At 70.9% G+C, this 82,081-nt stretch carries 74 protein-coding genes, 1 tRNA gene and 3 pseudogenes (1 of these 78 cut by a window edge); 38 read left to right on the forward strand and 40 right to left on the reverse strand.

All coding sequences use genetic code 11. The features are described from left to right. Both ompR and H4F90_RS10690 read left to right on the forward strand, forming a co-directional pair. Positions 1-107, forward strand: the end of a protein-coding gene (gene ompR, locus H4F90_RS10685) for an osmolarity response regulator transcription factor OmpR (protein ID WP_182664348.1). The gene continues 628 nt to the left of window position 1, outside the view; 107 of the gene's 735 nt are visible here — the last part of the coding sequence; its start codon lies beyond the left edge, outside the window; its stop codon occupies positions 105-107. A gap of 61 nt (positions 108-168) precedes the next feature. Then, positions 169-1,590: an ATP-binding protein gene (locus tag H4F90_RS10690; RefSeq protein ID WP_182664350.1), complete on the forward strand. Its 1,422-nt coding sequence runs from the start codon at positions 169-171 to the stop codon at positions 1,588-1,590. Positions 1,591-1,607: 17 nt separating this feature from the next. Here H4F90_RS10690 and H4F90_RS10695 read toward each other — a convergent pair whose 3' ends face one another. The 3 genes from H4F90_RS10695 to H4F90_RS10705 are packed head-to-tail and all read right to left on the reverse strand — an operon-like array spanning position 1,608 to position 3,717. After that, the gene (locus H4F90_RS10695; protein ID WP_182664352.1) at positions 1,608-2,024 is read right to left on the reverse strand and encodes a group II truncated hemoglobin; all 417 of its coding nucleotides are present in this window, start codon (positions 2,022-2,024) and stop codon (positions 1,608-1,610) included. Positions 2,025-2,062: 38 nt separating this feature from the next. Then, positions 2,063-2,908 (reverse strand): MinD/ParA family protein, encoded by an 846-nt coding sequence (locus H4F90_RS10700; protein ID WP_235972146.1) that lies wholly within the window; start codon positions 2,906-2,908, stop codon positions 2,063-2,065. Between the two features lie 47 nt (positions 2,909-2,955). Then, positions 2,956-3,717 (reverse strand): GGDEF domain-containing protein, encoded by a 762-nt coding sequence (locus tag H4F90_RS10705; protein ID WP_235972147.1) that lies wholly within the window; start codon positions 3,715-3,717, stop codon positions 2,956-2,958. Between the two features lie 226 nt (positions 3,718-3,943). Between H4F90_RS10705 and H4F90_RS10710 the strand changes: the two genes are divergently transcribed. From H4F90_RS10710 to H4F90_RS10720, 3 genes are read left to right on the forward strand one after another with little or no spacing between them, the layout of a single operon-like run. Next, complete coding sequence (locus tag H4F90_RS10710) at positions 3,944-4,801, forward strand: CheR family methyltransferase (protein ID WP_182664356.1); 858 nt, start codon at positions 3,944-3,946, stop codon at positions 4,799-4,801. A 35-nt stretch (positions 4,802-4,836) separates the two neighbouring features. After that, the gene (cheD, locus tag H4F90_RS10715) at positions 4,837-5,508 is read left to right on the forward strand and encodes a chemoreceptor glutamine deamidase CheD (RefSeq protein ID WP_182664358.1); all 672 of its coding nucleotides are present in this window, start codon (positions 4,837-4,839) and stop codon (positions 5,506-5,508) included. 23 nt (positions 5,509-5,531) lie between these two features. Continuing rightward, the gene (locus H4F90_RS10720; protein ID WP_182664360.1) at positions 5,532-6,620 is read left to right on the forward strand and encodes a protein-glutamate methylesterase/protein-glutamine glutaminase; all 1,089 of its coding nucleotides are present in this window, start codon (positions 5,532-5,534) and stop codon (positions 6,618-6,620) included. 20 nt (positions 6,621-6,640) lie between these two features. Here H4F90_RS10720 and H4F90_RS10725 read toward each other — a convergent pair whose 3' ends face one another. From H4F90_RS10725 to H4F90_RS10735, 3 genes are all read right to left on the reverse strand, one after another. Then, the gene (locus H4F90_RS10725) at positions 6,641-7,372 is read right to left on the reverse strand and encodes a cytochrome c biogenesis CcdA family protein (protein WP_220486134.1); all 732 of its coding nucleotides are present in this window, start codon (positions 7,370-7,372) and stop codon (positions 6,641-6,643) included. Beyond that, entirely contained in the window at positions 7,372-7,764 is a 393-nt protein-coding gene (locus H4F90_RS10730; RefSeq protein ID WP_182664364.1) for a thioredoxin family protein, read from the reverse strand. The genes H4F90_RS10725 and H4F90_RS10730 overlap by 1 nt, the downstream gene beginning before the upstream one ends. A 114-nt stretch (positions 7,765-7,878) precedes the next feature. Next, a complete protein-coding gene (locus tag H4F90_RS10735) occupies positions 7,879-8,691 on the reverse strand; it encodes an SDR family NAD(P)-dependent oxidoreductase (protein WP_182664366.1) in 813 nt (270 codons plus the stop codon). Positions 8,692-8,796: 105 nt separating this feature from the next. On the opposite strand from H4F90_RS10735, the gene H4F90_RS10740 reads away from it, so the two are divergent. The 7 genes and pseudogenes from H4F90_RS10740 (at position 8,797) to H4F90_RS10770 (ending at position 19,476) form a co-directional block, all read left to right on the forward strand. Next, positions 8,797-9,765: a GlxA family transcriptional regulator gene (locus H4F90_RS10740; protein ID WP_182664529.1), complete on the forward strand. Its 969-nt coding sequence runs from the start codon at positions 8,797-8,799 to the stop codon at positions 9,763-9,765. 7 nt (positions 9,766-9,772) lie between these two features. Next, on the forward strand, positions 9,773-10,627 hold the full coding sequence (locus tag H4F90_RS10745; RefSeq protein WP_220486135.1) for an OST-HTH/LOTUS domain-containing protein: 855 nt from the start codon (positions 9,773-9,775) through the stop codon (positions 10,625-10,627). Positions 10,628-10,688: 61 nt separating this feature from the next. Continuing rightward, positions 10,689-11,807 (forward strand): annotated as a pseudogene (locus H4F90_RS10750) (IS3 family transposase); the annotation flags it as partial. A gap of 373 nt (positions 11,808-12,180) precedes the next feature. Further along, entirely contained in the window at positions 12,181-14,187 is a 2,007-nt protein-coding gene (locus H4F90_RS10755; RefSeq protein WP_182664370.1) for an acyltransferase family protein, read from the forward strand. Between the two features lie 35 nt (positions 14,188-14,222). Beyond that, positions 14,223-16,196 (forward strand): acyltransferase family protein, encoded by a 1,974-nt coding sequence (locus H4F90_RS10760; RefSeq protein WP_182664372.1) that lies wholly within the window; start codon positions 14,223-14,225, stop codon positions 16,194-16,196. Positions 16,197-16,648: 452 nt separating this feature from the next. Next, the gene (locus tag H4F90_RS10765) at positions 16,649-18,310 is read left to right on the forward strand and encodes an L-lactate permease (protein WP_182664374.1); all 1,662 of its coding nucleotides are present in this window, start codon (positions 16,649-16,651) and stop codon (positions 18,308-18,310) included. A gap of 14 nt (positions 18,311-18,324) precedes the next feature. Further along, positions 18,325-19,476 (forward strand): alpha-hydroxy acid oxidase, encoded by a 1,152-nt coding sequence (locus tag H4F90_RS10770; RefSeq protein WP_182664376.1) that lies wholly within the window; start codon positions 18,325-18,327, stop codon positions 19,474-19,476. Between the two features lie 9 nt (positions 19,477-19,485). On the opposite strand, the gene H4F90_RS10775 is transcribed toward H4F90_RS10770, so the two are convergent. Continuing rightward, positions 19,486-20,484 (reverse strand): LysR substrate-binding domain-containing protein, encoded by a 999-nt coding sequence (locus H4F90_RS10775; protein ID WP_220486136.1) that lies wholly within the window; start codon positions 20,482-20,484, stop codon positions 19,486-19,488. Between the two features lie 392 nt (positions 20,485-20,876). Between H4F90_RS10775 and H4F90_RS10780 the strand changes: the two genes are divergently transcribed. After that, complete coding sequence (locus tag H4F90_RS10780; RefSeq protein ID WP_182664379.1) at positions 20,877-21,161, forward strand: CopG family transcriptional regulator; 285 nt, start codon at positions 20,877-20,879, stop codon at positions 21,159-21,161. Between the two features lie 53 nt (positions 21,162-21,214). Here the strand turns inward: H4F90_RS10780 and H4F90_RS15760 are convergent. Both H4F90_RS15760 and H4F90_RS10790 read right to left on the reverse strand, forming a co-directional pair. After that, a pseudogene (locus tag H4F90_RS15760) lies at positions 21,215-21,460 on the reverse strand (dienelactone hydrolase family protein); the annotation flags it as partial. 27 nt (positions 21,461-21,487) lie between these two features. Beyond that, positions 21,488-21,790 carry a putative quinol monooxygenase gene (locus H4F90_RS10790; RefSeq protein ID WP_182664380.1) on the reverse strand — a complete coding sequence of 101 codons (303 nt, stop codon included), beginning with the start codon at positions 21,788-21,790 and terminating at the stop codon, positions 21,488-21,490. 109 nt (positions 21,791-21,899) lie between these two features. Here H4F90_RS10790 and H4F90_RS10795 point away from each other — a divergent pair, with 109 nt between their 5' ends. Then, complete coding sequence (locus H4F90_RS10795; protein ID WP_182664382.1) at positions 21,900-22,862, forward strand: GlxA family transcriptional regulator; 963 nt, start codon at positions 21,900-21,902, stop codon at positions 22,860-22,862. A 303-nt stretch (positions 22,863-23,165) separates the two neighbouring features. Here the strand turns inward: H4F90_RS10795 and guaA are convergent, their stop codons facing one another. The 5 genes from guaA to H4F90_RS10820 all read right to left on the reverse strand — a co-directional run bounded on the left by guaA (position 23,166) and on the right by H4F90_RS10820 (position 28,466). Next, positions 23,166-24,773, reverse strand: a complete 1,608-nt coding sequence (guaA, locus tag H4F90_RS10800; RefSeq protein WP_182664384.1) for a glutamine-hydrolyzing GMP synthase — start codon at positions 24,771-24,773, stop codon at positions 23,166-23,168. Positions 24,774-24,809: 36 nt separating this feature from the next. After that, positions 24,810-26,057, reverse strand: a complete 1,248-nt coding sequence (locus H4F90_RS10805; RefSeq protein ID WP_328700906.1) for an MFS transporter — start codon at positions 26,055-26,057, stop codon at positions 24,810-24,812. Between the two features lie 94 nt (positions 26,058-26,151). Next, a complete protein-coding gene (guaB, locus tag H4F90_RS10810) occupies positions 26,152-27,624 on the reverse strand; it encodes an IMP dehydrogenase (RefSeq protein WP_182664386.1) in 1,473 nt (490 codons plus the stop codon). Positions 27,625-27,694: 70 nt separating this feature from the next. Next, positions 27,695-28,003, reverse strand: coding sequence for an RnfH family protein (locus H4F90_RS10815; protein ID WP_182664388.1), 309 nt, complete (start codon positions 28,001-28,003; stop codon positions 27,695-27,697). Further along, complete coding sequence (locus H4F90_RS10820) at positions 27,990-28,466, reverse strand: type II toxin-antitoxin system RatA family toxin (protein WP_182664390.1); 477 nt, start codon at positions 28,464-28,466, stop codon at positions 27,990-27,992. The genes H4F90_RS10815 and H4F90_RS10820 overlap by 14 nt, the downstream gene beginning before the upstream one ends. Before the next feature lie 42 nt (positions 28,467-28,508). Here H4F90_RS10820 and smpB point away from each other — a divergent pair, with 42 nt between their 5' ends. Further along, entirely contained in the window at positions 28,509-28,997 is a 489-nt protein-coding gene (gene smpB, locus H4F90_RS10825; protein ID WP_235972148.1) for an SsrA-binding protein SmpB, read from the forward strand. A gap of 66 nt (positions 28,998-29,063) precedes the next feature. On the opposite strand, the gene H4F90_RS10830 is transcribed toward smpB, so the two are convergent. Genes H4F90_RS10830 through rimO form a run of 3 tightly spaced genes read right to left on the reverse strand, consistent with a single transcriptional unit; the run spans position 29,064 to position 32,917 of the window. Then, positions 29,064-30,224 carry an acyltransferase family protein gene (locus H4F90_RS10830; protein ID WP_182664394.1) on the reverse strand — a complete coding sequence of 387 codons (1,161 nt, stop codon included), beginning with the start codon at positions 30,222-30,224 and terminating at the stop codon, positions 29,064-29,066. Beyond that, a complete protein-coding gene (locus H4F90_RS10835) occupies positions 30,221-31,474 on the reverse strand; it encodes a PLP-dependent transferase (RefSeq protein ID WP_182664396.1) in 1,254 nt (417 codons plus the stop codon). The genes H4F90_RS10830 and H4F90_RS10835 overlap by 4 nt, the downstream gene beginning before the upstream one ends. Before the next feature lie 36 nt (positions 31,475-31,510). Further along, a complete protein-coding gene (gene rimO, locus H4F90_RS10840) occupies positions 31,511-32,917 on the reverse strand; it encodes a 30S ribosomal protein S12 methylthiotransferase RimO (protein WP_182664398.1) in 1,407 nt (468 codons plus the stop codon). Between the two features lie 212 nt (positions 32,918-33,129). Here rimO and H4F90_RS10845 point away from each other — a divergent pair, with 212 nt between their 5' ends. Continuing rightward, positions 33,130-33,651, forward strand: coding sequence for an SRPBCC family protein (locus H4F90_RS10845; protein ID WP_182664400.1), 522 nt, complete (start codon positions 33,130-33,132; stop codon positions 33,649-33,651). Positions 33,652-33,661: 10 nt separating this feature from the next. Here H4F90_RS10845 and phaR read toward each other — a convergent pair whose 3' ends face one another. The 4 genes from phaR to H4F90_RS10865 all read right to left on the reverse strand — a co-directional run bounded on the left by phaR (position 33,662) and on the right by H4F90_RS10865 (position 37,758). Further along, the gene (phaR, locus tag H4F90_RS10850; RefSeq protein WP_182664402.1) at positions 33,662-34,300 is read right to left on the reverse strand and encodes a polyhydroxyalkanoate synthesis repressor PhaR; all 639 of its coding nucleotides are present in this window, start codon (positions 34,298-34,300) and stop codon (positions 33,662-33,664) included. A 67-nt stretch (positions 34,301-34,367) separates the two neighbouring features. Continuing rightward, on the reverse strand, positions 34,368-35,600 hold the full coding sequence (locus H4F90_RS10855) for an ABC transporter permease (protein ID WP_182664404.1): 1,233 nt from the start codon (positions 35,598-35,600) through the stop codon (positions 34,368-34,370). Next, positions 35,597-36,322, reverse strand: a complete 726-nt coding sequence (locus H4F90_RS10860; RefSeq protein WP_182664406.1) for an ABC transporter ATP-binding protein — start codon at positions 36,320-36,322, stop codon at positions 35,597-35,599. Before H4F90_RS10860 ends, H4F90_RS10855 begins: the two co-directional genes overlap by 4 nt. A gap of 8 nt (positions 36,323-36,330) precedes the next feature. After that, on the reverse strand, positions 36,331-37,758 hold the full coding sequence (locus H4F90_RS10865; protein ID WP_182664407.1) for an efflux RND transporter periplasmic adaptor subunit: 1,428 nt from the start codon (positions 37,756-37,758) through the stop codon (positions 36,331-36,333). 199 nt (positions 37,759-37,957) lie between these two features. On the opposite strand from H4F90_RS10865, the gene H4F90_RS10870 reads away from it, so the two are divergent. The 7 genes from H4F90_RS10870 to H4F90_RS10900 all read left to right on the forward strand — a co-directional run bounded on the left by H4F90_RS10870 (position 37,958) and on the right by H4F90_RS10900 (position 47,012). Continuing rightward, on the forward strand, positions 37,958-38,668 hold the full coding sequence (locus tag H4F90_RS10870; RefSeq protein ID WP_235972149.1) for a TetR/AcrR family transcriptional regulator: 711 nt from the start codon (positions 37,958-37,960) through the stop codon (positions 38,666-38,668). Positions 38,669-38,703: 35 nt separating this feature from the next. Then, positions 38,704-39,882 carry an efflux RND transporter periplasmic adaptor subunit gene (locus tag H4F90_RS10875; protein WP_182664409.1) on the forward strand — a complete coding sequence of 393 codons (1,179 nt, stop codon included), beginning with the start codon at positions 38,704-38,706 and terminating at the stop codon, positions 39,880-39,882. A gap of 2 nt (positions 39,883-39,884) precedes the next feature. Beyond that, entirely contained in the window at positions 39,885-43,061 is a 3,177-nt protein-coding gene (locus H4F90_RS10880) for an efflux RND transporter permease subunit (protein ID WP_182664411.1), read from the forward strand. Positions 43,062-43,138: 77 nt separating this feature from the next. Then, positions 43,139-43,789: a protein-L-isoaspartate O-methyltransferase family protein gene (locus H4F90_RS10885; RefSeq protein ID WP_182664413.1), complete on the forward strand. Its 651-nt coding sequence runs from the start codon at positions 43,139-43,141 to the stop codon at positions 43,787-43,789. Between the two features lie 60 nt (positions 43,790-43,849). After that, positions 43,850-45,208, forward strand: a complete 1,359-nt coding sequence (locus H4F90_RS10890) for a TolC family outer membrane protein (protein ID WP_182664415.1) — start codon at positions 43,850-43,852, stop codon at positions 45,206-45,208. Between the two features lie 158 nt (positions 45,209-45,366). Further along, on the forward strand, positions 45,367-45,714 hold the full coding sequence (locus H4F90_RS10895) for a c-type cytochrome (protein WP_182664417.1): 348 nt from the start codon (positions 45,367-45,369) through the stop codon (positions 45,712-45,714). A 17-nt stretch (positions 45,715-45,731) separates the two neighbouring features. Further along, the gene (locus H4F90_RS10900; RefSeq protein WP_182664418.1) at positions 45,732-47,012 is read left to right on the forward strand and encodes an NAD(P)/FAD-dependent oxidoreductase; all 1,281 of its coding nucleotides are present in this window, start codon (positions 45,732-45,734) and stop codon (positions 47,010-47,012) included. Between the two features lie 38 nt (positions 47,013-47,050). Here the strand turns inward: H4F90_RS10900 and H4F90_RS10905 are convergent, their stop codons facing one another. Then, positions 47,051-47,347 (reverse strand): hypothetical protein, encoded by a 297-nt coding sequence (locus H4F90_RS10905; protein ID WP_182664420.1) that lies wholly within the window; start codon positions 47,345-47,347, stop codon positions 47,051-47,053. A 100-nt stretch (positions 47,348-47,447) separates the two neighbouring features. Here H4F90_RS10905 and H4F90_RS10910 point away from each other — a divergent pair, with 100 nt between their 5' ends. From H4F90_RS10910 to H4F90_RS10930, 5 genes are all read left to right on the forward strand, one after another. Beyond that, positions 47,448-48,131 carry a DUF502 domain-containing protein gene (locus H4F90_RS10910; RefSeq protein WP_182664422.1) on the forward strand — a complete coding sequence of 228 codons (684 nt, stop codon included), beginning with the start codon at positions 47,448-47,450 and terminating at the stop codon, positions 48,129-48,131. Positions 48,132-48,357: 226 nt separating this feature from the next. Continuing rightward, a complete protein-coding gene (locus H4F90_RS10915; RefSeq protein ID WP_182664424.1) occupies positions 48,358-48,567 on the forward strand; it encodes a cold-shock protein in 210 nt (69 codons plus the stop codon). A 130-nt stretch (positions 48,568-48,697) separates the two neighbouring features. Continuing rightward, entirely contained in the window at positions 48,698-49,297 is a 600-nt protein-coding gene (locus H4F90_RS10920) for a chromate transporter (protein WP_182664426.1), read from the forward strand. Beyond that, positions 49,294-49,827 (forward strand): chromate transporter, encoded by a 534-nt coding sequence (locus H4F90_RS10925; RefSeq protein ID WP_182664428.1) that lies wholly within the window; start codon positions 49,294-49,296, stop codon positions 49,825-49,827. Before H4F90_RS10920 ends, H4F90_RS10925 begins: the two co-directional genes overlap by 4 nt. Before the next feature lie 25 nt (positions 49,828-49,852). After that, complete coding sequence (locus H4F90_RS10930) at positions 49,853-50,176, forward strand: GNAT family N-acetyltransferase (RefSeq protein ID WP_182664429.1); 324 nt, start codon at positions 49,853-49,855, stop codon at positions 50,174-50,176. Here the strand turns inward: H4F90_RS10930 and H4F90_RS10935 are convergent. Beyond that, positions 50,145-51,449 (reverse strand): hemolysin family protein, encoded by a 1,305-nt coding sequence (locus H4F90_RS10935; protein ID WP_182664431.1) that lies wholly within the window; start codon positions 51,447-51,449, stop codon positions 50,145-50,147. The two genes, H4F90_RS10930 and H4F90_RS10935, sit on opposite strands and share 32 nt — an antisense overlap. 40 nt (positions 51,450-51,489) lie before the next feature. After that, the gene (locus H4F90_RS10940; protein ID WP_182664433.1) at positions 51,490-52,299 is read right to left on the reverse strand and encodes a DUF3047 domain-containing protein; all 810 of its coding nucleotides are present in this window, start codon (positions 52,297-52,299) and stop codon (positions 51,490-51,492) included. 176 nt (positions 52,300-52,475) lie between these two features. Between H4F90_RS10940 and H4F90_RS10945 the strand changes: the two genes are divergently transcribed. From H4F90_RS10945 to bktB, 5 genes are all read left to right on the forward strand, one after another. Further along, a complete protein-coding gene (locus H4F90_RS10945) occupies positions 52,476-52,826 on the forward strand; it encodes an FKBP-type peptidyl-prolyl cis-trans isomerase (protein WP_182664436.1) in 351 nt (116 codons plus the stop codon). 10 nt (positions 52,827-52,836) lie between these two features. After that, positions 52,837-53,745, forward strand: a complete 909-nt coding sequence (gene rarD, locus H4F90_RS10950; protein ID WP_235972150.1) for an EamA family transporter RarD — start codon at positions 52,837-52,839, stop codon at positions 53,743-53,745. A gap of 61 nt (positions 53,746-53,806) precedes the next feature. Next, positions 53,807-55,180: a TAXI family TRAP transporter solute-binding subunit gene (locus tag H4F90_RS10955; protein ID WP_182664438.1), complete on the forward strand. Its 1,374-nt coding sequence runs from the start codon at positions 53,807-53,809 to the stop codon at positions 55,178-55,180. A gap of 88 nt (positions 55,181-55,268) precedes the next feature. Next, positions 55,269-57,119, forward strand: a complete 1,851-nt coding sequence (locus H4F90_RS10960; RefSeq protein WP_182664440.1) for an aminopeptidase P family protein — start codon at positions 55,269-55,271, stop codon at positions 57,117-57,119. A 163-nt stretch (positions 57,120-57,282) separates the two neighbouring features. After that, positions 57,283-58,467, forward strand: coding sequence for a beta-ketothiolase BktB (gene bktB, locus H4F90_RS10965; RefSeq protein ID WP_182664442.1), 1,185 nt, complete (start codon positions 57,283-57,285; stop codon positions 58,465-58,467). 28 nt (positions 58,468-58,495) lie between these two features. On the opposite strand, the gene H4F90_RS10970 is transcribed toward bktB, so the two are convergent. After that, positions 58,496-59,608 carry a hypothetical protein gene (locus H4F90_RS10970; protein WP_182664444.1) on the reverse strand — a complete coding sequence of 371 codons (1,113 nt, stop codon included), beginning with the start codon at positions 59,606-59,608 and terminating at the stop codon, positions 58,496-58,498. 133 nt (positions 59,609-59,741) lie between these two features. On the opposite strand from H4F90_RS10970, the gene H4F90_RS10975 reads away from it, so the two are divergent. Together H4F90_RS10975 and H4F90_RS10980 are read left to right on the forward strand one after the other, a co-directional pair. Continuing rightward, entirely contained in the window at positions 59,742-60,758 is a 1,017-nt protein-coding gene (locus H4F90_RS10975) for a helix-turn-helix transcriptional regulator (protein WP_182664446.1), read from the forward strand. Between the two features lie 120 nt (positions 60,759-60,878). Continuing rightward, positions 60,879-61,742, forward strand: a complete 864-nt coding sequence (locus tag H4F90_RS10980) for an undecaprenyl-diphosphate phosphatase (RefSeq protein ID WP_182664448.1) — start codon at positions 60,879-60,881, stop codon at positions 61,740-61,742. A 13-nt stretch (positions 61,743-61,755) separates the two neighbouring features. Here the strand turns inward: H4F90_RS10980 and trmB are convergent, their stop codons facing one another. The 9 genes and pseudogenes from trmB to H4F90_RS11025 all read right to left on the reverse strand — a co-directional run. Continuing rightward, positions 61,756-62,496, reverse strand: a complete 741-nt coding sequence (gene trmB, locus H4F90_RS10985; RefSeq protein ID WP_182664450.1) for a tRNA (guanosine(46)-N7)-methyltransferase TrmB — start codon at positions 62,494-62,496, stop codon at positions 61,756-61,758. Between the two features lie 159 nt (positions 62,497-62,655). After that, positions 62,656-63,333, reverse strand: a complete 678-nt coding sequence (locus H4F90_RS10990; RefSeq protein WP_182664452.1) for an AAA family ATPase — start codon at positions 63,331-63,333, stop codon at positions 62,656-62,658. A 22-nt stretch (positions 63,334-63,355) separates the two neighbouring features. Next, positions 63,356-64,000: a nicotinamide riboside transporter PnuC gene (pnuC, locus tag H4F90_RS10995; protein ID WP_182664454.1), complete on the reverse strand. Its 645-nt coding sequence runs from the start codon at positions 63,998-64,000 to the stop codon at positions 63,356-63,358. A gap of 75 nt (positions 64,001-64,075) precedes the next feature. Continuing rightward, positions 64,076-64,351 carry an FtsB family cell division protein gene (locus H4F90_RS11000; protein ID WP_182664456.1) on the reverse strand — a complete coding sequence of 92 codons (276 nt, stop codon included), beginning with the start codon at positions 64,349-64,351 and terminating at the stop codon, positions 64,076-64,078. A gap of 51 nt (positions 64,352-64,402) precedes the next feature. Beyond that, the gene (eno, locus tag H4F90_RS11005) at positions 64,403-65,686 is read right to left on the reverse strand and encodes a phosphopyruvate hydratase (RefSeq protein ID WP_182664459.1); all 1,284 of its coding nucleotides are present in this window, start codon (positions 65,684-65,686) and stop codon (positions 64,403-64,405) included. A gap of 58 nt (positions 65,687-65,744) precedes the next feature. Further along, complete coding sequence (locus H4F90_RS11010) at positions 65,745-67,394, reverse strand: CTP synthase (protein WP_182664461.1); 1,650 nt, start codon at positions 67,392-67,394, stop codon at positions 65,745-65,747. A 143-nt stretch (positions 67,395-67,537) separates the two neighbouring features. Then, on the reverse strand, positions 67,538-68,362 hold the full coding sequence (locus tag H4F90_RS11015; RefSeq protein ID WP_182664463.1) for a proteasome-type protease: 825 nt from the start codon (positions 68,360-68,362) through the stop codon (positions 67,538-67,540). After that, entirely contained in the window at positions 68,359-71,073 is a 2,715-nt protein-coding gene (mutS, locus tag H4F90_RS11020; RefSeq protein WP_182664466.1) for a DNA mismatch repair protein MutS, read from the reverse strand. The genes H4F90_RS11015 and mutS overlap by 4 nt, the downstream gene beginning before the upstream one ends. Before the next feature lie 389 nt (positions 71,074-71,462). After that, positions 71,463-72,512 (reverse strand): annotated as a pseudogene (locus tag H4F90_RS11025) (inositol monophosphatase family protein); the annotation flags it as partial. A 242-nt stretch (positions 72,513-72,754) separates the two neighbouring features. Between H4F90_RS11025 and H4F90_RS11030 the strand changes: the two are divergent. Both H4F90_RS11030 and greB read left to right on the forward strand, forming a co-directional pair. Further along, positions 72,755-73,522, forward strand: coding sequence for an RNA methyltransferase (locus tag H4F90_RS11030; protein ID WP_182664468.1), 768 nt, complete (start codon positions 72,755-72,757; stop codon positions 73,520-73,522). Next, complete coding sequence (greB, locus tag H4F90_RS11035) at positions 73,519-74,088, forward strand: transcription elongation factor GreB (protein ID WP_182664470.1); 570 nt, start codon at positions 73,519-73,521, stop codon at positions 74,086-74,088. Before H4F90_RS11030 ends, greB begins: the two co-directional genes overlap by 4 nt. A 147-nt stretch (positions 74,089-74,235) precedes the next feature. Here greB and H4F90_RS11040 read toward each other — a convergent pair. The 5 genes from H4F90_RS11040 to hemC all read right to left on the reverse strand — a co-directional run bounded on the left by H4F90_RS11040 (position 74,236) and on the right by hemC (position 78,654). After that, positions 74,236-74,312 (reverse strand) — tRNA-Arg (locus H4F90_RS11040). A 13-nt stretch (positions 74,313-74,325) separates the two neighbouring features. Then, the gene (locus H4F90_RS11045) at positions 74,326-75,600 is read right to left on the reverse strand and encodes a heme biosynthesis HemY N-terminal domain-containing protein (RefSeq protein ID WP_182664472.1); all 1,275 of its coding nucleotides are present in this window, start codon (positions 75,598-75,600) and stop codon (positions 74,326-74,328) included. A 13-nt stretch (positions 75,601-75,613) separates the two neighbouring features. After that, positions 75,614-76,600, reverse strand: a complete 987-nt coding sequence (locus tag H4F90_RS11050) for a uroporphyrinogen-III C-methyltransferase (RefSeq protein ID WP_182664474.1) — start codon at positions 76,598-76,600, stop codon at positions 75,614-75,616. 147 nt (positions 76,601-76,747) lie between these two features. Beyond that, positions 76,748-77,668: a uroporphyrinogen-III synthase gene (locus H4F90_RS11055; protein WP_182664476.1), complete on the reverse strand. Its 921-nt coding sequence runs from the start codon at positions 77,666-77,668 to the stop codon at positions 76,748-76,750. Then, entirely contained in the window at positions 77,668-78,654 is a 987-nt protein-coding gene (hemC, locus tag H4F90_RS11060; protein ID WP_182664478.1) for a hydroxymethylbilane synthase, read from the reverse strand. Before hemC ends, H4F90_RS11055 begins: the two co-directional genes overlap by 1 nt. A gap of 97 nt (positions 78,655-78,751) precedes the next feature. Between hemC and ppc the strand changes: the two genes are divergently transcribed. Then, positions 78,752-81,562, forward strand: a complete 2,811-nt coding sequence (ppc, locus tag H4F90_RS11065) for a phosphoenolpyruvate carboxylase (RefSeq protein ID WP_235972151.1) — start codon at positions 78,752-78,754, stop codon at positions 81,560-81,562. Positions 81,563-81,933: 371 nt separating this feature from the next. Here ppc and H4F90_RS11070 read toward each other — a convergent pair. Continuing rightward, positions 81,934-82,081, reverse strand: a 148-nt coding sequence (locus H4F90_RS11070) for a 4Fe-4S dicluster domain-containing protein (protein ID WP_182664482.1), incomplete at its 5' end; no start/stop codon positions are given.

Consider the following 82,081-nt stretch of genomic DNA (forward strand, 5'->3'; position numbering starts at 1 on the left):
AGGTCTCGCGCCTGCGCAAGCTGATCGAGCCCGATCCGGCGCAGCCGCGCTACATCCAGACGGTCTGGGGTGTCGGCTACGTCTTCGTGCCGGACGGCTCGTCCTGAGCCTTCGCTGCCGATGCGCGCCGCGCCCGAGCCCGTTCGCACCGAAGCGCCCCCGGACGCGATGCCCGCAAGCGGGGAAGGCGCGCTCACGGCGGCGTCCCTGCCGCGTCCTGCCGCGCTGCGCCTGGGGCCGGTTCGCCGGCTGGCGCTTCGCCTCGGCCTGCCGCGCAGCTTCAGCCTCTTCGTCCGCACCCTGATGCTGCTCGGTCTGCTGCTGGTGGCCGAGCTGGCCTTCTGGCTGCCCGCGCTGCGCGCGCTGGACACCGAGCCGCGCCGCGCCCTGGCCGCCCAGCACATCGCCAGCGTCGTGCAGCTCACCGAGGCCGCGCTGCGCGACACCGATCCGATCGACCGCGTCGCCCGGCTGCATGCGCTCGGCGTCGGTGGCCTGCGCGTGCGGCCCCGCGAGGCGGACGATCGCGTGACCGCCTACGGCATCGACCGCGACAGCCATGCCCTGGTGCGTGCGCTGCAGGCCCGGCTGGGCCCCGAGACCCTGGTCGCCCGTGCCGTCGACGATCAGCCCGGCCTCTGGGTCGGCTTCATGATCGGTGCGGATCCCTGGTGGCTGCGCAGCGAGATGCCGCCGCCGCCGCATCTGCCGCGCAGCGCCTGGGACTGGCTGCCGGGCGTGCTGGCCCTGCTCGGGACCGTGCTCGCCTCGGCCCTGATCGCCATGCTCATCAACCGGCCGCTGCGCCGCCTGTCCTTCGCGGCCAGCCGCTTCCGCGGCGGCGAGTACGAGGAATCGCGGCTCGACGAAGACACCCCGACCCGTGAAGTCCGCGAAGTCAACCGCGGCTTCAACCGCATGGCCCGCGAACTGGCCCGGGTCGAAGAGGAGCGCACCGTGATGCTGGCCGGCATCAGCCACGACCTGCGCACCCCGCTGGCCCGGCTGCGGCTGGAGGCCGAGATGAGCGTGGCCGACGACGAGGCCCGCCGCCACATCGCCGAGGACATCGACCAGCTCGACGCCACCATCGACAAGTTCATGGACTACGCGCGCCCGGGCGGCCCGCGCCTGCAGCCCGTGCATCTGGCCGGGGTGATCGACCGCGAGATCGCCGCGCTGCGCGACAGCCCGCTGATCCGCGTCGTCTCGCGGGTGGCCATCGACACCCGGGTGCTCGCCGACGAACTGGAACTCGGCCGGGTCTTCGCCAACCTGTTCGAGAACGCGCGCCGCTACGGGCGCAGCGCCGACAGCGGGATGGCCGAGGTCGATGTGGCCTATGCGCGCAGCGGGCCCTGGGTGGAGATCACCGTCAGCGACCGCGGCCCCGGCGTGCCTTCGGCCATGCTGGAGCGGCTGACCACGCCCTTCTTCCGCGGCGACGTGGCGCGCACCGCCGCCACCGGCGCCGGTCTCGGCCTGACCATCGTCGACAAGACCGTGCAGCGCATGGGGGGCCGCTTCCAACTGAACAACGGCGAGGCCGGCGGCCTGGTGGCCACCCTGAGGCTCAAGCGCGCGGCCTGAGCGCGGCCCCCCGCGGCTCAGGCGCCGCCGACGTTGCGCATCCAGTCGGCCGTCTGCGCGAAGGCCTGGGCCAGGCGCGGCTGCATCGCCTCGGCCACCCCGCAGTCCCGCATGGCCTGGGCCATGCAAGCCAGCCACTGGTCGCGTTCCCGGATGCCGATGCGGTACGGCAGGTGCCGCGCGCGCAGACGCGGGTGACCGTAGCGCTCGATGTAGTGGTTCGGTCCGCCCAGCCAGCCGCAGAGGAACCAGAACAGCTTGTCGCGCGCGCTCTCCAGCGTCGGCGGGTGCACGGCGCGCAGGGCGGCGTAGTCCGGCTCCAGATCCATCAGGTCGTAAAAGCGGTCCACCAGCTGGCGCACCGGCGCTTCGCCGCCCAGCAGGTCGAAGGCGGTCTGCGCGTGCGGCGGGCGGTCGTCATGGTTGGGCAGCATGGGCCCAAGTGTCGCCCAGGCCGGCCCGACCGCCCGCCTCAGTCCGGCGCCAGGCGCCGCGCGAGCGGCCCGAAGGCCTGCGCGGCCGGGCTGCCGGGCAGGCGCTCGATCAACAGCTCGCGGCGCTGCACGGCCTCGCGCACGGCCGGATCGGCCGGAATGTCACCGATCAGCTGCAGCTGCACCGGGTGCCCGGTCATCGGCAGCACGTAGCGGTCGACCACGGCCTGCAGCTGCGCCGCAATGGCCCGGCCGTCGCCGCTGCGCGCCACCTGGTTGATGACCAGGCCCAGACGCTCGCGATGCTGCTGGTGCGCCAGCACCTTCAGGGTGGCGTAGGCATCGGTCAGCGCGGTCGGCTCGGGCGTTGCCACCACCAGCACCTCGTCGGCCAGGGAGATGGTGTAAAGCACCACGTCCGAGATGCCCGCCCCGGTGTCGAGCAGCACCACGTCGAAGAGCGGCCGCACCTGCTCGATCACGCCGAAGAGCTGCTCGCGCAGGTCGGGCGTCAGCCGCGAGTACTCGACCAGGCCCGAGCCGGCCAGCAGCACGGTGAAGCCGCCGGGGGCCGGCAGCAGCGCCTCCTCCAGCACGCTGCCGCCAGTGAACACGTCGTGCAGCGTGCGCTGCGGCGCGAGGTTCAGCACCACGTCGAGGTTGGCCAGGCCCAGGTCGGCGTCGAGCACCAGCACCCGCAGGCCGCGGCGGCTCAGCGCGGCGGCCAGGTTCGCGCTGACGAAGGTTTTGCCGACCCCGCCCTTGCCGCTGGTCACGGCCACCACGCGGGCGGGCCGGCCGGCGCCCAGCTCGGCGAAGCGCGCGGCCTTGCCCTCGGGCGGCGCATCGTCGGGTCGGGGGAAATCGGTCGGCACGGCAGGCATGGTGGGAATCGGGGGAGGAGGCGTCAGGGGGGAGGGCGAGCTCGGCGTCATTCGGCGGCGGCCCCGGGCCGGGCCGTCGGCGGCGCCGACGGCGGCGTGCCGAAGAGCAGGGCCCGCTCGTCCGGGCTGACGCGGGCCAGCGCCGGCTGCAGGCTGCTCGGTTCGAAGCAGCTGCGGTTGCGGCCTTCGGCCTTGGCGCGGTAGAGCTGGGCGTCGGCGCGTGCCAGCCAGTAGCGCGCGGCCGAACGCACCCAGGCCGGCGCGTAGGCCCCGCCGACGCTGACGGTGATCCGCAAGCTGTCGCCGCCGGGCAGCGGCAGGCTGCGGCTGGCGAGCCGGGCACGCACCCGCTCGGCCACCGCCTCGCCGAAGGCGGGCGGGCAGTTCGGCAGGATCAGCGCGAATTCCTCGCCACCGATGCGCGCGACCGTGTCCATCGGCCGCACCGCCTGCTGCAGGGTCTGGGCGACGGTCTGCAGCACGCGGTCGCCGACCGGGTGGCCGTGCAGGTCGTTCACGCGCTTGAAGTGGTCCAGGTCCAGCAGCAGCAGCAGGGCCGATTCCCCGCTGCGGGCCACGCGGTCCAGCTCGCGGTCCAGCGCCAGCTCGAAGCTGCGGCGGTTGAGCGCACCGGTCAGCGCGTCGCGGCTCGACAGCTCGCACAGGCCGTCGATCAGGGCCTGCAGCCAGGCGATCTCGCCGCTCGGGCCGGCTTCGGGCAGCGCGATGCCAGCCCGTTGCAGCAGGGCCAGGGCATGGGCCAGGTGCAGGGCGCGCGGCGTGTCGGCGGGCGGGGGGAGGTCGGCCAAGGCAGAACCCGGAGGACGGAGGGCAGGGCGGACAGGGCGCGGCCCGTCCCGGGCCCCGCCGGTGCGGGGCGCCGTGGCCAGTCTAGGCCGGGCGGCCCGGCGCCATCGGGCAATCTGGCCGGGCGCCACCCCGCAGTTCCCGGCCTGTCGCAGCCATCAAGCCGGACAGACTTGTTGCCGATAAGCGGGGGGTGCCGTCTCCCGCGGCCTGCCCTGGACCCGCCCGATGAGCCTTGCCCTGAGCGTTCGCGAACTGCCCCATCCCGCCGAGCGGGAGTTCGTCTTCGGCCCGGCCGACTTCGAGCGCGTGCGCCGCCTCATCTACGCCCGCGCCGGCATCAGCCTGGCCGAGAGCAAGCAGGCCATGGTCTACAGCCGCCTCTCGCGCCGCCTGCGCGAGACCGGCCACGAAAGCTTCGCCGACTACCTGCAGTGGCTGGAGCAGGCCAGCGGCCCGGCCGCCGAGGACGAGTGGCAGGCCTTCGTCAATGCGCTGACGACCAATCTGACCGCCTTCTTCCGCGAGGAACACCACTTTCCCGTGCTCGCCGAGCGCCTGCGCGCGCTGCGCGGCACGCCGCGCCTCTGGTGCGCGGCGGCCTCCACCGGCGAGGAGCCCTACTCGCTGGCCATGACCCTGGTCGAGACCCTGGGCCCCGGCACCGGCGGCCGCATCCTGGCCACCGACATCGACACCCGCGTGCTGGCCACCGGCCAGCGCGGGGTCTACGAGCACGAGGCCCGCGGCCTCAGCCCCGAACGGCGCGCGCGCCACTTCCTGCGCGGCACCGGCGCCAACGCCGGGCGCATCCGCATCAAGCCCGAGCTGGCGCGGCTGATCGACTTCCGCCCCTTCAACCTGATGAGCAGCGCCTGGTCGCTGGGCGAGCCCTTCGACGTCGTCTTCTGCCGCAACGTGATGATCTATTTCGACGCGGCCACCCAGCGCCGCGTGCTCGAAGGCATCCACCGCGTGCTCAAGCCGGGCGGCCTGCTCTTCGTCGGCCACTCCGAGAACTTCGGCGATTCGCGCGACCTGTTCCGCCTCCGCGGCAAGACCATCTACGACCGGGTGGACGGCTGAAGCCGCTCCGCCCTTGCGATGAACGGATCCCCCCGATGAGCCTGGCTGCCGCCACCGCCCCCCCGCCGACCGGCCGTTCCGAGGAGCGCCTGCAGCGCCTCAAGGCCCTGCCGCGCAAGCCCGGCCAGGCCGGCTTCTTCTTCTACGACGCGCACTTCCGCACCGAGGCCGTGAAGGTGCTGCCCGGCGAGTACTTCGTCCATGACGAGGACCTTCTCATCGTCACCACCCTGGGCTCCTGCATCGCCGCCTGCCTGTGGGACCGCGAGCGCCGCATCGGTGGCATGAACCACTTCATGCTGCCCGAGCAGAACGGCGTGGGCGCCGGCCTGGACGGCGGCCGCTACGGCAGCTTCGCCATGGAGCTGCTGATCAACGAGATGCTCAAGCGCGGCGCCTCGCGCCTCTCGCTCGAGGCCAAGGTCTTCGGCGGCGGCGCCGTGCTGGGCGGCATGACGACGATGAACGTCGGCGAGCGCAACACCCGCTTCGTGCTCGATTACCTCAAGACCGAGCGCATCCCGGTGATCAGCCAGGACGTGCTCGACATCTACCCGCGCAAGGTGGCCTTCTTCCCGGCCAGCGGCCGCGCCATGGTCAAGCGCCTGGCCGCCACCGCCGCGCCCGATCTGCTGGCCCAGGAACGCGCCGCCGCCAAGGCCCCGGTGCCGGCCGCCAGTGCCGCCGGCTCCATCGACCTGTTCTGAGCCCAGGGACGAGGAGACTCCGCATGAACCCCATCCGTGTCGTCGTCGTCGACGACTCCGCCCTGGTGCGCAGCCTGCTCACCGAGATCATCAACCGCCAGCCCGACATGCGCTGCGTCGGCGCCGCCGCCGACCCGCTGGCCGCGCGCGAGATGATCCGCAGCCTGGCCCCCGACGTGATCACCCTCGACGTCGAGATGCCCAAGATGGACGGCCTGGACTTCCTGGCCCGCCTGATGCGGCTGCGGCCCATGCCGGTGGTGATGGTCTCCACCCTCACGGCCCGCGGCGCCGAGACCACGCTGCGCGCGCTGGAGCTGGGGGCGGTCGACTTCGTCGCCAAACCCAAGATCGGTGTGGCCGACGGCCTGCGCCAGCTGGGCGCCGACATCAGCGAAAAGATCCGCGCCGCCGCCCGCGCCCAGATCCGCAAGGCCCCGCTGCCGCTGCCCGCCGTGGCCGCACCGGCCCCCGCGGCCCCGGCCGCCGCGGCACGGCCCATGGGCCGGCTGTCGACCGAGAAGATCGTCTTCCTCGGCGCCTCCACCGGCGGCACCGAAGCCACCCGCGAGGTGCTGACCCGCCTGCCGGCCGACTTCCCCGCCGTCATGATCACCCAGCACATGCCGCCGGGCTTCACCACCAGCTACGCCCGGCGCCTGGACAGCCTGTGCCGCATCCGCGTGGCCGAGGCCGAGGACGGCCAGCGCGTGCTGCCCGGCCATGCCTACATCGCTCCGGGCGGCCTGCACCTCAGCGTGGAACGCAGCGGTGCCAACTACATCGCCCGCGTGCAGGACGGCGAGCCCGTCAACCGCCACAAGCCCAGCGTCGAGGTGCTGTTCCACAGCGCGGCCCGCGTCGTCGGCCCCAATGCCCTGGGCGTGATGCTGACCGGCATGGGCGCCGACGGGGCCCGCGCCATGCGCGCCATGCGCGAGGCCGGCAGCTGGAACGTCTGCCAGGACGAAGCGAGCTGCGTCGTCTTCGGCATGCCGCGCGAGGCCATCGCCGCCGGCGCGGCCCATGCCGTGCTGCCGCTGGGCCAGATCGCCGAGGCGCTGACCGAGCAGCTGCGCAGCACGGCTGGCCTGTCGCTGAACCGGGTCTGAGCCCGGCCGCGCGCAGCGGCTCAGAGGCCGACGGTCAGATTCACCCAGGCCTCGGGCAGGACGCCCAGCACCCAGGCCTCCAGCACCTTGTCGGCCCCCGTCAGGATGGCCACGCCCATACCGCCCAGCAGCAGCGCGAAGCCCTTCTTCACCGCGTCCACCCGCGCCAGCACCGCGCCGCGCATGCGGTTGAAGCCGCTGCGCGAGGCATAGGCCGCCAGCACCAGCGGGATCGCCGCGCCCAGGCCGAACACGCCCAGCACCAGCCCGCCGCGCAGCAGCCCGCCCTCGCTGGCCACCAGCGTCAGGGCCGAGGCGAGCAAGGGGCCCGAGCAGGGGCTCCAGACCAGGCCCAGCACCCCGCCCAGCAGCAGCGCACTGCCCAGCGAGTTCCCGCCCAGCCGCGAGGACGCCGCCTGCGCCGTGCTGGCCAGCGGCATCATCCATTCGGTGAAGCGTGCGCTCAGGGCCGGCACCCACATCACCACCGCAAAGGTGATCAGCAGCAGCGCGCCGGCCACCCGCACCGTGTCGCCGTCGATGCCCAGCGCCGGCCCGGCCACGCCGACCAGCATGCCGATCAGCGCGAAGGACAGGGTCATGCCCAGGCCCATGGCCAGCGGCGCATGGCGGTTGGCCTGCATCGCGCCGCCCAGCACCAGGGGAAGCAGCGGGAACACGCAGGGCGAGAGCGTCGTCAGGCTGCCGGCGCCCAGGCTCAGCCCGAGCTGGGTAAGGGACAGTGCCGCCATCACCGGCTCCCGGCGGTGGCCGTGGCCAGCGCGGCGCGCAGGCCGGCGGCCTCCGTCACGCCGCCGACGCGCTGCGTCTCCGTCGCGCCGCGGAACACCACCAGCGTCGACTGCACCCGCACGTTCAGCCGCTTGCGCAGCGCCTTCTCGGTGTCGTAGTCGGCCACCAGCACCGTCACGTCCAGGCCAGGCTCGGCCTGCAGCTGCTTCAGGCTGCGTTCCTGCGCGACGCAGGTCGGGCACCAGGGCGCATGGAAGTGCACGGCCACCGGCTTCTGCGCCGCCTGCAGGCTGCCCAGCCGCGCTTCGCTGTAGGGCTGGATCTCCAGCGCCAGGGCATGGCCGCCCCACAGGGCGAGGGCGAGGAACACGGGCAGGTGACGGCGGAACATGGGCAACTCCGGGGGATGGGCATCGCAGACGATGCGGATGCCCGGGAGTCGCAGCAGGGCCGGCCGGCCTTACAGCCCGGGCGAGGCCGGCCCGGCAAGATCGTTCACGCCTTCTCAGTCGGCCGTCTGGTAGCGCGGTGCCGGCGTGTTGGCCGAGAGCTGGGGCAGCAGGGCGGCACGCGCCGTCTCGTAGGCCTGCAGTGCCGCTTCGCTGTGCAGCGAAGGCACGGTGATCAGTTCACCGCGGTCGAAGCCCCGCAGGGCGGCATCCACCATCGGCTCGGCGCCCATCACCATCTCCGGCGGCAGATGCTCCACCGGCAGGCCGCCCTTGGCCCAGAAGGGCGTGGCCGTGGCGCCAGGCAGCACCGCCTGCACGCGCACGCCGCGGGCCGACAGCTCGTGATGCAGCGAGCGGCTGAATGCCGTCACGAAGGCCTTGCTGCCGCCGTAGACACCGTTCAGCAGCTCGGGCGCCAGGCTGACGATCGAGGAGATGTTGATCACCGCACCACCCCCCCGCGCGACCAGGCCCGGCACCACGGCATGGCTCAGCCGCATCAGCGCGGTGATGTTCAGCTCGATCATCTGGGCCATGCGCTCCACATCGCTTTCAAGCAGCGGCAGGTGCGTGCCCGCGCCGGCGTTGTTCACCAGCAGGCTGATCTGCGCGTCCTCGCGCAGCCGCTGCGCCACCTTCTCTTGCCCCTCGCGCTGGGTGAGGTCGGCCACCAGCACGTCCACCTGGCGGCCGGTGTCGCGCTGCAGTTGCACGGCCTGCTCGGCCAGGCGCTGGGCATCGCGGGCGACCAGGATCAGCGCGTGGCCGCGGCGGGCCAGGCGGTCGGCATAGACCGCGCCGATGCCGGAGGAAGCGCCGGTGATCAGCGCGGTGCCAAGCGAGGGGGAGGGGTGCGAGGGGGCCATCGGAAGCTCCTGAGGGAAGAGGGGAACAGGGCTTCATGATCGGATTCGCAGCGCATGTCGTAAATGACGCATACAGTCATGAATCAAGACATCACCTGCCAACCCATGCACCGCCTCGGCTACATCGTCTCGGACGGCTTCCAGCTCATGGCCCTGGCCACCCAGGCCGTGTTCGAAATGGCCAATCACCTTGCCGGCCGGCCCTGCTACGACCTGGCCTGCTACAGCGCGGCGGGCGGCCTGGTCATGTCCTCCAGCGGCATCCCGCTGAGCACCCGGGCCCTGGGCGCCGCAACCCAGGCCGACACCTGGCTGGTGGCCGGCGTGCTCGATCCCCTCGCCCACGAACCCGACGAGGCCGTGCTGAAGCTGCTGCGACGCGCCCTGCGCCATGCGCGCCGCGTGGCCGGCCTCTGCACCGGCAGCTTCGTGCTGGCCCGCGCCGGCCTGCTGGACGGTCGGCGCGCCACCACCCACTGGGCCCACGCCGCGGCCCTGCAGGCCCGCCACCCCCGCGTCCGCGTCGAGCCCGACCGCATCCATGTCGTCGACGGCCCGATCTGGACGTCCGCCGGCATGTCCGCCGCGCTCGACCTGGCCCTGGCCCTGGTCGACCGCGACCTCGGCCCCGAGGTGGCCACCGGCGTGGCGCACCGCCTGGTCATGCCGCAGCGCCGCCTGGGCGGCCAGTCCCAGCATGCCGAACTGCTAAGGGTCGCCCCCAAGTCCGACCGCATCCAGCAGGCGCTGGAACATGCCCGCACCCACTTGAAGCAGCCGCTGTCCGTCGAGACCCTGGCCGAAGTGGCCCGCCTCAGCCCACGCCAGTTCAGCCGCGTGTTCACCGCCGAAACCGGCAGCTCGCCGGCCCGTGCCGTCGAAGGCCTGCGGCTGGAGGCCGCGCGACTGATGATCGAGCAGAGCCGCCACCCGCTGGACGTGGTCGCCCGCGAAACCGGCTTCCGCGACCGTCGCCACCTGCGCGAAGCCTATCTGCGCAAGTTCGGCGTGCCGCCGCAGCTCTCGCGCCGGAGCGCGCGCGGCGCAGGCCCCGCCGGGACGGATGGACGCTGAGACTGCGATGACCGAGCACATGCGGCCAGCGGCTCAGCTTGACGTCCAGTGCGCGCTGGGGCGCTGCATGTTGTCCCTGCAGCAAGACGAGCACCTGCTCAAGGCCCTTCTGGCGCAGCACGAACGAACCGGGTCGATCGACACGCTCGACGCGGAGCAGGCCGCGAGGCGCGACAGGCTCGCAAACCTCACCCTCGGCAGCCTGGCGAAGGTCCTGTTCGAGACCGTGGTGGTGCCCGAGGGTTTCGAATGCGAACGGCTGCCCACGCATCCGACGCCCCCCGATCAGCCCCTCTTCGCGATCAGCTTTCGTCTGGCCTTCGCACCCGACCGGCTGGCGGATCTGCGCGCCCAGGTGGAAGAGCTGGTGCTGATGCGCAACGAGCTGGTGCACCACTTCATCCAACGCTTCGACCTGTGGACAGACGAAGGCTGTGCCACCGCCCTGCGCCACCTCCAGGACAGCCACGCGCTCATCCGCCAGCACCACGAGCAGCTGCGCGAGTGGATCCACAGCCTGGATGCCAGCAGGGCGCAGGCGGCTGCCTTCCTCGCATCCAAGGCCTTTGAAGATCTGTTCGTCAACGGCATCGCGCCGGATGGCCACATCGCATGGCCGGCCAGCGGCATCGTCTGCGTGCTGCGCGAAGCGGCTCGAGCCCTGTCCCAGGACGGGTGGACTCCGCTGGCCGCCGCCCGTGAGTGGCTGCGGGCCAGGCATCCCGAGCAGACCCCGGAAAAGTACGGTCGCCGGAGCTGGCCGCAGGTCTTGCACGACTCCAGGATGTTCGAGCTGGTCTACCGCCCGCAGGAGGGTGGAGCGAAGGCCGCATGGTTCCGCGAGCGTCCCGTGCGAGGGTGATGGGCTGCTGCCGGTTTCATGGACACCTTGCTTCGGTGGAAGATGGAACCGGAGGTGACGTATGAGGACGAGACGACTGTTCAGTCGCGAGTTCAAGCTTGAAGCGGTGAAGCTGGTCCAGGAGCGGGGCGTGGCGGTGGCGCAGGCTGCCCGCGACCTGGAGGTGCATGAGAACGTGCTGCGCAAGTGGATACGCGAAGCGTCGGCGGACCCGGCGCAGGCGTTTCCCGGGCAAGGGGTGATGAAGCCCGAGCTGGCCGAGATTGACCGGCTGCGCAAGGAAGTTGCCAAGCTCAAGATGGAGCGCGACATCCTGAAAAATGCCGCGGCCCACAACGCCTGAGGACTCCCTGTGAAGTTCGAGTTCGTGGCAAGGCACCGGGGGGCCTGGCCGGTCAACGTGATGTGCGGGGTGCTCGGTGTCTCGGGGAGCGGCTTCTATGCGTGCCTGACCTGTCCGCGCAGTCAGCACAGCCTGGAGGATGATGTGCTGGGCACGCATGTCCGGCACAGCTTCCTGAGCAGTGACCGCACATACGGCGCACGGCGTGTCCGGCACGACGTGCTGGAACTGGGGATGCACTGCGGGCTGCATCGCATTGAGCGCCTGATGCGGACGCAGGCCCTGCCAGCACGGCCCCGACGGTGAGGATGACCCAAGGACGATGGCACGCGCAGCGAGATTGCCGACAACGTGCTGGACCGTCAGTTCCAGGCCGACGGACCGAAGAGGAAGTGGGTGGCCGACTTCACCTACATCTGGACGGCCGAGGGCTGGCTCTAAGCGTCGGTCGTGATGGACCTGTACTCACGCAGGGTCGTGGGCTGGTCGATGCAGTCGAGCATGACATCGCAGCTGGAGGCCAATGCGCTGATGATGGCCGTCTGGCGCAGAGGCAGACCGCAGGATCTGCTGCACCACTCGGACCCGGGCAGTCAGTACACGAGCGAGCACTTCCAGCGCCTGCAGGCCGAACAAGGCACCAAGTGCGGCATGAGCCGGGGCGCAGAGGTATGGGACAACTCGGCCATGGAAAGCTTCTTGAGCAGCTTCAAGACCGAGCGCACAGCGCGCAAGGTGCACCGTTCGCGAGAACATGTCAGAGCAGAAGTGTTCGACTGCATCGAACGCTTCTACAACCCGACGCGCCGACACTCGACACTGGGATATCTCGGCCCCGGTGCAGTTCGAGGAAGCGTGAGAAGCCTAGGTCGGTGTCCACGGAATCGGCAGCAGCCCAGTCACCGGACGATCTATGGTACGGACCGTGCTTCGGTGGCTCTGCAAAACGATACGACGCCACAAGCATGGTTGATTGCTCAACAGATCATCCGAATCATCGATGCAACATCACTCTTATGGCAGATTGCGCCAGCGAAGTGGGTAGACTCAAGCGTATTTGTGCTTGCCACAGCAGTTGGGTGATGTCCAACGCGACACGCCAAGTCACCCTAAAGATCAAGTCTGCGACTTCAATTAACTAGGCAACATGACCATCTGACAGTCCGCGGTCTACTGTTGCATGCACTTTGCGCTAAAAATCATTGCGAATATGGACTACCGAAGAGAAATTGATGGCCTGCGCGCACTGGCAGTCGTGCCCGTAATTCTGTTTCATGCGGGTTTTGAAGTCTTTGGCGGTGGATTCATAGGCGTTGATGTATTCTTTGTAATCAGCGGCTACCTGATCACTTCTATCCTTTTAAAGGACTTGGAGCGCGGTAGCTTTTCCATCTTAGATTTTTACGAGCGGCGTGCTCGCCGGATTCTCCCGGCTCTATTCTGGATGCTTTTGGTGTGCCTGCCCATGGCTTGGCTTTGGCTTTTGCCGGGAGACGCGAAAGAATTCTCCCAGAGCTTGCTCGCCACTTCACTTTTTGCCTCAAACGTGTTCTTCTGGCAGCAAAGCGGGTATTTTCACGCTGCCGCAGAACTAAAGCCCCTTCTGCACACCTGGAGCTTGGCCGTAGAAGAGCAGTATTACGTCATCTTACCTCTCTTTATGCTGAGCTGCTGGCGGTACGGGAAGCGCTGGATAATTGGTGTGCTGGGCAGCATTGCGGCCATAAGCATGATACTTGCAGAGGTGGGGTCAAGGACTCATCCAGACGCGGCGTTTTATTTGGTTCCAACCCGCGGCTGGGAACTTTTGATGGGGGCACTTGCTGCGTTCTATCTATCTCAGCGCGAGCGGCATCCTGTGAGTCCCGCGATGAGGGAGGGAGCTGGTTGGCTGGGTATAGCAATGATCGCGGCAGCCATTCTGATTTATAACAAGACGACTCGCTTCCCTAGCATATACACTCTGCTGCCAACCGTAGGAGCCTTGCTGATCATTCTCTTTGCAACCCAACAAACACGATCCGGTCGTTTCCTCGGCAACAAGGCATTCGTCGGCATAGGCCTGTGCAGCTACAGCGCCTACCTTTGGCATCAACCCCTTTTCGTCTTCGCTCGCCACGCAGAGGCTGTGGAGCCAGGCAAATTGGCCTTCGGTGGACTGGCTTTACTTTCAATGCTTCTCGGCTGGGCGAGTTGGCGCTTCATTGAGACACCGTTCAGAAATCGGGAGCGACTTACTCGTCGAAACCTGGGAATATTTTCCTTCGTGGGCCTAGTGATTTTCGCTTGTGTTGGCGGGTTAGGTAGCATGCTGGCCAAAACCTATGAAGAATATTGGCCAACTCGGTTCCCTAAAACTCAACAAACATTCTATCGAAATATCATAACTACATCTCAGGGCTCTCAAAATTTCTTGGCGGCAGAAAGCGGCAAACAGAACTTGACCGCCTGTCGATTTAATGTCAGCGAGCTGGATTCAAAAGTCGGGCGAACCCTTCTTGAATGCCGTGCGACCCACGGCCCCGGCTTTCTGGTGCTTGGTGATAGTCACGCAATCGACCTCTTTGGGGTTATAAGCTCGCGCTTCAACAATCCCTTTATAATTGGTCTGACCAGCGGAGGCTGTCGGCCGCACACCCCGCACAGGAACTGCCAATATGCAGCAGTAAAAGCTTTTGTGCAGTCCCATCCTGAAACCTTCAAGCACATTATTTACGAGCAAGCCGGCTTTTATCTGATGCGTGACGCTCGCGGCAATGAAGGCGCACGGACGATGTTCACAAAGATACCTCATGATCAGGCTGTGCCCATCAGTGGCTATGATAAGGAAAAAATTCAGGCCACACTCGATTATCTTGTTGAATTGGCGGGCGTCACACCAGTGACTTGGTTGCTGCCCAGGCTAGAGCCACATATTTCACGACGCTTCCTCATTCAGCAGGGTTGTCACTATCGCTATGGCCTGCGACCCAACCTGGCAGATCTGTTCGACGGACTGGAGCAGGAGATAAACTCAGTTGCCGCTGCGCATCCAGCGCCCCCCAACTTTCGCTTACTTTCACAAAATCGTTTGATGAAATTTGTTTTGCCGGATGATCTGGCAAACTGTGATGCCATCTACTGGTCAGACGGAGACCATCTGTCAAGCGCCGGTGAAATCCGCTTTGGCCAGCGTTTGCCGCCGGACTTTTTGAATCCACCCAACTCAACGCACTGAACCAGACCGGTTGCGCCGAGCAAACAGCCTGAACCATGCATTACAGAAGAGAAATTGACGGGCTGCGGGCGCTGGCCGTCGTCCCAGTCATCCTTTTTCACGCCGGCTTTGATGGGCTGAAGGGGGGGTTTGTCGGAGTGGATGTTTTCTTCGTGATCAGCGGTTATTTGATCACGACCATCATCACTAGAGATCTGGACGCTGGGCGTTTCTCAATTATCGATTTCTATGAGCGACGAGCACGACGCATTCTTCCGGCGCTTTTTTTGGTGCTGCTTGTAACAGCGGCAGCAGCTTGGCTGTTGATGCTTCCCAGCGACCTTGCCGGTTTTGCGAAGAGCTTGGTCTCTGTTGTAATATTCTCCTCAAATATTCTATTCTGGCAGGAGAGTGGCTATTTTGATACATCAGCAGAGCTCAAGCCGCTATTGCACACATGGAGCTTGGCGGTCGAAGAACAGTTTTACGTCCTCTTCCCGCTGTTCTTGATGCTGGGGGGGCGCCTTGGTAAGCGACTCACCTTTGGGTTGCTTGTTTTTTTCCTGATTGCGAGTTTCGCTTTTGCGCAGTGGGCCACCAACGCGAAGCCAGTGGCGGCTTTTTATCTGTTGCCGAGTCGAGGCTGGGAACTGCTGATCGGGGCTGCTGCAGCTATTTATATTAATTGGTCGAGGCGACCGACCCATCCGCAGTGGATCGATGGGGCGCTAAGTTGGCTGGGCATGATGTTGCTGGTTTTTGCCAATTTTAATTATAGCAAGATCACGCCATTTCCAGGTTTGTATGCCGCAGTTCCCACCGTGGGCGCGGCGTTGGTCATTGTATTTGCATCCCCGCGGAACATGGTTGGGCGCTTGTTGGGGCAATCCATCTTTGTTGGGATAGGATTGGTTAGCTATAGCGCCTATCTCTGGCATCAGCCACTATTTGCATTGGCGCGATACCGAACCGCCACAGAACACGGTTCGTCATTGCTGTTATGGCTCTCGTTGGCCTCATTTGCACTAGCGTATCTGACTTGGCGTTATGTGGAGGCGCCCTTCCGAGACAGACATCGCGTCAGCCGACCGAAAATTTTTCTCGGTAGCTTAGTTGGTGGCCTGTTCTTCTTGGTGATAGGAGTTGCTGCAATTGCAACCAGAGGCTTTTTGGATCATTACTCCAGTTATCGTCTCAGCGACAAGCAGGCCAGCCTGCTTAAGTATTCAAACTATGAGAGCACTGAGGATTTCGTGCGCAGCACCCGTTACGGGAGTTGTTTCTTTGGTACACAACTAGACTCATTCGACTACTTCGATCGAGTTAACTGCCTGAGGCTCTCGAGTCAGCAGCCGAACTATCTTCTTATAGGTGACTCACACGCAGCTCACTGGGCAGGTGCAATACGTAATATCTTCCCGAACGTGAACCTGCTGCAGGCGACGGCCTCAGGCTGTCGGCCGCTTTTCCGCTACGACGGAGCCAAGCGTTGCACGGATATGGTTCGCTATATCTACGAAGAGTTCGTTCCACGACATCGGATTGACGGCATCATCCTGTCGGGAAGATGGGGCGCGGATGAAGTCATGGCTCTCCGCGAGACCGTGGACCGGCTACGTCCGTTGGTAGGCGAAGTCATCGTGTTCGGCCCTACTGCTGAGTACCGAAAATCACTTCCGCACATTCTGATCAACGATCCGGCGCTGGGTGAGTTGTGGTCCTCTTATGCCAGCAACTTCAGAGTCAAGGACCGGGGCCAGGTCGTGCGACAAATCGAGGCAGCACTGGTAGGCTCGGGGGCAACATACATCGACATCCAGGCCGAAGTCTGTGACGCAAACCGTTGTCGGGTCCTTGCAGATGAAATGCAACCCATGGTTTGGGACTACGGTCACTTCACAGCGCCCGGAGCAGAGTTCATCATTCGTAAGCTTAAGAATGAGGGACAACTTCGGCTGGGAGTAGACAGGATAGATTCGCAGGTCAGCCCTGTTGAGCTAGCACCCTCTGCCGTCCAATCTTTGCGTTGAGGTTGACTGTTATCGTTGGTCTATTCCGTCAAGCATGGTCGCATCTTATTAATCAGAATCCACAGCCATGCCCCGAATCTGCCGCTCGCGCGTCGGCGCGGTTCGTGCCGCGCGGCTGAGCGGACTGCATAGCAACTCGGTGAGGTCAATGTGCGAGTTGAAGTGACTTGCCCCCCTCCTGCCGTACCAGCCTGAAGCAGCAGGAGTCCGCCAACCCGGGGAATGGACGACATGAAGAAGCGCAGCGGTGCAGGTCATCGGGCGCCCCCCAAGCAAGCCGGTCGGCATCCGTCGGCCACCCGGTGGCACGGTGCAGGCGTGTGGGTCGGACGCCAGGGTTTTCCGGTGATGAAGCGAATTCGCGTGCCCTGCTGAAAAGCATTCGTTTGCCCGCCCGGGATCGGGTCTCCACCATCGCGCCCCAACTCAACAGGGTAGGCAGGAGACGGATCATGGTCTGGCAACAGGTGTACGACCCGATGGGCAGCATGGTGGTCTCCACCCTGCTGGCCGCGATTCCGGTGGTGGTGATGCTGGTGGCGCTGGGCTTCCTGCACATCAAGGCCCACATCGCGGCGGGGATGGGGCTGGTGGCCGCCGTGGGCGTGGCCGTGTTCGCCTACGGCATGCCGCTGGGCATGGCGGGCAATGCCGCCTTGCTCGGGGGGCTGACCGGCCTGTTGCCGATCGGCTGGATCGTGCTGAACATCATCTTCCTGCATCAGCTGACCGAGCAGAACGGCAGCTTCAAGGTGCTGCAGGACTCCATCGCCGGCATCACGCAAGACCGGCGGCTGCAGCTTCTGCTGATCGCCTTCGCCTTCGGTGCCTTCTTCGAGGGCGCGGCGGGCTTCGGCACGCCAGTGGCGGTGACGGCGGCGATCCTGATCGGCCTGGGCTTCTCGCCGCTGGCCGCCTCGGGCCTGAGCCTGATCGCCAACACCGCGCCGGTGGCTTACGGCGCGCTCGGCACGCCGGTGATCACGCTGGCCAAGGTGCACGGCTACGACGTGATGGAGGTGTCGGCCATGATCGGCCGCCAGTTGCCCTTCTTCAGCCTGCTGGTGCCCTTCTGGCTGATCTGGGCCTTCGCCGGCCGCAAGGCCATGTGGGAGATCTGGCCGGCCATCCTGGTCACCGGCGCCAGCTTCGCGCTGTCGCAGTTCCTGGTGTCCAACTACATCGGTCCGGAGCTGGTGGACGTGATCGCGGCGGTCGTCTCGATGAGCTGCCTGGTGGCCTTCCTGCGCGTATGGCGCCCCAAGACGATCTGGACCTCGGTCTCACTGAAGGGTCATGAACAGGACGGCGGAGCCGGCCAGGTGCCGACGGTGCCCAAGCGCCACCCCACGGCCGATGTGGTCCGCGCCTGGTTGCCCTGGGCCATCCTGACGGTGTTCGTCTTCGTCTGGGGCCTGCCCGAGGTGAAGAAGTTCTGGAACGGCATCTGGGCGCCGGCCTTCCCCATCGAGGGCCTGCACAACCTGATCGAGAAGATGCCCCCGGTGGTCCCCGCGCCCCACAAGGAGACCGCGGTCTACACCTTCGGCCTTCTGTCGACCACGGGCACCGGCATCTTCCTGGCCGCGCTGGTGGGCGGGCTGGCGATGAAGTACAGCCCGGTCCAGCTCCTGGCCACCTTCTTCCGAACGATCTGGCTGGTGCGCTACTCGTTGCTGACCATCGTGCTGATGCTGGCGCTGGGCACGCTGACCCGCTACTCGGGCACCGACACCACGCTGGGACTGGCCTTTGCCAACACGGGATGGCTCTATCCCTTCTTCGGCACGCTGATGGGCTGGATGGGCGTGGCGCTGACGGGCTCCGACACCGCGAGCAATGTGCTCTTCGGCGGCATGCAGAAGGTGGCGGCCGAGCAGCTCGGCCTCAGCCCCAACCTGATGGGCGCGGCCAACAGCTCGGGCGGCGTGATGGGCAAGATGATCGATGCACAGAGCATCGTGGTGGCCAGCACCGCCACGCGCTGGTTCAACCATGAGGGCGACATCCTGCGCTACGTCTTCTTCCACTCCATCGCGCTGGCCTGCCTGGTGGGTGTGCTGGTCACCTTGCAGGCCTACGTCTGGCCCTTCACGCTGATGGTGATTCACTGAGCCGGGAGCAGCGCATGCGTCTGAACGATTGCCACAACCTGCGCGATTTCCGCGAGCTGGCGCGCCGCCGGCTGCCGGGCCCCATCTTCAACTACATCGACGGCGGCGCCGACGACGAGAGCACCACCCGTCGCAACACCGCGGCCTTCGAAGCCTGCGACCTCGTGCCCAGCGTGCTGCGCGGGGTGAAGGAGGTGGACCTGTCGGTCACGGTGATGGGGCAGAAGCTGGCGCTGCCCTTCTACTGCTCGCCCACTGCGCTGCAGCGCCTCTTCCACCACCGCGGCGAGCACGCGGTCGCCGCGGCGGCAGCCGGCTGCGGCACGATGTTCGGCGTGTCCTCGCTGGGCACGGTGAGCCTGGAGGAGCTGCGCCGCAAGCACGCCACGCCGCAGGTCTACCAGTTCTATTTCCACAAGGACCGCGGCCTCAACCGGGCCATGCTCGAGCGGGCCAAGGCCGCCGGGGTCAATGTGATGATGCTGACGGTGGACAGCATCACCGGCGGCAACCGCGAACGGGACAAGCGCACCGGCTTCTCCATTCCCTTCCGGCTCACCTTGACGGGCATGGTGCAGTTCGCGCTCAAGCCGATGTGGGGCATCAACTACCTCGCCCACGAGCGCTTCCGCCTGCCGCAGCTTGACGGGCACGTCGACATGGGCGGCGGCAGCATGTCCATCGGCCGCTACTTCACCGAGATGCTCGACCCCTCGATGAACTGGGACGATGTGGCCGAGATGGTGAAGCTGTGGAACGGGCCGTTCTGCCTGAAGGGTGTGATGTCGCCTGCCGATGCGCGGCGCGCGGCCGACATCGGCTGCAACGGCGTGATCGTCTCCAACCACGGGGGGCGCCAGCTGGACGGCTCGCGCTCGGCCTTCGATGGCCTGGCCGAGGTCGTCGACGCCGCCGGCGATCGTCTCGACGTGATGATGGATGGCGGCGTCATGCGCGGCACCCATGTGCTCAAGGCCCTGTCCCTGGGTGCCAAGGCGGTCGGCATCGGCCGCGCCTACCTCTACCCGCTGGCGGCCGCCGGGCAGCCGGGTGTGGAGCGCGCCCTCCATCTGCTGCGCGACGAGCTGGAGCGCAGCATGAAGCTCATGGGGTGCACCTCGGTGGCCCAGCTGTCGCGGGCGAATCTGCGGCTGCGCCCGGCCTGAGCGTCCGGCTCATGCGAAGGCCGCCCTCAGCCACGCCAGGAAAGCTGCGACCTCCGGACGTTGCGCGTGCTCATGCTGCACCAGGGCGTAGTAGGTGCTGGCTGCCGGCACCCCGATGCCGAACAGCGGCTGCAACTGTCCGCTCTCGGTCCATCGCTCGGCGACCCGCCTTGTGCACAGGGCGACACCCAGGCCGCTGGCCGCCGCCTCCAGCAGGATCCCCAGGTCGGTGAAGCTCGGGCCGCGTGCGGGTTCGGGCCAGCTCAGGCCGGCCGCCACAAACCAGGGCCGCCACGGCAGGAGCGGGCTGCGCAAGAGATCGGCCCGCTTCAGGTCCTGCGCTTGCACCAGGGCCCGCTTGCTGACATAGGTCGGCGTGGTCAGGGCCACCGTCTCGTCCTCGAAGAGCTTGATGCTCATTCGCTCGTCGAAGCGGCCCGAACCGAAGCGGATGTCGATGTCGCGGCGCTCGGGTTTGTCCTGCATCGGCGCCTCCACCGCGACCTCGATCTCGATGTCGGGCCGATGGCGGTAGAAATCCGGCAGCCGGGGGATCAGCAGGTTGCGTGCAAAGGTCGGCGGAGCGCCTACACGCAGGCGCAGCTCAGGCGGCTCCTCGTCGCGAGCCAGTGGCGCCAGCTTGTCGAAGGCTTCGTGCACCTTGCCGAGATAGCGCTGGCCTGCCGCACTCAAGCGAACCCCGGTGGGCGATCGGTCGAACAGCAGCTCGCCCAGCTGCGATTCAAGCTGCCGGATGCGATGGCTCACTGCGCTGGGCGTGACGCACAACTCGGCGGCGGCCTGCGCGAAGCCGCCCAGCCGCGCCGCGCTCTCGAACGCCAGCAGCGCGTGAATTGGCGGCAGTCGCCTGGGGTGCGCCATCTCACTCCTTCGTGGCTTCAGAGGATCGCCCTCGCCCGCAGAAGCGCCGGATGCTAACTGCCCCGGGATCCGCGCTGACAGCGAGCCGCTCGCCACAGGTCCTCCCGCGCAGCGGCCCGGAAACATCTCAATCCAGCACCGGGACGGCGCTGAATCGCGCAGCACGTTCCGAGCTCACTCCCACTCTATTGTCAACAGGCGGGTAGCGCTCATAGGTGTGAACGAACCTTTGTCGGCCGCAAACAGGGCCGATACCGACATTTCTACCGTCGCTGAACGGAGCTCAGGTGCACCGATCTTATGACCTTCGGCGATGAAGCCCGCGAAGTTGCCGCCTTGAGGGCAGAAGCAGCGCATCGCGGGCAGGGCTGACGGTATCCGAAACAGGGTTGCCCGCTTCGATGACGGTATCGGCAAAAGGTGGGTGACGGTATCGCAGCGGCCCGTGTCACCTCGGCGCTTCGTTCAAGGCCCGCAGCACGTTTGTACTACGTTGCCACATTGTCGCGGAGCACTGCATGCGCACGACCACCCTCCTCTTGGAAGAGCAGCTTCAGGCCCGCATTGCGGCTGCGGCTGAACGCGAAGGCAAGACCGCTCACGCATTCATGGCCGAAGCCATCGCGCGCGCCGTCGAGCGATCGGAGTCCGACGACGAGTTCCAGCGCAATTCCGAAGAACGCCTGGCCGAGTTGCAAGAGACCGGCAAGTCGGTTTGCTTCGACGAGGCGCGGGCGTACTTCGAGGCCACAGCGCAGGGCCAGCGCCCTGCCCGCCCCTCGGCACGCCAGCTGTCCGGCTGACGCGCGAAGGCGTGCCTTGTCGGGCGGTTACAGGGCGCGTTGCCGTTGTGGCGGGCGTAGACCCAGGCCGTGCGGCCGCCCCAGCAGTAGCCCACTAGGCCGGTGCGCTTGGCGTCGGCGTGGCCGCTGGCGCGTGCAAAGGCAAGGGTGGCGTCGAGGTCGGCGCAGACCTGGGCGTCGGGCACCTTGGACACCACCTGCGACAGGATGGCCGGGATGTCGGTCATCCTCGACACATCGCCCTGGCGGGCGAACATCTCGGGCGCGATGGCGAAGTAGCCCATCTTGGCGTAGCGGCGGTGCGTGCGGTGCTGGGTGCCGACTTATCAGCCCGGCAACTTCGCCGCCAGCAGATCGATTTTCTCGATGATTGGCGGCGTGCTCAGCAGCGCAGCGGCGTTGGCCATCAATGCGGTGGCGATGGCGCCGTGCAGGTGGGCCTCGCGCCCGGCCTCGTCGGCAAAGGCGTCAAACACGCCGAAGGTCGAGGGGCCGAACTTCAAGGCAAACCAGGCGGTGGTGCCCGACTCCGCGTTGGCGAGCGGCAGCGCGCCGGCCAGGAATTCGGCAACCGCGGCCTCCTGGCCGGGTTTGGCTTCGAGACGGACGAACAGGGCGAACTTGGTCATGGCGTGATCCTTGGTCTTTACGGGTGGGTGTTTCACGGAGCCCGTAGCCTAAGCGGTGTCGGCGATTTCCACGAGGGGCAGGAAAGACAATATTGATATCATTTCTGCCATGCGAATTCACCTGCTTGTCTTGGATGGCGTGTTCGACCTGGGCTTGGCGGCCCTGACCGACACACTCAGCACGGCCAACGCACTGGCGGGCTCGCTCGAACAGCCGCCAGCGCCTATCGAGGTCACGCTGGTCGGCGTGCGGCGCCGCGTGCGCACGGCGCAAGGTCTGACAGTGCCCGTGGTGCCAGTGCACGGTGTGCAGAACCCCGACGTCGTGCTCATGCCCGCGCTTGGCGCCAAGATGCCGGACACGCTCGCGGCGCGGCTGGCATGTGCGGACGTGGCCGACGCGGTCGTCGCGTTGCAGCAGTGGTCCGGCGCCGGAGCGGCGGTCGGTGCCGCCTGCACCGGCACCTTCTTGCTGGCGGAGAGCGCGCTGCTCGACGGTCAACGCGCCACGACCTCATGGTGGCTGGCGCCGATGTTTCGGCAGCGCTATCCGCGCGTGCTGCTCGATGATTCCCGCATGCTCGTGAACTCGGCCGGCTTCACTACGGCCGGTGCCGCCTTGGCGCACCTTGATCTGGCGTTGAGCATCGTGCGCAGCTGCAGCCCGACGCTGGCGGCGCTGGCTGCGCGATACCTGCTGGTCGAGGCACGCGGCTCGCAAGCTGAGTTCGTGATCCCCGATCACCTCGCCCATGCCGACCCGGTGGTCCAGCGCTTCGAGGGCTGGGCCCGACGGCAGCTCGCGCACGGGTTCTCGCTGGCCGAGGCGGCCGTCGCAACAGGGACCAGCGAGCGCACATTGGCGCGACGCCTGCAGGGCGTGTTGGGTAGGTCACCACTGTCGTATTTCCAGGATCTGCGCGTCGAGCGTGCTGTTCATCTGCTGCGCACCAGCACCGACAGCGTCGACCAGATCGCCGCGCAGATCGGCTACTCCGACGGCGTGACCCTGCGCGCCTTGTTGCGACGCAAGCTGGGCCGCGGCGTGCGGGAGTTACGCGCCGGCGGCTGATCGGATTTGCACTGGGCCGCCCGCCGGAGCATTGAACCGCCCAGGAGCAGTCGTCTCCCAATGCCTGCTCCTGGCCGATTGCGGGCGCCCAGTAATGAACTTCTCTACCCGGACAGGCAGTGCCCTCCGGCTTCACAGCGCGCCCTCGGCGACCTTTCGTACCGTCAGTTCGAATTCCCGATGGGCCTTGCGAGCGTCCCAGAGGGTCCCGTAGCTGCTCGCGCCGGGGTGTCAACAATGCGACCCCGAATTATCAACGAACGATTGCAAGTCGTTGATTTTTAAATATTTTTTGACGACCCGTCATTCCCACTCAATCGTCGCCGGCGGCTTGCTGCTCACGTCGTAGGTCACGCGGTTGATGCCGCGGACCTCGTTGATGATGCGGCTGCTGACGCGCTTCAGCAGGCTGTAGGGCAGCTCGGCCCAGTCGGCGGTCATGAAGTCGCTGGTCTGCACGGCACGCAGCGCCACGACGTAGTCGTAGGTGCGGCCGTCGCCCATCACGCCCACGCTCTTGACGGGCAGGAAGACGGTGAAGGCCTGGCTGGTCAGGGCGTACCAGCTCTTGCCGGTGGCCGGGTCGATCGTGGCGCGCAGCTCCTCGATGAAGATGGCGTCGGCGCGGCGCAGCAGCTCGGCGTAGTTCTTCTTCACTTCGCCGAGGATGCGCACGCCCAGGCCGGGGCCGGGGAAGGGATGGCGGTCGACCATCTCGGGCGGCAGGCCCAGGGCCACGCCCAGGGCGCGCACCTCGTCCTTGAACAGTTCGCGCAGCGGCTCCAGCAGCTTGAGGCCGAGCTGCTCGGGCAGGCCGCCGACGTTGTGGTGGCTCTTGATGGTGGTGGCCTTCTTGGTCTTGGTGCCGCCGCTTTCCACCACGTCGGGGTAGATGGTGCCCTGGGCCAGGAACGTCGCGCCTTTGTGGCCCGCACCACCCGCCTTGAGCTTGGCCGCCTCGGCCTTGAAGACGTCGACGAAGAGGCCGCCGATGATCTTGCGCTTGCGTTCGGGGTCGGTGACGCCGGCCAGCGCGCCGAGGAACATCTCGCTCGCATCGACGCGGATCACCTTGGCGTGCAGCTTGCCGGCGAACATCTCCATCACGGCATCGCCTTCGTGCAGGCGCAGCAGACCGTGGTCGACGAAGACGCAGGTGAGCTGGTCGCCGATGGCGCGGTGGATCAGCGCGGCGGCCACGCTGGAATCGACGCCGCCCGACAGGCCGAGGATGACCTCCTCGTCGCCGACCTGTTCGCGGATGCGGGCCACGGCCTCGGCGATGTAGTCGCCCATGATCCAGTCGCCCTGGCAGCCGCAGATCTCGCGCACGAAGCGGCGGAAGATGGCCTCGCCCTGCTTGGTGTGGGTGACTTCGGGGTGGAACTGCACGGCGTAGAGGCCGCGCGCCTCGTCGGCCATGCCGGCGATCGGGCAACTGGGCGTGCTGGCCATCAGCTTGAAGCCGGGCGGCAGCTCGGTGACCTTGTCGCCGTGGCTCATCCAGACTTCCAGCATGCCGTGGCCTTCGGGCGTGGCGAAGTCCTGGAGGCCGTCGAAGAGCTTGGTGTGGCCGCGGGCACGGACCTGGGCGTAGCCGAACTCGCGGCTGTCGCTCCACTCGACCTTGCCGCCGAGCTGCACGGCCATGGTCTGCATGCCGTAGCAGATGCCGAGCACCGGCACGCCGGCGTCCCACACGGCCTGCGGCGCGCGCAGCTGGTGGTCCTCGTAGGTGCTGGCGTGGCTGCCCGACAGGATGATGCCCTTGGCGCCGAAGGCCTGGATGAAGTCGTCGCCGACGTCGTTGGGGTGGATTTCGCAATACACCGCCGCCTCGCGCACGCGCCGGGCGATCAGCTGCGTGACCTGCGAGCCGAAGTCGAGGATGAGGATCTTGTCGTGCTGCATGGCGTCGGGCCGGCGGGGGTGGATCGGGGAAGGGGTTCAGGCGGCGGCCGAAGCCACGGCCTGGCGCTGGGCGCGGAAGTGCCGCCAGGCGAGGAAGGCGCCCAGGGCCTGCGCAAGCGCGCAGAAGAAGAAGGGCAGGCCGATGCGCCAGTCGCCGGGCGGCAGGTGCGAGACCAGGCCCAGCAGGCTGGCGCCGATCATCGGCGCGATGACGGCCATCAGGCTTTGCAGGGACGCGACGGCACCCAGGGTCTGGCCCTGGCTGCGCGCATCGGCGGCGTTGGAGACGATGCTCTGCAGGGCCGTGGTGGCGGTGAAGCCCAGCACGTTGAAGCCGATGACGGCGTACATCATCCAGCCCTCCGTGGCCGCGCCCCACAGGGCATAGGCGCAGGCCGAGGAGACCAGGCCCAGCACGGCCAGGCGTGGCGCGGCCCAGCGCTTGAGCAGCGGCCGCATCAGGCCGCCCTGCACCAGGGTGGCCATCAGGCCCACGGCGAACAGCGACCAGCCGTTCTCCCGGGGCCCCCAGCCGAACTTGAACTGCGTGTACAGCACCCAGGTGCTGTGCATGGTGAACTGCACCAGGCTCGCCAGGCCCAGGGTGGCGACCAGCGGGCCCACGCCTTCCAGCGCGCCCAGGCGCCGCAGCGCGGCCACCGGGTTGGCACGCGACCAGGCGAAAGGCTGGCGGCGTTCGGCCGGCAGCGATTCGGGCAGCACGAAGAGGCCGTAGAGGCTGTTGGCCACGGCCAGGCCGCCGGCCACCCAGAAGGGCAGGTGCAGGTCGATGTCACCCAGCAGGCCGCCCATCACGGGGCCGAGGATGAAGCCCAGGCCGAACATGGCGCCGAGCAGGCCGAAGCGCTTGGCCTTCTCCTCGGGCGAGGAGATGTCGGCCACATAGGCCTGGGCGACGGCGGCATTGGCCTGCATCGCACCGCTGACCAGACGCACGACGAGCAGCACCGCCAGCGAGGGCGCCAGCGCGCTGCCGAAGAAGCTGATGGCCAGGCCGGCGAAGCCCAGCAGCATCACCGGCCGGCGGCCGTGGCGGTCGGACAGGGCGCCCAGCACCGGCGCGCCGAAGAAATTGGCCAGGCCGAAGGCCAGGCTGATCGCGCCGAACCAGAAGGCCTGGTCGGCCTGGCTGCCGGTGTAGAGCCCCACCAGCGGCGGCAGCACCGGCACGATCAGGCCGATCGACACCATGTCGATCAGCACCGCGATCAGGATGAAGGGCATGGCCGCACGGCGTGGCGCGGCGGGGGCAGGGGCGCTCAAGGGGCTGGGCTCGGGACGGGGGGCGGACGAGGCCGCCTTCAAACGACGCCGCCCGGCCGGGGCCGGGCGGGTTGCGAGGGCGGGGGTCGCCGGCTCACTCCATGCGGTAGTTCGGCGCTTCCTTGGTGATCTGCACGTCGTGGACATGGCTCTCGCGCATGCCCGCCGAGGTGATCTCGACGAAGGCGGCTTCCTCGCGCATGGCTTCGATGCTGGCGCAGCCGCAGTAGCCCAGCGAGGCGCGCAGGCCGCCCGCCATCTGGTGGACGATGCCGAGCATCGAGCCCTTGTAGGGCACGCGGCCTTCGATGCCCTCGGGCACCAGCTTGTCCGCGTTCGGGTTGCTGTTGCCGTCGGTTTCCTGGAAGTAGCGGTCGGCCGAACCGGCCTTCATGGCACCGATGGAGCCCATGCCGCGGTAGCTCTTGTAGCTGCGGCCCTGGAACAGCACGATCTCGCCCGGCGCCTCTTCGGTGCCGGCGAACATGCCGCCCATCATCACGGTGTGCGCACCGGCGGCGATGGCCTTGGCGATGTCACCCGAGTAGCGGATGCCACCGTCGGCGATCAGCGGCACGCCCGAGCCCTTGAGCGCGCTGGCCACGTTGTCGATGGCGGTGATCTGCGGCACGCCGACGCCGGCGACGATGCGGGTGGTGCAGATCGAGCCCGGGCCGATGCCGACCTTCACGCCGTCCGCCCCCGCTTCCACCAGGGCCAGCGCGGCGGCGCCGGTGGCGATGTTGCCGCCGATGACGTCCACCTGCGGGAAGTTCTGCTTCACCCAGCGCACGCGGTCGATCACGCCCTTGCTGTGACCGTGGGCGGTGTCCACCACGATGGCATCGACGCCGGCCTTGACCAGCAGCTCGACGCGCTCCTCGGTGCCCTCGCCCACGCCGACGGCGGCGCCCACGCGCAGCTTGCCCTGCGCATCGCGCGCGGCGTTCGGGAAGCTGGTCTGCTTGGTGATGTCCTTCACCGTGAAGAGGCCGCGCAGCTCGGCGTCTTCGTTGAGCACCAGCACGCGCTCCAGCTTGTGCTGGTGCATCAGGGCCTTGGCCTCGGCCAGCGAAGCGCCTTCCTTGACGGTGATCAGGCGCTCGCGCGGGGTCATGATCTCGCGCACGGGCGCGTCGAGGCGGGTCTCGAAGCGCAGGTCGCGGCCGGTGACGATGCCGACCACCCGGCCGTTCTCGACGACGGGGAAGCCCGAGATGCCGTGCTGGCGCGACAGCTCGATCACGTCCCGCACGCGCACGCCGGGGGCGATGGTGATGGGGTCGCGCAGCAGGCCGGATTCATAGCGCTTGACGCGCAGCACCTCGGCCGCCTGTTGCTTGGGGCTGAGGTTCTTGTGGACGATGCCGATGCCGCCTTCCTGCGCGATCGCGATCGCGAGGCGGGCTTCGGTCACCGTGTCCATCGCCGCGGAAACCAGCGGCAGGTTCAGCGCGATGTTGCGGGTCAGCTTGGTCGCGAGCGAGGCGTCGCGCGGCAGGACCTGCGAGAAGGCGGGCACCAGCAACACATCGTCGAAGGTGAGCGCTTTGCCGAGTAGGCGCATGGGAAAACTCCGGACCCAAAAAAAGATTATAGAAAGTCCGGCCACGCCGCCCCCGGCGGGCCCTTCGGGCTCAGCCGCGGCGGCGGGGGCCCTGGGCGCGGTAGCGCTGGCGGCGGGCCTCCTTGGGATCGACGCGCAGCGGGCGGTAGAGCTCCAGCCGGTCGCCGGCCCGCAGGGCCTGGTCCAGTCCGCAGGCCTTGCCCCAGATGCCCATGGCCGCAGGGTCGCCCGGCAGATCGGCCGCCCGCGCCCGGGCGGCCTGCAGGGCCTGCCGCACCGTGCTGCCCGACGGCAGGTGCAGCGACAGGCGCTGCACCTCGCCGGCCCGGGGGCTCCAGACCAGCTCGACCGCCAGGGCCTCGGTCTCAGCGGGGACCATGCACCTGCTCGGCCCGCTGCACGAAGGCATCGACGAAGGTTGCGGCGATGCGGTCGAAGACCGGGCTGACGACCAGCTCCAGCGCCTTGCTGCTGAAGGCGTAGCGCAGCTCGAAGTCGATGCGGCAGGCGCTGGGCGGCGGCGCGATCGCATGGTCGTCGGCCGAGGCCGGCGTGCCCAGGGGCGTGAAATCCCAGCGGCCTTCGAGCACCGAGAAGGGCCCGTCGACCAGGGCCATGGTCAGGCTGCGGTCCGGCGCGTGGGTGTTGCGGGTGCTGAAGGCATGCCGCACGCCGTGGTAGTTCAGGTGCAGTCGGGCGGTGACGCCGTCCTCGTGGCGGGCCAGGGTCTCGGCGCGCTCGCACCAGGGCAGGAAGCGCGGATAGGCCTCGACGTCGGTGACCAGCGCATACATCTCGTGCGCCGAGTACCAAAGCAGGACGGACTTGCGGACATGCTTCATAGAATGGCCGATTCTAGGGAGCCCCTTGCCGGGCCCGTCACGATGGCCGCCGCAAGCAACAAGATCGCCGAGAACAAGAAAGCCCGCTTCAACTACCTGATCGAGGAGTCGCACGAGACCGGGGTGGTGCTGGAGGGCTGGGAGGTCAAGGCGATCCGCGCCGGCCAGGTGCAGCTGACCGATGGCTATGTGGTGATCAAGGACGGCGAGCTCTTCCTGATCGGCTGCCGCATCAATCCGCTGCGCACGGCCTCCACCCACGTGCATCCGCAGGCCGACCGCACCAAGAAGCTGCTGATGCACAAGGACGAGATCCGCCGCCTGATCGGCAAGGTCGAGCAGAAAGGCTTCACCCTCGTCCCGCTGGAGCTGTACTACAAGGCCGGCCGCGTGAAGTGCGCGGTGGCCCTGGCCAAGGGCAAGGCCCAGCACGACAAGCGCGAGACCGAGAAGACCCGCGACTGGGAGCGCGAGAAAGGCCGCCTGATGCGGCACAAGGTCTCGTCCAACGGCAGCGCGGCCAAGGGCTGAGGCCCCGGGTCAGCCCCGCTGGTCCCGCCGGCCCCGCGGCGGCCGAGGCCGTCTCCGGTCCGGATCTCAGGCCGGCCGCGGCACGGCCAGATGCCGCCCGATCCAGCGCAGGCCCGGCTGCTCGACGTGGCGGTGGAAGCGCGGTGCCAGGGCCAGGCTCAGGCCCCAGACCGCCAGAAGCCCCAGGGCATGCGTGCCGGCGGCCCGGTCGGGCACCCAGCGCTCGAAGGCCGCGCCGACCAGCATCAGCACCGGGTAGTGGACGAGGAAGAGCGCATAGCTGGCGCCCGACTGCTCGGCCAGCCAGCGGCCCAGCCGGCGGCCGCGCGCCAGGCCGGCCCCGGCGCGTCGCCGTGCGCGGTCCGCCAGCAGGCGCAGCGCCGGCGCCAGCACCAGCAGCAGGGCCACGGCGGCGGCCAGGGCCAGTCGGCTGCGGAAGTCCAGCCACAGCGCCAGGGCGACGCCGCCGGCCAGCAGGCTCAGGCCCATCTGCCGGCCGCGCGAGGCCCGCAGCTCCGGCCCCCACCAGGCTGCCAGCACGCCCAGGCCGTAGGCGCCGAGGAAGTAGGGCGCGGCCACGTCCCAGTCGCTGTCGCGGTTGAAGACCAGCAGCGAGGCCAGGGTGCCGGCGGCGATCAGCAGCGGCGCGGCGGCCGGTCGCCAGGCCCCGGCCGGGGCGCGCGCGGCCCAGGCCGCATCCAGCTTCGCCCCCAGGCCGACGGCCGCCAGCAGCAGGGCGTAGAGCTGGAGATCGATGGCCACGTACCAGACGCCGGCCGACTGCGCCTCCACGCCCAGCAGGTCCTGCAGCATCAGGAGGTGGATCAGCACCTCGTCCGGCGTCGCGGTCGGTGGCAGGTGGTCCAGATCGGCCAGGCGCCGCGCGACGGCCGCGCACGCCAGGGCCAGCATCAAGGTGACGGCCAGCGGCCAGCCCAGGCGCAGGTAGCGCAGCAGCAGGCGCCGCGCGAGCGTCGGCCCGCCCGGGGCCAGCCGTCCGCCTGGCGCCAGGCCCTGGGCCGCCAGCGCGCCCCCGACGACGAGGAAGACCTGCACCGCCAGCCGCGCGTTCTCGGCCAGCCAGGCGATCAGCGCCGGGGCCAGGCGGGCCGCGTGATCCGACATCGGCCCGTAGAAGGCCAGGTGGTGCAGCACGATGAGCTGGGCCGCCCCCACCTTCAGCGCATCGATCAGGGGGGCGCGGGCAGCGGTGGGCTTGGCCTTCACCGGGCTGCGCAGACCAGGGCCTGGTCGACGTCGGCGATCAGGTCGGCCACGTCTTCCAGGCCGATGCACAGCCGCACCAGCGGGCCGCGGAAGGGCGAGCCGGCCGGGCGGATCTGCGTCGGCTCATAGGGCACGGCCAGGCTGACCGGCCCGCCCCAGGAGTAGCCGATGCGGAAGTGGCGCAGGGCCTCGACGAAGCGTTCGGCGCGGCGCGGGCCCTCGGCCGCCTCGGGGGCGAACTCCAGCGTCAGCAGGCCGGCCGCGGCGCGGCACAGGGCCGCCCAGTGGGCATGGCCGGGGCTGTCCGGCCGGGCCGGGTGCAGCACGCGGCGGATCAGGCTGCCGGGCGTGGCGGCCTGCGCCGCGCAGTGCGCCGCCAGGGCGCGGGCGGCCGCGTCCTGGGCGGCGTAGCGCAGCGGCAGGCTGGGCAGGCCGCGGAGCACGGCCTCCACATCGTTGGCGCCCACGCCCAGGCCGAGACGGCCATGGGCCGCGGCCAGGCGGGCATGCAGGCCGGCGTCGCGGCAGGCGAGGGAGCCCATCAGCAGGTCGCCGCCGCCGGCCGGGTATTTGGTGAGCGCATGCACGCTCAGGTCCACGCCCAGGGGCTGGCCGTCCGGGCCCGTGCCCAGGGCGAAGGCGTCGAAGGCCAGACCGGCGCCCCAGGTGTTGTCCAGCGCGATCACGGCCTGCGGCGCCAGGCGCCGCGCCGTGGCCACCAGGCCGCGCAGGTCGGGGAATTCCAGCGTCACCGAGCCGGCCGCCTCCAGCCAGATCAGCCGCGTCGAAGGCCCCAGCAGGCGGCCGAAGGCCTCGGCATCGAGCGGGTCGTACGTGAGGGTGTTGATGCCCCAGCGCCTGAGCTCATGCTCGGCCAGGTTGCGGCTGGGTGCGTAGACGTTGTCTGGCAGCAGCAGGGTGTCGCCGGGGCCGAGCAGGGCCTGGTCGACCAGCGCGATCGCGGCCAGGCCGCTGGGCGCCAGCAGCACGTGGGACGCGCCCTCCAGCGTGGCCAGGCGGGCTTCCAGCGTGAAGCTGGTCGGCGTGCCATGCAGGCCGTAGGTGTAGCCGGACTTGTCGGCCCAGCGGGTCGAGCGCATGGCCGCCACGCTGTCGAAGAAGACGGTGGAGGCCTTGGCCACCGGCACGGCCGGCGCGTCGAAGCCGGCCGGCGCGCGGTAGGGGTGGTGGATCAGGCGGGTCGCCGGGCCGGGCGCGGGGCCTTCGGGCGGCAGGGTGTCGTCAGCCATGGGAGGGCAGGCTCAGGGGCCGAGGCCGGACCGGGCTCAGACGATCTCGCCGACCAGGTCGTGCCCGCGGGTGGACACGATGCGGGCCTTCACGAAATCGCCGACCTTGTAGGTCTTGCTGGCCTTGGCCGGCGGCAGCAGGTGGACCACGCCGTCGATCTCCGGCGCATCGGCATACGTGCGGCCCAGGCCGCCCTGCTTGCCCAGGGCCTTGGCCTGGTCGACCAGCACCTGCATGGTGGCCCCGACGCGGGCCTGCAGCTTGGCGGCGGAGACGGCTTCGGCCACGGCCATGAAGCGGGCGCGGCGCGCCTCGCGCAGGGCGTCCGGCAGCGCGCCGGGCAGGGCATTGGCCGCGGCGCCGGTCACGGGCGAGTAGGCGAAGCAGCCGGCGCGGTCGATCTGCGCCTCCTGCAGGAAGTCCAGCAGGTGCTGGAACTCGGCCTCGGTCTCGCCGGGGAAGCCGGCGATGAAGGTCGAGCGCACGATCAGCTCGGGGCAGGCCTCGCGCCACTTCTGCAGGCGCTCCAGGTTGCGCTCGCCGCTGGCCGGGCGCTTCATGCGCTTGAGCACGTCCGGATGGCTGTGCTGGAAGGGCACGTCCAGGTAGGGCAGCACGCGGCCGCCGGCCATCAGCGGCACCACCTCGTCGACATGCGGGTAGGGGTAGACGTAGTGCAGCCGCACCCAGGCACCAAACGGTTCGGCCAGCAGGCCCAACTGCTCGACCAGGTCGTGCAGCCGGGTCTTGACCGGCTTGCCGTCCCAGAAGCCGGTGCGGTACTTCAGGTCCACGCCATAGGCCGAGGTGTCCTGGCTGACGACCAGCAGCTCCTTCACCCCGCTCTCGAACAGGGCGCGGGCTTCGTTGAGCACGTCGCCGATCGGGCGGCTGACCAGGTCGCCGCGCATGCTGGGGATGATGCAGAAGGTGCAGCGGTGGTTGCAGCCCTCGCTGATCTTCAGGTAGGCGTAGTGCTTGGGCGTGAGCTTGATGCCTTGCGGCGGCACCAGGTCCACGAAGGGATCGTGCGGCTTGGGCAGGTGGGCGTGGACGGCGTCCAGCACCTCGTCGGTGGCGTGCGGGCCGGTGACGGCCAGCACCTTGGGATGCACCTGCTGCACTAGGTTGCCGCCATCGTCGGCGGCCTTGGCGCCGAGGCAGCCGGTGACCACCACCTTGCCGTTCTCGGCCAGGGCTTCGCCAATGGCGTCCAGGCTTTCCTGCACGGCCGCGTCGATGAAGCCACAGGTGTTGACGATGACCAGGTCCGCGCCCGCATAGCTCTTGCTGGTGCGGTAGCCCTCGGCCGAAAGCCGGGTCAGGATCAGCTCGGCATCGGTCAGGGCCTTGGGGCAGCCGAGGCTGACGAAGCCGATGGTCGGCGTCGGGCCGGCCACGAGGGCCGGGGTGGGGGCGAGGGGGGCGTCGGCATCAGGCATCAGGGGATTTTCGCCGAGGCGGGCGCTCCGTCCCGCCGCGCAGCCTGCGGCCTGCGGCCGACCGGGTCTCCGGGTTGATCCCGAGACCGTGCGGGAAAGTCTCCTGCGCCGGCCGGCCCGCAGCTTTCGCGGGACCGCTTAGATTGGCGCTGGCCCGGCCGCCGCGGCGCCCGGGCCCCGTCCCCCACCCCCGAATGCCCTGCGAGATGCCGATGAAACGCACCCGTGCCGTGATGCTGCTGTCGATGCTGGTCCTGCCCTGGTGGGTCCAGGCCGCGGTCGACGAAACCATCCGCTACAAGGACTCGATCGAGATCCAGGCCCCGATCGAGGCGGTCTGGCGCCGCGCCGGCAATTTCGGCGACCTTGGCTGGCATCCCGCCGTGGGCAAGACGGAGATCACCGCCGGCACGAACAACCAGGTCGGCGCCGCGCGCCGCATCACCCTGAAGGACGGCGGCACGATCGACGAGCTGCTGACCGAGTACGACGAGGCGGCCTTCAGCCTGCGCTACAAGATCACCGAGGGCGTCCTGCCGGTGCGCGACTACGCCGCCACGCTGAGCCTGAAGGCGGTCGACGGCAAGACCGTCGTCACCTGGCGCAGCACCTTCAAGCGCAAGGACCCGGGCAAGGCCCCGGCCGCCGGCCAGGATGACGACAGCGCGAAAGCTGCGATCGCCGGCGTGTTCAAGGCCGGTCTCGAAAACCTCAAGGCCCTGAGCGAGCGCTGAGCCGCCGCCTTCAGCGCCCGCTGCCGCCGGGCGCGCCGGGGAAGCGGCCGCCGAACAGGGTTTCGGTCTGCTTCTGCATCTGTTCCTGCATCTGCTGGAACAGGGTCTTGGACGAGTCCATATAGGGACCCATCAGCTGCTGCACCAGCGGGTTCTGCAGGTTCATAAAGGGCGCCCAGGCCTCGGCGCCGGGCGGCTGGCCCCCGCTGCGCAGCTGCTCGGCAAAGCGGTTCTGCAGCTCGACGAAGGACTGCATGGTCTGTTCGAGGTAACTGCCCATCAGGCCCTGCATGGTGTGGCCGTAGTAGCGGATCACCTGGGCCAGCATCTGCTCGCTGAACATGGGCAGGCCGCCCGATTCCTCTTCCAGGATGATCTGCAGCAGGATGCTGCGGGTCAGGTCCTCGCCGGTCTTGGCATCGCGAACGACGAAGCGCTCGTGGTCGAGCACCATCTGCTTCACGTCGGCCAGCGTGATGTAGCCGCTGACGCGGGTGTCGTAGAGCCGGCGATTCGGGTACTTCTTGAGCACCCGCAGATCGCCGGCGGCGGTCTCGGCGCCGGGGGCCTCGGCCTCGGGCGGCAGGCCGTCCTCGCCCGGCTCGTCGTCGGGGCGTGCGGTGCTGCGGGCTTTGCGCGTGGTCGCCATGCGGCTCTCCTCAGGGTGGCGGCCGATTATGGGATGGGCCGGGTCCGGCCCCCGGGACGCCGGCGGCTCATTCGTGGCGCAGGGCCTCGATCGGCAGCAGGGCCGCCGCGCGCCGCGCCGGGTAGTAGCCGAAGAACATGCCGACGGCCGCCGAGAAGCCGACTGCCAGCAGCACCGGCCCGGCGCCCAGCACGATCGGCCAGTCGGCCAGCCGGCCGATCAGCAGGCTCGCCCCGGCACCGATGAGGATGCCGGCCGCGCCGCCGGCCAGGCTCAGCACCACCGCCTCGATCAGGAACTGCGCCAGGATGTCCCGGCTGCGCGCGCCCACGGCCATGCGCAGGCCGATCTCGCGGGTGCGCTCGGTCACGCTGACCAGCATGATGTTCATGATGCCGATGCCGCCCACCAGCAGGCTCACGCCGGCCACCGCGGCCAGCATCAGCGTCATCACCCGGCCGGCGGCCTGTTCGGCCTCCAGCACTTCGCTGAGGTTGCGCAGCACGAAGCTGTCGGGTTCGCCGGGCTGCAGCTTGTAGCGCTGGCGAAGCAGGCTGGCGATCTCCTGTTGAACGGGCTCGAAGCCCCAGCCGTCCTGCACCTTCACGCTGATCACGTAGACGCGCTTCTGCGGTCCGGCCAGCCAGCGGTGGATGCGGTTGCGGAAGGTCGAGATCGGCAGCAGCAGGGTGTCGTCCTGGTCGTCGCCGCTGGCGTTCTGGCCCTTGCGGTCGAGCACGCCGATGACCCGCATCGGCACCTGGTTCACGCGCACGCTGCGGCCCAGCGGCGACTCCTCGCCGAACAGCTCGCGCGCCACGGTGCGGCCGAGGATGGCGACCTTGGCCGAGCCGTTCATCTCGCCGACGTCGAACATCCGGCCCTCGGCCAGCGGCCAGTCGCGGGCTTCCAGGAAGCCGAAGCCGATGCCGTTCGCCCGGGTTGCCCAGTTGCTGTTGCCGGCCACCACCTGCACGGTGCCGGACACCGAGGGGCTGGCTTCGGCCACGCCCTGCACCTCGCGGGCGATCGCGCGGGCGTCGTCCTCGGTCAGGCGCGGACTGGTCGAGGCGCCGCCGCGCACCCCGCCGGTGTTGAGCGTGCCGGGCACGATCAGCAGCAGGTTCGCGCCGACCGCGCGGATGTTCTCGGCGACCCGGGCCTGCGCCCCGCCGCCGATGGCCACCAGGGTGATGACCGCGGCCACGCCGATCACGATGCCGAGCATCGTCAGCGCACTGCGCAGCCAGTTGGCATGCAGCGCACGCCAGGCGGCGCGGAAGGCGGCCCACAGGCTCATGGCCGGGCCTCCGCGGCGGCCGCGCGCGGCGGCAGCGCGCGGTCCTCCACCAGCCGGCCGTCGCGCACGACGATCAGGCGCTTCGCCCAGGCGGCGATGTCGGGCTCGTGCGTGACCAGCACCAGCGTGATGCCCTCGGCGTGGAGCTGGCTCAGCAGGCGCATGACCTCCTCGGAGGTCGTGCTGTCCAGCGCGCCGGTTGGCTCGTCGGCCAGCAGCATGCGGGGCTGGTTGACCAGCGCCCGCGCGATCGCGACCCGCTGCTGCTGGCCGCCGGAGAGCTGGGCCGGCGTGTGGTCCGCCCGTGCGCCCAGGCCGACCAGCTCCAGGCAGGCCCGCGCCCGCGCGCGCCGCGCGGCCGGCGCGACGCCGGCATAGACCAGCGGCAGTTCGACGTTCTCCAGCGCCGAGGTGCGCGGCAACAGATTGAACTGCTGGAACACGAAGCCGATGCGGCGGTTGCGCAGGGCGGCCAGCGCCTCGCCGGACATCCCTTCGACCGCCTCGCCCTCGAGCCGGTAACTGCCCTCGCTGGGCTGGTCGAGGGCGCCGAGGATGTTCATCAGCGTGCTCTTGCCCGAACCCGAGCTGCCCATGATCGCGACGAACTCGCCGGCCTCGATGTCCAGATCGACGCCGCGCAGCGCATGCACGGTCTGCTCCGCGCTGCCACCCGGCGGGCGGTAGACCTTGGTGACGCCACGCAGCGCGATCAGGGCCATGGCGTCGCTCAGAAGCGCACCCGCGGCGCCGCAGCCGGCTGCGGCGTCTTGGCCTGCTGGCCGCCGAAGAGCTGGTTCAGCAGGCCGGGCGCGGCCTCGGGCGCGGGCGGCGAGGCCACCAGCACCAGGTCGCCGGCCTGCAGCGGGGCCGGGGCGCCGGGCTCGACCTTGTCGGCCGGCAGCACCTCGGTGCTGCTGCCATCGCTCAGGCCCAGCCGCACCCGCAGCTCCTGCGGCGTGCCGTCGGGCAGCAGGCGCCAGACCCGGCCGCGGTTCAGGCCGCCGCGGCCGGCCTCGCCACCCGGCCGGCCGGCCCCTTCGGCGCGCCGGGCGTTGCGGGCCGGGCCGGGGGCCGAGGCGCCGGCCCCCGAGGCCGCCGCCGGCAGCAGCGCATCGGGCACCTTCACGCGCAGCGCGGCGTTCGGGATCTTGAGCGCGTCCTCGCGCCGGTCGGTCGCGATCCGCACATTGGCTGTCATGCCCGGCAGCAGGCGGCCGTCCGGGTTCGCGAAGCGCACCACCGCCGTGTAGGTGATCACGTTCTGCACGTTGGTGGCCGACTTGCGCACTTGCTCGACCACGCCCTCGTGCGTGAGATCGGGGTAGGTGTCGACGGTGAAGGTTGCGGTCTGGCCGGGCTGCACCCGGCCGATGTCGGCCTCGTCGACCGAGACCTCGACCTGCATGTCGCGCAGGTTGCGGGCGATGATGAAGAGCTCCGGCGCCTGCAGGCTGGCGGCCACCGTCTGGCCCACGCTGACGCTGCGCTTGATGACCACGCCATCGACCGGCGAGCGGATCACGGTGCGGCCCAGGTCGACCTCGGCCGAGGCCAGCACCGATTCGCGCTGGCGGATCGCCGCCCGTGCGCTCTCGGCCTGGGCCCGGGCGACACCGGTCTGGGCCTCGGCGGCGCGCGCCGCCTCGGCCTGGGTGGCGGCCAGGTTGCTGGCGGTGTCGAACTCCGCCGCCGAGATGAAACCCTGGTCGCGCAGGCCGCGGCGGCGGGCCAGGTCGCGCTCGGCGTTCTGCGCGTCGAGCCGTGCCCGCGCGGCATTGGCCGCGGCCGCCGCGACGCCGGCTTCGGCCGTGCCGGCCTGGGCCCGGGCGGCCTCCAGGTCGGCGCGGGCCTGCTGCACGCGCAGCTCGAAGGTCTTGGGGTCGATGCGGGCGATCACCTCGCCCTCGCGCACCTCGGTGTTGAAGTCGGCCCGCACCTCGGCCAGCTGGCCCGAGACCTGGCTGCCGACGTTCACCGACAGCACCGGATTGACCGTGCCGGTGGCCGAGACCACCGCCTCCAGCGGGCCGCGTTCGACCGCCGCGGTGCGCCAGTCCGTCACCGGTCCGCTGGGGCCGGGCCAGGCCCACCATGCGGCGGCCCCCACGGCGGCCAGCAGCAGCAAGCCCCCCCCTTTCGCAGTCCAGCTCCTCATGCGCGGCCTTCTTTCATCGTCGGCTCATTCTAGGAAGGGCTCCGGACCCGCCTGCTGCGCTTGACCCTGCGCCGCCCTGGGCCGCAAGTCCGCCGGTTTGACCCGGGCGCCCCCGCAGGGCACCATACTGACCAAGAAGTCAGTAAACCGTCAGCCATCGGCCGCCTCCCGCGGCGGCTGCCTGCGGTCCCCCGTCCCCATGAGCCTGTCCGCCGCCCCGTCCGCCGTCCCGCGGCCTGCTGCGCAGCGGGCCGTCGAGGGCATGCCGGCCCGCCAGCGGCGCAAGGCTGCCCGTCCTCAGGAGCTGCTCGACGCGGCCCTGGGCCTGTTCGTCGAGAAGGGCTTCGCCGCCACCCGCACCGAAGAGGTGGCCGAACGGGCCGGCGTGTCCAAGGGCACGCTCTACCTCTACTACCCCAGCAAGGAAGATCTGCTGAAGGCGGTGATCGCGCAGAACATCTCGCGCGAGATCGCCGAAAGCATGGATCGCGTCGCCCAGCACCAGGGCGGCAGCGCCGAGCTGCTGCGCCAGATGCTGCGCGAGTGGTGGGCCAATGCCGGCGAAGCCAGCTGCGGCGGCATCTGCCGCCTGATGATGTCCGAGGCCGGCAACTTCCCCGCGCTGGCCAGCTACTACGAAGCCGAGGTGATCGAGCCGGCCCGCCGGCTCTGGCGGGCCGTGCTGGAGCGGGGCATCGCGCGGGGCGAGTTCCGCCCCATGCCGCTCGACAGCACGGTGGCCGCGCTGATGGCGCCGATGCTTTTCCTGGTCATGCAGCAGCACACCGCCACCAGCTGCCCGCAGCTGGCTTCGCCGGTCGATCCCGCCGAGGTCGTCGAACGCATTGCCGATCTGGTGCTGGACGGCCTGCGGGCCCCGGCGGCCGCGTCCCGGGTGCGCCGGGCGTGAGCGCCGCATCGTCTGGCCGCGCCGGCCTGCGGCGCATGGGATGGCGCGCGGGCGCGGCCGGTCTCGTTCCGGCGCTGGGCTTGCTGCTGGCCGCCTGCCGTCCCGCGCCCCCGGCCGAGGCCCCGCCCGCGGCCGCCTCGGCCCCGCCCGCGGCCGTGCTGCGTCTGCAACCCGGCGACTGGGTCGAGGCCCGGCCGCGCGAGCTGGTCCGCAGCCTCGACGTGGCCGGGCCGCTGCAGGCCGTCGACACCGCGCTGGTCAAGGCCCGGCTGGCCGGTGAGCTGCTGCGCCTGGAGGTGCGCGAGGGCGACGCCGTGCGTGCCGGCCAGGTGATCGGCCGCATCGACGACCGCGACAGCCGCCTGCGCCTGCGCCAGGCCGAGGAGCAGGCCGGCCAGGCCGCCGCGCAGCTGCAGATCGCCGAGACCACGCTGGAGAGCAATCGCGCGCTGGTCGGCCAGGGCTTCATCTCGCGCAATGCGCTCGACACCTCGGTGGCCAACGCGGCGGCGGCCCGTGCCGCGCTGCAGGCCGCCCGTGCCGCCGCCGACCTGGCCCGCCGCCAGCTGGAGGATGCGGTGCTGCGTGCGCCGATCGGCGGCCAGGTCTCGCAGCGCCTGGCCCAGCCGGGCGAGCGCCTGGCGCTGGACGCGCGGGTGGTCGAGATCGTCGACCTGCGCCGCATCGAGGCCGTGGTCGCCGTGCCGCCACAGGCCCTGCCCGAGCTGAAGCTGGGCGCGCCGGCCGTGCTGCAGGTCGAGGGCCTGCCGCAGCCGCTGCCGGCCCGGCTGGCCCGGTTGAATCCCTCGGCCGACCCGGCCACCCGCTCGGCCGTGGCCTATCTCGCGCTCGCGCCGCATCCGGCGCTGCGCCATGGCCTGTTCGTCAACGGCCGGATCGAGCTGGCCCGCGAGACGGCCTTCGCGCTGCCGCTGTCGGCGCTGCGCACCGACCGCAGCCCGCCGCGCGTGCTGTGGATCGAGGGCGACCGCGTGGTCGAGGCCCAGGTCAAGACTGGCCGCCGCGGCCACGAGGGGGCGGCCGGCGGCGAGCCGCTGGTCGAGATCGTCGAGGGCCTGCCGCCTGCGCCGGTCGGCGCGCCGCTGCGGGTGCTGGCGGGCAGCGTGGGCGGCGTGCGCGAGGCCACGCCGGTGCGTTTCGAGGCCGCCCCCGCCGCGGCCAGCGCCCCCCAGAACGCCGCCGGAGCCCGCTGAGCATGTGGTTCACCCGCGTCTCCATCGCCAACCCGGTCCTCGCGACCATGGTGATGCTGGCGCTGGTGGTGCTGGGCCTGTTCGGCCTGCAGCGCCTGAAGGTCGACCAGTTCCCGGACATCGAGTTTCCGGTGGTCGTCGTGCAGATCGCCTACCCCGGCGCCTCGCCCGAGATCGTCGAGTCCGAGGTGACCGAGAAGGTCGAGGAGGCGGTCAACACCATCGCCGGCATCAATCTGCTGACCTCGCGCTCCTACGAGGGCCAGTCGGTCGTCATCATCCAGTTCAACCTGGACATCGAGAGCCGCCGCGCGGCCGAGGACGTGCGCGAGAAGGTGGCCGCACTGCGGCCGCGGCTGCGCGACGAGGTGGAGGAACCGCAGGTCACCCGCTTCGACCCGGCGAGCCGGCCGATCTACACCGTCGCGCTCACCTCGCCCGATGGCCGCCACCCGCCCGTCGCGCTCAGCAGCTACGCCGAGCAGACGCTGAAGAAGCGGCTCGAGAACGTGCGCGGCGTCGGGGCGGTCAGCCTGGTCGGCGCGGTGCAGCGCGAGGTGAACGTCTACCTGCGGCCCGAGGCCCTGGCCGCCCACGGCATCGGCATCGACACCGTGCTGCGCGTGGTCCGCACCGAGAACCGCGACCTGCCGGCCGGCACGGTGCGCTCGGCCACGCAGGAGCGGGTGCTGCAGGTGCGCGGCCGCCTGGCGCGGCCCGAGGACCTGCGCGAGCTGGTGGTCGGCCAGCAGAACGGCAAGGCGGTGCGCCTGGGCCAGGTGGCCGAGATCGCCGACGGCCCGCAGGAGCTGGAGACCCTGGCCCTCTACAACGGCCGCCGCACCCTGGCGCTGGAGGTGCTGAAGTCGCAGGGCGAGAACACGGTCGACGTCGTCGACGGTCTGGACCGCACGGTGCGCGAGCTGCAGGCCGAACTGCCGCCCGGCATGGCGCTGGAGGTGGTGCGCGACGGCGCGCGGCCGATCCGCGTGGCCGTGAAGAACGTGCGCCAGACCCTGCTGGAAGGGGCGCTGCTGACGGTCGGCATCGTCTTCCTCTTCCTCAACAGCTGGCGCTCGACGGTCATCACCGGCCTGGCGCTGCCGATCGCGCTGATCGGCACTTTTGCCTTCATGGCGGTGATGGGCTTCTCGATCAACATGATCACGCTGATGGCCATGAGCCTGAGCGTGGGCCTGCTGATCGACGATGCCATCGTCGTGCGCGAGAACATCGTCCGCCATGTTCAGATGGGCAAGGCCGCCCGGCCGGCCGCGCTGGACGGCACGGCCGAGATCGGCCTGGCGGTGCTGGCCACCACGCTGTCGATCGTGGCCGTCTTCCTGCCGGTCGGGCTGATGGGCGGCATCATCGGCAAGTTCTTCCACGAGTTCGGCCTGACCATCGTCGTGGCGGTGCTGATCTCGATGTTCGTCAGCTTCACGCTCGACCCGATGCTCTCCAGCGTCTGGCATGACCCGTCCATCCACCGCCTGCACGGCGAGGCCGCGCCGGCCGGACGCGGTGCCCGCCTGTATGCACAGACCCTGGGCCGCCTGACCGGCTGGATCGACCACGGCCTCGAACGCAGCGCCCACGGCTATGCCCGGCTGCTCGGCTGGTCGCTGCGGCACCGCCGCCTGACCCTGCTGGCCGCGCTCGGCAGCCTGCTGCTGGCCCTGGGCCTGCTGCCGCGCCTGGGCACCGAGTTCGTGCCACGTGCCGACTTCGGCGAGACCCAGGTCAGCTTCCACACCCCGCCCGGCACCGCGCTGGCGCTGACCGAGCAGCGCGCCCTGGCGGTGGAAGCGGCGCTGCGCAGCTTTCCGGAAGTCCGCCAGACCCTGATCACGCTCAACAGCGGCCAGGCCCAGGGCAGCCACCAGGCCACGGTGCTGGTGCGCCTGGTCGACCGCCACCTGCGCCAGCGCGGTGCGGACCAGCTGGCCGTGCCGATCCGCCGCAAGCTGGCCGAGATCGCCGGCATCACCGTCACCCAGGTCGGCCTGCTCGACGCCGTCGGCGGCACCAAGCCGATTTCGCTGTCGATCCAGGCCGACGACCTGGCCACGCTGCGCGAGCTCAACGCCCGCCTGCTGCCGGAGATCGCCCGCATTCCCGGCCTGGTCGATCTCGACAGCAGTCTGAAGGCCGACCGTCCGACCCTGGACCTTGACGTGCACCGCGAGGCCGCCGCCGACCTGGGCCTGTCGGTCGGCCAGCTGACCGACATGCTGCGCGGTCTGGTGGCCGGTGAGACCGTCGGCGACTGGCGCGCGCCCGACGGCCAGAGCTACGACCTGAAGGTGCGGCTGGCCCCCGAGGCCCGGGATGCCGCACAGGACTTCGCGCGGCTGCAGATCCCGATCGGCCGTGCCGCCGACGGCAGCCCGCGCCTGCTGCGCCTGGACCAGGTGGCCACGCTGCGCGAGGGGGTCGGCGCCAGCCAGATCAACCGCCGCGACCTCAAGCGCGAGGTCGAGATCACGGCCAATGTCTCCGGCCGTGCGCTCGGCGAGGTCTCGGCCGACCTGCGCCGGCTGATGGAGTACCAGACCCTGCCGCCCGGCGCACGCTGGCGCTTCGGCGGTGCGACCAAGGACATGCAGGAGAGCTTCGGCTACGCGATCGGCGCGCTGGTGATGGCGGTGATCTTCATCTACATGATCCTCGCCTCGCAGTTCCGCAGCTTCCTGCAGCCGCTGGCGCTGATGAGCTCGCTGCCCCTGACCCTGATTGGCGTGGTCGGCGCGCTGATGCTGTTCGGCTCGACGATGAACATGTTCTCCATCATCGGCATCGTGATGCTGATGGGCCTGGTCACGAAGAACGCGATCCTGCTGGTCGACTTCGCGAACCGCGCGCGCCGCGGCGAGGTGGCGGCCGACGGCGAGGCCCCGCGGCCCATGGGCCGGGACGAGGCCCTGCTGCTGGCCGCCCGCGTGCGGCTGCGGCCCATCCTGATGACCACGCTGGCCATGATCTTCGGCATGGTGCCGCTGGCCTTCGCGCTCAGCGAGGGGTCGGAGCAGCGCGCGCCGATGGGCCAGGCGGTGATCGGCGGGGTCATCACCTCCTCGCTGCTGACCCTGGTGGTCGTGCCGGTGGTCTACGTCTACCTCGACCGCCTGGGGGTCTGGGTCGGCCGGCGCCTGGGTGCGCCGGCGCCCGGCGCCTGACCCCTGACCCCCTGCGTCAGCGCGGCCGAAGAGCCGGCTCCTAGAATCCGCCCTCATTTCGTCTGCCCCTGCCCGCCATGAACGTCGAACACGCCCGCTTCAACATGATCGAGCAGCAGATCCGGCCCTGGGATGTGCTGGACAGCTCGGTGCTCGGCCTGCTGGCCGTGGTCAAGCGCGAGGACTTCGTGCCGCGCGAGCACCGCAGCCTGGCCTTCATGGACCTCGAGGTGCCGCTGCCCGAAGGGCAGGCCATGCTGGCCCCCAAGGTCGAGGCGCGGCTGCTGCAGGCCCTGGGCCTGGGCAAGCACGAGCGGGTGCTGGAGATCGGCGCCGGCTCGGGCCACATGGCGGCCCTGCTGGCGCACAAGGCGCAGTCGGTGCTCAGCCTCGAGATCCGTCCTGCGCTGGCCGACCTGGCCCGGTCCAACCTGCAGCGCGCGGCTGTGCTGAATGCCGAAGTGCGCTGTGCCGACGGCGCGCAGGGCGTGCCGGGCGAGAGCTTCGACGCCATCGTGCTGTCGGGCTCGGTCGCGGTGCTGCCCGATGCCCTGCTGGCCTCGCTGCGCGTCGGTGGCCGGCTGGTGGCGGTCGTCGGCGACGCGCCGGTGATGCGGGCCCTGCTGGTCACCCGCCGCGGCCCGGAGGCCTACGACCGCGAGGAGATCTTCGACACCGTCGCCCCGCGCCTGGTGGGCTTCCCGGAACCCTCGGCCTTCCGCTTCTGAACCCAGCGCCTGCCGCAGCCCGCGGCCGGCGCCCCCTGCCGATCCCAAGGACCCGAGCCGATGCCGATCCCGAAGCCCACGATCCCCGGTGCGCGCCTGCGCCTGTCCTGCGGCCGGATCGGGATCGGCGGGCTGCTGCTGCTGGGCCTGGCCTCGGCCGCGCCGGCCCAGAGCCTGACGGAGCTGCACGGCCTCGCGCAGGCCTATGACGCCCGCGTGCAGGCCGCCCGCGCCAGCGCCGAGGCGGCCCGCCACCGCTTCGACCAGGCCAGCGCGCTGCGTCGGCCGACGGCCGCGCTGTCCGCCTCGATCAACCGCAGCGCGACCGATGCGCCGGGCCGGGACGCCACCATCTACAACACCCGTCCAAGCGCCCAGCTGAGCGCGACCCAGCCGCTGATCAATCCGGCCAGCACCGTGCAGATCGAGCAGGCCCAGCGCAATGTCGGCCTGGCGCAGACCCAGCTCGAAGAGGCCGAGCAGGACCTGATCCTGCGGCTCTCGGACGCCTACTTCGCCGTGCTGGCGGCCCAGGACACGCTGAACACGGCGCGTCAGAACGAGGCGGCCATTGCTGAGCAGCTGGCTTCGGCGCAGCGCAATTTCGAGGTCGGCACGGCGACCATCACCGACACCCGCGAGGCCCAGTCCCGCCGCGACCTGGCCATCGCCCAGCGTCTGGCGGCCGAGAACACGCTGCGCACCGCGCAGATCGCGCTGGACCAGCTGGTCGGCCGGGACGGTGTGAGCCCGCGGCCCTTGCAGCAGCCGACCCGGCTGCCGGCCCTGACGCCCGGCGAAGTGGAGCAGTGGGCGGCGCGCAGCGAGTCGGCGCCATCGGTGCGCCGTGCGCGCCTGGCGCTGGAGGTGGCCGAGCTCGACACCCGCCTGGCCCGCAGCGGCGAGCAGCCCACACTCGATCTGGTCGGCAGCTACGGCAAGTCGCGCAACACCGGCACCTCGGCCGGCACCTTCGGGGTCGGCACGACCACCACGGCCAGCGTGGGCCTGCAGTTCAACTGGCCGGTCTTCACCGGCGGCCGGGTCGGTGCGCGCGTGCGCGAGACCGTCTCGCTGACCGAGCGGGCTCGCCAGGACCTCGACAACACCCGCCGCACGCTGGCGCAGACCACGCGCCAGGCCTACTTCACCGTGCTGTCCGGCGAAGCGCAGGTGCGTGCGCTGGAAGCGGCCGAGGCCTCCAGCCGCCTGGCCCTGGAGGCCACGCAGGTGGGCTACCGGGTCGGGGTGCGCGTCAACCTCGACGTGCTGAACGCGCAGACCCAGCTCTACACCACGCAGACCAATCTGGCCCGCGCGCGCTACGACCTGCTGCTCGGCCAGCTGCGGCTGCGGCAGGCCGCCGGCACGCTGGCGGCGGCCGATCTCGGCGAGATCGCCAAAGTCCTCCAGCCCTGAGGCGCGCGGCCCGACGGGGGCCGCGGCAGCGGCTGGCTGCGCCAACCGGCTGACCCCTTGCTTGCAGCGCGGACCGGCATTAACCCTGCTGGGTCGGCCGGAGCCTGCATGCCAAGATATATCACTGATCACTGATTTATCCTGCAGGAGAAGCATCCATGTCCCCCTTCCGTTCTGCCTGCGCCGGGCGCAGGCTGCTGGCCGGCATCGCCCTGGCTGCCGCCGGCCTGGGTGCTGCGCAGGCCCAGTCGCCCGAGGCCGCGCGCCTGCACCTGCGCAGCCTGGCGGCCACCTGCGCCAACTGCCACGGCACCGACGGCCATGCCGTGCCAGGTGAATCGATGGTCCACCTCGCCGGTCTCGGCAAGGGCTACATCGTCGAGCAGCTGACGGCCTTCCGCGACGGCAAGCGCCCCGCCACCGTCATGCACCAGCTGAGCAAGGGCTACACCGACGCCCAGATCGATGCACTGGCCGGCTACTTCGCCGCCCAGCAACCCAAGTGAGCCGGAGCGTCCTGACCATGCAACGTCGTCGTCTTCTCCAGGGGGCCGCAGCCGGTGGCCTGCTCACCGCCCTGATCCCCGGCCTCAGCGGCTGCGCCAGCGTGCCGACCAGCGCACGCGTGGTCGTCATCGGGGGCGGCTATGGTGGCGCCACGGCCGCCAAGTACGTGCGCCTGCTGTCCAACCAGGGCCTGGACGTGGTGCTGATCGAGCCGAACGCAGCCTTCGTCAGCTGCCCGATCTCCAACCTCGTCGTGTCCGGCCTGAAGGGCCTGGACGACCTGACCACCGGCTACGGCGCCCTCGGCAAGAACCATGGTGTGACCGTCGTGCGTGATTACGCCGCCGGCATCGATGCCCAGGCCAAGACCGTGCGCCTGGCCTCGGGCGGCAGCATCCGCTACGACAAGCTGATCCTCTCGCCCGGCATCGACCTGCAGTTCGACAAGGTCGAGGGCCTGGCCGCCGCCCAGCAGGCCGGCACCATCCTGCAGGCCTGGAAGGCCGGTCCCGAGACCCTGGCCTTGCGCAAGCAGCTCGAAGCCATGCCCGACGGCGGCACCTACGCCATCACCGTGCCCGAGGCGCCCTACCGCTGCCCACCCGGCCCTTACGAGCGGGCCAGCATGGTCGCGGCCTATTTCAAGCGCGCCAAGCCCAGGAGCAAGGTGCTGATCCTCGACGCGAACCAGGACGTGACCTCCAAGGGCCCGCTGTTCAAGAAGGCCTGGAGCGAGCTCTATCCCGGCATGGTCGAGTTCCGCGGCCAGCACAAGGCCGTGGCCGTCGACGCCAGGACGAACACCGTCAAGTTCGACGTCCAGGACGACGTGAAGGCCGATGTGCTGAACGTGCTGCCGCCGATGCGCGCCGGCCGGATCGCGGTGGACACCGGCCTGGCCAACAGCAACGGCCGCTGGTGCAGCGTCAACTACCAGACCTTCGAATCGACCGCGGCCAAGGACATCCACGTGCTCGGCGACTCGATCCAGATCGCCCCGCTGATGCCCAAGAGCGGCCACATGGCCAACAGCCATGCCAAGGTTGCGGCGGCCGCCGTGGTGGCCGAGCTTGCGGGCCTCGAGGTGAATCCGGTGCCGATGCTGACCAACACCTGCTACAGCTTCGTCGGCGACAAGGAAGTCATCCACGTGGCCAGCGTGCACCGCTACGAAGCGGCCGAGAAGACCTTCAAGACGGTCGCCGGTTCGGGTGGCGTGTCGGCCGCGCGCAGCGAGCTGGAAGCCGCCTACGCGATGGGCTGGGCGCGCAACATCTGGTCGGACATGCTGACCTGACCGATCCCCCCGCCGGGCGCGGGCCGGGAGGCCCGCGCTCAGCGCGGCGGCAGGCGCGGCCCGTCCTTCGGGTCGCGCACCTCGCGAAGCTCCACATCGACGACCTCGCCGGTCTGCGCGGGCCGGCCGAAGCCGCGGCGGAAGGCCGCGCCCGCCCGCTGGCGATGCGCCGTCCACTGCACGTCCGGCCGGCGCCCGTGCAGCAGGCTCCAGGCGATCACGATCAGCGCGATGCACAGGCCCATCAGCAGCAGGCCCAGGCCGAAGGCCAGGCCCAGCAGCAGGGCGATCAGGCGCAGGAAGGTTCGGCCCAGGGCCGCAAGCAAGTCGAGCATGGCCCGATTGTCGCGATCTCGCGACCGGCTCGCCGGGGAGGACGGCTAGAGTCCCGGGAGCCCGTCCTCGCGCGGACCGTCTTCCCAGCGCCCCCCGACCGTGAACACCGCCCCCCGCACCCTGCTGCGCCTGCTCCTGACCGGCCTGATCGCCGCCCTGCCGCTGGCTGCGACCGTGGCCATCTTCGCGTGGGCCTGGCGCCTGCTGGTGGCCTGGGTCGGGCCGCAGAGCGCGATCGGCCAGGGCCTGATCCGCCTGGGCTTCGGCGCGGGCGAGTCGGAGAAGCTCGGCTACCTGATCGGCGTGAGCCTGGTGCTGCTGGGCCTGCTGGGCCTGGGCCTGCTCACCGAGGCGGGTCTGCAGCGCGGCCTGCAGCGGGCCGTCGACGCCCTGATGCAGCGCATCCCGCTGGTCCGCAACGTCTACGGCCTGGTCCAGCGCTTCGTCGGTCTGCTCGCGCAGCGCGAGGGATCGGGCATGGCTTCGATGAGTCCGGTCTGGTGCCACTTCGGCGGGGCCGAGCAGCCCGGCGTGGCGGTGCTGGGCCTGCTGTCCGCGCCCGAGGCCGTGCTGATTGCCGGCCGGCCGCATCTGGCCGTGCTGCTGCCGACCGCACCGGTGCCCGTCGGCGGGGGGCTGCTCTATGTGCCGGCGGGCTGGGTCCGCCCGGCCGAGATCGGCATCGATGCGCTCAGCAGCCTCTATGTGTCGATGGGCGTGACCTCGGCCGAACACCTGCCTCGGGCCGCCGCAGCGGATGCTTCGCCGGCTGCGCCGCGATGAGGCGAGCACTGCGCCTGCATCCCGCTACACTGCGGCGCTTGTGGTGATGCTTCAAGTTCGTGTTCCGTCGAGGTTGTGCTCCATCCGGTGCGGCTGAAATCCAGTCGACATCGTTCCGGTTCGATCCCCTGCGTGACGTTTCTTGCGTGTCCCTGCAGACGCCAGCTCCCGTGCTGGCGAATGCGCCCCGGCATGTCGCCCGGGCGTTTTCTCTGAAGGAATGTTCATGTCTGTTCAAACCGGTACCGTGAAGTGGTTCAACGACGCCAAGGGCTTTGGCTTCATCGCCCAGGACGGCGGCGGCCCCGATGTCTTCGCCCACTTCCGTGACATCCAGGGCAATGGCTTCAAGAGCCTGGCCGAAAACGAGCGCGTCGAGTTTGAAGTCAAGCAAGGCCAGAAGGGCCCGCAAGCCGCGAACATCCGCAAGCTGTGATGCCGTCGGGCGCCTGAGGGCGCCCACCGCTTCTGCACTGCGCACAACGGCCCTACGGGGCCGTTGTGCATTTCCGGCCCGCCATCTCCGGTCCCGCTGCGGCAGCGGACCGGCCTGCCGACGCATCGCCATGTCCGACGCCTCCCTGCCGCCCGAGGTCGCGCCGCCCGCCGCACCGCGTTCCTGCACCCAGCTCTTCCTCGTGTTCACCGGCCTGGCCCTGCAGGGCTTCGGCGGCGTGCTGGCGGTGGCCCAGCGCGAGCTCTGCGAGCGACGCCGCTGGCTCAGCGCCGCCGAGTTCCTGGAGATGCTGGCCTTCGCCCAGGTGCTGCCGGGGCCGAATGTCTGCAACCTCTCCCTGGCCGTCGGGCAGCGCTGGTTCGGCGTGCGGGGGGCCCTGGCGGCCCTGGCCGGCATGCTGGCCCTGCCCCTGCTGATCGTGCTGCTGGCCACCGCCTGGGTGATCGACCAGGCGGGTGCCGCCTGGCTGCAGGATGCGCTGCGCGGCATGGGCATCGTGGCCGCCGGGCTGATCGTCGGCGCCTGCCTGAAGCTGGCCCGGCCGCTGCGCGCGAGCCCGCTGGGCCGTGCCGGCGTGGCCGGTCTCGGTGCGGCGACGCTGCTGGCCATCGCGGGGCTCAAGCTGCCGCTGATGGCCGTGCTGGCCGGCCTGGGCCTGCCGGCCTGTCTGTGGGCGCACCGCCGGCTGCAGGCCGGGCGCAAGGCATGAGCCCGGGCCTCGACCTGGCCCTGCTGGCCGGCTTGTTCGGGCAGGCCCTGCTGCTTTCGCTGCTGGCCATCGGCGGGGCGATCACCGTCGCGCCCGACCTGCACCGCGTGATGGTCGACCAGCAGGCCTGGCTGGACGACGCGCAGTTCGGCCATGCCATCGCGATCGCCCAGGCAGCACCCGGGCCCAATCTGCTTTTCATCCCGGTGCTCGGCTACCAGGTGGCCGGCCTGCCCGGCGCGCTGGCCATGCTGGTGGGCATCCTGATCCCCTCGACCACCCTGGCCCTGGCTGCGCTGCGCCTGGGCCAGACCCACGCCCAGCATCCGGCCCTGCGGGCCTTCAAGGCGGGCATGGCGCCGATCACCCTGGGCCTGATGCTGGCCACCGGCATCGTGCTGGCGCCCTGGGACTCGCCGCCCGGCCTGCTGCTGGCCGGGGCCGTGGCCTTGCTGGTCTGGCGCACCCGGGTGCATCTGCTGCTGCTGATCGCGGCCGGCGCCCTGCTGGGGGTGCTGGGCTGGGTCTGAGTCGCGCCCTGCGCACAATGCCTGCATGACGCACGCCCTGCCCCCCATCGTCCACAACATGGCTGCCTCGCGCTTCGAGGTGCAGGTCGATGGCCTGCTGTCGATCTGCGACTACCGCCGGCGCGACGGCGTGCTGGTCCTGCCGCACACTGTGGTGCCGCCGGAACTGCAGGGCCGCGGCATCGCGGCGGCGCTGGTGGAGGCGGCGCTGGCCCATGCGCGGGCCGAAGGCCTGCGGGTCGATCCGGTCTGCAGCTACGTGGCCGTCCACCTGCGCCGCCATCCGCGGCATGCGGACCTGCTGCGCGCCACCCGCCTCAGCGCGCCGCCGCGTCCGGCAGGCGGGTGACCAGGACCTGGTCGATCTTGTAGTCGTCCACGTCCAGCACCTCGAAGCGGTGGCCGGCGGCTTCGATGCGGTCGGTGCGGCGCGGGATGCGGCGCAGCATGACCATCAGGAAGCCGGCCAGGGTGTCGTACTTGCCCTGCTGCGGCAGCGCGTCGAGTTCGAGGGCGCGCAGCACGTCGGGGATGGGCGTGAGGCCGTCGATCAGCCAGGAGCCGTCCTCGCGGCGGCAGATCTGCTCCTCGGCCAGCGGCGTGACGAGGCCGGCCATCACCGTGCTCATGACATCGTTCAGGGTGATGATGCCGACGACCAGGCTGTACTCGTTGAGGATGACGGCGAAGTCCTCGCGCGCGCTGCGGAACTGCTCCAGCACCTCCAGCAGCGTCAGCCGGTCGGGGATGACCAGCACCGGATGCAGGTGCGCCTTGTCGCCCAGGGCGATCGGCTGGTCGGCCAGCTCGCGCAGCAGCAGGTCCTTGGCATCGACGTAGCCGACCGGCTTGTCGATGCCGCCGTCGCAGACGAGGTAGGTGGAGTGCGGTTCGGCCGCGATGCGGGCGCGGATCAGCTCGGGCGGATCGTCCAGCCGGAAGTGGACGATGTGGTCGCGCGGCGTCATGACGCTCTCGACCGTGCGGGTGTCCAGCTCGAAGAGGTTGACGATGACCTGCTGCTCCTGGGCATCCACCGTGCCGGCCGCAGCCCCGGCCTCGGTCATGGCCAGGATGTCGGCATGGGTGACGATCTCGTCGCGCTGCGGCGGCAGGCCGAGCAGGCGGAAGATCGCGTCCGAGGCCCGGTCGAAGCCCCAGACCAGGGGCTTGAACAGCGCCGCCAGGGCCAGCATGGGACCCACCACATGCACCGCCACCCGCTCGGGCTGGCTCATCGCCAGGCGCTTGGGGAAGAGATCGGCGAAGAGGATGAAGAGCGCGGTGACCAGGCTGAAGGAGAGCAGGAAGCCGAAGGTCTGCGCGCGCTCCTCGCTGCCCGCCACGGGCCGCAGCAGCTCGGTCAGCGCGGGGCTCAGCGCGCCTTCGCCGACGATGCCGCCCAGGATGGCCACCGCATTCAGGCCGATCTGCACGACGGTGAAGTAGCTGCCCGGTGCGTCCTGCACGGCCAGCACCCGGGCGGCGCGCGGCTCGCCCTCGTCGGCCAGCTGGCGCAGGCGCAGGCGGCGCGAGGCGGCGACCGCGATCTCGCTGATCGAGAAGAAGGCGCAGGCCGCGATCAGCAGCGCGATCAGGGCCAGGCTGGTGCCAGTGTCCATGCGGTCAGTGTAGGGGCGGCCCGCAGGCCGCCCGCGGGGCTCAGGCGCTCAGGCTGAGGTCGCCGTACCAGGCCTCGACCACATGCCCGAGGTCGTCGCTGTCGGTGAAGCAGCCCAGCGACAGCACCGCCCCGACCGGCCGCTCCGCATGCTCGGGGAACACCATGCGGTGGTCGGCCACCAGGTCGCGCTCGTGCTCGACCCACTGGCCGAGCTGCGCCGGCCCGCTCTGGATCACCAGATGGCGCACGCCGCCGAGCCGCTTGTCGCGCCAGACGGTGCCCACCGGCAGGTGGTCGTCCCAGGTGTAGAGCAGGGACTGGAAGGGCAGGTCCAGCCCGGCGAAGAGCTTGGCCTGCTCGTGGATCAGGGTCTCGCGCAGCGTCAGCTCGTCCTCTGGCCCGTCGAAGCCGACGCCGACGCGGGCCACCGCATCGTCGCGGTCGTCGCGGTCGCCGCGTGCGCCGCCCCCGACCAGCGCGTCGGCGCGCCAGCGCCAGCGCAGCCGCGGCCGCTGCTGCGGATCGACCTGCAGCGCGCATTGCAGCGCGCTGGCCGAACGCTCGGCCCGGGCGTGCAGCACGCGCTGGCCGTCGCGCTCGGTCAGGCGGTACTGGGTCTGCGCGCGGTGGCGGTACAGCACATAGGGCGCCCAGCCCGGGGGCAGCTCGGCGCGGCGCGGTGCGGTGGAAAAGCGCGGCACGCTGTCGACGGCGGGCGGGAGGCCGGGGCTGGCGCAGCCCGGCAGCAGGGGGGCGAGGCTGGCCGCCAGCGGCCAGTGCAGCAGATGGCGTCGCTGCGGATCGAAAGGCGCGGACATGGGCGAGAGGGACAGGTCGGGACGGGGCATGCGGGGCAGGGCGGGGCGGCGCCAGGGCATTGCGCCGGGTGCACAGCCTGCCGCATCGGCGTGACGGCCGTCCGACAGGGGGCGGCGCCCGGCTATGCTCGCCGCCTTTCGGGCGGACGTTCTGGGCCCCGGCCTGCAGCAACCGCCCGCTTCCTTCCCCGATTTTGGAGCCCCGCATGAACACCACCCCGTCCGGCCTGCAATACGAAGACACCGTCGTCGGCAGCGGCGCCACCGCGAGCGCGGGCCAGCGCGTGACCGTGCACTACACCGGCTGGCTCTGGCAGGACGGCCAGGCGGGCGCCAAGTTCGATTCCAGCAAGGACCGCGGCCAGCCCTTCGTCTTCAACCTGGGCGCGGGCATGGTCATCCGCGGCTGGGACGAGGGCGTGGCCGGCATGCAGATCGGCGGCACCCGCCGCCTGCTGATCCCCGCCGCGCTGGGCTATGGCGCCCGTGGCGCGGGGGGCGTGATTCCGCCGAATGCGACCCTGTTGTTCGAAGTCGACCTGCTCGGCCTGAGCTGATCCGGCGCGCTTGAGCCCCGATACGCCCGCCGCCCAGGCCGCGGCCGAGCGCCGTCGCGGCATCGGCCTGGCCCTGGGCGCCTACGCGGTCTGGGGCCTGTTCCCGCTGTATTTCCGGGCGGTCGGCGCGCTGCCGGCCTTCGAACTGCTGGCGCACCGCGTGCTGTGGGCCGCGGCCTTCGTGCTGGGCCTGCTCGGCGTGCAGCGCCGCTTCGCCTGGATCGCCCCCGCCCTGGCCGACCGGCGCGTGGCCGGCCGCGCGCTGGCCAGCGCCCTGCTGATCGGGCTGAACTGGCTGATCTACCTGTGGGCGGTGGCCCGTGGCCAGGTGGTCGAGGCCAGCCTGGGCTACTTCATCAACCCGCTGGTCAATGTGTTGCTGGGCGCCTGGCTGCTGCACGAGCGCCTGCGGCCCGGCCAGTGGGTCGCCACTGCCTGTGCGGCGGCCGGCGTGCTGTGGCTGGCGCTGCACAGCGGCGGCCTGCCCTGGATCGCGCTGGGCCTGGCCTTCAGCTTCGCCGGCTACGGCCTGCTGCGCAAGACGTCCACCCTCGGCCCGGTCGAGGGCCTGGCCCTGGAGACCCTGCTGCTGCTGCCGCCGGCCCTGCTCGCGCTCGCCGGGCTGGCCGGGGCCGGGGCCACGCATTTCCTGCAGCTGCCGCTCGGCACCCAGGCCCTGGTGATGGCGGCCGGGCCGATCACCGTCATCCCGCTGCTGCTGTTCGCGGCCGGGGCGCGGCGCATCCCCTTCTCGCTGCTGGGCTTCCTGCAGTATCTGGTGCCGAGCACCCAGCTCGCGATCGGCGTGCTGCTGTTCGGCGAGGCCTTCGGGCTCGACCGGCAGCTTGGCTTCGCCGCCATCTGGCTGGGCCTGGTGCTCTACAGCCTCGACGAGCGCCGGGCGGCCCGCCTGCGCTGAGCCCGCCGCCGCGCCGGGCCGGCCGGCACAATCGCCGCGCCCCCCCGTCGCGCCGACCGCCATGCCCCAAGCCCTGCGCCAGACCCTGCTTTCCGCCCGTGACCTGCTGATCACCGCCGGCCCGCTGGCCCTGCTGGCCCTGGTGCTGCTGGTCGGCGCCTACTGGCTGGTGAACCCGACGCCGCCCAAGCGCGTGGTGCTGGCCACCGGCCCGGCCCAGGGCGCCTACGGCGAGTTCGGCAAGCGCTACAAGGAGCAGCTGGCCAAGTACGGCATCGAGGTGGTGCTGCGCGAGACGGCGGGCTCGGCCGAGAACCTGGCCCTGCTGCGCGACATGGACAGCCCGGTCGAGTTCGCCTTCGTGCAGGGCGGGGCCGACGGCCCGCGCCAGGCCGAGGAGGACGGCGAGCCCTCGCCCCTGCTCAGCCTCGGCAGCCTGTTCTACGAACCGGTCTGGATCTTCTACCGCGAGGCCAGCGCACGCCGCGACGGCGGGCGGCCGCGGCTGGGCAGCCTGGCCGGTCTGGCGGGCTGGCGCGTCAACATCGGTGCGCCCGGCAGCGGGGTGACCCAGCTGATGCTGAGCCTGCTGAACCTGAACGGCATCGCACCCGAAGCGCTCACGCTGTCGCGGCTCTCGGCCACGCCGGCGGTCGTCGAGCTGCTGGAGGGTCGGCTCGATGCGGTGGCCTTCACCTCGGCGCCCGAATCGCCGCTGGTGCAGATGCTGCTGCAGACGCCCGGCATCGCGCTCTTCGACTTTCGCCAGGCCGAGGCCTACACCCGCCGCCTGCCGCTGCTGACGCCCGTGCTGCTGCCGCGCGGCGTGATCGACCTGGCCCGCGACCAGCCGCCGCGCGACATCCACCTCGTCGCGCCCACCGCCATGCTGGTGGCCCACGAAAGCGCCCATCCGGCGCTGCAGCAGCTCTTCGTCCAGGCCGCGCGCGCCATCCACGGCGAGGCCGGCTGGTTCCAGCGCCGTGGCGATTTCCCGAATGCGCGCAGCACCGAATACCCGCTGGGCAAGGAGGCCGAGCGCTTCTACCAGTCCGGCCCCAGCCTGCTGCAGCGCTACCTGCCCTTCTGGCTGGCCAATCTGGTCGACCGCATGTGGGTGCTGCTGGCTTCGCTGATCGTCGTGCTCATTCCGCTCAGCCGGGTGGTGCCGCCGCTCTACGAGCTGCGCGTGCGCTCGCGCGTCTTCCGCTGGTACGGCAAGCTGCGCCAGATCGAGGATGCGCTGGAGCAGCCCGAAAGCCCCGGCCAGCCGCCCGACGAACTGCTCGGCGAGCTGGAGGCCCTGGAACGCCGCGTCGCACAGATCAGCGTGCCGCTCTCGCATGCCGACGAGCTCTACGCCCTGCGCAGCCACATCCACCTGGTCCGCAAGAAGCTGCTGGCCCTGGGCGCGCAGCGGCCGCTGCCGGCCTGAGTGCGGCCGCTGCGGCCTTCGCCCCGACGCCTGCGCGGCCCGGTCGCCCGTGCCATGCTGAAGCCCTCCGCCTGAACCGATCCCGCCGATGGACACCCGCACCCACCCCGCCCGCGAACGACTGATCCGCCTGCGCGAGGCCATGGCCGCCCAGGGTCTGGACGGCGTGCTGCTGCCCTCCAGCGACCCCCACCTGTCCGAATACCTGCCCGGCCACTGGCAGGGCCGCGAATGGTTCAGCGGCTTCACCGGCTCCATGGGCACCCTGGTGCTCACCGCCAGCCGCGCCGCGCTGTGTGCCGACAGCCGCTACTGGACCCAGGCCGAACAAGAGCTGGCCGGCAGCGGCATCGAGCTGGTCAAGGTGAGCGGCTCGATGGCCCAGGCGCCGGTGGACTGGCTCATCCGCCACACGCCGCGGGGCGGGCGGGTCGGGGTCGACGGCGCGGTGCTCGGCCTCGCAGCCGCCCAGGCCCTGCGCAGCGCGCTGACCGAGGCCGGCCTGGGCCTGGTGACCGAGCGCGATCCGCTCGACGGCGCCTGGCCCGAGCGCCCGCCGCTGCCGGCCGAGCCGGTGGTCGAGCACCTGCCGCCGCAGGCCGCCACCGCGCGGGCCGACAAGCTGGCCCGGCTGCGCGAGGCGATGGTTGCGCGCGGGGCCACCCACCACCTCGTCTCCACCCTCGACGACCTGGCCTGGCTGCTGAACCTGCGCGGCAGCGATGTTGACTACAACCCGGTTTTCCTGGGCCATGCCCTGGTCGACCTGCGCGGCCTCACGCTCTTCGTCGGCGAGGGCAAGGTCGACGCCGCCCTGGCCCACCGCCTGGCCGTCGACGGCGTGCAGCTCGCGCCCTACGGCGCGCTGCGCGAGGCCCTGGCCGCGCTGCCGCCCGAGGCCGTGCTGTGGCTGGATCCGAAGCGCGTGACCCTGGCCTTCCGCGAGGCCCTGCCGCCCGGCCTGAAGCGGGTCGAGGCCATCAACCCCAGCACCCTGGCCAAGAGCCGCAAGACCGCCGCCGAGGCCGAGCATGTGCGCGAGGCCATGGTCCGCGATGGCCTGGCCATGTGCGCCTTCTACGCCTGGTTCGAGCAGGCCCTGGGCCGCGAGGCGATCAGTGAGCTGACGGTCGCCGACCGCCTGTCGGCCGAGCGCGCGCGCCAGCCCGATTTCCGCGGCCTGAGCTTCCCGGTGATCGCCGGCTTCAATGCCAACGGCGCGATGCCGCACTACCGCGCGACCGAGCAGGCTCATGCCCTGATCTCCACCCCGCAGGGCGTGGTGGCCGACGGCCTGCTGCTGATCGACTCGGGCGGCCAGTACCTTGGCGGCACCACCGACATCACCCGCGTCTGGCCGATCGGCAGGCCCAGCGCGGCCATGAAGCGCGACTTCACCCTGGTGCTCAAGGGCACGATCGCGCTCTCGCGCGCGGTCTTCCCGCGCGGCACGCCCAGCCCCATGCTCGATGCCCTCGCGCGCGCCCCGCTGTGGGCCGAGCGCCTGGACTTCGGCCACGGCACCGGCCATGGCGTGGGCTACTTCCTGAACGTGCACGAGGGCCCGCAGAGCATCAGCAAAGCCACGCCGACGCCCGAGATGGCGATGGAGCCCGGCATGATCACCTCGGTCGAGCCCGGCCTCTACCGCCCCGGCCGCTGGGGCGTGCGCATCGAGAACCTGGTGCTGAACGTGCCCGCCGAAGGCCCGCGCCCGCCGGAGGACGAAGGCCTGGACCTGGGCGACTTCCTGGCCTTCGAGACCCTGAGCCTCTGCCCCATCGACACCCGCTGCATCGATCGCGGCCTGCTGCGCGCGGACGAGGCCGCCTGGCTCGATGCCTACCACGCCACCGTGCGCGAGCGCCTGCGCCCGCGACTGGACGGTGCCGCCCGCGACTGGCTGGATGCCCGCTGCCAGCCCCTCGGGGGCGCCTGAGGCAGCCGCCCGGCGAGCTCCGGGTTTCTCCCCGGGCTGGACCGGGGGCGCGCGTCAGCACGGGTTCAGCGCGGCCGCGCACGATGCGCCTCGCTCCGCCGTGGCGAGGACCGCGGCGGGCGGCTGCGTCCGTGCCCGGCGCAGCCCCTAACGAGGAGACCCCATGAGTGCAGCAGAGATCTTTGTCGTCGGCGCGGCGCGTGCCCCGATCGGCGGCTTCGGCGGTTCGCTGAAAGACCTTCCCCTGGCCAAGCTGGCCACCCACGCGGTCGCGGCGGCCTTGCAGCGTGCCGGCGTGGCCACTGAGACGGTGGGCCAGCTCATCATGGGCCATGTCGTGCCCGGCGAGCCGCGCGACGCCTACCTCAGCCGCGTCGCCGCGATCGAGGCCGGCCTGCCCAAGGAAGTCACCGCCTACAACGTGAACCGGCTCTGCGGCTCCGGCCTGCAGGCCATCGTCTGCGCGGTGCAGGGTCTGGCCCTGGGCGATGCCGAAGTGGCCGTCGGCGCCGGGGCCGAGTCCATGAGCCGGGGCGCCTACGTGCTGCCCTCGGCCCGCTGGGGCGCGCGCATGGGCGATGTGCAGGCGCTGGACTATGTCGTCGGCGCCCTGCACGACCCCTTCCAGACCATCCACATGGGCGTGACGGCCGAGAACGTCGCGGCCCAGTGCGGCATCAGCCGCGAGCAGCAGGACGCGCTCGCCCTCGAAAGCCAGCGCCGCGCCGCCCGTGCGATCGCCGAAGGCCGCTTCAAGAGCCAGATTGCGCCGGTCGAGATCGTCGGCCGCAAGGGCACCGTGGTCTTCGACACCGACGAGCACGTGCGTGCCGACACCACGCTGGAGGCCCTGGCCAAGATGCGTCCGGCCTTCAAGAAGGACGGCAGCGTGACGGCCGGCAATGCCTCGGGCATCAACGACGGCGCGGCCGCGCTGGTGCTGGCCACCGGCGCGGCGGTGAAGGCCCAGGGCCTGAAGCCGCTGGCCCGGGTCGTGTCCTACGGTCACGGCGGCGTCGAACCCGCGACCATGGGCCTGGGCCCGGTGCCGGCCACCCGCATGGCCCTGGCCCGTGCCGGCCTGAAGGTGCAGGACCTGGCGGTCATCGAGTCGAACGAGGCCTTCGCGGCCCAGGCCCTGGCCGTGGCCCAGCAGCTGGACTTCGATCCCGAGCGCCTGAACCCGAACGGCTCGGGCATCTCGCTCGGCCACCCGATCGGCGCGACCGGCGCCATCCTCGCGACCAAGCTGGTCTACGAGCTGCAGCGCACCGGCGGCCGCTACGGCCTGGCCACCATGTGCATCGGTGGCGGCCAGGGCATCGCGATGGTCTTCGAGCGGGTCTGAGCCGGCCCGGTGCGCCGCTGGCCGGGCCTCAGTGCAGTCGCCCGGCCGCATGCGGCGCGTGGCGGCTCGCGGCGGGTCCGGTCGGGCGGCCGGCCGCCCGAGGCACCGGCAGCCGCCGCAGCCGGCTGGGCTGCGGCATCACCGAGTGGGCCGGGGCCCAGCCCTCGGTGGCATGGGCCAGCGGCCGGGTTTGCAGCGACAGGCCGTCCAGCGAGGCCCCTCGGGCCAGCCGCTCCAGCAGCGCGCTGCAGCCCGCCTCACCCAGGGCCTCGCCGAAGGCCTGCCAGGCCTGTTGCACGCGTGTGTCGCGCCAGGCGTCCTCCACCGCATGGCGGCTGGCCTGCGGATCGGCCTGCGGTGCGGCTTCCAGCACCCGCGGCAACAGGGCGAAATGCAGGCGGCGCAGCCGCGCCCGCAGGGCCGGCGTGGGCAGTGCCGCTTCGATCTGCGCGATCCGTGCGCTGAAGCCGGGTCGCAGGTACTGCCAGGCGATCAGGGCCTGCAGGCCCTGGGCCGGGTTCAGCAGCCGCAGGCGTGGTGGCGGCAGCACGCCCAGCGGCCGGGCCAGGGCCTCGGCATGCGGCAGCGGCCGCACCATGTCCAGCAGGGCCGCCAGGCGCTGCCATTCGGCCCGCGTCAGACCTTCGGCTTCGGGCCGATCCTCGGCCTGCAGGCGCTGCAGCAGGACCTGCACGGCGGCGGCATCGCGCCGGCCCAGGGCCGCCCGCACCCGCGGCGCCAGCACGGCCAGGTGGCCGGCGGCCCAGGCGCAATCGGGCCGCAGCCGCACCAGGTCCTCGGCCAGGCGGGCCGGATCCAGCGGCTCGCGGCTGACGGGGCAGTGGCTGCGCGCCAGACGGGCCAGATGGCGCGGGTTCAGTTCCAGGACCTCGAAGCCGCAGCCGTCGAGCCAGGCCCGGCGGCGCAGCGCCAGCCAGGGGCCGAGGCCGGGAGGATTGGCGCGGCTCCCCGCCCGGCCGGCACGCTGCGCGGCCTGGTAGCCCTGCCAGAGCGGATTGCCGGCCTGCATCAGGGCGGCCGGCGGCAGCTGGCCGTGGCAGGCATGATCCCAGCCGAGGGCGAAGCCAGTGGCGGCATCGGCCGGGTGTTCGTCGAAAGCCAGCAGGACTTGGGCGGACATGGTGCGCTCCTCGGCCAGGCCCCATGCCCGGCATGGCTGCGCAGTCTGCCGGGGCGAAGGCTCAGGGCATGAGCCTGTCCCGGCAGGTTTTTGGCACACTCGGCCTGTTCCTGAACCGCCTGCCGGAGAGTCGATGGACCGCACCGAACGTTTCTACCGGATCGAAACCCTGATCCGCAGCCGCGGCTGCGTGCCCTTTGATGCACTGCAGGCGGCGCTGGAGGTTTCCCGCGCCACGCTGAACCGCGACCTGCTCTATCTGCGCGACCGCATGGGTGCGCCCATCGTCTACGACCGCGAGCGCGGCGGCTACCGCTTCGGCGACGAGCCCTCGGCCGAGGCCGCCGCCGGCCGGGCCGGCACGGCACCGCGCCATGCCCTGCCGGGGGTCTGGTTCAGCGAGCCCGAGATCCACGCCCTGCTGAACATGCACCAGCTGATCCGCGGCCTGGACGAGGGCGGCGTGCTGGCCCGCCACCTGCAGCCGCTGCTCGACCGCCTGGACGGCATGCTCGGCGCCGATGCCGGCGAGACCCGCGAGGCGCTCAAGCGCGTGAAGGTGCTGGCAGCCGCGCGCCGGCCGGTCGACAGCCAGCACTTCGAGCACATCGGCAGCGCGCTCATCCGCCGCCGCCGGCTGAAGCTGCAGCACCACAGCCGGGCGCGCGGCGAGCATGGCGAGCGCATCGTCTCGCCGCAGCGTCTGGTGCACCACCGCCATGCCTGGTACCTGGATGCCTGGTGCCACGCCAAGGAGGCGCTGCGCCGCTTCGCCGTCGATGCGATCGAGTCCGTCGAGCCGCTGGAGCAGCGCGCCAAGGACATCCCGCTCAAGACGCTGGAAGCCGAGCTCGACGGTGGCTACGGCGCCTTCGTCGGCGGCAAGCTGCAGACGGCCAAGCTGCGCTTTTCGGCCCGCGCCGCACGCTGGGTGGCGCACGAGCAGTGGCATCCCCAGCAGCAGGGCCGCCTGCTGCCCGATGGCCGCTACCTGCTGAGCCTGCCCTACACCGAGCCCACCGAGCTGCTGATGGACCTGATGCGCCACGGCGCCGAGGTCGAGGTGCTGGGTCCCGTCGCCCTGCGCCGGCAGTTGCACGAGGCCCTGGCCGCCGCGCTGGCCCGCGCCGCGGCATCCGATCCGGACTGAGCCGCCTGGCCTGCAGCTTGCTGACCCCCCGGGTCGGGACCGCCACGGGGGCCGGTCCGGGCGGCCGGGGGTCACGGGCCGCCGCTACCATCGCCCGCTTTGGGCCACCGGGGAGTCGAGTTGGAGCTGAGCGTTTTGTGGTTGCAGGCGGCCGCGATGGGCGTCGTCGAGGGGCTGACCGAGTTCCTGCCGATTTCCAGCACCGGGCACCTGATCCTGGCCGGATCGCTGATCGGCTTCACCGGCGAGATCGCCAAGGTCTTCGAGGTCGCCATCCAGACCGGCGCCATGCTGGCCGTGATCTGGGAGTACCGCAGCCGCCTGGGCGCCACGCTCTCGGGCCTGCCGGCCCGCGAGCCCTGGGCCTGGCGCTTCGCGCGCAATGTGGTGATCGCCTTCATCCCGGCCGTCGTGCTGGGCCTGGCCTTCGGTAAGGCCGTGAAGGCCCATCTCTTCCACCCCGTGCCGGTCGCGCTGGCCTTCATCGTCGGCGGCCTGATCATCCTGTGGGTGGAAGGCCGGCACCGCCGCCGCTTCGGTGCGATGGATTCGGCCGGCGAGCGCCGCGCACGCATCGAGTCGGTGGACGACATGAACGCGCTCGATGCGCTGAAGGTCGGCCTGATCCAGTGCCTGGCCCTGATCCCCGGCACCAGCCGCTCGGGTTCGACCATCATCGGCGGCATGGTGCTGGGCTTCTCGCGCAAGGCGGCGACCGAGTTCAGCTTCTACCTCGGCATCCCCACCCTGATCGGTGCGGGCGCCTATGCGCTGTGGAAGCAGCGCGAGCTGCTGAGCTGGGGCGATCTGCCGGTCTTCCTGATCGGCAGCGTCTTCGCCTTCCTCAGCGCGCTGATCTGCATCCGCTGGCTGATCCGCTATGTGTCGACCCACGACTTCACGGTCTTCGCCTGGTATCGCATCGTCTTCGGCCTGCTGGTGCTGCTGACGGCCTCGACCGGCTGGGTCGACTGGTCGGCCTGAGCCCGGCGCGGCCTCAGCGCCGCATGAACAGCAGGTCCCACACCCCGTGGCCCAGGCGCAGGCCGCGCTGCTCGAACTTGGTCAGCGGCCGGTAGTCGGGCCGCTCCGCATAGCCGGTGGCCGGCGCGGTGTTCTGCAGCGCGGGCTCGGCCGACAGCACCTCCAGCATCTGCTCGGCATAGGGCTGCCAGTCGGTCGCGCAGTGCAGCAGGCCGCCCGGGGCCAGGCGCGTCACCAGGTCGGCGATGAAGGGGGGCTGCACCAGGCGGCGCTTGTTGTGCCGCTTCTTGTGCCAGGGATCGGGGAAGAAGATGTGCACGCCGGCCAGGCTGGCCGGCGGGATCATCGTGGCGAGCACCTCCACCGCATCGTGCTGGACGATGCGCAGATTGCGCAGGCCGCCGGCTTCGATGGCCTGCAGCAGCGCGCCGACGCCGGGTTCGTGCACCTCGCAGCCGATGAAATCGGTGTCGGGCCGCGCCGCGGCGATGGCGGCCGTGGCCGCACCCATGCCGAAGCCGATCTCCAGCACGCGCGGTGCGGCGCGGCCGAAGACGGCCTCCCAGTCGGGCGGCGTGGCCTGGAAGGGCAGGCGGTAGCGCGGCGCCAGCTCGGCCAGCGCACGGATCTGGCCGCTGCCCATGCGGCCGGCGCGCAGCACGAAGCTGCGGATCGGCCGGCCGGCGGGCGAGGGGGCGGACACGGGCTCGGCCGGCGGGCCGGCAGGATCGGGCGGAAGGACGGGGTCGGACATCGTTCAGGCTGCGGCCGCCGGGCGGTCGCGGGGGAGGGCGCCGGCAGGGCGCGGGAAGACAGCAGGAAGACGGCAGGAAGGGTTCGGACGCGCCGCAGGGTGGCGGGCAGGGCCGGGCTGGCGTGGCGGACCCGGCCGGGTCAGGCCAGGCCGGGCGACTCAGCCGCTCGGCGGCGCGTCACGGCGCGCATGGTCCAGCCTTTCGCAGGCCGGGTCCAGGCATTCCAGGCAGCGCGCGCGCCAGCGGCTGAAGGGCGCGCCCTCGTCGGCGCTGCGCCAGGCCGGTGCGGCGGCGGGGGTCAGGCCGGGCAGGCCGTCGAGCGCGGCCCGGGCGGCGGCGGTGCGGGCTTCGTCGAGGCCGTAGATCACGCGGTGGTCCAGGCCCAGGGCCTGCAGCTGCGCGCGCAGCAGGCGATCGACCGGCGCACGCACCTGCGGGCCATCGCGCTGCAGGCCGTCGGCCTGCCAGGGCAGGTCCAGGCCGGTCAGCAGGGTGCGGGCCACGGTCGCGCGGTGGCTGGCGCCGGCGGCGGGGTAGAGGCTGCGGTCGCCGAAGACGATCTCGCTGTACACGGCGGTCTGCAGGCCGGTGGTGTCGGCCAGCACCAGGGCATGGCGGGCGGCGGCGGCCTCGATGCGGCGCTGCTGCTCGGCCGCGATGCCGGCCTGTTCGTCCCGGCGCGGCGTGCGGCCGGCGGCGGCGCAGAAGTCGCGCAGCCATTCGCTGACGACGACCGCATCGTGGCCCTCGCCGCGTAGCGTCAGCGCCAGCGCATGCGCCAGGGTGGACTTGCCGCTGCTCTCCGCGCCGAGCAGCGCGATCACCAGGCCGGGCATGGCGGGGGCTCCGTCCGCGGCCTCAGGCCCGCGCGCCGGCCTGGCGTGCCCAGGCCCGCAGGCCCAGCAGGGCCATGCCCAGGAAGAGGCCGTAGAGCCCCGCGCTCAGCAGCAGGCCCTGCTGCAGGAAGAGGCCGATGGCCACGGCATTCACCGCGACCCAGCCCCACCAGTGCTCGACCCGCTTGCGCACCAGCAGGACCTGCGCGACCACGCTGCCTGCGGTGACGAAGGCGTCCAGCCAGGCGGCGCCGCTGTCGGTGCCGTGGTGCAGGCCCAGGGCCAGCAGCGGCCACAGCAGGGCCAGGGCCAGCAGGGCGGCCAGACGCTGGCGCAGCGTCAGCCAGCGCACGCGCAGGGCCTGGCCGTCGGTTTCGCGGCCGTGCAGCCACTGCCACCAGCCCAGGCCGGCTACCACGATGAAGAGCAGCTGCAGCGCGGCGCTGCCGTAGAGCCGGTCGTTCCAGAAGACCAGGCCGTAGAGCGCCGAGCTGAGGATGGCCAGCGGCCAGGCCGCCGCATGCACGCGGATGTTGCAGACCACCATGGCCAGGCCGAGCAGGGCCCCGATCAGCTCGGCGCGACTGCTCAGGCCGTGCAGCGTCTCGGCGCGCAGCCAGTCGATCGGCGCGGCCAGCAGGGCCGGAAGGGGGGCCAGCTCGCTCATCGCGGGGGCGGCGCCGGAGGGGCGCGAGAAGAGGGGGAATCTGTGGGTCGCGCCCCGGGCGCCGCCGCGACGGGCTCAGCGACGCGGGCCGAACTGCACGACGATCTCGTCGGCCTGGACCATGCCAAGCTCGACGCGGGCCCGCTCCTCGAGCAGTTCCAGCCCTTCGCGCAGGTCGCGGACTTCCGCGAGCAGGCGTGCGTTCTGTTCGCGGGCCTGCTCATTGCGGGCCTGCTTGCCGGCCAGCTCGCCCTGGAGCCGGGCGAGCTGGGCCAGGCCGCTGTCGCCCAGCCAGAGCTGCGCCTGCACCAGCAGGAGCAGCCCGGCCAGCAGGCCGTTGAGCCAGCGCATCGCAGGCCTTTCGGTCGACAGCGCCTGAAGCGGGGTCGGGACGGGCCCGGCTTACTTCAGGTTGTAGAAGGCCGCGCGGCCCGGGTAGACGGCGACGTCGCCCAGGTCCTCTTCGATGCGCAGCAGCTGGTTGTACTTGGCGATGCGGTCGCTGCGGCTCATCGAGCCGGTCTTGATCTGGCCGGCATTGGTGCCGACCGCGATGTCGGCAATGGTGCTGTCCTCGGTCTCGCCCGAGCGGTGCGAGATCACGGCGGTGTAGCCCGCGCGCTTGGCCATCTCGATGGCGGCGAAGGTTTCCGACAGGGTGCCGATCTGGTTGATCTTGATCAGGATCGAGTTGGCGATGCCCTTGTCGATGCCTTCCTTCAGGATCTTGGTGTTGGTCACGAAGAGGTCGTCACCCACCAGCTGCACCTTCTTGCCGAGCACGCCGGTCAGGTGGGCCCAGCCGTCCCAGTCGCCTTCGTGCATGCCGTCCTCGATCGAGACGATCGGGTACTTGTCGCACCAGCTGGCCAGCATGTCGGTCCAGCCGGTCGCGCTCAGCTGCAGGCCTTCGCCATGCAGGTGGTAGAGGCCGTCCTTGTAGAACTCGCTGGCCGCGCAGTCCAGGCCCAGCGCGATCTGCGTGCCGGGGGTGTAGCCGGCCTTGTCGATGGCTTCCAGGATCAGCTGGATCGCCGCCTCGTGGCTGGCCACGCTGGGCGCGAAGCCGCCTTCGTCGCCGACCGCGGTGCTCATGCCCTTGGCGTGGATGATCTTCTTCAGCGCGTGGAAGACCTCGGCGCCCCAGCGCACCGATTCGCGGAAGCTCGGCGCGCCGACCGGCAGGATCATGAATTCCTGCAGGTCGAGGTTGTTGTTCGCGTGCGCCCCGCCGTTGATGACGTTCATCATCGGCACCGGCAGCTGCACCGCGCCCATGCCGCCGAAGTAGCGGTAGAGCGGCAGGCCGGCTTCCTCGGCGGCGGCGCGGGCCACGGCCATGGACACGGCCAGCATCGCGTTGGCGCCCAGGCGGCCCTTGTTCTCGGTGCCGTCCAGCTCGATCAGGGTGCGGTCGAGGAAGGCCTGCTCGGAGGCATCCAGGCCCAGCACGGCCTCGCTGATCTCGGTGTTGATGTGCTCGACCGCGCGGCGCACGCCCTTGCCCAGGTAGCGGCCGGCTTCGCCGTCACGCAGCTCGATGGCCTCGCGCGATCCGGTGGACGCGCCCGAGGGCACGGCCGCGCGGCCGAGCGTGCCGCTTTCCAGCAGCACGTCGCATTCGACGGTGGGGTTGCCGCGGCTGTCGAGGATTTCTCTTCCGACGATGTCGACGATGGCACTCATGTTCGGGTCGCGTTGAAGGTGGGGAGGAGGGAAAGCGGGCGGGAAAGGCCGCGGCCGGTCAGGCCGTCGCCTCGGTCCGGGCGGCGCGCTGATGCTGCAGCGCCGCCTGCACGTAGTGGATGAACAGCGGGTGGCCGTCCCAGGGTGTGGACTTGAACTCGGGGTGGAACTGCACGCCGACGAACCAGGGGTGGACGCTGGTCGGCAGTTCGATCATCTCGGTCAGCTTCTCGCGCTGGGTGATCGCGCTGATCACCAGGCCGGCATCCTGCAGGCGCTGCAGGTACTTCTCGTTGGCCTCGTAGCGGTGGCGGTGACGCTCGGTCACGACCGGGCCGTAGATGCCATGGGCCAGGGTGCCGGGCTTCACGTCCGAGCTCTGCGCGCCCAGGCGCATCGTGCCGCCGAGGTCAGACGAGGCATCGCGCTTCTGGATCGAGCCGTCGGCGTCCTGCCACTCGTCGATCAGGGCGATCACCGGATGCGGCGTGTCCGGCTCGAACTCGGTGGAGTTCGCCCCGGCCAGGCCGGCCTTGTGGCGTGCGTACTCGATCGTGGCCACCTGCATGCCCAGGCAGATGCCCAGGTAGGGGATGCCTTGCTCGCGGGCGTGGCGGGCCGCGAGGATCTTGCCCTCGATGCCGCGCCGGCCGAAGCCGCCGGGCACCAGGATGGCGTCGAAGCGGCTGAGCTGGTCGACGTTCTCGGCCGTCAGGGTCTCGGAGTCGAGGTACTCGATCCTGACCCGCGCGCGGTTGTGGATGCCGGCATGGCGCAGCGCCTCGTTCAGCGACTTGTAGCTGTCCGAGAGGTCGGTGTATTTGCCGACCATCGCGATGGTGACCGCATGCTCGGGATGCTCGACCGCATGCACCAGGTCGTCCCAGCGCTTCAGGCTGGCCGGCGGCGTGGCCAGGCGCAGCTTGTCGCAGATCAGGCCGTCCAGGCCCTGCTCATGCAGCATGCGCGGGACCTTGTAGATCGTGTCCACGTCCCACATGCTGATCACGCCCCACTCGTGGACGTTGGTGAACATCGAGATCTTGCTGCGTTCCTCGTCGGGCACGCGACGGTCGGCGCGGCACAGCAGCGCATCGGGCTGCACGCCGATCTCGCGCAGCTTCTGCACGGTGTGCTGGGTCGGCTTGGTCTTGAGCTCGCCGGCCGCGGCGATCCAGGGCACGTAGGTCAGGTGGACGAAGGCGGTCTGGTTGGGACCGAGCTTCAGGCTCATCTGCCGAGCCGCTTCGAGGAAGGGCAGGGATTCGATGTCGCCGACCGTGCCGCCGACCTCGACGATGGCCACGTCCACGTCCTGCGCGCCGCGGCGCACGAAGTCCTGGATCTCGTTGGTGACGTGCGGGATGACCTGCACGGTCTTGCCCAGGTAGTCGCCGCGGCGTTCCTTCTCCAGCACCGACTTGTAAATCTGGCCGGTGGTGAAGTTGTTGGTCCGCTTCATCCGCGTGGTGATGAAGCGCTCGTAGTGGCCCAGGTCCAGATCGGTCTCGGCGCCGTCTTCGGTGACGAAGACCTCGCCGTGCTGGAAGGGCGACATCGTGCCCGGGTCCACGTTGAGGTACGGGTCCAGCTTGATCAGGGTGACCTTGAGGCCACGCGATTCGAGGATCGCGGCCAGCGACGCTGACGCAATGCCCTTGCCCAGCGAGGACACCACACCGCCGGTGACGAAGACAAACTTGGTCATGTCGTGAGCCCTCCCGGAACGCCGGGCGCCGGAGCCTGTCCGGCCGCGCCCAGGGAGGCTGAGGTGGTAAAGCGGCAGTATATCGGCCGGGCCCTGGCGGTCCGGCCGGATGGAAGGGGCGCCGCGCGGCGGCGGCGCCACGGTCAGACGATGCGTTCGCCCGGATGGCCGATCTTGCGCAGGGCCTCGTAGCGTTCGCTCGACCCGAGCAGGGGATGCTCGGCCGCGCCGCCGTCCCATTGCGGGTCGTCGATGCCCTCGAAGGCCTCGCGCAGGCGCTGGCCCCAGGTGCTGCGGATCATCCGGAAGTAGGGGTTGTGCTCGTCGATGCAGACGATGCGATCGCTGGCGAAGCTGCCTTCGCGGTAGACCAGCAGGTCCAGCGGCAGCCCGACGCTCAGATTGCTCTTGAGCGTGCTGTCCATCGAGACCAGCGCGCACTTGGCCGCCTCGTCCAGGCCGGTGGCCGGCGTCAGCACGCGGTCGAGGATGGGCTTGCCGTACTTGCTTTCGCCCACCTGGAAGAAGCAGGTCTCGCGGGTGGCTTCGATGAAGTTGCCGGCCGAGTAGACGAGGAAGAGCCGCATGGCCTCGCCCTTGATCTGGCCGCCGAAGATCATCGAGGCATTGAAGTCGATGCCGGCCGACTTCAGCGCCGGGCCATCCTGCTCGTGCACGCGGCGCACGGCGGCGCCGAGCACGCGGACCGCGTCGAACATGCTGGTCGCGTTCCAGATGGTGATCGGCGGCTGGTCGCCGTTGTCCAGCTTCTCGACCTGGAGGATCTCGCGCACCGACTGGCTGATCGACAGGTTGCCGGCCGAGAGCAGGACCATGAAGCGGTCGTCCGGCTTCTCGTAGACCATCATCTTGCGGAAGGTGCTGATCTGGTCGAGGCCCGCGTTGGTGCGCGAGTCGGACAGGAAGACGAGGCCTGCCTGGAGCTTGATGCCGACGCAGTAGGTCATGGTGTGCCTGGCGTGTGGGGAGGTTGCAGGGATTTGAGCTGGTAGAGCGCAGCCAGCGCCTCGCGCGGGCTGAGCTGATCGGGTTCGATGTCGGCCAGGGCGGCGAGCAGGGCGGCGGTGGCTGGATCGGCTGTCGCCGCGGCCTGGGCTTCGGGCGCGGGATCGGCCTCGGCCTCGGGCGATGCCGCGAACAGGTCGATCTGCGGCCGCTCGGCGGCCTCGCGCTGCTCGATCGCCTCCAGCAGTGCGCGCGCCTCGCGCAGCACGGCGGGCGGCATGCCGGCCAGGCGGGCCACCTGCACCCCGTAGCTGCGGCTGGCCGGGCCGGGCTGGATCTCGTGCAGGAAGACGATGTCCTCGTGCTCGCCGGTCTGCGCGGCGGCCACGTGCACGTTCTGCAGGCCGTGCAGTCGGGCGGCCAGGGCGGTCAGCTCGAAGTAGTGGGTCGCGAACAGGGTGCAGGCGCGGTTGCGCTCGTGCAGGTGGCGGGCGATCGCGCTGGCCAGGGCCAGGCCGTCGCTGGTCGAGGTGCCGCGGCCGATCTCGTCCATCAGCACCAGCGAGTGCTCGCCTGCGCCGTGCAGGATGGCGGCGGCCTCGCTCATCTCCAGCATGAAGGTGGACTGGGCGTTGGCCAGGTCGTCGGCCGCGCCGATGCGGGTGTGGATCGCGTCCAGCGGCCCGAGCTGGCAGCGCCGCGCCGGCACCCAGGACCCGATGGCGCCCAGCAGCGCGATCAGCGCCACCTGCCGCATGTAGGTGCTCTTGCCGCCCATGTTCGGGCCGGTGATCAGCAGCATGCGGGTCTTCGCATCCAGCCGGCAGTCGTTGGGCATGAAGGGGCCGCCGCCGGTTTCGGCCAGGCGGGCCTCGACCACCGGGTGGCGACCGGCCTCGATCTGCAGGCCCGGCGCAGGGACGAAGACGGGCGCGCACCAGTTCAGCGTGGCCGCGCGTTCGGCCAGGGCCGCCAGCGCATCCAGGCCGGCCAGGGCCTGGGCCAGGCGGCCCAGCGCGGCCAGTGGCGCGGGCTCGATCGGCGCCAGGCCCAGGGCCTGCGCATCCTCGGCTTCGAGGCGACCCAGCAGCGCGTCGAGCAGGCGTTCCCACAGCCACTTCTCGCGCGCCAGCGCGCGCTCCTGGGCCGACAGGGCCTGGTCCTCGAAGGCCTTCAGCTCGGGCGTGGTGTAGCGCTCGGCGTTCTTCAGGGTCTGGCGGCGCTGGTAGTCGGCCGGCACCTTGCCGGTCTGGCCGGCCGTCACCTCGATGTGGAAGCCATGGACCTTGTTGAACTGCACCCGCAGGTTGGGGATGCCGGTGCGCGCGCGCTCGCGGGCTTCCAGCTCGACCAGGAACTGGTCGCAGTTCTGGCTGAGGCCGCGCAGCGTGTCCAGCGTCGCGTCGAAGCCGGGGGCGATCACACCGCCCTCCCGCAGCAGCACGGCGGGCTCGGCGGCCAGCATGCGCTGCAGCAGGTCCTGCACCGCAGGCTCGGGCTGCAGCGCGCTGGCCAGGCTGTCGAGCAAGGCGTCGCCGCCGGTCGGTGGCAGGGCCTCGCGCAGCGCCGGCAGGGCCTGCAGCGTGCTGCGCAGGCCGGCCAGCTCGCGCGGCCGCACCTGGCGCAGCGCGATGCGGGCGGCGCAGCGCTCGACATCGCTGACGCCCTTGAGCGCCTCGCGCAGCGCCTCGGGCCCGTGCGCGATGAGACGGCCGATCGCGGCCTGCCGCGCGCGCGCGACCATGCGCTCGCGCAGCGGATGGGTCAGCCACAGGCGCAGGGCGCGGCTGCCCATGCCGGTCACGCAGCGGTCGAGCAGGGACAGCAGGGTCGGCGCCTTCTCGCCGCGCAGGGTCTGGGTGATCTCCAGGTTGCGCAGGGTGCTGGGTGGCAGCTCGATCAGCGCGCTGGCCTGCTCGACCTGCAGGTCCTGCACATGGGCCAGGGCCTGGCCGCCACTGGTGTGTTCGGCATAGGCCAGCAGCGCACCGGCGGCGGCCTGGGCCAGGCTCAGGGCCTCGCCGTTGTGACCGGCTAGGTTCTGCACGCGCAGCAGTGCACAGAGCTTGCGGTGGCCCAGTGCGCTGTCGAAGCCCCAGGGCGGGCGGCGCGTCAGCGTGGCGCTGCAGGCGGCCTGGGCCGCAGGCGGCAGGGTCTGGGCGTCGTCGGCGGCCAGCAGCAGCTCGGCCGGCGCGAGCCGTGCGAGCCAGCCGGGCAGTTCGGCTTCGCCGCATTCGGCCAGGCCCAGGCGGCCGCTGGACAGGCCCAGCCAGGCCAGGCCCCAGCTGCTGCGGCGGCGGTGGGCGGCCAGCAACAGGGTGTCGGCCCGCTCGTCCAGCAGTTCGCTGTCGGTGACGGTGCCGGGCGTGACCACGCGCACCACCTGCCGCTCGACCGGGCCCTTGGCACTGGCCACATCGCCGACCTGCTCGGCGATCGCCACCGAGCAGCCCAGGCGGATGAACTTGGCCAGGTAGCTTTCGACGGCATGCACCGGCACGCCGGCCATCACCACCGGCTCGCCCGCGCTCTGGCCGCGCACGGTCAGGGTCAGGTCGAGCAGGGCGTTGGCGCGCCGCGCGTCCTCGTAGAACAGCTCGTAGAAATCGCCCATGCGGAAGAAGAGCAGCGCGTCTTCATGCGCAGCCTTCAGGCGCAGGTACTGCGCCATCACCGGGGTGTGGGCGCTGAAGTCCGGAGGGGCGGTCGCCATCGCAGGGCAGCGGGGGGCTGGACGGAAAGCGGGTCAGGGAAGGGGCCGGGCCGGCGGCCGAGGCGCCGGGCCAGCCCGCCGGCGGCGGGGCCTCAGAAGGGCGCGTCCTCGTCCGGACGGCGGGGCGGCTCGCCCTCGGGCTCGGTCCCGGACCCCGTCGCGTCGCGCTGCGACGCTTCGGTCGGCAGGGCGTCCGGCATTTCGAAGCCGGCTTCGGACTCGGGGGCTTCAGCCCAGGCCGCGGGCGCGGCCTCGTCCTGCAGCGGCTCGACCGGCGCGAAAGCGGCTTCGGCCGCCGCCTTCGCCAGGCTGTGTTCGCTCGGGACGAAGGGGGCGGCGGGCGGCCGCGGGCGGCGCTCGGCCACCTCGCGCGGCGGCGGTGCGGCGGGCAGGTCGGCCTTGCGGATGCGAACCGGCGGGCGGGGTGCGGCCGGGGCCGGGGCCTCGACGGGCGCCGGCGGCGGGGCTTCGACGTAGTCCGCACCGATGGGCTGCAGGAAGGCCAGGGTGGCGGCTTCGGGGTCGGCAACGGCCGCCGGCTTGCGCGGTGTCGCGCGCGGCTTCACGGCCGGCTTGGCGGCGGGCCGGGTGGCCTGGGCAGGGCCGCTGGCCGCCTCGGCCGGCTCGTCCTTGATGACCCGGGTGTAGGGCGCCAGGATCTGCACGAGCTGGGCATAGATGCGCGGGTTGCCCGCCACCAGCTCGCGCTGGTGCAGGAAGTCGGCTTCGCCGGTGAAGTTGCCGACCAGGCCCCCGGCCTCGGTGATGATCAGCGAGCCCGCCGCCACGTCCCAGGGGTTCAGGCCGGTCTCGAAGAAGCCGTCGTACCAGCCGGCGGCCACGTAGCACAGGTCCAGCGCGGCAGCGCCCGGGCGGCGCAGGCCGGCGCAGACCTGCATCACGTCCTCGAAGATCTTGAGGTAGCGCTTGAAGTTGTCGCCCTTGCGGAAAGGAAAGCCGGTGCCGATCAGGGCTTCGAGCATGCGGCTGCGCTTGGAGACCCGCAGGCGGCGGTCGTTCAGGTAGGCGCCCTTGCCCTTGCTGGCGTAGAACAGGTCGTTGCGCGCCGGGTCGTAGACGACCGCCTGCTGCACCTGGCCGCGGAAGGCCAGCGCGATCGAGACCGCATAGACCGGGAAGCCGTGGATGAAATTGGTCGTGCCGTCGAGCGGATCGATGATCCAGACGTACTCGCTGTCGCGCGCGCCATGGGTCCGCCCCGATTCCTCGGCCAGGATGCCGTGGCCGGGGTAGGCCTGCAGCAGGGTCTCGATGATGGCCATCTCGGCCGCGCTGTCGACTTCGGTCACGAAGTCGTTGTGCGACTTGGCCGTGACCTGAACACGCTCGATGTCCAGCGCCGCCCGGTTGATGATCGCGCCCGCGGCCCGTGCGGCCTTGATCGCGATGTTGAGCATGGGATGCAGGGTCTGGGACATGGCGTGCAGCGCGGGGCGAGGGGTGCGGGCCGGTGCGGCCGCGAAGGGCGGCATCGGCAGGGCGGTGGCGGGGACAAAGAGCGGGGTGCATCGTCGTGGCGCAAGGCCGCCAGAAGCACCCGGGTAACCCCCGAGTTTAGCCCTGCGGCGCATCCCGTCCGGGCGCCGGCCCGGCCTGCGGCGCAGGCGCGACACTGCCGGCCTGCGCCACCCTGCCTCACCCTCCCGCGCCGCGTCCCGCCATGAACGATGTCACCGCCGACCCCAGCACCTTCATCCTGGTGGGCACCAGCCACGCCGGCAATGTGGGCGCGGCCGCGCGCGCGATCAAGGTCATGGGCTTCGGTCGCCTGGTGCTGGTGGCGCCGCGCTTTGCCGACGTGCTGAGCCGCGAGGAGACGGTGGCGATGGCCAGCGGCGCGGCCGACGTGCTGACCCGCGCCCGCATCGTTGCCTCCCTGGATGAGGCCCTGGCCGGGGTCGACCACGCCTGCGCCACCGCCATGACCCCGCGCGACTTCGGCCCGCCCACCCGCGCCCCGCGCGAGGCCCTGGCCGCCCTGGCCGCAGTGCCGCCGAACGGCGGTCCGCGCGTGGGTTTCGTCTTCGGCAGCGAGCGCTACGGCCTGTCCAACGAGGATGTCTACCGCTGCCACAGCGTGCTGAGTATCCCGACCGCGCCGGGCTACGGCTCGCTCAACCTGGCCCAGGCGGTGCAGTTGATGGCTTATGAGTGGCGCTGCGCGCTCGGCGGCTTTGCCGTGGCCGGCCGCCGCACCGACCCGGCCCTGGCCGACGCGGCGGCCGTGCAGGGCCTGCTGGCGCACTGGCGCGAGGCCCTGGTCGCCACCGGCTTCCTCGACCCGGCCGCCCCCAAGAAGGCGCTGCCGCGGCTCAACGCCCTGCTCAACCGGGCCCAGCCCACGCAGGAGGAGGTGCACCTGCTGCGCGGCATCGCCAAGGCCGTGCTGGAGCGCGCGGCCGGCGGCACCGGACAATCGCGGCCATGAGCAAGGCCTTCACCCGCGAGACCGAGGGCAGCGACGAGGACGAGGACCTCCCCGGCCTGCCGCCGCTGCCGCCCGGCGGCAAGAACTACATCACCCCCGCCGGCCACGCCCGCCTGCGCGCCGAGCTGCTGCAGCTGCTGGACGTGGAGCGGCCCAAGGTGGTCGAGACCGTCTCCTGGGCCGCCAAGAACGGCGACCGCAGCGAGAACGGCGACTACCTCTACGGCAAGAAGCGCCTGCGCGAGATCGACCGCCGCATCCGCTTCCTGACCAAGCGCCTGGACCTTGCCGAAGTCACCGACCCCAGCGTGCATCACGGCCGCGACCAGGTCTTCTTCGGCGCCACCGTCCGCTACGAGGACGGCGAGGGCGTCGAGCGCAGCGTCACCATCAAGGGCCTCGACGAGGCCGACAGCCAGGCCGGCGAGATCAGCTGGATCGCCCCCGTGGCCCGCGCGCTGCTCAAGGCCCGGGTGGGGGACGAGGTCACGCTGATGACCCCGGGCGGGCCGAGTACGCTCAGCGTGATCGAGGTGCGCTACCCCGAGTCGTCCCGGCAGCCCTGAGCCCGACGGCGGCGTGCCGCCGCTGTGCGTCGCGCACCTCGGGGGCTCGCATCGATCCGGGTCGGCGGCTGCCCCGAGCCCAGGCTGCCGCGGGCAGGACCCAAAAGAAAACGGGACGCTTCCGTGAGGAAGCGTCCCGTGAAGAGGTGGCGCGGCTGGCAGGATTCGAACCCACGACCCCTTGGTTCGTAGCCAAGTACTCTATCCAACTGAGCTACAGCCGCGCTGAGTCAGTGACTATAGCACGCTTTTTATCGGCGTGGGAAGAGGTACGTGTGCAGCTTGTCGAAGCGCGTGGGCTGCGCGCGTCTCGTCCCGGTCGTGCTCGGCCATGGCAGCCAGCAGCAGCCAGGCTTCGCGGCGGGCGGACGGGGCCAGCGCCTCGTCGTCGGCCACCGGCTCCAGCCATTGCCGGGCCTTGCCCCAAAGCTGCAGCGCCGCCAGCGCACGGCCGACCGCGTAGGCCAGGGCCGGTTCGCGGGGGTGGCTGAGCGGGGCCCGTTCGAGCAGCGGCAACCAGTCGGGCGTCAGGCCTTCACTGACCTGGGCCAGGGCCAGGGCCAGGGCTTCGCGGCCATCGGCGTCGGTCTTGTCCAGTCGATCCCAGAACGGGCGCAGCCAGACCCGGGCGATGGCATCGTGGCCCAGTCCACCCAGGCAATGCGCGGCATGGGCGGCCACATGCGGATCGCGGCGGTCGGCCGGGTCCAGTTCACGCCAGATGCGGTCGAGCTGGTCGAGGTCCCGCGCACCGTCCAGCGCCTCGGCGGCCAGCGAGCGCAGCAACCCCTGAGCCGCGACGGGCGAGAAGGCCTGGTGCTTGGCCAGCAGGCGCGCGGTCCGCAAGGCCTCCAGCGGCTGCCGGGCCAGGCGGGCGGCCTGCAGCCGCAAGCGCAGTGCATGCGTCCGGCGGGCCACGCCGGGCGGCAACTCGCCCAGCCGGCTGAGCGCTGCGTCGGCCTGCCGGTCGTCGACCGCCCATTCCGTGGCGAGCAGGCAGGCGGCCTCGTCGGCCGTCCGCCCACGGGCCTGGCGCGCCGCGGCTGCGCGGGCTCGGGCCAGGGCTTCGTCGCGGCGGCCGCGGTCCTGCAGCCGATGCAGGCTGCTGGCCGCCAGCAGCTCGGCCAGGGCGGAGAACTCGGGGTCCTCGGTCAGGTCGGGCGACTCGCGTTGCAGCCGGACGGCATGCGTCGCCGCCCCGTGCGCACGGGTGTAGCGGCCGGCCCAGTACAGCACCATCGCCTCGCGCAGCGCGTTCTGCGCCTTGCGATTGCGCTGGCTCAGCCGCCAGGCCCGCGCCCGGCCCGGCAGGCCGAGCAGGGTGATCACCGCATTCACCAGCACGACCGTCGCCAGCCCGACCAGGCCCACCAGCACCAGGAAGAGGTTCAGCGAGAGGTCGATGCGCCAGGGCGCCCAGTAGATGGAGACGAGGTCGCTGCTGCGCCCCATCACCGCCGCGGTGACCACCGCGACGACGGCCACGACCAGCAGCCAGACGATGCCGCGCATGCTGTCTTCCGCCTCAGCGCGCGCCGGCCGCAGCCGCGAGCGCGGCCAGGCTGTCGTCCGGACGCGGCAGGCCACCCGGCTGGGCCTGACGGGCCACGCCCTGCAGCAAGTCGCCAAGCTGGGCATGCCGGCGGTGGCTGCGGTCGAAATAGCGGTCCAGCGCCGCCCGGCAGGCTTGCAGGTCGGCCTGGGCGGTCTCGAACTGGCGGCTCATCACCGCGAGCCGCGCGTTCAGCAGCTTGAGCTTCAGGTTCTCGCGCAGCAGGAAGCCTTGCTCGGGCGCGAGCAGCATGCCCTCCGGCTGGTCGATGTGACGAATGCGGACCAGGCTGCGGAGTTCGTCGCCCAGCCGGCCCCCCCACCAGGACAGCCGGCTCGCCCAGCCCGGTGCCGGCTGGCCCGGTGCCGAGGCGGCGGTTTCGGCCGGCGCCGCGGCCAGGCTGCTTCGGGCGCTGTCCGCCGTGAGCGGCAGGGCGTCGACCAGGGCGACGGCCTCATCCAGCCGCCGTGCCAGCGTCGCGACGTCGGCCAGTGCGGCATTGCGCAGGCGCTCGAGGTCACGTTCCAGTGCACTGCGCACCGGTTCCAGGCGCAGCGAGCCGCTGGCCAGCCGCTCCTTGGCGAGCTGCAGCGCGGCGACCAGCGGTTCGGCGCTGCCGGTGATCGCGCTGAGCTGCAGGGCGGCGCGCAAGCCGGCCTCGGCCTCGCCGAGCAGCTGGTCCTCGCGCGAGCGCACCATCGAGCGCATCAGCTCGTCGATCTGTTCGCGCTGCACGCCGACCTCGGCCAGCCGGGCCTCCAGCAGGGTGGTCTTGGCCAGGGCTTCGCGCGCGCCTTCCTCGGCCTGCTTGGCCAGCACCCGCGCCTCGGTCACCTGCTGGGCGCCATCGTCCTGGCGCTTGACCAGGATGCGTTCCACCTTGCCGAGCCGCTGGCTGCTCCAGGCGGTCCAGCCCAGGGCGAGCGCGGCGGCCAGCAAGGCCCCAGCGGCCAGACTCATCGGGGGGCCGGTGCGGGCCTTGACCGGGGGCGCCGCGGGGGGCGGCGGGCTGGCGGCGGGGGGCGCGGAGGCGGCTTCAGTCACGCGCTCGATTCTATCGACCGGCCCCCTGCCCGCCTGGGCGCGGTGCAGCAGGGCAGGGCCTGCTCAGCCCTGCTCGTCCGGCGCGGCCGACGGGGTGATCCGGCCGCCCGCCCGATGCCACCAGTCGATCACCGCGGCGGGCTGCGGCGGCAGCGCCTCGACCCGGCCGAAGCCGGCCGCCCGTGCGCGGGCTGCGATCCGTGCATGGGTGCAGAGTGCGATGCTGGCGGCACGCCAGTCCCCGGCGGCGGGCGGCAGCGCGGCCTCCAGCCGGGCCAGGTGGTCGAGGGCCTCGGCGCTGCTGAGCAGCCACACCGTCTCGGCTGCGGCATCCCGCAGGGCCTCCAGCCGGGCCCGCAGCGCGGCCTCGGGGGGCGGCGGGCCGCGTCGGTAGCAGGCCAGGGTCTCGACCCGGGCGCCGGCGGCCTCCAGCGTGCGACCCAGCCATTCGCGGCCGACGCCAGCCTGGGCGCCGGGCAGGTCGGGCGCGCGGGCCGCCGGGCCCTCGGCGTCGGGCGCGGCGTCCTCCAGCCCGCGCAGGATCAGCACCGGCCGGTCGGTCCAGCCGCCGGGCCGCTCACGCAGCACCGTCCACAGGCTTTCCGTGTCGAAGCGCGCGGCGTCCGGCCGGGGTTCGACGACCTGGTCTGCCGGCACGCCCGCGGTGCGCAGCGCGGCCGCGCTGCCCGGTCCCGGGGCGGCGGCCTGCGTCCCGGCCGGCCAGGGGAGGCCGGCCGGTCGGGCGTCGAAGAAGTGCTGCACGGCATTCGGGCTGACGAAGACCAGCAGCGTCCAGTCGGCCAGCCGGACCCAGGCTGCCTGCAGCGCACGGCGGTCGTCCAGCGGGCCGACGGCCAGCAGCGGCAGGGCCTCGGCCGGCAGGCCGCCTGCCCGCAGGGCCTGCACCCAGGCCGGGCACTGCCCGGCGGGCCGGGTGACCAGAAGGCGCCGCAGGGCCCCGGCCGGTCGCGGGGCTGCGGGCATCAGCCGGGGTGGGCCGGGGCCAGCAGGCGGTCCCCGCCGGCTGCCCGCAGCGCGGCGACCACCCGCAGGCCCAGGGCCTCGGCCTCGGCCACGGTCTGCACCGGGGCCTCCGCTTCGGCACGGGCCAGGCCCAGCGCGCGAAGCTCGGCTGATGCATCCTCGCCGGGGCCGAGCACGCCTTCCAGGCGCAGCGTCAAACCATCGGCCGCGAAGCCGGCATGGGCCGCGAGCGGCATCGAGCAGGAGCCGCCCAGCGCCCGCGAGACGGCCCGTTCCGCATGCACGGCCAGCCAGGTCGGGCGATGGTTGAGCGATTGCAGCAGGGCCCACAGCGTCGGGCAGCGCTGCGGCGCATCGGCACGCAGCTCGATGCCGAGCGCGCCCTGGCCGGCCGCCGGCAGCATCTGCCCGGCGTCGAAGACGCTGCGGATGCGTTCGGCCAGGCCCAGGCGCTTGAGGCCTGCGGCGGCCAGCACGATCGCGTCGTACTGGCCTTCGTCGAGCTTGCGCAGCCGGGTGTCCAGGTTGCCGCGCAGCGGCTCGATGCGCAGGTCGGGCCGCGCCGCGCGCAGCTGCGTGAGCCGCCGCAGGCTGGAGGTGCCGACCACGCCGCCGGCGGGCAGCGCCTCCAGGCTGGCGTAGCGGGGCGAGACCCAGGCGTCGCGCGGATCCTCGCGTTCCAGCGTGGCCGCCAGCACGAAGCCGGGCGGCAGCTCCATCGGCACGTCCTTGAGCGAGTGCACGGCGAGGTGGGCGCTGCCATCCTCCAGGGCGGTCTCAAGTTCCTTGACGAAGAGGCCCTTGCCGCCGACCTTGCTGAGGCTGCGGTCGAGGATCTGGTCGCCGCGGGTGGTCATGCCCAGCAGTTCAACCGGCTCGGGCAGACGGGCTCCGAGCAAGGCTTGCACGTGTTCGGCTTGCCACAATGCGAGTCGGCTTTCGCGCGTGGCGATGACCCAGCGGGAATGTTCCGTGCTTTGTTCCATGGCGAAGATGCTAGCAGCGCGTTCCGGTCACCCCGGGCTGCCGCGGCGCCTCGCCCTCAGCCGCCATCGCGGCGATTTGCTCAACCTACGAGACACCATGCCCAGTACGCGCCGCAAGAGTGCACCGTCCCCGGTCGACAAGGTCGACAAGAAGAACGCTCCCCTCCTCGACGACATCCGCCTGCTCGGTCGCCTGCTCGGCGAGGTCATCCGCGAGCAGGAAGGCGCCAGCGCCTTCGCGCTGATCGAGAAGATCCGCCAGCTCTCCGTCAGCTACCGCCTGAAGCAGGACGCCCAGGCCGGCAAGACCCTGGACCGCCTGCTGAAGAATCTCAGCGTCGAGCAGGCCGTGTCGGTGGTCCGCGCCTTCACCTACTTCTCGCACCTCGCCAACATCGCCGAGGACCGCCAGAACGTGCGCCAGCACGCGCTGCAGGAGCGCCGCGATGCGGCCGAGGACGGCTCCCTGGCTGCCAGCTTCGAGAAGCTCGCCCGCAAGGGCCTGCGCAACCGCGAGATCGCGGCCACGCTGGCGCGCGCCCACGTCTCGCCGGTGCTGACCGCCCACCCGACCGAGGTGCAGCGCCAGAGCGTGCTGCAGGCCGAGCGCGCCATCGCCGCCCTGATCGGCGAGCGCGAGACCCTGGTCGGCGACCGCGCGCTGCGCGCCAACGAGGCTGCCCTGCGCGCCCGCATCGCCCAGCTCTGGCAGACCCGCCTGCTGCGGCCCAACAAGCTCAGCGTGGCCGACGAGATCAACAGCGCGCTCAGCTACTACCAGAGCACCTTCCTGCGCCAGATCCCGCGCCTGTATGCGGACATCGAGGAGGCCCTGCCCGGCGAGCCGATCGCCCCCTTCTTCCGCATGGGCAACTGGATCGGCGGCGACCGCGACGGCAACCCCAACGTGAAGGCCGAGACCCTGCAGCTGGCCCTGTCGCGCCAGAGCGAGACCGCGCTGCGCTTCTACCTGACCGAGGTCCACGAGCTCGGCGCCGAGCTGTCGATGTCCGGCCTGCTGGTGCAGGTCACCCCGGCCATGCAGGCGCTGGCCGAGCGCTCGGGCGACGACAACCCGCACCGCGGCGACGAACCGTACCGCCGCGCCCTGATCGGCGTCTATGCGCGCCTGGCCGCCACGCTGCAGAAGCTCACCGGCACCAGCGCGCTGCGCCACGCCATCGCGCCGTCCAACCCCTATGCCGAAGCGGCCGAGTTCCTCGCCGACCTGCGCACCGTCGACGCCTCGCTGGCCACCCACCATGGCCAGGCCCTGGCCGAGGTGCGGCTCAAGCCGCTGATCCGCGCGGCCGAGGTCTTCGGCTTCCACCTGGCCACCGTCGACCTGCGACAGAGTTCGGACCAGCACGAGAAAGTGGTCGCCGAGCTGCTGGCCACCGCCCGCATCGAGCCCGACTACAGCGCGCTCGGCGAGGCCGCCAAGGTGCGGCTGCTGGTCAATGAGCTCAACGATGTGCGCCCGCTGCGCGTGCCCCACGGCCAGTACAGCGAACACACCGTCGGCGAACTCGCCATCTTCGAGAAGGCCCGGCTCAGTCGCCAGCTCTTCGGCGAGCTCGCGATCCGCCACGCCATCATCAGCCACACCGAGACCGTCTCCGACCTGCTCGAAGTGCTGCTGCTGATGAAGGAGGCCGGCCTGCTGACCGGCACCCTGGGCGAGAACGCGGTGGCCTCGCTGATCGTCGTGCCGCTGTTCGAGACCATCGGCGACCTGCGGGCGGCGGCCGGCATCATGCGCGAGTACCTGGCCGTGCCCGGCATGCTCGACATGCTGCGCCGCTCGGGCAACGAGCAGGACGTCATGCTCGGCTACTCCGACAGCAACAAGGACGGCGGCTTCTTCACCAGCAACTGGGAGCTCTACCGCGCCGAGATCGCGCTGGTCGAGCTGTTCAAGCCGCTGCACGAGCGCCAGGGCCTGACGCTGCGGCTCTTCCACGGCCGCGGCGGCACGGTGGGGCGTGGCGGCGGCCCGAGCTACCAGGCCATCCTGGCCCAGCCGCCCGGCACGGTGAACGGCCAGATCCGCCTGACCGAGCAGGGCGAGGTGATCGCCTCCAAGTACGCGCATCCGGAGATCGGCCGGCGCAACCTCGAGACCCTCGTCGCCGCCACCCTGGAGGCGACCCTGCTGCCGCCGGCCCGCCAGGCGCCCAAGGTCTTCCTGGAACGCGCGGCGGAGCTCTCCGAGCGCAGCATGGCGGCCTACCGCGACCTGGTCTACGGCACGCCGGGCTTCGTCGACTACTACTTCGCGGCCACGCCGATCCGCGAGATCGCCGAGCTGAACATCGGCTCGCGGCCCGCCTCGCGCAAGGCCACGCGGGCCATCGAGGACCTGCGCGCCATCCCCTGGGGCTTCAGCTGGGGCCAGTGCCGGGTCGCGCTGCCGGGCTGGTACGGCTTCGGCTCGGCGGTGATGGGGCATCTCGACGAGGCCGCGGATGCCGCGGGCCGCGCGGAGCGGCTGGCCCTGCTCAAGCGCATGCATGCCCAGTGGCCCTTCTTCCGCACCCTGCTGTCGAACATGGACATGGTGCTGGCCAAGAGCGATCTGCACATGGCCGAGCGCTATGTGGAGCTGGTGCCCGACCGCAAGGCCGCGAAGGCGATCTTTGCGCGCATTGAGGCCGAGTGGGCGCGCAGCAACGAGGCGCTGAGCCTGCTGACGGGCGCGACGCAGCGGCTGGCGGGGGATCCGGCGCTGGCGCGTTCGATTGCCTACCGCTTCCCCTACCTGGACCCGCTGAACCACTTGCAGGTGGAGCTGATCCGGCGCTACCGGGCGCAGAAGGATGCGGGGACGGAGGTGCACGAGCGGGTGCAGCGCGGCATCCACATCTCGATCAACGGGGTTGCGGCGGGGCTGCGGAACTCGGGCTGAGTCCCGGCCAGGAAAGTCCGATGGACTCTTCCTGGCCGTGTCGGAGGGCCGGGTCCTCGGCCTGCCGGGGGTGGCGCGTCGCCTTCCCGCAGGGGGCTCTCCCCCTGCTCCGCTTGGCGCGTCGCCTTCCCGCCTAGGGCTCCCCCTGCTCCGCTTGGCGCGTCGCCTTCCCGCCTAGGGCTCACCCTGCTCCGGTTGGCGCGTCGCCTTCCCGCCTAGGGCTCCCCTGCTCCGGTGGGCGCGTCGCCCTCCCACGGGGGCCCGAGGGCGCTCATGTCCCCCGCCTGCGGCTCCTCCTTGACTTCGCGCCCTCGGGCCCCCGCGGGAGGGCGCGGGGGCGGGTGGGTAGGCGCGTCCTGGGGCGCGCGCCCTCACATCCCCGCGTAATTGGGCCCGCCGCCGCCCTCGGGCGTCACCCACACGATGTTCTGCGTCGGATCCTTGATGTCGCAGGTCTTGCAGTGCACGCAGTTCTGCGCGTTGATCTGCAGGCGCTGGGCCCCGTCGTCCGCGGGCACG

The sequence above is a fragment of the Aquariibacter albus genome (genome assembly GCF_014145335.1).
Lineage (GTDB): Bacteria > Pseudomonadota > Gammaproteobacteria > Burkholderiales > Burkholderiaceae_C > Aquariibacter > Aquariibacter albus.

Bases quoted from the DNA above. Each gene is read 5' to 3' on its own strand.
- H4F90_RS10870 (WP_235972149.1), top strand. From the start codon at position 37,958: ATGAGCCTGTCCGCCGCCCCGTCCGCCGTCCCGCGGCCTGCTGCGCAG.
- H4F90_RS10920 (WP_182664426.1), top strand. From the start codon at position 48,698: ATGTCCGACGCCTCCCTGCCGCCCGAGGTCGCGCCGCCCGCCGCACCG.
- H4F90_RS10880 (WP_182664411.1), top strand. From the start codon at position 39,885: ATGTGGTTCACCCGCGTCTCCATCGCCAACCCGGTCCTCGCGACCATG.
- H4F90_RS10975 (WP_182664446.1), top strand. From the start codon at position 59,742: ATGGACCGCACCGAACGTTTCTACCGGATCGAAACCCTGATCCGCAGC.
- H4F90_RS11000 (WP_182664456.1), bottom strand. From the start codon at position 64,351: ATGCGCTGGCTCAACGGCCTGCTGGCCGGGCTGCTCCTGCTGGTGCAG.
- H4F90_RS10835 (WP_182664396.1), bottom strand. From the start codon at position 31,474: ATGGCTGACGACACCCTGCCGCCCGAAGGCCCCGCGCCCGGCCCGGCG.
- mutS (WP_182664466.1), bottom strand. From the start codon at position 71,073: ATGGCGACCGCCCCTCCGGACTTCAGCGCCCACACCCCGGTGATGGCG.
- H4F90_RS10860 (WP_182664406.1), bottom strand. From the start codon at position 36,322: ATGGCCCTGATCGCGCTGCGTGGCGTCACCAAGGTCTACCGCCCGCCG.
- H4F90_RS10855 (WP_182664404.1), bottom strand. From the start codon at position 35,600: ATGAGCCTGTGGGCCGCCTTCCGCGCCGCCTGGCGTGCGCTGCATGCC.
- H4F90_RS10895 (WP_182664417.1), top strand. From the start codon at position 45,367: ATGTCCCCCTTCCGTTCTGCCTGCGCCGGGCGCAGGCTGCTGGCCGGC.
- H4F90_RS10935 (WP_182664431.1), bottom strand. From the start codon at position 51,449: ATGGACACTGGCACCAGCCTGGCCCTGATCGCGCTGCTGATCGCGGCC.
- H4F90_RS10760 (WP_182664372.1), top strand. From the start codon at position 14,223: ATGCATTACAGAAGAGAAATTGACGGGCTGCGGGCGCTGGCCGTCGTC.
- H4F90_RS10885 (WP_182664413.1), top strand. From the start codon at position 43,139: ATGAACGTCGAACACGCCCGCTTCAACATGATCGAGCAGCAGATCCGG.
- eno (WP_182664459.1), bottom strand. From the start codon at position 65,686: ATGAGTGCCATCGTCGACATCGTCGGAAGAGAAATCCTCGACAGCCGC.
- guaA (WP_182664384.1), bottom strand. From the start codon at position 24,773: ATGCAGCACGACAAGATCCTCATCCTCGACTTCGGCTCGCAGGTCACG.
- H4F90_RS10955 (WP_182664438.1), top strand. From the start codon at position 53,807: ATGCCCCAAGCCCTGCGCCAGACCCTGCTTTCCGCCCGTGACCTGCTG.
- H4F90_RS10710 (WP_182664356.1), top strand. From the start codon at position 3,944: ATGAGCCTTGCCCTGAGCGTTCGCGAACTGCCCCATCCCGCCGAGCGG.
- hemC (WP_182664478.1), bottom strand. From the start codon at position 78,654: ATGGAACAAAGCACGGAACATTCCCGCTGGGTCATCGCCACGCGCGAA.
- H4F90_RS10745 (WP_220486135.1), top strand. From the start codon at position 9,773: ATGACCGAGCACATGCGGCCAGCGGCTCAGCTTGACGTCCAGTGCGCG.
- H4F90_RS10960 (WP_182664440.1), top strand. From the start codon at position 55,269: ATGGACACCCGCACCCACCCCGCCCGCGAACGACTGATCCGCCTGCGC.
- H4F90_RS10795 (WP_182664382.1), top strand. From the start codon at position 21,900: ATGCGAATTCACCTGCTTGTCTTGGATGGCGTGTTCGACCTGGGCTTG.
- H4F90_RS11030 (WP_182664468.1), top strand. From the start codon at position 72,755: ATGAACGATGTCACCGCCGACCCCAGCACCTTCATCCTGGTGGGCACC.
- H4F90_RS10915 (WP_182664424.1), top strand. From the start codon at position 48,358: ATGTCTGTTCAAACCGGTACCGTGAAGTGGTTCAACGACGCCAAGGGC.
- H4F90_RS10765 (WP_182664374.1), top strand. From the start codon at position 16,649: ATGGTCTGGCAACAGGTGTACGACCCGATGGGCAGCATGGTGGTCTCC.
- H4F90_RS10770 (WP_182664376.1), top strand. From the start codon at position 18,325: ATGCGTCTGAACGATTGCCACAACCTGCGCGATTTCCGCGAGCTGGCG.
- H4F90_RS10820 (WP_182664390.1), bottom strand. From the start codon at position 28,466: ATGAAGCATGTCCGCAAGTCCGTCCTGCTTTGGTACTCGGCGCACGAG.
- pnuC (WP_182664454.1), bottom strand. From the start codon at position 64,000: ATGAGCGAGCTGGCCCCCCTTCCGGCCCTGCTGGCCGCGCCGATCGAC.
- H4F90_RS11055 (WP_182664476.1), bottom strand. From the start codon at position 77,668: ATGCCCGCAGCCCCGCGACCGGCCGGGGCCCTGCGGCGCCTTCTGGTC.
- bktB (WP_182664442.1), top strand. From the start codon at position 57,283: ATGAGTGCAGCAGAGATCTTTGTCGTCGGCGCGGCGCGTGCCCCGATC.
- H4F90_RS10970 (WP_182664444.1), bottom strand. From the start codon at position 59,608: ATGTCCGCCCAAGTCCTGCTGGCTTTCGACGAACACCCGGCCGATGCC.
- rimO (WP_182664398.1), bottom strand. From the start codon at position 32,917: ATGCCTGATGCCGACGCCCCCCTCGCCCCCACCCCGGCCCTCGTGGCC.
- H4F90_RS10725 (WP_220486134.1), bottom strand. From the start codon at position 7,372: ATGGCGGCACTGTCCCTTACCCAGCTCGGGCTGAGCCTGGGCGCCGGC.
- H4F90_RS11015 (WP_182664463.1), bottom strand. From the start codon at position 68,362: ATGACCTACTGCGTCGGCATCAAGCTCCAGGCAGGCCTCGTCTTCCTG.
- H4F90_RS10730 (WP_182664364.1), bottom strand. From the start codon at position 7,764: ATGTTCCGCCGTCACCTGCCCGTGTTCCTCGCCCTCGCCCTGTGGGGC.
- guaB (WP_182664386.1), bottom strand. From the start codon at position 27,624: ATGCGCCTACTCGGCAAAGCGCTCACCTTCGACGATGTGTTGCTGGTG.
- smpB (WP_235972148.1), top strand. From the start codon at position 28,509: ATGGCCGCCGCAAGCAACAAGATCGCCGAGAACAAGAAAGCCCGCTTC.
- H4F90_RS10930 (WP_182664429.1), top strand. From the start codon at position 49,853: ATGACGCACGCCCTGCCCCCCATCGTCCACAACATGGCTGCCTCGCGC.
- H4F90_RS10755 (WP_182664370.1), top strand. From the start codon at position 12,181: ATGGACTACCGAAGAGAAATTGATGGCCTGCGCGCACTGGCAGTCGTG.
- H4F90_RS10865 (WP_182664407.1), bottom strand. From the start codon at position 37,758: ATGAGGAGCTGGACTGCGAAAGGGGGGGGCTTGCTGCTGCTGGCCGCC.
- greB (WP_182664470.1), top strand. From the start codon at position 73,519: ATGAGCAAGGCCTTCACCCGCGAGACCGAGGGCAGCGACGAGGACGAG.
- H4F90_RS10690 (WP_182664350.1), top strand. From the start codon at position 169: ATGCCCGCAAGCGGGGAAGGCGCGCTCACGGCGGCGTCCCTGCCGCGT.
- H4F90_RS10780 (WP_182664379.1), top strand. From the start codon at position 20,877: ATGCGCACGACCACCCTCCTCTTGGAAGAGCAGCTTCAGGCCCGCATT.
- H4F90_RS10720 (WP_182664360.1), top strand. From the start codon at position 5,532: ATGAACCCCATCCGTGTCGTCGTCGTCGACGACTCCGCCCTGGTGCGC.
- H4F90_RS10945 (WP_182664436.1), top strand. From the start codon at position 52,476: ATGAACACCACCCCGTCCGGCCTGCAATACGAAGACACCGTCGTCGGC.
- phaR (WP_182664402.1), bottom strand. From the start codon at position 34,300: ATGGCGACCACGCGCAAAGCCCGCAGCACCGCACGCCCCGACGACGAG.
- H4F90_RS10900 (WP_182664418.1), top strand. From the start codon at position 45,732: ATGCAACGTCGTCGTCTTCTCCAGGGGGCCGCAGCCGGTGGCCTGCTC.
- H4F90_RS11010 (WP_182664461.1), bottom strand. From the start codon at position 67,394: ATGACCAAGTTTGTCTTCGTCACCGGCGGTGTGGTGTCCTCGCTGGGC.
- H4F90_RS10740 (WP_182664529.1), top strand. From the start codon at position 8,797: ATGCACCGCCTCGGCTACATCGTCTCGGACGGCTTCCAGCTCATGGCC.
- H4F90_RS10775 (WP_220486136.1), bottom strand. From the start codon at position 20,484: ATGTTTCCGGGCCGCTGCGCGGGAGGACCTGTGGCGAGCGGCTCGCTG.
- H4F90_RS10940 (WP_182664433.1), bottom strand. From the start codon at position 52,299: ATGCCCCGTCCCGACCTGTCCCTCTCGCCCATGTCCGCGCCTTTCGAT.
- H4F90_RS10790 (WP_182664380.1), bottom strand. From the start codon at position 21,790: ATGACCAAGTTCGCCCTGTTCGTCCGTCTCGAAGCCAAACCCGGCCAG.
- H4F90_RS10845 (WP_182664400.1), top strand. From the start codon at position 33,130: ATGAAACGCACCCGTGCCGTGATGCTGCTGTCGATGCTGGTCCTGCCC.
- trmB (WP_182664450.1), bottom strand. From the start codon at position 62,496: ATGTCCGACCCCGTCCTTCCGCCCGATCCTGCCGGCCCGCCGGCCGAG.
- ppc (WP_235972151.1), top strand. From the start codon at position 78,752: ATGCCCAGTACGCGCCGCAAGAGTGCACCGTCCCCGGTCGACAAGGTC.
- H4F90_RS10890 (WP_182664415.1), top strand. From the start codon at position 43,850: ATGCCGATCCCGAAGCCCACGATCCCCGGTGCGCGCCTGCGCCTGTCC.
- H4F90_RS10815 (WP_182664388.1), bottom strand. From the start codon at position 28,003: ATGGTCCCCGCTGAGACCGAGGCCCTGGCGGTCGAGCTGGTCTGGAGC.
- H4F90_RS10925 (WP_182664428.1), top strand. From the start codon at position 49,294: ATGAGCCCGGGCCTCGACCTGGCCCTGCTGGCCGGCTTGTTCGGGCAG.
- H4F90_RS10875 (WP_182664409.1), top strand. From the start codon at position 38,704: ATGGGATGGCGCGCGGGCGCGGCCGGTCTCGTTCCGGCGCTGGGCTTG.
- H4F90_RS10990 (WP_182664452.1), bottom strand. From the start codon at position 63,333: ATGCCCGGCCTGGTGATCGCGCTGCTCGGCGCGGAGAGCAGCGGCAAG.
- H4F90_RS11050 (WP_182664474.1), bottom strand. From the start codon at position 76,600: ATGAGTCTGGCCGCTGGGGCCTTGCTGGCCGCCGCGCTCGCCCTGGGC.
- H4F90_RS10905 (WP_182664420.1), bottom strand. From the start codon at position 47,347: ATGCTCGACTTGCTTGCGGCCCTGGGCCGAACCTTCCTGCGCCTGATC.
- H4F90_RS11045 (WP_182664472.1), bottom strand. From the start codon at position 75,600: ATGCGCGGCATCGTCTGGCTGCTGGTCGTGGCCGTCGTCGCGGTGGTC.
- H4F90_RS10700 (WP_235972146.1), bottom strand. From the start codon at position 2,908: ATGCCTGCCGTGCCGACCGATTTCCCCCGACCCGACGATGCGCCGCCC.
- H4F90_RS10695 (WP_182664352.1), bottom strand. From the start codon at position 2,024: ATGCTGCCCAACCATGACGACCGCCCGCCGCACGCGCAGACCGCCTTC.
- H4F90_RS10735 (WP_182664366.1), bottom strand. From the start codon at position 8,691: ATGGCCCCCTCGCACCCCTCCCCCTCGCTTGGCACCGCGCTGATCACC.
- cheD (WP_182664358.1), top strand. From the start codon at position 4,837: ATGAGCCTGGCTGCCGCCACCGCCCCCCCGCCGACCGGCCGTTCCGAG.